This window comes from Streptomyces sp. NPDC046122 (assembly GCF_056429965.1).
Genome location: NZ_JBWKLQ010000013.1, coordinates 7,399 through 116,592, shown reverse-complemented (window position 1 = coordinate 116,592; position 109,194 = coordinate 7,399). Strand labels below are relative to the sequence as shown.

123 protein-coding genes, 2 tRNA genes and 1 pseudogene (1 of these 126 only partly in view) are annotated in these 109,194 nt (G+C 71.3%); 99 read left to right on the top strand and 27 right to left on the bottom strand.

The window, feature by feature from the left end; genetic code table 11:
* Both AC07FK_RS27300 and tesB read left to right on the top strand, forming a co-directional pair.
* Positions 1 to 801, top strand: partial view of an acyl-CoA dehydrogenase family protein gene (locus AC07FK_RS27300; RefSeq protein ID WP_479107600.1) — the 3' portion only. Its footprint begins 357 nt before the window's first position; the window shows 801 of its 1,158 coding nt (coding positions 358-1,158); its start codon lies off the left edge, out of view; the stop codon is at positions 799 to 801.
* A gap of 5 nt (positions 802 to 806) precedes the next feature.
* Complete coding sequence (gene tesB / locus AC07FK_RS27295) at positions 807 to 1,679, top strand: acyl-CoA thioesterase II (RefSeq protein WP_479107599.1); 873 nt, start codon at positions 807 to 809, stop codon at positions 1,677 to 1,679.
* 54 nt (positions 1,680 to 1,733) lie between these two features.
* Here the strand turns inward: tesB and AC07FK_RS27290 are convergent, their stop codons facing one another.
* The 3 genes from AC07FK_RS27290 to AC07FK_RS27280 form a co-directional block, all read right to left on the bottom strand.
* Positions 1,734 to 2,513, bottom strand: coding sequence for a phosphatase (locus AC07FK_RS27290; protein WP_479107598.1), 780 nt, complete (start codon positions 2,511 to 2,513; stop codon positions 1,734 to 1,736).
* Positions 2,514 to 2,580: 67 nt separating this feature from the next.
* Positions 2,581 to 3,201, bottom strand: a complete 621-nt coding sequence (locus AC07FK_RS27285) for an SACE_7040 family transcriptional regulator (protein WP_479107597.1) — start codon at positions 3,199 to 3,201, stop codon at positions 2,581 to 2,583.
* A 22-nt stretch (positions 3,202 to 3,223) separates the two neighbouring features.
* Positions 3,224 to 4,477, bottom strand: coding sequence for a DUF418 domain-containing protein (locus AC07FK_RS27280; RefSeq protein WP_479107596.1), 1,254 nt, complete (start codon positions 4,475 to 4,477; stop codon positions 3,224 to 3,226).
* 170 nt (positions 4,478 to 4,647) lie between these two features.
* Here AC07FK_RS27280 and AC07FK_RS27275 point away from each other — a divergent pair, with 170 nt between their 5' ends.
* From AC07FK_RS27275 to AC07FK_RS27230, 10 genes are all read left to right on the top strand, one after another.
* The gene (locus AC07FK_RS27275; protein WP_479107595.1) at positions 4,648 to 6,264 is read left to right on the top strand and encodes a carboxyl transferase domain-containing protein; all 1,617 of its coding nucleotides are present in this window, start codon (positions 4,648 to 4,650) and stop codon (positions 6,262 to 6,264) included.
* Between the two features lie 40 nt (positions 6,265 to 6,304).
* The gene (locus AC07FK_RS27270; protein WP_479107652.1) at positions 6,305 to 8,482 is read left to right on the top strand and encodes an acetyl/propionyl/methylcrotonyl-CoA carboxylase subunit alpha; all 2,178 of its coding nucleotides are present in this window, start codon (positions 6,305 to 6,307) and stop codon (positions 8,480 to 8,482) included.
* A complete protein-coding gene (locus tag AC07FK_RS27265; RefSeq protein ID WP_479107594.1) occupies positions 8,479 to 9,426 on the top strand; it encodes a hydroxymethylglutaryl-CoA lyase in 948 nt (315 codons plus the stop codon). The genes AC07FK_RS27270 and AC07FK_RS27265 overlap by 4 nt, the downstream gene beginning before the upstream one ends.
* 2 nt (positions 9,427 to 9,428) lie before the next feature.
* The gene (locus AC07FK_RS27260) at positions 9,429 to 10,589 is read left to right on the top strand and encodes an acyl-CoA dehydrogenase family protein (RefSeq protein WP_479107593.1); all 1,161 of its coding nucleotides are present in this window, start codon (positions 9,429 to 9,431) and stop codon (positions 10,587 to 10,589) included.
* 298 nt (positions 10,590 to 10,887) lie between these two features.
* Entirely contained in the window at positions 10,888 to 11,910 is a 1,023-nt protein-coding gene (locus AC07FK_RS27255; protein WP_479107592.1) for an ABC transporter substrate-binding protein, read from the top strand.
* A gap of 2 nt (positions 11,911 to 11,912) precedes the next feature.
* Positions 11,913 to 12,806, top strand: coding sequence for a siderophore-interacting protein (locus tag AC07FK_RS27250; protein ID WP_479107591.1), 894 nt, complete (start codon positions 11,913 to 11,915; stop codon positions 12,804 to 12,806).
* A gap of 158 nt (positions 12,807 to 12,964) precedes the next feature.
* Positions 12,965 to 14,419 (top strand): pyridoxal phosphate-dependent decarboxylase family protein, encoded by a 1,455-nt coding sequence (locus AC07FK_RS27245; protein ID WP_479107590.1) that lies wholly within the window; start codon positions 12,965 to 12,967, stop codon positions 14,417 to 14,419.
* Positions 14,403 to 15,686 carry a lysine N(6)-hydroxylase/L-ornithine N(5)-oxygenase family protein gene (locus AC07FK_RS27240; RefSeq protein ID WP_479107589.1) on the top strand — a complete coding sequence of 428 codons (1,284 nt, stop codon included), beginning with the start codon at positions 14,403 to 14,405 and terminating at the stop codon, positions 15,684 to 15,686. The genes AC07FK_RS27245 and AC07FK_RS27240 overlap by 17 nt, the downstream gene beginning before the upstream one ends.
* Positions 15,683 to 16,222, top strand: a complete 540-nt coding sequence (locus AC07FK_RS27235) for a GNAT family N-acetyltransferase (protein ID WP_479107588.1) — start codon at positions 15,683 to 15,685, stop codon at positions 16,220 to 16,222. The genes AC07FK_RS27240 and AC07FK_RS27235 overlap by 4 nt, the downstream gene beginning before the upstream one ends.
* Positions 16,219 to 18,015: an IucA/IucC family protein gene (locus tag AC07FK_RS27230; RefSeq protein WP_479107587.1), complete on the top strand. Its 1,797-nt coding sequence runs from the start codon at positions 16,219 to 16,221 to the stop codon at positions 18,013 to 18,015. Before AC07FK_RS27235 ends, AC07FK_RS27230 begins: the two co-directional genes overlap by 4 nt.
* 75 nt (positions 18,016 to 18,090) lie before the next feature.
* Here the strand turns inward: AC07FK_RS27230 and AC07FK_RS27225 are convergent, their stop codons facing one another.
* Positions 18,091 to 19,698: a beta-N-acetylhexosaminidase gene (locus tag AC07FK_RS27225; protein WP_479107586.1), complete on the bottom strand. Its 1,608-nt coding sequence runs from the start codon at positions 19,696 to 19,698 to the stop codon at positions 18,091 to 18,093.
* Positions 19,699 to 19,956: 258 nt separating this feature from the next.
* Here AC07FK_RS27225 and AC07FK_RS27220 point away from each other — a divergent pair, with 258 nt between their 5' ends.
* Both AC07FK_RS27220 and glmS read left to right on the top strand, forming a co-directional pair.
* Positions 19,957 to 20,238, top strand: coding sequence for a hypothetical protein (locus AC07FK_RS27220; protein ID WP_028811565.1), 282 nt, complete (start codon positions 19,957 to 19,959; stop codon positions 20,236 to 20,238).
* 34 nt (positions 20,239 to 20,272) lie between these two features.
* Positions 20,273 to 22,090: a glutamine--fructose-6-phosphate transaminase (isomerizing) gene (gene glmS / locus AC07FK_RS27215; RefSeq protein WP_479107585.1), complete on the top strand. Its 1,818-nt coding sequence runs from the start codon at positions 20,273 to 20,275 to the stop codon at positions 22,088 to 22,090.
* 42 nt (positions 22,091 to 22,132) lie between these two features.
* Here the strand turns inward: glmS and AC07FK_RS27210 are convergent, their stop codons facing one another.
* Complete coding sequence (locus tag AC07FK_RS27210; protein WP_479107584.1) at positions 22,133 to 22,654, bottom strand: universal stress protein; 522 nt, start codon at positions 22,652 to 22,654, stop codon at positions 22,133 to 22,135.
* Positions 22,655 to 22,961: 307 nt separating this feature from the next.
* On the opposite strand from AC07FK_RS27210, the gene AC07FK_RS27205 reads away from it, so the two are divergent.
* The 5 genes from AC07FK_RS27205 to AC07FK_RS27185 all read left to right on the top strand — a co-directional run bounded on the left by AC07FK_RS27205 (position 22,962) and on the right by AC07FK_RS27185 (position 27,059).
* Positions 22,962 to 23,336 carry a hypothetical protein gene (locus AC07FK_RS27205; protein WP_479107583.1) on the top strand — a complete coding sequence of 125 codons (375 nt, stop codon included), beginning with the start codon at positions 22,962 to 22,964 and terminating at the stop codon, positions 23,334 to 23,336.
* Between the two features lie 368 nt (positions 23,337 to 23,704).
* Complete coding sequence (locus tag AC07FK_RS27200; RefSeq protein WP_479107582.1) at positions 23,705 to 24,925, top strand: helix-turn-helix domain-containing protein; 1,221 nt, start codon at positions 23,705 to 23,707, stop codon at positions 24,923 to 24,925.
* 5 nt (positions 24,926 to 24,930) lie between these two features.
* Positions 24,931 to 25,533 (top strand): oligoribonuclease, encoded by a 603-nt coding sequence (gene orn / locus AC07FK_RS27195; RefSeq protein ID WP_479107581.1) that lies wholly within the window; start codon positions 24,931 to 24,933, stop codon positions 25,531 to 25,533.
* A gap of 89 nt (positions 25,534 to 25,622) precedes the next feature.
* Positions 25,623 to 25,695 (top strand) — tRNA-His (locus AC07FK_RS27190).
* 110 nt (positions 25,696 to 25,805) lie between these two features.
* A complete protein-coding gene (locus AC07FK_RS27185) occupies positions 25,806 to 27,059 on the top strand; it encodes a tyrosine-type recombinase/integrase (protein WP_479107580.1) in 1,254 nt (417 codons plus the stop codon).
* Here AC07FK_RS27185 and AC07FK_RS27180 read toward each other — a convergent pair.
* Together AC07FK_RS27180 and AC07FK_RS27175 are read right to left on the bottom strand one after the other, a co-directional pair.
* Positions 27,056 to 27,517 carry a hypothetical protein gene (locus tag AC07FK_RS27180; RefSeq protein WP_479107579.1) on the bottom strand — a complete coding sequence of 154 codons (462 nt, stop codon included), beginning with the start codon at positions 27,515 to 27,517 and terminating at the stop codon, positions 27,056 to 27,058. The two genes, AC07FK_RS27185 and AC07FK_RS27180, sit on opposite strands and share 4 nt — an antisense overlap.
* A gap of 162 nt (positions 27,518 to 27,679) precedes the next feature.
* The gene (locus tag AC07FK_RS27175; protein WP_479107578.1) at positions 27,680 to 28,054 is read right to left on the bottom strand and encodes an XRE family transcriptional regulator; all 375 of its coding nucleotides are present in this window, start codon (positions 28,052 to 28,054) and stop codon (positions 27,680 to 27,682) included.
* A gap of 270 nt (positions 28,055 to 28,324) precedes the next feature.
* On the opposite strand from AC07FK_RS27175, the gene AC07FK_RS27170 reads away from it, so the two are divergent.
* From AC07FK_RS27170 to AC07FK_RS27065, 22 genes are all read left to right on the top strand, one after another.
* Positions 28,325 to 28,624, top strand: coding sequence for a helix-turn-helix domain-containing protein (locus tag AC07FK_RS27170; RefSeq protein WP_479107577.1), 300 nt, complete (start codon positions 28,325 to 28,327; stop codon positions 28,622 to 28,624).
* Entirely contained in the window at positions 28,621 to 28,890 is a 270-nt protein-coding gene (locus AC07FK_RS27165; RefSeq protein ID WP_479107576.1) for a helix-turn-helix domain-containing protein, read from the top strand. The genes AC07FK_RS27170 and AC07FK_RS27165 overlap by 4 nt, the downstream gene beginning before the upstream one ends.
* An 87-nt stretch (positions 28,891 to 28,977) precedes the next feature.
* A complete protein-coding gene (locus AC07FK_RS27160; RefSeq protein WP_479107575.1) occupies positions 28,978 to 29,319 on the top strand; it encodes a hypothetical protein in 342 nt (113 codons plus the stop codon).
* A 112-nt stretch (positions 29,320 to 29,431) separates the two neighbouring features.
* Positions 29,432 to 29,806 (top strand): hypothetical protein, encoded by a 375-nt coding sequence (locus AC07FK_RS27155; protein ID WP_479107574.1) that lies wholly within the window; start codon positions 29,432 to 29,434, stop codon positions 29,804 to 29,806.
* Positions 29,803 to 30,240, top strand: a complete 438-nt coding sequence (locus AC07FK_RS27150; RefSeq protein ID WP_479107573.1) for a hypothetical protein — start codon at positions 29,803 to 29,805, stop codon at positions 30,238 to 30,240. Before AC07FK_RS27155 ends, AC07FK_RS27150 begins: the two co-directional genes overlap by 4 nt.
* On the top strand, positions 30,237 to 30,698 hold the full coding sequence (locus tag AC07FK_RS27145) for a hypothetical protein (protein ID WP_479107572.1): 462 nt from the start codon (positions 30,237 to 30,239) through the stop codon (positions 30,696 to 30,698). Before AC07FK_RS27150 ends, AC07FK_RS27145 begins: the two co-directional genes overlap by 4 nt.
* On the top strand, positions 30,698 to 31,624 hold the full coding sequence (locus AC07FK_RS27140) for a hypothetical protein (protein ID WP_479107571.1): 927 nt from the start codon (positions 30,698 to 30,700) through the stop codon (positions 31,622 to 31,624). Before AC07FK_RS27145 ends, AC07FK_RS27140 begins: the two co-directional genes overlap by 1 nt.
* On the top strand, positions 31,624 to 32,706 hold the full coding sequence (locus tag AC07FK_RS27135) for a recombination directionality factor (protein ID WP_479107570.1): 1,083 nt from the start codon (positions 31,624 to 31,626) through the stop codon (positions 32,704 to 32,706). The genes AC07FK_RS27140 and AC07FK_RS27135 overlap by 1 nt, the downstream gene beginning before the upstream one ends.
* Positions 32,703 to 33,428, top strand: a complete 726-nt coding sequence (locus tag AC07FK_RS27130) for an exonuclease domain-containing protein (protein ID WP_479107569.1) — start codon at positions 32,703 to 32,705, stop codon at positions 33,426 to 33,428. Before AC07FK_RS27135 ends, AC07FK_RS27130 begins: the two co-directional genes overlap by 4 nt.
* The gene (locus AC07FK_RS27125) at positions 33,425 to 33,637 is read left to right on the top strand and encodes a hypothetical protein (RefSeq protein WP_479107568.1); all 213 of its coding nucleotides are present in this window, start codon (positions 33,425 to 33,427) and stop codon (positions 33,635 to 33,637) included. Before AC07FK_RS27130 ends, AC07FK_RS27125 begins: the two co-directional genes overlap by 4 nt.
* Positions 33,634 to 34,221 carry a hypothetical protein gene (locus AC07FK_RS27120; protein ID WP_479107567.1) on the top strand — a complete coding sequence of 196 codons (588 nt, stop codon included), beginning with the start codon at positions 33,634 to 33,636 and terminating at the stop codon, positions 34,219 to 34,221. The genes AC07FK_RS27125 and AC07FK_RS27120 overlap by 4 nt, the downstream gene beginning before the upstream one ends.
* Positions 34,191 to 34,652, top strand: a complete 462-nt coding sequence (locus AC07FK_RS27115; RefSeq protein WP_479107566.1) for a hypothetical protein — start codon at positions 34,191 to 34,193, stop codon at positions 34,650 to 34,652. Before AC07FK_RS27120 ends, AC07FK_RS27115 begins: the two co-directional genes overlap by 31 nt.
* The gene (locus tag AC07FK_RS27110) at positions 34,649 to 34,873 is read left to right on the top strand and encodes a hypothetical protein (protein ID WP_479107565.1); all 225 of its coding nucleotides are present in this window, start codon (positions 34,649 to 34,651) and stop codon (positions 34,871 to 34,873) included. The genes AC07FK_RS27115 and AC07FK_RS27110 overlap by 4 nt, the downstream gene beginning before the upstream one ends.
* The gene (locus AC07FK_RS27105) at positions 34,870 to 35,163 is read left to right on the top strand and encodes a hypothetical protein (RefSeq protein WP_479107564.1); all 294 of its coding nucleotides are present in this window, start codon (positions 34,870 to 34,872) and stop codon (positions 35,161 to 35,163) included. Before AC07FK_RS27110 ends, AC07FK_RS27105 begins: the two co-directional genes overlap by 4 nt.
* A 313-nt stretch (positions 35,164 to 35,476) precedes the next feature.
* A complete protein-coding gene (locus tag AC07FK_RS27100) occupies positions 35,477 to 37,234 on the top strand; it encodes an AAA family ATPase (protein WP_479107563.1) in 1,758 nt (585 codons plus the stop codon).
* A gap of 217 nt (positions 37,235 to 37,451) precedes the next feature.
* On the top strand, positions 37,452 to 37,757 hold the full coding sequence (locus AC07FK_RS27095; RefSeq protein WP_479107562.1) for a hypothetical protein: 306 nt from the start codon (positions 37,452 to 37,454) through the stop codon (positions 37,755 to 37,757).
* Complete coding sequence (locus AC07FK_RS27090) at positions 37,754 to 37,972, top strand: hypothetical protein (RefSeq protein ID WP_479107561.1); 219 nt, start codon at positions 37,754 to 37,756, stop codon at positions 37,970 to 37,972. Before AC07FK_RS27095 ends, AC07FK_RS27090 begins: the two co-directional genes overlap by 4 nt.
* 43 nt (positions 37,973 to 38,015) lie before the next feature.
* Entirely contained in the window at positions 38,016 to 38,573 is a 558-nt protein-coding gene (locus AC07FK_RS27085; protein WP_479107560.1) for a WhiB family transcriptional regulator, read from the top strand.
* Positions 38,574 to 38,598: 25 nt separating this feature from the next.
* Positions 38,599 to 39,165 carry a hypothetical protein gene (locus tag AC07FK_RS27080; protein WP_479107559.1) on the top strand — a complete coding sequence of 189 codons (567 nt, stop codon included), beginning with the start codon at positions 38,599 to 38,601 and terminating at the stop codon, positions 39,163 to 39,165.
* Positions 39,166 to 39,168: 3 nt separating this feature from the next.
* Positions 39,169 to 39,450: a hypothetical protein gene (locus AC07FK_RS27075; RefSeq protein ID WP_479107558.1), complete on the top strand. Its 282-nt coding sequence runs from the start codon at positions 39,169 to 39,171 to the stop codon at positions 39,448 to 39,450.
* 53 nt (positions 39,451 to 39,503) lie between these two features.
* Positions 39,504 to 39,677, top strand: coding sequence for a hypothetical protein (locus AC07FK_RS27070; RefSeq protein WP_479107557.1), 174 nt, complete (start codon positions 39,504 to 39,506; stop codon positions 39,675 to 39,677).
* A gap of 109 nt (positions 39,678 to 39,786) precedes the next feature.
* Positions 39,787 to 39,990, top strand: a complete 204-nt coding sequence (locus tag AC07FK_RS27065) for a hypothetical protein (RefSeq protein WP_479107556.1) — start codon at positions 39,787 to 39,789, stop codon at positions 39,988 to 39,990.
* Here AC07FK_RS27065 and AC07FK_RS27060 read toward each other — a convergent pair.
* Positions 39,987 to 40,205: a hypothetical protein gene (locus AC07FK_RS27060; RefSeq protein WP_479107555.1), complete on the bottom strand. Its 219-nt coding sequence runs from the start codon at positions 40,203 to 40,205 to the stop codon at positions 39,987 to 39,989. The two genes, AC07FK_RS27065 and AC07FK_RS27060, sit on opposite strands and share 4 nt — an antisense overlap.
* Positions 40,206 to 40,252: 47 nt before the next feature.
* Positions 40,253 to 40,498 carry a hypothetical protein gene (locus tag AC07FK_RS27055; RefSeq protein WP_479107554.1) on the bottom strand — a complete coding sequence of 82 codons (246 nt, stop codon included), beginning with the start codon at positions 40,496 to 40,498 and terminating at the stop codon, positions 40,253 to 40,255.
* A 187-nt stretch (positions 40,499 to 40,685) separates the two neighbouring features.
* Between AC07FK_RS27055 and AC07FK_RS27050 the strand changes: the two genes are divergently transcribed.
* The 30 genes from AC07FK_RS27050 (at position 40,686) to AC07FK_RS26905 (ending at position 65,353) form a co-directional block, all read left to right on the top strand.
* Positions 40,686 to 41,591, top strand: a complete 906-nt coding sequence (locus AC07FK_RS27050; protein WP_479107553.1) for a DUF2637 domain-containing protein — start codon at positions 40,686 to 40,688, stop codon at positions 41,589 to 41,591.
* A complete protein-coding gene (locus tag AC07FK_RS27045; RefSeq protein WP_479107552.1) occupies positions 41,591 to 41,743 on the top strand; it encodes a hypothetical protein in 153 nt (50 codons plus the stop codon). Before AC07FK_RS27050 ends, AC07FK_RS27045 begins: the two co-directional genes overlap by 1 nt.
* An 8-nt stretch (positions 41,744 to 41,751) precedes the next feature.
* Positions 41,752 to 42,261 carry a hypothetical protein gene (locus AC07FK_RS27040; protein WP_479107551.1) on the top strand — a complete coding sequence of 170 codons (510 nt, stop codon included), beginning with the start codon at positions 41,752 to 41,754 and terminating at the stop codon, positions 42,259 to 42,261.
* Positions 42,258 to 42,872, top strand: coding sequence for a hypothetical protein (locus AC07FK_RS27035; protein WP_479107550.1), 615 nt, complete (start codon positions 42,258 to 42,260; stop codon positions 42,870 to 42,872). The genes AC07FK_RS27040 and AC07FK_RS27035 overlap by 4 nt, the downstream gene beginning before the upstream one ends.
* Positions 42,873 to 42,952: 80 nt before the next feature.
* Entirely contained in the window at positions 42,953 to 43,123 is a 171-nt protein-coding gene (locus AC07FK_RS27030) for a hypothetical protein (protein ID WP_479107549.1), read from the top strand.
* A 142-nt stretch (positions 43,124 to 43,265) separates the two neighbouring features.
* Complete coding sequence (locus AC07FK_RS27025; RefSeq protein WP_479107548.1) at positions 43,266 to 43,706, top strand: hypothetical protein; 441 nt, start codon at positions 43,266 to 43,268, stop codon at positions 43,704 to 43,706.
* A 72-nt stretch (positions 43,707 to 43,778) separates the two neighbouring features.
* Entirely contained in the window at positions 43,779 to 44,276 is a 498-nt protein-coding gene (locus AC07FK_RS27020) for a hypothetical protein (RefSeq protein WP_479107547.1), read from the top strand.
* A complete protein-coding gene (locus AC07FK_RS27015; protein WP_479107546.1) occupies positions 44,273 to 45,616 on the top strand; it encodes a terminase large subunit domain-containing protein in 1,344 nt (447 codons plus the stop codon). Before AC07FK_RS27020 ends, AC07FK_RS27015 begins: the two co-directional genes overlap by 4 nt.
* Positions 45,617 to 45,625: 9 nt before the next feature.
* Entirely contained in the window at positions 45,626 to 47,944 is a 2,319-nt protein-coding gene (locus AC07FK_RS27010) for a phage portal protein (RefSeq protein ID WP_479107545.1), read from the top strand.
* 2 nt (positions 47,945 to 47,946) lie between these two features.
* Positions 47,947 to 48,288, top strand: coding sequence for a lipocalin/fatty acid-binding family protein (locus AC07FK_RS27005; protein ID WP_479107544.1), 342 nt, complete (start codon positions 47,947 to 47,949; stop codon positions 48,286 to 48,288).
* On the top strand, positions 48,288 to 48,923 hold the full coding sequence (locus tag AC07FK_RS27000) for an HK97 family phage prohead protease (protein WP_479107543.1): 636 nt from the start codon (positions 48,288 to 48,290) through the stop codon (positions 48,921 to 48,923). The genes AC07FK_RS27005 and AC07FK_RS27000 overlap by 1 nt, the downstream gene beginning before the upstream one ends.
* Before the next feature lie 218 nt (positions 48,924 to 49,141).
* Positions 49,142 to 50,431 carry a phage major capsid protein gene (locus AC07FK_RS26995; RefSeq protein ID WP_479107542.1) on the top strand — a complete coding sequence of 430 codons (1,290 nt, stop codon included), beginning with the start codon at positions 49,142 to 49,144 and terminating at the stop codon, positions 50,429 to 50,431.
* Between the two features lie 41 nt (positions 50,432 to 50,472).
* Positions 50,473 to 50,769, top strand: coding sequence for a hypothetical protein (locus AC07FK_RS26990; protein ID WP_479107541.1), 297 nt, complete (start codon positions 50,473 to 50,475; stop codon positions 50,767 to 50,769).
* 3 nt (positions 50,770 to 50,772) lie between these two features.
* Positions 50,773 to 51,447: a hypothetical protein gene (locus tag AC07FK_RS26985; RefSeq protein WP_479107540.1), complete on the top strand. Its 675-nt coding sequence runs from the start codon at positions 50,773 to 50,775 to the stop codon at positions 51,445 to 51,447.
* Positions 51,447 to 51,890, top strand: a complete 444-nt coding sequence (locus AC07FK_RS26980; protein ID WP_479107538.1) for an HK97-gp10 family putative phage morphogenesis protein — start codon at positions 51,447 to 51,449, stop codon at positions 51,888 to 51,890. Before AC07FK_RS26985 ends, AC07FK_RS26980 begins: the two co-directional genes overlap by 1 nt.
* Positions 51,890 to 52,195 carry a hypothetical protein gene (locus AC07FK_RS26975; RefSeq protein ID WP_479107537.1) on the top strand — a complete coding sequence of 102 codons (306 nt, stop codon included), beginning with the start codon at positions 51,890 to 51,892 and terminating at the stop codon, positions 52,193 to 52,195. The genes AC07FK_RS26980 and AC07FK_RS26975 overlap by 1 nt, the downstream gene beginning before the upstream one ends.
* Complete coding sequence (locus AC07FK_RS26970) at positions 52,195 to 52,647, top strand: hypothetical protein (protein WP_479107536.1); 453 nt, start codon at positions 52,195 to 52,197, stop codon at positions 52,645 to 52,647. Before AC07FK_RS26975 ends, AC07FK_RS26970 begins: the two co-directional genes overlap by 1 nt.
* Entirely contained in the window at positions 52,644 to 52,979 is a 336-nt protein-coding gene (locus tag AC07FK_RS26965) for a hypothetical protein (RefSeq protein WP_479107535.1), read from the top strand. The genes AC07FK_RS26970 and AC07FK_RS26965 overlap by 4 nt, the downstream gene beginning before the upstream one ends.
* A 45-nt stretch (positions 52,980 to 53,024) precedes the next feature.
* Positions 53,025 to 53,603 (top strand): phage tail protein, encoded by a 579-nt coding sequence (locus tag AC07FK_RS26960; protein ID WP_479107534.1) that lies wholly within the window; start codon positions 53,025 to 53,027, stop codon positions 53,601 to 53,603.
* A gap of 93 nt (positions 53,604 to 53,696) precedes the next feature.
* Positions 53,697 to 54,266 (top strand): hypothetical protein, encoded by a 570-nt coding sequence (locus tag AC07FK_RS26955; RefSeq protein WP_479107533.1) that lies wholly within the window; start codon positions 53,697 to 53,699, stop codon positions 54,264 to 54,266.
* A gap of 144 nt (positions 54,267 to 54,410) precedes the next feature.
* The gene (locus AC07FK_RS26950) at positions 54,411 to 57,644 is read left to right on the top strand and encodes a hypothetical protein (RefSeq protein WP_479107532.1); all 3,234 of its coding nucleotides are present in this window, start codon (positions 54,411 to 54,413) and stop codon (positions 57,642 to 57,644) included.
* 3 nt (positions 57,645 to 57,647) lie between these two features.
* Positions 57,648 to 58,502, top strand: a complete 855-nt coding sequence (locus AC07FK_RS26945; protein WP_479107531.1) for a phage distal tail protein — start codon at positions 57,648 to 57,650, stop codon at positions 58,500 to 58,502.
* Positions 58,503 to 58,518: 16 nt separating this feature from the next.
* The gene (locus tag AC07FK_RS26940; RefSeq protein WP_479107530.1) at positions 58,519 to 59,679 is read left to right on the top strand and encodes a hypothetical protein; all 1,161 of its coding nucleotides are present in this window, start codon (positions 58,519 to 58,521) and stop codon (positions 59,677 to 59,679) included.
* Between the two features lies 1 nt (position 59,680).
* A complete protein-coding gene (locus tag AC07FK_RS26935; RefSeq protein ID WP_479107529.1) occupies positions 59,681 to 60,871 on the top strand; it encodes a hypothetical protein in 1,191 nt (396 codons plus the stop codon).
* Positions 60,871 to 61,362: a hypothetical protein gene (locus AC07FK_RS26930; RefSeq protein WP_479107528.1), complete on the top strand. Its 492-nt coding sequence runs from the start codon at positions 60,871 to 60,873 to the stop codon at positions 61,360 to 61,362. Before AC07FK_RS26935 ends, AC07FK_RS26930 begins: the two co-directional genes overlap by 1 nt.
* 12 nt (positions 61,363 to 61,374) lie before the next feature.
* A complete protein-coding gene (locus AC07FK_RS26925) occupies positions 61,375 to 62,205 on the top strand; it encodes a peptidoglycan recognition protein family protein (protein ID WP_479107527.1) in 831 nt (276 codons plus the stop codon).
* A gap of 46 nt (positions 62,206 to 62,251) precedes the next feature.
* Complete coding sequence (locus tag AC07FK_RS26920; protein ID WP_479107526.1) at positions 62,252 to 62,512, top strand: hypothetical protein; 261 nt, start codon at positions 62,252 to 62,254, stop codon at positions 62,510 to 62,512.
* The gene (locus AC07FK_RS26915; protein WP_479107525.1) at positions 62,512 to 62,955 is read left to right on the top strand and encodes a hypothetical protein; all 444 of its coding nucleotides are present in this window, start codon (positions 62,512 to 62,514) and stop codon (positions 62,953 to 62,955) included. The genes AC07FK_RS26920 and AC07FK_RS26915 overlap by 1 nt, the downstream gene beginning before the upstream one ends.
* Positions 62,952 to 63,314 carry a hypothetical protein gene (locus tag AC07FK_RS26910; RefSeq protein ID WP_479107524.1) on the top strand — a complete coding sequence of 121 codons (363 nt, stop codon included), beginning with the start codon at positions 62,952 to 62,954 and terminating at the stop codon, positions 63,312 to 63,314. Before AC07FK_RS26915 ends, AC07FK_RS26910 begins: the two co-directional genes overlap by 4 nt.
* A gap of 2 nt (positions 63,315 to 63,316) precedes the next feature.
* The gene (locus AC07FK_RS26905) at positions 63,317 to 65,353 is read left to right on the top strand and encodes an SGNH/GDSL hydrolase family protein (RefSeq protein WP_479107523.1); all 2,037 of its coding nucleotides are present in this window, start codon (positions 63,317 to 63,319) and stop codon (positions 65,351 to 65,353) included.
* A gap of 3 nt (positions 65,354 to 65,356) precedes the next feature.
* On the opposite strand, the gene AC07FK_RS26900 is transcribed toward AC07FK_RS26905, so the two are convergent.
* Positions 65,357 to 66,115 (bottom strand): GntR family transcriptional regulator, encoded by a 759-nt coding sequence (locus tag AC07FK_RS26900; RefSeq protein WP_479107522.1) that lies wholly within the window; start codon positions 66,113 to 66,115, stop codon positions 65,357 to 65,359.
* A gap of 110 nt (positions 66,116 to 66,225) precedes the next feature.
* Here AC07FK_RS26900 and AC07FK_RS26895 point away from each other — a divergent pair, with 110 nt between their 5' ends.
* The 3 genes from AC07FK_RS26895 (at position 66,226) to AC07FK_RS26885 (ending at position 67,580) form a co-directional block, all read left to right on the top strand.
* The gene (locus AC07FK_RS26895; protein ID WP_479107521.1) at positions 66,226 to 66,471 is read left to right on the top strand and encodes a hypothetical protein; all 246 of its coding nucleotides are present in this window, start codon (positions 66,226 to 66,228) and stop codon (positions 66,469 to 66,471) included.
* A 405-nt stretch (positions 66,472 to 66,876) separates the two neighbouring features.
* Positions 66,877 to 67,350, top strand: a complete 474-nt coding sequence (locus AC07FK_RS26890) for a hypothetical protein (RefSeq protein WP_479107520.1) — start codon at positions 66,877 to 66,879, stop codon at positions 67,348 to 67,350.
* 68 nt (positions 67,351 to 67,418) lie between these two features.
* Positions 67,419 to 67,580 carry a hypothetical protein gene (locus AC07FK_RS26885; RefSeq protein ID WP_479107519.1) on the top strand — a complete coding sequence of 54 codons (162 nt, stop codon included), beginning with the start codon at positions 67,419 to 67,421 and terminating at the stop codon, positions 67,578 to 67,580.
* A 58-nt stretch (positions 67,581 to 67,638) separates the two neighbouring features.
* On the opposite strand, the gene AC07FK_RS26880 is transcribed toward AC07FK_RS26885, so the two are convergent.
* From AC07FK_RS26880 to AC07FK_RS26870, 3 genes and pseudogenes are all read right to left on the bottom strand, one after another.
* Positions 67,639 to 67,878: a helix-turn-helix domain-containing protein gene (locus AC07FK_RS26880; RefSeq protein WP_479107518.1), complete on the bottom strand. Its 240-nt coding sequence runs from the start codon at positions 67,876 to 67,878 to the stop codon at positions 67,639 to 67,641.
* A gap of 532 nt (positions 67,879 to 68,410) precedes the next feature.
* Positions 68,411 to 68,626 (bottom strand): annotated as a pseudogene (locus AC07FK_RS26875) (UTRA domain-containing protein); the annotation flags it as partial.
* Between the two features lie 18 nt (positions 68,627 to 68,644).
* A complete protein-coding gene (locus AC07FK_RS26870) occupies positions 68,645 to 68,854 on the bottom strand; it encodes a hypothetical protein (RefSeq protein WP_479107517.1) in 210 nt (69 codons plus the stop codon).
* Positions 68,855 to 69,230: 376 nt separating this feature from the next.
* Between AC07FK_RS26870 and AC07FK_RS26865 the strand changes: the two genes are divergently transcribed.
* Positions 69,231 to 70,727 carry a cellulose binding domain-containing protein gene (locus AC07FK_RS26865; RefSeq protein WP_479107516.1) on the top strand — a complete coding sequence of 499 codons (1,497 nt, stop codon included), beginning with the start codon at positions 69,231 to 69,233 and terminating at the stop codon, positions 70,725 to 70,727.
* Between the two features lie 16 nt (positions 70,728 to 70,743).
* Positions 70,744 to 72,474, top strand: coding sequence for a glycoside hydrolase family 6 protein (locus AC07FK_RS26860; protein ID WP_479107515.1), 1,731 nt, complete (start codon positions 70,744 to 70,746; stop codon positions 72,472 to 72,474).
* On the opposite strand, the gene AC07FK_RS26855 is transcribed toward AC07FK_RS26860, so the two are convergent.
* Complete coding sequence (locus AC07FK_RS26855) at positions 72,475 to 73,539, bottom strand: LacI family DNA-binding transcriptional regulator (protein WP_479107514.1); 1,065 nt, start codon at positions 73,537 to 73,539, stop codon at positions 72,475 to 72,477. It lies immediately after the preceding gene.
* Between the two features lie 280 nt (positions 73,540 to 73,819).
* On the opposite strand from AC07FK_RS26855, the gene AC07FK_RS26850 reads away from it, so the two are divergent.
* From AC07FK_RS26850 to AC07FK_RS26835, 4 genes are read left to right on the top strand one after another with little or no spacing between them, the layout of a single operon-like run.
* Positions 73,820 to 75,154 carry an ABC transporter substrate-binding protein gene (locus AC07FK_RS26850; RefSeq protein ID WP_479107513.1) on the top strand — a complete coding sequence of 445 codons (1,335 nt, stop codon included), beginning with the start codon at positions 73,820 to 73,822 and terminating at the stop codon, positions 75,152 to 75,154.
* A complete protein-coding gene (locus AC07FK_RS26845) occupies positions 75,154 to 76,179 on the top strand; it encodes a carbohydrate ABC transporter permease (RefSeq protein WP_479107512.1) in 1,026 nt (341 codons plus the stop codon). The genes AC07FK_RS26850 and AC07FK_RS26845 overlap by 1 nt, the downstream gene beginning before the upstream one ends.
* A complete protein-coding gene (locus AC07FK_RS26840) occupies positions 76,179 to 77,045 on the top strand; it encodes a carbohydrate ABC transporter permease (protein ID WP_479107511.1) in 867 nt (288 codons plus the stop codon). The genes AC07FK_RS26845 and AC07FK_RS26840 overlap by 1 nt, the downstream gene beginning before the upstream one ends.
* A gap of 44 nt (positions 77,046 to 77,089) precedes the next feature.
* On the top strand, positions 77,090 to 78,511 hold the full coding sequence (locus AC07FK_RS26835; RefSeq protein ID WP_479107510.1) for a GH1 family beta-glucosidase: 1,422 nt from the start codon (positions 77,090 to 77,092) through the stop codon (positions 78,509 to 78,511).
* 102 nt (positions 78,512 to 78,613) lie between these two features.
* On the opposite strand, the gene AC07FK_RS26830 is transcribed toward AC07FK_RS26835, so the two are convergent.
* Positions 78,614 to 79,453, bottom strand: coding sequence for an SCO4651 family lipoprotein (locus tag AC07FK_RS26830; protein WP_479107509.1), 840 nt, complete (start codon positions 79,451 to 79,453; stop codon positions 78,614 to 78,616).
* A gap of 216 nt (positions 79,454 to 79,669) precedes the next feature.
* Here AC07FK_RS26830 and AC07FK_RS26825 point away from each other — a divergent pair, with 216 nt between their 5' ends.
* The 3 genes from AC07FK_RS26825 (at position 79,670) to AC07FK_RS26815 (ending at position 81,181) form a co-directional block, all read left to right on the top strand.
* Positions 79,670 to 80,203, top strand: a complete 534-nt coding sequence (locus AC07FK_RS26825; RefSeq protein WP_479107508.1) for a hypothetical protein — start codon at positions 79,670 to 79,672, stop codon at positions 80,201 to 80,203.
* 82 nt (positions 80,204 to 80,285) lie between these two features.
* On the top strand, positions 80,286 to 80,657 hold the full coding sequence (locus tag AC07FK_RS26820; RefSeq protein ID WP_479107507.1) for a cupin domain-containing protein: 372 nt from the start codon (positions 80,286 to 80,288) through the stop codon (positions 80,655 to 80,657).
* A gap of 77 nt (positions 80,658 to 80,734) precedes the next feature.
* A complete protein-coding gene (locus tag AC07FK_RS26815; RefSeq protein ID WP_138905334.1) occupies positions 80,735 to 81,181 on the top strand; it encodes a CBS domain-containing protein in 447 nt (148 codons plus the stop codon).
* A 28-nt stretch (positions 81,182 to 81,209) separates the two neighbouring features.
* On the opposite strand, the gene AC07FK_RS26810 is transcribed toward AC07FK_RS26815, so the two are convergent.
* From AC07FK_RS26810 to AC07FK_RS26795, 4 genes are all read right to left on the bottom strand, one after another.
* Positions 81,210 to 81,515, bottom strand: coding sequence for a hypothetical protein (locus tag AC07FK_RS26810; protein WP_479107506.1), 306 nt, complete (start codon positions 81,513 to 81,515; stop codon positions 81,210 to 81,212).
* A 234-nt stretch (positions 81,516 to 81,749) separates the two neighbouring features.
* Positions 81,750 to 83,276 carry a glycoside hydrolase family 18 protein gene (locus AC07FK_RS26805; RefSeq protein WP_479107505.1) on the bottom strand — a complete coding sequence of 509 codons (1,527 nt, stop codon included), beginning with the start codon at positions 83,274 to 83,276 and terminating at the stop codon, positions 81,750 to 81,752.
* A 176-nt stretch (positions 83,277 to 83,452) separates the two neighbouring features.
* Positions 83,453 to 84,880: a sensor histidine kinase gene (locus tag AC07FK_RS26800; protein WP_479107504.1), complete on the bottom strand. Its 1,428-nt coding sequence runs from the start codon at positions 84,878 to 84,880 to the stop codon at positions 83,453 to 83,455.
* Complete coding sequence (locus tag AC07FK_RS26795; RefSeq protein WP_479107503.1) at positions 84,877 to 85,566, bottom strand: response regulator transcription factor; 690 nt, start codon at positions 85,564 to 85,566, stop codon at positions 84,877 to 84,879. Before AC07FK_RS26795 ends, AC07FK_RS26800 begins: the two co-directional genes overlap by 4 nt.
* A gap of 76 nt (positions 85,567 to 85,642) precedes the next feature.
* On the opposite strand from AC07FK_RS26795, the gene AC07FK_RS26790 reads away from it, so the two are divergent.
* Entirely contained in the window at positions 85,643 to 86,227 is a 585-nt protein-coding gene (locus AC07FK_RS26790) for a hypothetical protein (protein ID WP_479107502.1), read from the top strand.
* A 39-nt stretch (positions 86,228 to 86,266) separates the two neighbouring features.
* On the opposite strand, the gene AC07FK_RS26785 is transcribed toward AC07FK_RS26790, so the two are convergent.
* Together AC07FK_RS26785 and AC07FK_RS26780 are read right to left on the bottom strand one after the other, a co-directional pair.
* Entirely contained in the window at positions 86,267 to 87,133 is an 867-nt protein-coding gene (locus AC07FK_RS26785; RefSeq protein WP_479107500.1) for a spermidine synthase, read from the bottom strand.
* Between the two features lie 101 nt (positions 87,134 to 87,234).
* A complete protein-coding gene (locus AC07FK_RS26780) occupies positions 87,235 to 87,738 on the bottom strand; it encodes a hypothetical protein (protein WP_479107651.1) in 504 nt (167 codons plus the stop codon).
* A gap of 238 nt (positions 87,739 to 87,976) precedes the next feature.
* On the opposite strand from AC07FK_RS26780, the gene AC07FK_RS26775 reads away from it, so the two are divergent.
* Complete coding sequence (locus AC07FK_RS26775) at positions 87,977 to 89,320, top strand: hypothetical protein (RefSeq protein WP_479107499.1); 1,344 nt, start codon at positions 87,977 to 87,979, stop codon at positions 89,318 to 89,320.
* Between the two features lie 89 nt (positions 89,321 to 89,409).
* Here AC07FK_RS26775 and AC07FK_RS26770 read toward each other — a convergent pair whose 3' ends face one another.
* On the bottom strand, positions 89,410 to 90,006 hold the full coding sequence (locus tag AC07FK_RS26770) for a histidine phosphatase family protein (protein WP_479107498.1): 597 nt from the start codon (positions 90,004 to 90,006) through the stop codon (positions 89,410 to 89,412).
* A 227-nt stretch (positions 90,007 to 90,233) separates the two neighbouring features.
* Between AC07FK_RS26770 and AC07FK_RS26765 the strand changes: the two genes are divergently transcribed.
* The 7 genes from AC07FK_RS26765 (at position 90,234) to AC07FK_RS26735 (ending at position 96,722) form a co-directional block, all read left to right on the top strand.
* A complete protein-coding gene (locus AC07FK_RS26765) occupies positions 90,234 to 91,184 on the top strand; it encodes a phosphatase PAP2 family protein (protein ID WP_479107650.1) in 951 nt (316 codons plus the stop codon).
* Entirely contained in the window at positions 91,069 to 92,262 is a 1,194-nt protein-coding gene (locus AC07FK_RS26760; RefSeq protein WP_479107497.1) for a hypothetical protein, read from the top strand. The genes AC07FK_RS26765 and AC07FK_RS26760 overlap by 116 nt, the downstream gene beginning before the upstream one ends.
* Before the next feature lie 118 nt (positions 92,263 to 92,380).
* Positions 92,381 to 93,976 carry a hypothetical protein gene (locus AC07FK_RS26755; RefSeq protein ID WP_479107496.1) on the top strand — a complete coding sequence of 532 codons (1,596 nt, stop codon included), beginning with the start codon at positions 92,381 to 92,383 and terminating at the stop codon, positions 93,974 to 93,976.
* A gap of 118 nt (positions 93,977 to 94,094) precedes the next feature.
* Positions 94,095 to 95,450 (top strand): AAA family ATPase, encoded by a 1,356-nt coding sequence (locus tag AC07FK_RS26750; RefSeq protein WP_479107495.1) that lies wholly within the window; start codon positions 94,095 to 94,097, stop codon positions 95,448 to 95,450.
* 85 nt (positions 95,451 to 95,535) lie between these two features.
* Complete coding sequence (locus AC07FK_RS26745) at positions 95,536 to 95,877, top strand: hypothetical protein (RefSeq protein ID WP_479107494.1); 342 nt, start codon at positions 95,536 to 95,538, stop codon at positions 95,875 to 95,877.
* Between the two features lie 157 nt (positions 95,878 to 96,034).
* Entirely contained in the window at positions 96,035 to 96,658 is a 624-nt protein-coding gene (locus AC07FK_RS26740; RefSeq protein WP_479107493.1) for a bifunctional DNA primase/polymerase, read from the top strand.
* A tRNA-Lys gene (locus tag AC07FK_RS26735) sits at positions 96,649 to 96,722 on the top strand. The genes AC07FK_RS26740 and AC07FK_RS26735 overlap by 10 nt, the downstream gene beginning before the upstream one ends.
* A 63-nt stretch (positions 96,723 to 96,785) precedes the next feature.
* Here AC07FK_RS26735 and AC07FK_RS26730 read toward each other — a convergent pair.
* Positions 96,786 to 98,090 carry a M6 family metalloprotease domain-containing protein gene (locus tag AC07FK_RS26730; protein ID WP_479107492.1) on the bottom strand — a complete coding sequence of 435 codons (1,305 nt, stop codon included), beginning with the start codon at positions 98,088 to 98,090 and terminating at the stop codon, positions 96,786 to 96,788.
* 335 nt (positions 98,091 to 98,425) lie between these two features.
* On the opposite strand from AC07FK_RS26730, the gene AC07FK_RS26725 reads away from it, so the two are divergent.
* Positions 98,426 to 100,261: a putative bifunctional diguanylate cyclase/phosphodiesterase gene (locus tag AC07FK_RS26725; protein WP_479107491.1), complete on the top strand. Its 1,836-nt coding sequence runs from the start codon at positions 98,426 to 98,428 to the stop codon at positions 100,259 to 100,261.
* A gap of 38 nt (positions 100,262 to 100,299) precedes the next feature.
* On the opposite strand, the gene AC07FK_RS26720 is transcribed toward AC07FK_RS26725, so the two are convergent.
* The 3 genes from AC07FK_RS26720 to AC07FK_RS26710 form a co-directional block, all read right to left on the bottom strand.
* Positions 100,300 to 101,361, bottom strand: coding sequence for an LLM class flavin-dependent oxidoreductase (locus tag AC07FK_RS26720; protein ID WP_479107490.1), 1,062 nt, complete (start codon positions 101,359 to 101,361; stop codon positions 100,300 to 100,302).
* A 179-nt stretch (positions 101,362 to 101,540) separates the two neighbouring features.
* Entirely contained in the window at positions 101,541 to 102,260 is a 720-nt protein-coding gene (locus tag AC07FK_RS26715; RefSeq protein WP_479107649.1) for a maleate cis-trans isomerase family protein, read from the bottom strand.
* Positions 102,261 to 102,262: 2 nt separating this feature from the next.
* A complete protein-coding gene (locus tag AC07FK_RS26710) occupies positions 102,263 to 103,051 on the bottom strand; it encodes a maleate cis-trans isomerase family protein (RefSeq protein WP_479107489.1) in 789 nt (262 codons plus the stop codon).
* A 106-nt stretch (positions 103,052 to 103,157) separates the two neighbouring features.
* Between AC07FK_RS26710 and AC07FK_RS26705 the strand changes: the two genes are divergently transcribed.
* Positions 103,158 to 104,108 carry a D-2-hydroxyacid dehydrogenase gene (locus AC07FK_RS26705; RefSeq protein WP_479107488.1) on the top strand — a complete coding sequence of 317 codons (951 nt, stop codon included), beginning with the start codon at positions 103,158 to 103,160 and terminating at the stop codon, positions 104,106 to 104,108.
* On the top strand, positions 104,101 to 105,504 hold the full coding sequence (locus AC07FK_RS26700) for an amidase (RefSeq protein WP_479107487.1): 1,404 nt from the start codon (positions 104,101 to 104,103) through the stop codon (positions 105,502 to 105,504). The genes AC07FK_RS26705 and AC07FK_RS26700 overlap by 8 nt, the downstream gene beginning before the upstream one ends.
* Here the strand turns inward: AC07FK_RS26700 and AC07FK_RS26695 are convergent.
* On the bottom strand, positions 105,479 to 105,991 hold the full coding sequence (locus AC07FK_RS26695; protein ID WP_479107486.1) for a DUF3830 family protein: 513 nt from the start codon (positions 105,989 to 105,991) through the stop codon (positions 105,479 to 105,481). The genes AC07FK_RS26700 and AC07FK_RS26695 overlap by 26 nt on opposite strands.
* A gap of 96 nt (positions 105,992 to 106,087) precedes the next feature.
* Between AC07FK_RS26695 and ehuB the strand changes: the two genes are divergently transcribed.
* The 4 genes from ehuB to ehuA are packed head-to-tail and all read left to right on the top strand — an operon-like array spanning position 106,088 to position 109,059.
* Complete coding sequence (gene ehuB / locus AC07FK_RS26690; RefSeq protein WP_479107485.1) at positions 106,088 to 106,990, top strand: ectoine/hydroxyectoine ABC transporter substrate-binding protein EhuB; 903 nt, start codon at positions 106,088 to 106,090, stop codon at positions 106,988 to 106,990.
* Positions 106,987 to 107,661, top strand: a complete 675-nt coding sequence (ehuC, locus tag AC07FK_RS26685; RefSeq protein WP_479107484.1) for an ectoine/hydroxyectoine ABC transporter permease subunit EhuC — start codon at positions 106,987 to 106,989, stop codon at positions 107,659 to 107,661. The genes ehuB and ehuC overlap by 4 nt, the downstream gene beginning before the upstream one ends.
* A complete protein-coding gene (gene ehuD / locus AC07FK_RS26680; RefSeq protein ID WP_479107483.1) occupies positions 107,658 to 108,308 on the top strand; it encodes an ectoine/hydroxyectoine ABC transporter permease subunit EhuD in 651 nt (216 codons plus the stop codon). The genes ehuC and ehuD overlap by 4 nt, the downstream gene beginning before the upstream one ends.
* Positions 108,298 to 109,059 (top strand): ectoine/hydroxyectoine ABC transporter ATP-binding protein EhuA, encoded by a 762-nt coding sequence (gene ehuA / locus AC07FK_RS26675; RefSeq protein WP_479107482.1) that lies wholly within the window; start codon positions 108,298 to 108,300, stop codon positions 109,057 to 109,059. The genes ehuD and ehuA overlap by 11 nt, the downstream gene beginning before the upstream one ends.
* The last annotated feature ends 135 nt before the right edge of the window (positions 109,060 to 109,194 follow it).

The window sequence follows — 109,194 nt, the reverse complement described above, 5'->3', positions numbered from 1 at the left end:
GAGATGTGGGCGCTGGCTATGACCGAGCCGGGCACCGGCTCCGACGTCGCGGGCATGAAGACCACCGCCAAGCTCTCCGAGGACGGCACGCACTACGTCCTCAACGGCGCCAAGACCTTCATCACCGGCGGTGTGCACGCCGACCGCGTGATCGTGTGCGCCCGCACGTCCGCCCCGAGCGCCGAGGACCGCCGCTTCGGCATCTCGCTGTTCGCCGTGGACACCACGTCCGAGGGCTACTCCGTCGGCCGCAAGCTGGACAAGCTCGGCCTGCGCACCTCCGACACCGCCGAGCTGGCGTTCGTCGACGTGAAGGTGCCGGTCGAGGACCTGCTCGGCGAGGAGAACAAGGGCTTCTACTACCTCGGCACGAACCTGGCCTCCGAGCGCTGGGGCATCGCCTTCGGCGCGTACGCGCAGGCCAAGGCCGCCGTCCGGTTCGCCCAGCAGTACGTCACGGACCGCACCGTCTTCGGCAAGCCGGTCGCGTCCTTCCAGAACACGAAGTTCGAGCTGGCCGCCTGCCAGGCCGAGGTGGACGCCGCCGAGGCCGTGGCCGACCGCGCCCTGGAGGCGCTGGACGCCGGCGAGCTGACGCCCGCCGAGGCCGCGTCGGCGAAGCTGTTCTGCACCGAGGTGGCCCACCGCGTCATCGACCGCTGCCTCCAGCTGCACGGCGGCTACGGCTACATGAACGAGTACCCGATCGCCCGCCTGTACGCCGACAACCGCGTCAACCGCATCTACGGCGGTACCAGCGAGGTCATGAAGTCCATCATCGCCAAGTCGATGGGCCTGTAGGCCAGGTGACCGAAGCGCTCGACAGCCTGCTCGATCTGCTCGACCTGGAGCAGATCGAGCAGGACTACTTCCGGGGCCGGTCGCGCTCCGCCGTCGTCCCGCGCGTCTTCGGCGGCCAGGTGGCCGCCCAGGCGCTGGTCGCGGCGGGCCGGACCGTGCCCCAGGACCGGCTCGCCCACTCCCTGCACGCGTACTTCCTGCGGGCCGGTGACCCGGGCGCGCCGATCGTCTACACCGTCGACCGCATCCGCGACGGCCGCTCCTTCACCACCCGCCGCGTCGTCGCGGTCCAGCACGGGCAGCCGATCTTCCACCTCTCCGCGTCGTTCCAGACGTACGAGGAGGGCTTGGAGCACCAGGCGGACATGCCGCCTGCGCCGGACCCCGAGACGCTGCCGACGGCCGCCCGGATGCTGCCGAGGTACGCGGACCACTTCCTCGACCCCGGCATGGCCGACCGCATGCTCGAAGCCCGCGCGGCGGTCGATCTGCGGTACGTCGACGCACCGCCGTACGGGACGGTCGGCGAACCGCGCGAACCGCGCTCGCAGGTGTGGTTCCGTACGAACGGCAAGCTGGCGGACGATCCGCTGCTGCACGTCTGCCTCGCCACGTACGTCTCCGACATGACGCTGCTCGACTCGGTCCTGCTGGCCCACGGGCGCGGCGGCTGGGCGACGGGCGACGTCGTGGGGGCGTCCCTGGACCACGCGATGTGGTTCCACCGGCCCTTCAGGGCGGACGAATGGCTGCTGTACGACCAGGAGTCGCCGTCCTCGTCGGGCGGGCGGGGTCTGGGCCAGGCCAGGATCTACACGCGGGACGGCCGGCTGGCGATCTCCGTCATCCAGGAGGGCGTGGTGCGCGTCCCGCGCTGATCCCCGGCCGGGACGCCCGCGCGCGCCGGTCCGGGTGCGGCGCCGGGCCCCCGCTCAGAGCAGGCCGGCCGCGTCGAGCAGGTAGGCGGTCATCGGGTCGTAGAAGCGCGGGTCGGTGACGTGGTCGTCCAGCGGGACGGTGACCTGGAGCGTGCCCTCGGCCTCGCCGATGAACAGCGCCGGGTCGTTGCAGTCGGCGTAACCGATCGAGTCGAGTCCGCGCTGGCCCGCGCATCCCGCCCAGCCGTGGTCGGCCACGACCAGGTCGGGCAGCGGCCGTCCCTCGCGCTCCAGGCCGTCGAGGATCGCCGCCATGGGCTCGGGCGAGTGCGTGTGCCAGAGGGTGGCGCCGCGCTCCAGCATCGCGACGTCCGCGAACTGGAACACCATGCCCTCGTCGGCGGTGAGCCCGCCCGGAATCCGTACGATCTCGCACCCCGCCGCGCGCAGCGCGTCGGCGGTCTGACGGTGCACGTCGAGCAGGCCGCCCGGGTGCCCGGTCGCGAACAGCACGCGCTCCCTGCCCGCAGCGGCCTTGCGCAGCCGCGCCGCCATGCGCTCCAGCGCGTCGACGGTCAGCTCGGGGTCGATGGTGTCCTGGCCCATGCGGTGCCCGGGGTCGTCGATGACGCCGCAGCGCTCCGCCATCACGGCGAGGACGTCCTGTTCGTCGGTCCAGCGGTCGCCGAGTTCGAGGCCGAGCCAGTAGTGGCGGTCGCCGTTCGCGAGCTTCCGGTAGTGGGAGAGGTTGTTGTCGCGGGGGGTGGCGACGTCGCCCGCGATGCGGGTGCGGGTGAGATGGTCGACCAGGGCGGCGCGGCTGGGTATCGGCATGACCCCCATTGTGCCGTCCGCCCGCGCCTCCGTCCGGCGAAGCCCGCGCCGGGCGCGGCGACCGGCGTCAGGCCGCGCCGCGCGGCGCGAGCGCCCCGAACGCGCCGTGCGCCAGCCGCCGCAGGAGCCCCTCCATGGCGGCCCGCCCCGGCAGCCCGTTGCCGTACGAGCCGAGGTGCGGCGTCGAGTTGAGCAGCCCGAACACCGCGTGCACGGCCGACCTGGCCTCCGCCTCCGGTACGTCGGGATTCAGCTCCCGCACGACGCTCACCCACAGCTCGACGTACTGGCGCTGGAGCTGACGCACGCGCTTGCGGTCGCTCTCCCTGAGCCGGTCCAGCTCGCGGTCGTGCAGGGTGATCAGCGGCCGGTCGTCGAGCGCGAAGTCGATGTGGCCGTCGATGAGCGAGCCGAGGACCGCCTGCGGGCTGTCGGCCGACTCGGCGGCGGCACGCTGCCTGCCGCCGTCCAGCAGCCGTTCGCTGATGCCCACGAGCAGCTCGGCGAGCATCGCGTCCTTGCCCGGGAAGTGGCGGTAGAGGCCGGGGCCGCTGATGCCGACGGCGGCGCCTATCTCGTCGACGCCCACGCCGTGGAAGCCCCGCTCGGCGAAGAGGCGGGCGGCCTCCCTGAGGATCTGCTCGCGGCGGGTGGGGGCCGCGACGCGGGCGGCGGCGTTGGTGCTCATGGGGCCATTCTAGACCGACCGGTTAGCGGTCGTTAACCTCACGGGGTCGCACCCGGAGGTGGGTGAAGGCGCGCAGGGCCCACTCCACCGGGCCGAGCCGGTGGCGCCGCACGAACCGGGCGCTGAGGGCGAGCTGTGCGGCGTACAGCAGGAGCGCCGCACCCAGGGGGACGGCGACGCCGACGCGCCCGTACAGGCCCAGACCGTACCCGGTGAAGATCAGGGCCATGACCAGCGACTGGGTGAGGTAGTTGGTCAGTGCCGTGCGCCCGGCGGGTGCGAGGACCCCGGCCGCACGCGCCCCGCTCGGCGTGCCGAACCAGAGCAGCAGGCCGGCGACGTACGCGGCGCTGAGCGCCGGGGCCGTGACGACGCCGGTCATCGCGGCGAGCAGCTCCCAGCGGGCGGACAGCGGGCCCGCCGCGCCCGAGGCCGAGAAGGCGGCGGCGGGAAGGCCGGCGCAGAGGCCCGCCACCAGGACGCGGCGCAGACCCGTCCCGCCCGCCCGGGTGAGCCACTGCCGCTTCCCGGCGGAGAGTCCCAGGAGGAAGGCGGCGACCACGAAGCCGCCCGTGGTGACCAGGGCGAGGACGGCGAACGGCAGCTGCCCCACGTTCGCGGCCACGACGTCGCCGAAGCCGCCGCGGTACGCGGCGGTGAGCTCGGCGGCCTCACGGGCCGCGGCGGCCTTCGCGGCCGCGTCGTCGGGACCGGCCAGGGTGCCGAGCGCGCCGAGCAGCAGCAGGAGGGAGCCGAAGACGCCCCATACCCACAGCGCGGCGCGCAGCGCCCCTTCGGGGGTGGCCCGGCGGGCGGCGAAGAGGATCAGGCCGAGCAGGGCGTACGTCGTCAGGATGTCGCCGACGTACAGGAACACGGCGTGCAGGGCGCCGAGCGCGAAGAGCCCCAGCAGCCGCCGCGTCGTCAGCGGCCCCAGGCGCGCGCCGGCGCGCTCGGCGGAGGCCGCCTGAAGGGTGAAGCTGTAGCCGAAGAGGAACGAGAAGAGCAGGTAGAACTTGCTCTGGGCGAGGAAGTGGACCAGCCACAGCGCCACGCCGTCGGCGGCGCCGGACGGGCGGCCGCCGAGTATGCCGTGGGTCCCGGCCATGGTCAGGGTGTTGACGAGCAGGATGCCGAGCAGGGCGAAGCCCCGGAGGGCGTCGACCTCCAGGACGCGTGAGCGGGGCCGCGTCGGCCCTGCCGGGTCCCCTGCCGCTCCCGGCGCGGCCTCCGTTGCTTCCGCGCCTCGTACGGCCGTCTCTCGCAGTGTCGTCACAAGCCCTGTCCCCCGTGTGTGGTCGGGTCAGATCCTCACACGTCCGGATCTTGGAGACGTCCTGCCGAAGGAGGAATCCACAGCTCTGGACACGGCGGTTAGCGCTCGTTAACCTGAAAGGGCGTTAACGCTCATTAACATCACGTCGAACGGGCAAAGGGGCTCAGGAGATGCGGCAGGCACCGGTGCTGACCAGCACCGCCGATCCGGCAGCCGAGGCATGGCGGGCCAACGAAGCGGCCCACCGGGAGCTCGTGGAAGGGCTGCGCGGGCGGCTGGCCGCGGCGCGGCTCGGCGGTGGCGAGAAGGCGCGGGCCCGGCACACCGCGCGCGGCAAGCTCCTGCCCCGCGACCGGGTGGACACGCTCCTGGACCCCGGCTCGCCCTTCCTGGAGCTCGCTCCACTGGCGGCCGAGGGCATGTACGGCGGGGCGGCGCCGGCCGCCGGTGTGATCGCCGGGATCGGGCGGGTGAGCGGCCGCGAGGTGGTGATCGTCGCCAACGACGCCACGGTCAAGGGCGGCACGTACTACCCGATGACGGTCAAGAAGCACCTGCGCGCCCAGGAGGTGGCCCTGGAGAACAGGCTGCCCTGCCTGTACCTGGTGGACTCCGGCGGCGCGTTCCTGCCCATGCAGGACGAGGTCTTCCCCGACCGCGAGCACTTCGGGCGGATCTTCTACAACCAGGCCCGCATGTCGGGGGCGGGCATCCCGCAGATCGCGGCGGTGCTCGGCTCCTGCACGGCGGGCGGCGCGTACGTACCGGCGATGAGCGACGAGGCCGTCATCGTGCGGAACCAGGGCACGATCTTCCTCGGCGGCCCGCCGCTGGTGAAGGCCGCCACCGGCGAGGTCGTCACGGCGGAGGAGCTGGGCGGCGGCGAGGTGCACTCCCGCACGTCGGGCGTCACCGACCACCTGGCGGAGGACGACGCCCACGCACTGCGCATCGTCCGCAACATCGTCGCGACGCTCCCGGAGCGCGGCGCGCTGCCGTGGTCCGTCGAGCCGGTCGAGGAGCCCAAGGTGGATCCGGCCGGTCTGTACGGCGCAGTGCCGGTGGACTCCCGTACGCCCTACGACGTGCGCGAGGTCATCGCCCGGACGGTCGACGGTTCGCGCTTCCAGGAGTTCAAGGCGGAGTTCGGCCAGACGCTGGTCACCGGCTTCGCGCGGATCCACGGGCACCCGGTCGGCATCGTCGCCAACAACGGCATCCTGTTCTCCGAATCCGCCCAGAAGGGCGCGCACTTCATCGAGCTGTGCGACCAGCGCGGCATCCCCCTGCTCTTCCTCCAGAACATCTCCGGCTTCATGGTCGGGCGGGACTACGAGGCGGGCGGCATCGCCAAGCACGGCGCCAAGATGGTGACGGCGGTGGCGTGCACGCGCGTGCCGAAGCTGACAGTCGTCGTCGGCGGGTCGTACGGCGCGGGCAACTACTCGATGTGCGGCCGGGCGTACTCGCCGCGCTTCCTGTGGATGTGGCCCAACGCGAAGATCTCGGTGATGGGCGGCGAGCAGGCGGCGTCGGTGCTGGCGACGGTGAAGCGCGACCAGCTGGAGGCGCGGGGCGAGGAGTGGCCCGCCGCCGAGGAGGAGGCGTTCAAGGCGCCGATCCGCGAGCAGTACGACGCCCAGGGCAACGCCTACTACGCGACGGCGCGGCTGTGGGACGACGGGGTGATCGACCCGCTGGAGACCCGGCAGGTCGTGGGACTGGCCCTGACAGCCTGCGCCAACGCGCCCCTGACCGAGCCCGCCTTCGGCGTCTTCCGGATGTGAGAGAACGATGACGGAGTTCCCCATGGCCCCCACGGCTTCCATGTTCGACACCGTCCTGGTCGCCAACCGGGGCGAGATCGCGGTCCGCGTCATCCGCACGCTGCGGGAGCTGGGCGTGCGCTCGGTGGCCGTGTTCAGCGACGCGGACGCGGACGCCCGTCACGTACGGGAGGCGGACACGGCGGTCCGCATCGGCCCGGCGGCGGCGTCGGAGAGCTATCTCCGCACGGACCGCCTGCTGGAGGCCGCCGCCCGCACGGGCGCGCAGGCCGTCCACCCGGGGTACGGCTTCCTCGCCGAGAACGCCGGGTTCGCGCAGGCCTGCGCGGACGCGGGCCTCGCGTTCATCGGACCGCCCGCCTCCGCCATCGCGCTGATGGGCGACAAGATCCGCGCGAAGGAGACGGTACGGGCGGCCGGCGTGCCGGTGGTGCCCGGCTCGTCGGGCAGCGGCCTGACGGACGACGAACTGGCGGCCGCGGCCCGGGAGATCGGCATGCCGGTCCTCCTGAAGCCGTCGGCCGGCGGCGGCGGCAAGGGCATGCGCCTGACGCGGGTGGAGTCGGCCCTGGCCGACGAGATCGCGGCCGCCCGGCGCGAGGCGCGGGCGTCGTTCGGCGACGACACCCTGCTGGTCGAGCGGTGGATCGACCGCCCCCGGCACATCGAGATCCAGGTCCTGGCGGACGCCCACGGCAACGTGGTGCACCTGGGCGAGCGCGAGTGCTCCCTCCAGCGCCGGCACCAGAAGATCATCGAGGAGGCGCCGTCGGTGCTCCTCGACGAGGCGACGCGTGCCGCGATGGGCGAGGCGGCGGTCCAGGCGGCACGCTCCTGCGGCTACCGGGGCGCGGGCACGGTGGAGTTCATCGTCCCGGGCAACGACCCGTCGTCGTACTACTTCATGGAGATGAACACCCGCCTCCAGGTGGAGCACCCGGTGACGGAGCTGATCACCGGCCTCGACCTGGTGGAGTGGCAGCTGCGGGTCGCAGCCGGTGAGGAACTGCCCTTCTCGCAGAAGGACATCACGCTCACGGGACACGCGGTGGAGGCCCGCGTCTGCGCGGAGGACCCCTCCCGCGGCTTCCTGCCCTCGGGCGGCACGGTCCTCGCCCTCCACGAGCCGCAGGGCGACGGCGTGCGCACCGACTCCGGTCTCACGCCGGGCGCGGAGGTGGGCAGCCTGTACGACCCCATGCTGTCCAAGGTCATCGCGTACGCCCCGGACCGCGCCACCGCCCTGCGCCGGCTGCGCGCGGCCCTCGCGGACACGGTCACCCTGGGCGTGCCGACGAACGCGGGTTTCCTGCGCCGTCTGCTGGCCCACCCGGACGTGGTCTCGGGCGCGCTGGACACCGGCCTGGTCGAACGCGACGCGGACAGCCTCGTCCCGGAGGGAGTTCCGCCGGAGGTGTACGCGGCTGCGGCGCTGCTGCGGGCCCGGGGGACGGCGGCCGCCGACGGCTCCGCGCCCTGGACCGACCCGTTCTCCGTCCGCACGGGATGGCGGCTGGGCGGCACGCCCGCCTGGACGGTCCACCACGCCCGCGTACCGGGCCAGGAGCCCGTGGAGATCCGGCTGCGCACCACGGCGGCGGGCACGGAACTCCTGCTCCCCGAGCCGCACCCGGCGGCGCCCGACCTGGCGGCCGCCGTCCCGCTGGAGCCCGTCACCCCGGCCGGCGTGAGCCCCGCGGAGGACGGGACGGCCGAGGGCGGAGCCGGGCTTCCGCCCCGGAGCGCCGGGGGCCTGCCGCCCGTCGCGGGAGAACCGCTGTCCCCGTCGGCACAGGAGCCCCTGCCGGTCCGGGCCCGGCTGGTCACCGCCGACGCGGGCGCCGTCACCGTCGAACTGGCGGGAGTCACCCACACCTTCAGCCACGCCACCGGCCCGGAGGGCGTGTGGCTGGGCCGTGACGGGGACGCCTGGCACGTCATGGACCACGATCCCGTCGAGGCCGGCCTCACCGGTGGTGCCCGCTCAGGCGCCGACACCCTCGCCGCCCCCATGCCCGGCACGGTCACCGTCGTCAAGGTGGCCGTCGGGGACCACGTCGACGCCGGGCAGAGCCTGCTGGTCGTCGAGGCGATGAAGATGGAGCACGTCATCTCCGCCCCGCACGCCGGCACCGTCACCGAGCTCGACGTGACGCCGGGCTCCACCGTCGCCATGGACCAGGTGCTGGCCGTGGTCACCCCGCAGGAGGAGTCATGACCGCCGTGCCCGACGGACTGCCCATGCGGGTGCCCGCGCCGGACCTGCCGGCGCGCGTGCGCATCCACGAGGTCGGCGCCCGCGACGGCCTCCAGAACGAGCAGACCGTCGTACCGACCGAGGTGAAGGCGGAGTTCGTCCACCGTCTCGCCGACGCGGGGCTCACCACCGTCGAGGCGACGAGCTTCGTGCATCCCGAGTGGGTGCCTCAGCTGGCGGACGCGGAGGCGCTGTTCCCCCTGCTGCACGACGTGCCCGCCGAGCTCCCCGTGCTCGTGCCGAACGCACGGGGCCTCGACCGCGCCCTCGCGCTCGGCGTGCGCCGGATCGCCGTGTTCGGGAGCGCGACCGAGACCTTCGCGCGCCGCAACCTCAACCGGACCGTCGACGAGTCGCTCGCCATGTTCGAGCCCGTCGTCGCCCGCGCGCGTCAGGACGAGGTCCACGCACGCGGCTACCTGTCCATGTGCTTCGGCGACCCGTGGGAAGGGGCGGTCCCGGTCCACCAGGTGGTCAGGGTCGCCAAGGCGCTCCTCGACCTCGGCTGCGACGAACTCAGCCTCGGCGACACCATCGGCGTCGCCACCCCGGGCCACGTCCGGGCCCTGCTCACCGGCCTCAACGAGGCCGGGGTCCCGACCTCGGCGGTCGGCGTGCACTTCCACGACACGTACGGCCAGGCGCTGGCCAACACCCTCGCCGCGCTCCAGCACGGCGTCACCACCGTGGACGCCTCCGCGGGCGGCCTCGGCGGCTGCCCGTATGCGAAGAGCGCCACCGGAAACCTCGCCACCGAAGACCTCGTGTGGATGCTCCACGGCCTCGGCATCGAAACCGGGGTCGATCTCGGCCGCCTCACCGCCACGAGCGTGTGGATGGCCGAACGGCTGGGCCGCCCCAGCCCCTCCCGCACCGTGCGTGCCCTGTCCCACAAGGAGTCGTAGCCATGTCCCTCGACCACCGCCTCTCGTCCGAGCACGAAGAACTCCGCCGCACGGTCGAGGAGTTCGCGCACGACGTCGTCGCCCCGAAGATCGGTGACTACTACGAGCGCCACGAGTTCCCGTACGAGATCGTCCGCGAGATGGGCCGCATGGGCCTGTTCGGCCTGCCCTTCCCCGAGGAGTACGGCGGCATGGGCGGCGACTACCTCGCCCTCGGCATCGCCCTCGAAGAGCTCGCCCGCGTCGACTCCTCCGTGGCCATCACCCTCGAAGCGGGCGTCTCGCTCGGCGCGATGCCCGTCTTCCGCTTCGGCACGGAGGAGCAGAAGCGCGAGTGGCTTCCCCGCCTGTGCTCGGGTGAGCTGCTCGGCGCGTTCGGCCTGACCGAGCCGGACTGCGGCTCGGACGCCGGCGGCACGAAGACGACCGCGCGCCGCGAGGGCGACGAGTGGGTGATCAACGGCTCCAAGTGCTTCATCACCAACTCCGGTACGGACATCACGGGTCTGGTCACCGTCACCGCGGTGACCGGCCGCAAGCCCGACGGCAAGCCGGAGATCTCCGCGATCATCGTCCCGTCCGGCACCCCCGGCTTCACCGTCGCCGCCCCGTACAGCAAGGTCGGCTGGAACGCCTCGGACACCCGCGAGCTGTCCTTCTCCGACGTGCGCGTCCCGGTCGCGAACCTCCTCGGCGAAGAGGGCCGGGGTTACGCCCAGTTCCTGCGCATCCTCGACGAGGGCCGCATCGCCATCTCGGCCCTCGCGACCGGCCTGGCCCAGGGCTGCGTCGACGAGTCGGTGGCGTACGCGAAGGAGCGGCACACCTTCGGCCGGCCCATCGGCTCCAACCAGGCGATCCAGTTCAAGATCGCCGACATGGAGATGCGCGCCCACATGGCCCGCGTCGGCTGGCGGGACGCTGCCTCCCGCCTGGTCCAGGGCGAGCCGTTCAAGAAGGAGGCGGCGCTCGCCAAGCTGTACTCCTCCACGGTCGCGGTGGACAACGCCCGTGAGGCCACGCAGATCCACGGCGGCTACGGCTTCATAAACGAGTACCCGGTGGCCCGCATGTGGCGCGACTCCAAGATCCTGGAGATCGGCGAGGGCACGAGCGAGGTCCAGCGCATGCTGATCGCCCGCGAACTGGGCCTCACCGGCTGACCTTCTGGAGTGTCCGGCCCCGCGCCCCGCGCCGCACAGGCGGGGCGCGGGGCCGAAGCGGTGTCCGTTCCAGCCGAGCGAGTCGACGACGTCGACGCCGTGAAGCGATCCGGCCCGCCCGCGCGAGCATCGGCGCAGCTCAGTGCCAACGCCCTTGATCACAAGGGCCGTTCGGGGCGCCGGGCGCGACCGCCGGTCCGCCCCGCGAACCACCCTCTGGACAATGCATGAGGTTAGGCTAACCTACCTTCGAACTTGTCCCCCGGTGGACCCCGCACGTATGAAAGCAGACACCGTCATGCCTCACGCCCGAGCTTCCCACCTTTCCCGCCGCAGCCTGCTGGCCGTCGGCGGCGCCCTCGGCATCGGCGCCGCGCTGACCGCCTGCGGCGAGACCTCCGCGAAGAGCGAGGACAAGGCTGCCGGGAAGTCGGGCCCGTGGTCCTTCAAGGACGACCGCGGCAAGACGGTGAAGAGCCCCGCCACCCCCAAGAACATCGTCGCGTTCACCGGTGTCGCCGCCGCGCTCCACGACTTCGGCGTCGAGGTCAAGGGCGTCTTCGGCCCGACCAAGACCGCCGACGGCAAGGCCGACGTCCAGGCCGGCGACCTCGACATCAACAAGGTCGAGATCATCGGCAACGCCTACGACGAGTTCAACGTCGAGGCGTACGTCGGCCTCAACCCGGACCTCCTGGTCACCGCCATGTGGGAGAAGGACAAGCTCTGGTACGTCCCCGAGGCGTCCAGCAAGAAGATCCTCAAGGTCGCCCCGAGCGTCGCCCTGTGGGCCGCCGAGACCACCATCCCCAAGGCGATCCAGCGCCACGCCGACCTGGCCGAGTCCCTGGGCGCCGACGTCAAGGGCAAGAAGATCACCGACGCGAAGGCCCGCTTCGAGAAGGCCGCCGAGCGCCTGCGCCAGGCCGCCAAGGCCAACCCGAAGGTCAAGGTCATGATCGGCTCCGCGAGTCCGGACCTGTTCTACGTCTCCCTCGCGAAGATGTCCGCGGACACCCTGTACTTCCAGGAGCTGGGCGTGAAGTTCGTCGAGCCGAAGGTGGACGCGGCCGGCTTCTTCGAGAGCCTGAGCTGGGAGAACGTCGACAAGTACCAGGCCGACATCATCATGATGGACAACCGGACCGCCGTCCTCCAGCCCTCCGCCCTCAAGGACAAGCCGACCTGGAAGCGCCTGCCCGCCGTCAAGGCCGGCCAGGTCATCCCGCGCACCACGGAGCCGATCTACTCGTACGACAAGTGCGCGCCGATCCTCGAGGACCTCGCCGAGGCCATCGAGAAGGCCAAGAAGGTCGCCTGACGATGACCCGGGCCGAGACCGCCGAAGAGACCTCGACCGTTCCGTTCCGCCTCTTCGGCCTCACGGTCGTGCGGACGCGGCGGCTCAGCACCACCATGCTCCGGGTGACGTTCGGGGGCGAGGACCTGCGGACCTTCGCCTCCGGGGGCCGCGACCAGAGTCTGTCGCTGTTCCTGCCGCATCCGGGCCAGCCGGAGCCGGTGCTGCCGCCGGAGACCGATCCGGACTGGTTCGGCTCGTACCGCGCGCTGCCCGACGACGTACGGGCGGTCATGCGCTCGTACACCCTGCGCGAGCAGCGCCGGGCGGCCGACGGAGCCGAAGCGGACGAGGTGGACATCGACTTCGCGCTGCACGGCGACGGCGGGCCGGCCGCCCGCTGGGCGGCGCGGGCGGGTGCCGGCGACCGCGTCGTGGTGCTCGGCCCCGCCGTCGCGGACAACACCGCCGTGCGCTTCCGGCCGCCCGAGGACACCGACTGGGTCCTCATGTGGGCGGACGAGACGGCCCTGCCGGCCGCCGCTGCCGCGCTGGAGTGGCTGCCGGCCGGTACGCGGGCCAAGGTCTGGATCGAGGTCCCGCACGCCGACGACCGCCTGGAGCTGACCACGGCGGCCGACGCGGACATCACCTGGCTGGTACGCGAGGAGAACGCGCCCTCCGCACTGGACGCGGTACGCGCCGTGCCCGGCGCCGAGTTGCCCGAGGGCACGCCGTACACCTGGATCGCCGGCGAGTCCTCGTGCGTACGGGCGCTGCGCCGCCATCTCGTCCAGGAGCGCGGGTTCGACCGCAAGCGCGTGACGTTCGTGGGCTACTGGCGCCGCGGGCTGAGCGAGGAGCAGCTCCGCGAGCGGGCGGAAGCGGAAGCGGAAGCGGAAGAGGACGAGGCGTAGGCCGTCGGCCCGTCCCGGCACCACAACAGCCGAGCCCTCCGGGGGGCGAGGGTTCGTTGCGCCCTGAAGTTAGGTTAGGCTAACCTCACTTCAACAACGGCCCTCGCCCCTCTCCTGTTCGGAGGGCACGTTGAATCCCGTACCCCCGAGGACAGTTCATGCGCTCACACCTGCTCAATGACACGACCGCCGAGCGGTACCGCCGGACCGCCACCGCAGCGGTCGAGCGGGTGGCGGACAAACTCTCCGCGACCGACCGGCCGTTCACCGGCATCACCCCGGAACAGCTCGCCCCGGCCTTCGACGCGATCGACCTCGACCGGCCCCTCGGTGACGTCACCGCCGCCCTGGACGAGCTCGAATCGGTCTACCTCCGGGACGCGGTCTACTTCCACCACCCGCGCTACCTCGCGCACCTCAACTGCCCGGTCGTCATCCCCGCCGTCGCCGCCGAGGCCGTGCTCTCCGCCGTGAACTCCTCCCTCGACACCTGGGACCAGAGCGCGGGCGCCACCCTCATCGAGCGCCGCCTCGTCGACTGGACCGCGAACCGCATCGGCTTCGGCACACAGGCCGAGACCAACGCCGACGGCGTCTTCACCAGCGGCGGCTCCCAGTCCAACCTCCAGGCCCTGCTTCTCGCCCGCGAGGAGGCCAAGACCGGGGACTTCTCGACGCTGCGCGTCTTCGCCTCCGAGTGCGGCCACTTCAGCGTCCAGAAGTCCGCGAAACTCCTCGGCCTCTCCCCCGACGCCGTCGTCGCGATCCCCTGCGACGCCGACAAGCGCATGCAGACCGCGGCCCTCGCCCAGGAACTGGCCCGCTGCACGAGCGAGGGCCTGGTCCCGATGGCCGTCGTCGCCACCGCGGGCACCACCGACTTCGGTTCGATCGACCCGCTTCCCGAGATAGCCGAGCTGTGCGAGCTGTACGGCGCCTGGATGCACGTCGACGCCGCGTACGGATGCGGCCTGCTGGCCTCCCGTACCCGCCGCCACCTCCTGAACGGCATCGAGCGCGCCGACTCGGTCACCGTGGACTACCACAAGTCGTTCTTCCAGCCCGTGAGTTCGAGCGCGCTGCTGGTCCGCGACGGCGCCACCCTGCGCCACGCGACGTACCACGCCGACTACCTCAACCCGCGCCGGATGGCCGAGGAGCGCATCCCCAACCAGGTCGACAAGTCCCTCCAGACCACCCGCCGCTTCGACGCCCTCAAGCTGTGGATGACCCTGCGCACCATGGGCGCGGACGGTGTCGGCGAGCTCTTCGACGAGGTGTGCGACCTCGCCTCCGACGGCTGGCAGCTGCTGGCCGCCGACCCGCGCTACGACGTCGTCGTGGCGCCCACGCTCTCCACTCTCGTCTTCCGCTACATCCCGTCCGACGTCACCAGCCCGGCCGTGATCGACCGCGCCAACCTGTACGCCCGCAAGGCGCTGTTCGCCTCCGGCGACGCCGTCGTGGCCGGGACGAAGGTCGGCGGCAAGCACTACCTGAAGTTCACCCTTCTCAACCCCGAGACGACGCTGACCGACATCGCGGCCGTCCTCGACCTCATCGCCGGCCACGCCGAGCAGTACCTGGGAGAGTCCCTTGTCCACGCCTCTTGAGCCCCTCGCGCCTCTTGACTTCATCGGTATCGGGCTCGGTCCGTTCAACCTCGGGCTCGCCTGCCTGACCGAGCCGATCGACGAGCTCGACGGTCTCTTCCTGGAGACGAAGCCGAACTTCGAGTGGCACGCCGGGATGTTCCTCGAAGGCGCCCACCTGCAGACGCCGTTCATGTCGGACCTGGTCACGATGGCCGACCCGACCTCGCCGTACTCCTTCCTCCAGTATCTGAAGGAGTCCGGACGGCTGTACTCCTTCTACATCCGCGAGAACTTCTATCCGCTGCGGACCGAGTACAACGACTACTGCCACTGGGCCGCCGGGAAGCTGAGCAACATCCGCTTCAACCAGACGGTCGCCTCCGTCGAGTACGACGCCGAGTCCGAGCTGTACGTCGTCCGCACCCAGGACACCACCTACCGCGCCCGCCACGTGGTCCTGGGCACCGGCACCCCGCCGTACGTCCCGGACGCCTGCCAGGGCCTCGGCGGCGACTTCATCCACAACTCGCGCTACGTGCAGAGCAAAGAGGCGCTCCAGGCGAAGAAGTCCATCACCCTGGTCGGCAGCGGCCAGAGCGCGGCGGAGATCTTCTACGACCTCCTCGCCGAGATCGACGTCCACGGCTACCGGCTCAACTGGGTCACCCGTTCGCCGCGCTTCTTCCCGCTGGAGTACACCAAGCTCACGCTGGAGATGACCTCCCCGGAGTACGTCGACTACTTCCACGCGCTCCCGGAGACCACGCGCTACCGCCTGGAGTCGCAGCAGAAGAACCTCTTCAAGGGCATCGACTCCGAACTGATCGACGCGATCTTCGACCTGCTCTACCAGAAGAACCTCAAGGGCCCCGTCCCCACCCGCCTGCTCACCAACTCCTCGCTCAACACCGCGAGCTACGACGCCGAGAGCGGGACGTACGCCCTCGGCCTGCGCCAGGAGGAGCAGGGCAAGGACTTCGAGCTGACCACCGAGGGCCTGATCCTGGCCACCGGCTACCGCTACCGCACGCCCGCCTTCCTGGAGGGCGTACGGGACCGGATCCGCTGGGACGGTCACGGCCGCTTCGACGTGGCCCGCAACTACAGCATCGACACGACGGGACGCGGCATCTTCCTCCAGAACGCCGCCGTCCACACCCACAGCATCACCTCGCCCGACCTGGGCATGAGCGCGTACCGCAACGCCTACATCATCGGTGAGCTGCTGGGCTCCGAGTACTACCCGGTCGAGAAGGCCATCGCTTTCCAGGAGTTCGCCATATGAGCACGCCGCAGTTCACGATCCGCCCTCTCGACCCCTTCGCCGACGCGCGGCTGCTGCACGGCTGGGTCACCCATCCCAAGGCCGCGTACTGGATGATGCAGGACGCGTCGCTGCCGGACGTCGAGCGCGAGTACATGGCGATATCCGCCGCCGAGCACCACGACGCCTTCATCGGTGAGCACGAGGGCAGGCCGGCCTTCCTCATGGAGCGCTACGACCCGGCCCACGTCGAGCTCGTGGGCCTGTTCGACGCCCGGCCCGGCGACGTCGGCATGCACTTCCTGGTCGCGCCGACCGACACGCCCGTCCACGGCTTCACCCGCGCCGTGATCACCGCGGTGATGGAGAAGCTGTTCGCCGACCCGGCCACCCGCCGTGTGATCGTCGAGCCCGACGTGCGCAACACCGCCGTCCACCGGCTGAACGAGGCCGTCGGCTTCGAGATCGTCGAGAAGATCGCCAAGCCGGAGAAGGACGCGTATCTGAGCATCTGCACGCGGGAGAGCTTCAACGCCGCCGTGGGAGCCGCCCTGTGACCTCCACCGCACTGTCCCCCGCCGAGGCCGTCACCCACCTCACCCCCGAGCGCTGGGCCCACGCGAGCCGCCTGCTCGTCCGCAAGGCACTCGCCGAGTTCTCCCACGAGCGCCTGCTCACCCCCGAGCCCCTCGGTGACGACAGCTACGCCGTCCGCTCCGACGACGGCGCGACGGAGTACCGCTTCACCGCCCGCCGCCACGCGCTCGACCACTGGCAGGTTGTCGCCGAGTCCGTCACCCGCCACCGCGACGGCGCCGAGATCCCCCTCGACGCGCTCGAGTTCTTCATCGAACTGCGCGGGGCGCTCGGCCTGAGCCCGGAGATCCTCCCCGTCTACCTGGAGGAGATCAGCTCCACCCTCGCCGGCACGGCGTACAAGCTCACCCAGACGCCCGTCTCGGCCGCCGCGCTCAGCCGCTCGGGCTTCCAGGCGATCGAGACCGGGATGACCGAGGGCCACCCGTGCTTCGTGGCCAACAACGGCCGCCTCGGCTTCGGCGTCGACGAATACCGCGCGTACGCCCCCGAGACCGCCGCACCCGTCCGGCTGATCTGGCTGGCCGCCCGGCGCGACCACGCCACCTTCACGGCCGGCGCGGGACTCGACTACGAGAGCTTCGTACGCGAGGAGCTGGGCGACGCGACCGTCGACCGGTTCGCGGCGACGCTGTCCGGCCTCGGCCTCGACCTGGCGGACTACTACCTCGTCCCGGTCCACCCCTGGCAGTGGTGGAACAAGCTGTCCGTCACCTTCTCCGCCGAGGTCGCCCAGCACCGCCTCGTCTGCCTCGGCGAGGGCGACGACGCGTACCTCGCCCAGCAGTCGATCCGCACCTTCTTCAACACCAGTGATCCGTCGAAGCACTACGTCAAGACGGCCCTGTCCGTCATCAACATGGGCTTCATGCGCGGGCTGTCGGCCGCCTACATGGAGGCCACGCCCGCCATCAACGACTGGCTGGCCGGCCTGATCGCGAGCGACGACACCTTCGGGGCGACCGGTCTGACGATCATCCGCGAGCGCGCGGCCATCGGCTACCACCACCGCCAGTACGAGGCCGCCACCGCCAAGGGCTCCCCGTACCTGAAAATGCTGGCCGCGCTGTGGCGCGAGAGCCCCGTCCCGTCGCTCGCGCCGGGCGAGCGCCTCGCCACGATGGCGTCGCTGCTGCACACCGACGACGACGGCGCGTCCCTCGCGGGCGCCCTGATCGCGGAGTCGGGTCTCGCACCCGAGGAGTGGCTGCGCCGCTACCTCTACGCCTACCTCACGCCGCTGCTGCACAGCTTCTACGCGTACGACCTGGCCTTCATGCCGCACGGCGAGAACGTCATCCTCGCCGTCGAGGACGGCGTCGTGACCCGGGCGATCTTCAAGGACATCGCGGAGGAGATCTGCGTCATGGACCCGGACGCGGCGCTGCCGCCCGCCGTCGAGCGCGTGCGCGCCGACGTGCCGGAGGACATGAAGCTGCTGTCGATCTTCACCGACGTCTTCGACTGCTTCTTCCGCTTCCTCGGCGCCACCCTCGACGCCGACGGCGTCGTCGGCGAGGAGACGTTCTGGCGGGCGGTCGCGGACTGCGTGGCCGACTACCAGAAGGCCCACCCGGAGCTCGCGGACAAGTTCAAGCAGTACGACATGTTCGCGCCCGAGTTCGCGCTGTCCTGCCTGAACCGGCTCCAGCTGCGCGACAACAAGCAGATGGTGGACCTCCAGGACCCGGCGGGCGCGCTCCAGCTCGTCGGCACCCTCGACAACCCGATCGCGCGGTACGCACCCGCCTGACCGGGACGCATGGCGGGCGGGCGTCCGTGTCCAAGGCCCTCACGGACGCCCGCCGCACCATCGCCGCCCGCCCCTCTACTCCGCGGGCCAGGGGACCTGCGCCGAGCGGTAGTAGTCGATCCCCAGCGCGGCCATCCGCGGCCCCTGGGCCGCCAGCCGCACCTTGTACGCGTCCCAGTCGTGCGTGGCCGCGGGCGACCAGCCGAGCTCGGCGATGCCCGGCAGCCGCGGGAAGGCCAGGTACTCGACCTGGTCGTTGGTCCACACCGTCTCGGACCACATCGGCGCCTCCACGCCGAGGACGGACTCAGCCGGCGCGCCCGGCAGGTAGGCCCCCGGGTTCCAGTCGTACGAGCGCCGCACCTCGACGTACCCCGCCCAGGACAGGCCCAGTGGGGTGCTCTTGTCGTACTTCATGTCGAGGTAGGCCCGGTCGGCCGGTGACAGCACCAGCTTCGTGCCCTTCTTCGCGGCGTTGGCGACCTGCGCCTTCTCCGTGGCCGACGTCCGGTCGAGGCCCCAGTACTGCGCGACCGCGCCCTCGACCGGGTTGCCGCCCGTCAGCTGGTGCCAGCCCATCACCGTCTTGCCGTACTCGCCGACGATGGCCTGCGCCTTGTCCATGAAGGCGACGTAGTCCTTGTGCGGCGTGGAGTGCGCCTCGTCGCCGCCGATGTGGATGTACTTGCCCGGCGTCATCGCGGCGATCTCGCCCACCACGTCGTCGAGGAACTCGTACGTGACGTCCTCCGGCACGCACAGCGAGCTGAAGCCCACGTTCGTGCCCGTGTAGAGGGGCGGCGCGACGCCGTCGCAGTTCAGTTCGGCGTACGAGGCGAGGGCCGCGTTGGTGTGGCCGGGCACGTCGATCTCGGGGACGACCTCCAGGTGGCGGGAGGCGGCGTACCGCACGATCTCCCGGTAGTCGGCCTTCGTGTAGTAGCCGCCGGGACCGCCGCCGACCTGGGTCGAGCCGCCGTACGTGGTCAGGCGCGGCCAGGAGTCGATGGCGATGCGCCAGCCCTGGTCGTCGGACAGATGCAGGTGGAGCTTGTTGATCTTGTAGAGCGCCATCTGGTCGATGTACGTCTTGACCTTGTCGACGCTGAAGAAGTGCCGGGACACGTCGAGCATCGCACCCCGGTAGCCGTAGCGCGGCGCGTCCTCGACGGTGCCGCCCGCGACCGTCCAGGGCCCGCGCTGCCGGGTGTCCTTCTCCACGGACGCGGGCAGCAGCTGACGGAGCGTCTGGACGCCGTGGAAGAGCCCGGCGGCCCGGCGGGCGGTGATGGTCACGCCGTGCCGGCCGGACTCCAGCCGGTATCCCTCGTCGCCCAGCGAGGCGTCCCGGGAGCCGAGCCGCAGCCGGATGCCGTCCCTGCCGTCCTGTTCGGTGACGGGGAGCTCGAAGCCCGTGGAGGGGCGCAGGATGTCGGCGAGGTACGACCCGATCCGCCGCGCCTCGCGCGAGTCGTCGTCGACGCGGATGCGCGTGCGGGCCGTCAGGGCGTAGGAGGGCCCGCCCTCGGACACGGAGGCGGGCGCCGGCACCACTTGGCTCAACGGTCTCGCCCGAGTGGCCTGCTCGGCGGCGGCCGGAGCGGCCGCCACACTGCCCGCGCCGGCGGCGACGACCAGGAGCAGCGGGGCGAACAGACCTGGGATCCTTCTGCGTTGACTCACGGGCGGTCCCTTCGGCGGGGCTTCGCAACAGTGGCATGGTGCAGGCGAACGGTCACCATGCGTATCGTGCGCCCCCTTCGGGGTCAAGGGTGTAGACCAGTCAACCGCCCTGTGTCGCCCACTTCCGCCCGCCCGCGCGGCCCGAAGCGATCCCCTTCCCCGCAGCCGCGACCTGGGCTTTTTCGTTTGTGACGGAAATCCTGCCCGATTACGGGCAGATTTCTTGCGCAGGCCCCGGATCCCCCGCAGTATCTACGGGTGCTCGAACGCCGCCCGTCGTCCCCGTACGACGACCTCATCGACCACCTGGTCCGCAGCACCGCGCTCCCGCGCGGTGAGGCCGCCCGGGTGGTGCTCGACGTACTGGCGTACTTCGACGAGACGGCCGAGGACTTCGTGCGCCGCCGCCACCGGGAGCTGCAGTCCGGCGGCCTGGTGAACGCGGAGATCTTCGAGCGGATCGCGGCCGAGATGCCGCACCGCGCCGTGGCGCCGCCGGAACTCTCGCTCCGGCAGCTGCGCCGCATCGTCTACGGCTGAGCACCCACTCAACGACTCGAGGGATACACACTTCATGTGCGGAATCGTCGGTTACATCGGCAAGCGTGACGTCGCCCCCCTGCTGCTGGAAGGGCTCCAGCGTCTGGAGTACCGCGGCTACGACTCGGCGGGCATCGTGATCACGAGCCCCAAGGCCAGCGGCCTGAAGATGGTCAAGGCCAAGGGGCGCGTCCGCGACCTGGAGGCCCGGGTCCCCAAGCGCTTCGCCGGCACGACCGGCATCGCCCACACCCGCTGGGCCACCCACGGCGCCCCGAGCGACGAGAACGCCCACCCGCACCTCGACGCCGGGGGCAACGTCGCCGTCGTGCACAACGGCATCATCGACAACGCCACCGAGCTGCGCGCGAAGCTGGTCGCCGACGGCGTCGAGTTCCTCTCCGAGACCGACACCGAGGTCCTGGTCCACCTCGTCGCGCGCTCGCAGGCCGTGACGCTGGAGGAGAAGGTCCGCGAGGCCCTGCGCCACGTCGAGGGCACGTACGGCATCGCCGTCATGCACGCCGACTTCTCCGACCGCATCGTGGTCGCGCGCAACGGCTCGCCGGTCGTCCTCGGCATCGGCGAGAAGGAGATGTTCGTCGCCTCCGACATCGCGGCGCTCGTCTCGCACACCCGCCAGATCGTCACCCTCGAGGACGGCGAGATGGCCACCCTCAAGGCCGACGACTTCCGTACGTACACCACCGAGGGCTCCCGTACGACGGCCACGCCGACCACCGTGGAGTGGGAGGCCGAGTCGTACGACATGGGCGGCCACGACACGTACATGCACAAGGAGATCTCCGAGCAGGCCGACGCCGTGGACCGCGTGCTGCGCGGCCGCATCGACGACCGCTTCTCCACCGTGCACCTGGGCGGCCTGAACCTGGACGCCCGGGAGGCGCGCGGCATCCGCCGGGTCAAGATCCTCGGCTGCGGCACCTCGTACCACGCGGGCATGATCGGCGCGCAGCTCATCGAGGAGCTGGCCCGCATTCCCGCCGACGCCGAGCCGGCGTCCGAGTTCCGCTACCGCAACCCGGTCGTGGACCCCGACACCCTGTACGTCGCGGTCTCCCAGTCCGGTGAGACGTACGACGTCCTCGCGGCCGTGCAGGAGCTGAAGCGCAAGGGCGCCCGCGTCCTGGGCGTCGTCAACGTCGTCGGCTCGGCGATCGCCCGCGAGGCCGACGGCGGCATGTACGTCCACGCCGGCCCCGAGGTCTGCGTCGTCTCCACCAAGTGCTTCACCAACACCGTGGTCGCCTTCGCCCTGCTGTCGCTGCACCTGGGCCGCATCCGCGACCTGTCCGTCTCGGACGGCAAGCGGCTGATCGCGGGCCTGCGCAAGCTGCCCGCCCAGATCGCGGAGATCCTGGAGACCGAGGACGAGATCAAGAAGATCGCCGAGGAGTACGCGGGCGCCCAGTCGATGATGTTCATCGGCCGCGTCCGGGGCTACCCGGTGGCCCTGGAGGCCTCCCTCAAGCTGAAGGAGATCTCCTACATCCACGCCGAGGCGTACCCGGCCTCCGAGCTGAAGCACGGCCCGCTCGCCCTGATCGAGCCGGCGCTGCCGACGGTCGCGATCGTGCCGGACGACGAGCTGCTGGAGAAGAACCGCGCGGCGCTGGAAGAGATCAAGGCGCGCAGCGGCCGGATCCTGGCGGTCGCGCACCGCGAGCAGGAAAAGGCCGATCACACCATTGTGGTGCCGAAGAACGAGACGGAGCTGGACCCGATCCTCATGGGCATTCCGCTCCAACTCCTGGCATACCACACGGCTTTGGCCATGGGTCGCGACATCGACAAGCCGCGCAACCTCGCCAAGTCCGTGACGGTCGAGTAGCAGCCGGACGCCGCGTCGTCGTGGTCCCGTGCGCGCCGCGCGCTACGGGATCACGATGACCGGCCGCTGCGCGCGCCGGGCCAGCCGACCGGCGACCGAGCCGAAGATCCGCCCGACGATGCCGTGGGTCGACCCCACCACGATCGCGTCGGCCGAGTACTCCTGACCGACCTCCTCCAGCTCGTGGCAGATGTCGCCGCCGCGCTCGACCAGGATCCACGGCACCTCGGCCAGGTAGTCCGCACAGGCCAGCTCGAGACCGAGCACCTCGGTGCGGTGGTCCGGTACGTCCACGAAGACCGGGGGTTCGCAGCCCGCCCAGACCGTGGTCGGGAGCCGGTTCGCGACGTGGACGATGATCAGGCCGGAGCCCGACCGCACCGCCATGCCGATGGCATAGGAAAGCGCCCGCTCACTGGAGGTGGAGCCGTCGAAACCGACGACGACACCGTGCCGGAAGGCAGGGTCGCAGGAGTGGCGCGCTTGTTCCACCGCCCGGAGGTCGTCCAGGGGATCGACGACCTGCTTGCGGTCCGCGGGTTCGGGGGTTTCGTGACCGGCCATGGGTGTCTCGGCGAGAAGTCCTCTGGGGAGGGGTCGCTTTTATTGAGGGAAGCTATGACAATTGAACAGTGAACTGTGTCTGGGAATCATCTTCCCAAGCCCATACCCCCAAGGGTACGGCGACACTCCCTTCCTGCCCAGAGCCCGCCGGTCCCTCGCACGGCGTTTCACGGAGCATGCACGAGGCCGCCGCGTAAGGCAATGCCGGTTGCCCCCTACAGGCGTCTCGACAGGCGGACCCCTCAGTGACCCCTGACGGCCACCGTCCGTTGAGCACGGCCCGCCCGCGTACATAAGGAAGCCCGCCGTGCCCGGACCTCCGACCGGCCCCGCCACCGCCACCGTCCCCGCACCGCGCGGCCACCGCCGGGCGGCCGGGGCGCCGGCCCCGGCGCCCCGGGGGCAGCATCCCGCCGACGCGGTCGGCGGGCTCGTCCGCTGGGCCGCCTTCAGCTGCGCACTCGTCCCTGTGGTGCTCGTCATGTACGGCAGCTCCGTCGGCGGGGCGGCCGCCGCCGCGCTGGGGCTCGCCGCCGTGACCGCCGCCTGCCGCGCACTGCTGCGCCGGTCGGAACGCGTCGCGGCCGAGACGGCGGCGGCGGGGCCCGGGCGGGCGCGGACGGGGCCGGCGGGAGCGCGCCGGGGCGGGCGTCACGCGGGGCCCGGAGCTCCGGACGAATGAGGGTTTCGCACACACGGACCCATTGCTTTTCAGCCAACTTCTGGCCGTGACCCAACCCTTGGCGAAATGCCCTCCCACCCCCCGTACCACCAGGCATGAAAGGACCGACTCCGGCCAATGCACCCTACGGGGACGGGCCATGAGCGGGATGCGCACTTCCCTGCGCGGCCCGCGAGTGGAACGCTTCGTGATCGAATGCTTCGCGCCAAGTTGCCTTGTCGACATAGTGCCGAATGCCGAAGTTGTCACTCCGGCGCCACGGGACACAGTAGATTCGATCATGGGTATATACGGCGGGGGATTCATGCAGGACCGAGGGGAAAAGTGCAGGACCGAGAGGACGCGAACACCGAGGGGGGCTTAGCGTCATGAGCCAGGACTCCACTGCCGTACCGGAGGCCGCACGGAAGCTCTCCGGACGCCGCCGCCGGGAGATCGTCGCAGTACTGCTCTTCAGTGGCGGCCCCATCTTCGAAAGCTCCATCCCACTCTCTGTGTTCGGCATTGACCGGCAGGACGCAGGAGTACCCCGTTACCGGCTACTGGTGTGCGCGGGCGAGGACGGACCGCTGCGCACCACGGGCGGGCTCGAACTGACCGCACCGTACGGCCTGGAGGCGATGAGCAGGGCCGGCACCGTCGTCGTACCGGCGTGGCGGTCCATCACCTCGCCGCCACCGCCGGAGGCCCTCGACGCGCTGCGCCGCGCGCACGAGGAGGGGGCCCGCATCGTCGGGCTGTGCACCGGCGCGTTCGTGCTGGCGGCGGCGGGGCTGCTCGACGGCCGCCCGGCCACCACGCACTGGATGTACGCGCCGACGCTGGCCAAGCGTTATCCGTCCGTCCACGTCGACCCGCGCGAGCTCTTCGTCGACGACGGCGACGTGCTCACGTCGGCCGGCACGGCGGCCGGAATCGACCTGTGCCTGCACATCGTGCGGACGGACCACGGCACCGAGGCCGCCGGGGCGCTGGCCCGCCGGCTCGTCGTGCCACCGCGCCGGAGCGGCGGCCAGGAGCGCTATCTCGACAGGTCTTTACCGGAGGAGATCGGCGCCGACCCGCTGGCCGAGGTCGTCGCCTGGGCGCTGGAGCATCTCCACGAGCAGTTCGACGTGGAGACGCTGGCCGCGCGCGCCTACATGAGCCGCCGCACTTTCGACCGGCGTTTCCGGTCGCTCACCGGGAGCGCTCCCCTGCAGTGGCTGATCACTCAGCGGGTGCTCCAGGCGCAGCGTCTGCTGGAGACGTCGGACTACTCGGTCGACGAGGTGGCGGGCCGGTGCGGCTTCCGTTCGCCGGTCGCCCTGCGCGGGCACTTCCGGCGGCAGCTGGGCTCGTCCCCGGCCGCGTACCGGGCGGCGTACCGGGCCCGGCGTCCGCAGGGCGAGGTCCACCAGGGCGCGTCCGCGGCCACCCAGGTCGCGGACGCGGTGCCGCCGCAGGCCAGGCGCGCGGCGGCGGCCAGTACGCAGTCGGGCGCATCGGCGACCACGTCGGCGGTCCCGGAGCCGGGCAAACCCAGCTCCGACGTCTACACCCCGGGCCGCCCGACGCTCCCCGGCCAGCGGGAACGCCCCGTAGGGTGAGACACATGAACGATCGCATGGTGTGGATCGACTGCGAGATGACCGGGCTCTCGCTGACGGACGACGCACTCATTGAGGTGGCCGCGCTGGTCACCGACTCGGAGCTCAACGTGCTCGGCGAAGGGGTGGACATCGTGATCCGCCCGCCGGACGCGGCCCTGGAGACCATGCCCGAGGTGGTGCGGCAGATGCACACCGCCTCGGGCCTCCTCGACGAGCTGGCCGGGGGCACGACGCTGGCCGAAGCCGAGGAGCAGGTCCTGACGTACGTACGCGAACACGTGAAGGAGCCCGGCAAGGCCCCGCTGTGCGGAAACTCGGTCGGCACCGACCGCGGCTTCCTGCTGCGCGACATGTCGACGCTGGAGGCGTACCTCCACTACCGGATCGTGGACGTGTCGTCGATCAAGGAGCTGGCCCGCCGCTGGTTCCCGAGGGCGTATTTCAACAGCCCCGAGAAGAACGGCAACCACCGGGCGCTCGCCGACATCCGTGACTCCATCGCGGAGCTGCGCTACTACCGGGAGGCGGTCTTCGTACCGCAGCCCGGTCCGGACTCCGAAACGGCGAAGAGAATCGCCGCGAAGTACGTCCTGCCTGCGGAGTAGCCATCCGGTGAGCCCCGGTTAAACCTGGCGCGAGCACCCTCCCAGACCCTGTACACTTTTTCTCAGCCGGTCGGAAACGACCGGCCACGGTGGGTGTAGCTCAGTTGGTAGAGCACCTGGTTGTGGTCCAGGTGGCCGCGGGTTCAAGTCCCGTCACTCACCCTGAACGATCAAGCCCCGACCTGTGAAAACAGGCCGGGGCTTCTTCGTGCCCGAAACTTTGGGAACACAACGGGAACACAGACCCGCCGTGCCGGTCGTATCGTCTGCCCATGGCGAGCATCGTGGAACGTCCCAAGAAAGACGGCACCGCCACCTATCAGGTCAAGTGGCGACAGGCCGGCGATTGGCAGTCGGAGCGCTTCGGCGAGCTGGAGCAGGCCGAGCAGTTCAAGGCCCTTGTGGAGGCGCACGGAGGGCAGTGGCCGCATGGCTGGGTCCGCGGTCACGGATTCGTGGAGCAGCCGACGGTTCCCGGCGACATGCCGTTCGTCGACTACGCCACCCGCTACGTCGACCGCCTCACTGGCATTGAGGAGCGGACCCGCGACGACTACCGCCGGGACATCCGCCTCCACCTCTCCCTCCTGCGGCACACCGACCCGCACGGCGTCCAGCACCCGGCGACGATCTGCAACCTGACCGCAGACGACATCGCCGACTGGGTGCGCGCAGAGGAGAAGGGCGAGCAGGACCCGGAGAACCCGGAGCAGTGGCTCCGCAGGAAGGCCGACCCCAAGTCGATCGCCAACCGGCACGGCTTGCTGTTCTGCATCGTGCAGGCCGCCGTGGAGTCCACGCCCCAGCTCCGTACGAAGAACTGCTGCAAGGGCACGAGGTTGCCGCGGCTGGACGACCACGTGGAGGAGGAAATGTGCTTCCTGGAGCACGACGAGTATCAGCGGGTGGCCGCCGAGATCACCGACCCTGGGGCGCGGGACCTCGCGGACTGGCTCGTCGGCACGGGGATGCGCTGGGGCGAGGCCAGCGCCCTCCAGGTGCGCGACATCAGCCTCACGGGCGCCCGGCCCACCGCGAACGTCCAACGGGCGTGGAAGCGGGCAGAGAAGGGCAGTGCGAAGTCGTTCTACCTGGGGCCGCCGAAGACCAAGAAGGCGAGGCGTCTGATCACGTTGACGCCGACACAGGCGGACCTTGCCCGGCGCCTGGTGGCCGGCCGCCGTCCGGAGGACTTCGTGTTCCGGACGGCGACGGGCCTTCACTGGAGGCACTCGAACTACTACCACCGCAAGTGGAAGCCCGCCGTGGCGCGCGCCATCGAGAAAGGGTTCCCCAAGAAGCCCCGCATCCATGACCTACGGCACACGCACGTGGCGTGGCTGATCGGAAAGAACGTTCCCTTGCCGGCCATCCAACTCCGGCTGGGGCACGAGTCCATTTCGACCACGGTGGACCGTTACGGACACCTGGTGGCGGGCCTCGACGACGAGATTACGGCCGCCGTCGAGGCCGCCATGGGGGTACCGGCGCCGCGGAGTCTGCGCTCCGTCGGGGCGGGCGCCTAGTTGGGCTGGGGCGGCGTGTCGTCGCCGCCCCAGTTCTGCACCCAGAGCCCGTCACCGGCTATGCGGTCGAGATAGGCGTTCATTTCGTCGCAGAGCTGCTGCGTGGCGTAGTCCCTGCCGATACGCCACGTGAAGCGCTTCAGCCCTTCCAGGGGCAGGCACGGGACTTGCGGCGGTAGCTCTCCAGCAGAATCGATTTCCCACCGCACGTCGGCGAGCTTGAGACCTGCGGCCGGCTCTTCAACTCGACCGGCGGTTACGGGTGTCTGCGCCCACGCCCCCTCGCGCAGGATCTGCCGGTGGTGCCAATTCAGTTCCCAGCACAGTGCGTGTGTGGCGTGGGGGCGCCTGATCTGTACGACCAGGACGCCGTCAGTCTCTTCGATCCGGCAGGCGCGTCCTGCTGGAATCGAGGAGGCGGGCACGATCTCAAAGCGGACTTCTGTCACCTCTTGCATCGCGGCGAACTCCAGCCTTACGGCCGACATCGGCCGCGCGCAGGAGTGTGACATGCGGGGCTGATGCCGGAGTTGAATATTCCGCCCCCCAGGCAGGACCCCCATGATGCATGCTGCGGGCATATTCGACCACGGGTTACTCGGAAGTCACTGCACGTCACATCAGTCTCGGGTGCCCCTGCGGCTCCAGTCCTCGGCGATCGCACGGAGCCGCTCCCGGTCCTCGGGGCTGAGTTCCTCGTAGTGGTGGACCATCATCCGGGTGTCCGCGTCTTCGACCCTGACAATATCGATGTCGAAGAACTGCGCCGCAGCGGCGTCCTTCACCGCGCGCACCGGCAGTCGCAGACCGTCGGCCAGATTCTCAAGCTCGTACGACTTGGGGGCCTTGATCACCCGCCCCTTGGCCAGGTTCTCCAGCGTTCCGCGGCTCCATCCGGTGGAGGCTGACAGGGTGCGGTAGCTGAGTCCTAGCTCCTCCATCCGCGACCGCGTCAGGTCCGCCAGTTCCGTCCTCTGCGCCGTCTCCTCGACCACAACAACCACCTTGATCCTCCGGTGCGCGCGGGCTTGGGGGTGCCCAAGTGACTACGGGTACGTGTACTGCGTCGTTGCAGCTCAACGCATCGCGCCACTCGTGCGCATGGTCATAGTGTCCAGGTTCCTGGGCAGACGCCGCCACCCCACCCCCCGTTGTTGACCTAATCCATACGGATTCCGTGCCCAAAAATCTGGACACCGTGCCCAAGTTCTGTCACGCTGTGGGTGTCCAAGTTTTTGGTCACTTCGCCCAAGAAGGACGCGTACATGGAATTTCACCAGCGATACCGGCTGGTCAGCCCGATCAAGCTGCAAATGCTGATGGAGCGCACCGGCACCGGTTCCAGCATCAGCGGGCGTGCACTCGCCAAGGCTGTCGGCGTATCGAACGGCACCATCGACAACCTGCTGAACGGTGTCACCAAGACCCAGTCGTGCACCGTGGCGGCGGCAATCGCCCAGGTCATCGGCGTCGACCTGCTCATCCTGTGGGCCCCCACCGGGCGCTCCGTCCCTGCGGATGACTCCACCAGCGACATCGCGCCACATCTGGCGGTCTCGGCATGAACCGCCGCCACAGCTACTCCGAGGCGGCCGAGATCCTCCGCGTCGAGGAGTCGTGGCTCCGCCGGCACATCAAGAAGCTGCCCCACACAAAGCTCGGCCGCGTCGTGACGTTCTCTGACGACGACCTCGACCGCATCGACGCCATGTTCCACCACGAGCCGACGACCGGGCCTCTCGCCCCGGTTCGCACGGCGCCCCCTGGAGCGCACCCCTTGGCGAACCTGCGGCCCCTGCCTCCGCGCGGCGCTGCCGTCCGCGCTTCCTGACCCACGACGCAAAGCGGGGCCGCCCCGGACCTGCACGTCCGTACGCGACCCCTCGGCCCCCTCATCCACACGAGAAACGAGGACACCGTGACCATCGACCTTACCGGCCCCGCCGGCTACGAGGCACAGAGTACGAACCGCATCGCCATTGAGGCGCTGCTCGGGTACCTGACCCTGCCCGCCCCGACCGTGACCGTCCGCCCCGAGGGTGTGTTCGTGTCCGTCGCGGACGTCGACGACCTGCTCCCGTGGCTGGAGCAGCTCGGCGGCGAGGTCCGTACCTCCCCCCAGTTCGAGGGCATGCAGCTCTGGACCCTGCTCACCTTCATCCCGCCGTCGCACGGCTCCCGGATCCCGGTGCACGTGTCGGTGGCGCTCCCGGTCGGCGAGTCGGTGCTGCACGAGATCGAAGCGGCGGTGTCTCCGTGACGACGTTCGTCTGCCTGCTGCTCTTCCTTGGCCTGTACGCGCTCGGCGCGGCCTGTGTCTGCGTCGCCTGCGGCCTCGGCTTCACCACCTACCAGTCCACCAGGGGCACCCGATGACCGACCGTATGCCCGTTGACGGGCCGTACCGGATCTACGTCGACGCGACGCCGACCGGCGCGACGCTCGACCTGTCGCACTACCTCACCTCGGTCCTGTTGAACCTCGCGTCGGCTGCGGAGGAGGACGGGGAGAGCCTCCTTGCGGACCTCGTGAACATCGCCGAGCTGGCCCGTTCGGCGGCCGCGCAGGGCATCGACTCCCACGCCACGCACGAGCGGGACGCCCGGGTCGCGGACCTCCTTGCCGAGGTGGCCGACGACGGGCGGGTCCCGGTGTACGGGCAGCAGGTGCTGCGCCTCGCGGAGCGGCTGCGGTCGATCGCCGCGCCGAAGGCCGTCCCGTCGCAGCGTGAGGCAGGTGCCGCATGACCGCCCGCGACAGCCTCCGCGACTGCTTCCTCAGCGACAGCCGCGACCGCTTCGAGGCCGCCGCCGACGCCTACCGCGCCGAGGTGCTGCGCGAGGCCGCCGACGCGATCGAAGCCGACGACCGGTGCCAGCGCCGCTACCACCGCGAGCACTACGGCGACCTCCTGCGCCGCATGGCCGACGCCGCCGAGCAGGGCGAGAAGGACACGGCCCCGGCCGCGACGTCCACTCCCCAGCCCGACGACGTGCTCTGCGCCCACGGTCGCGTGCTGCTCCGAGACCGCTGCCTGACCTGCGACGAGGCCGCCACGGTCCCGCACCCCGCAGAACCCACCTCCGTCTACTCCCGCTGGGCCAAGGCCCACGTCCGCCGCTGCCGCGCCTGTGGCGAGTCTCCCGCGCACCACATCCACACGAAGGGCGGCCAGCGATGACCGGACCCGAGCACTACCGCCGCGAGGCCGAGCGCCTCGCCAACCAGGCGCACCACTTCACCTACGGCGACGGCGCCGACCCGGTCGTCGGGCACGCGCTCGCGGCCGAAGCGCAGGTGTACGCAACGCTCGCCCTCGCCGCCGCGCAGGCGCCGGCCGCCCCCGCCGTGCAGCTGGAGACAGAGCCCGCGGTCGCGTACGTCTACCGGGCCGCGTGGGGCATGACCCCGCTCGGCACGTACACCAACGCCGAAGCCGCGCGAATGCACTGCGAGGCGGACGCCCTGAACAACTCGCCCGAGTACGACGGCAAGGTCTTCGACTGGCTCGGCGACGAGTCCGAGCCTGATGACCCGTACGAGCTCGTCATCGGGCCGGACGACGACGAGCAGACCACGGACTACACCGTCACCCGCATCGCCGTCGCCACCGAGTACGACCCGGAGGCGGACGCCTGATGACGACCACCGCGCAGGCTGGGGCGGCCACCACCGCCCCGGCCGCCGGCCGCAGGCGCAAGCCCCCGGCCCCCGCCCCCACCGGACCCGACCGCATCCCCCAGCCCTCACAAGGCTGGTACCGCGACAAGGTCACCGGCGACAAACTCCGCCGCGTCACCACGATCCTCTCCCAGGGCTCCACCAAGGGCGACGTCCTCGCCCTGTGGGCCGCGAACCTCGTCGCCGAGACGGCCCTGGCCAACCTGCCCGCCCTCGTCGCGTCCTCGCGCATCGCCGAGCAGCGCACGCAGATGTACGACTGGCTGCGCCGCGCCCCGCTCCGCAAGAAGGACGAGCGCGCCGACATCGGCTCTGCCGTCCACCGGATCATCGAGGCCCGCGTCCTCGGCGAGCCCATCCCCGCGGACCTGGTCGACGACGAGGACATGGCCCCGTACCTCACGAACTTCCTCCAGTTCGTCGAGGACTGGCAAGTCACCTTCGAAGCCTCCGAGATGGTCGTCGGCAACCGCACCGCCGGATACGCCGGAACCCTCGACTACCTCCTGCGGTCCCCCCTGATCGCCGCCGAGTTCGATATCCCGGCGGACACCGTCCTCATGGGCGACACCAAGACCGGCGGCGAGCTGGACGTCAAGGGCGTCTATCCCGAAGCCGCGTTGCAGATGTCCGCGTACCGCAAGGCCGAGGTCGCGTGGCTGCGGGACGGGTCCACCGTCCCCATGCCGGCCACCCACTCCACCGGGGTCGTGCTGCACCTGCGCCCCGAGGGATACCGGCTGATCCCCGTCGCTTGCGGTGACGACGTGTTCGCCGCCTTCCGCATCGTCCAGCAGGCCGCGGACTGGGTGTCCGGCCTGTCCAAGACCGTCGTCGGCGACGCGCTCACCCTCCCGACCCTGACCGAAGAGAAGGCCGCCTGATGCCCATCATCGACCTCCAGCGCCGCATGCGTCAGCTCGGCGAGATCCGCCTCGGTCACGTCGTCCCGACCGCCAACGGCAAGACCCGCCCGGCCAAGCTCGACAAGTTTCGCTTCACCAGCCCCTCGCGCGACATCCTCACCGCCGTCGCCGAGCTGTATGGCGGAGAGGTCAAGCCCTGGACCCCGGCCAACGGCGGCCCCTCCGAATTCGAGGTGTACTCCAAGGCCAACCGGTTGCCCGTCCTCATCCCGCCGCAGGACGCCGTATCCCAGTGGTACGAGCTGTACGCCGGATCGAAGTGCGTCCGCCGCTGCGACGGCCAGACCGAGCACAAGTCCGACCGGCCCTGCATGTGCGACCCCGACGAGCGCGAGTGCGCCATGACCACCCGCGTCAACGTGATGCTCCGCGACGTCCCGGCGCTGGGCCAGTGGCTTCTCATCTCCAAGGGCTACTACGCCGCCGTCACCCTGCCCCCGGCTGCGGAGCTGCTGTCGCAGGCCGGCGGGTACGTCGCCGGGTGGCTCGGGATGGAAGAGAAGACTGCCATCGTCAAGGACAAGCTGGCCCGCTTCAAGGTGCCGACCCTGGACGTCGAGATCACCCCGGCTGCGCTGATGGCCGGGCAGATCACGGGCGCCCCGGCCGTCGCCCCTGGCCCTGAGCGCGTCGCCATCACCGGCGGGCGCCCGGACTACGCCGCCCTCGCCGCCGTCGCCAAGACCCCGGACGAGGTCGCCGCACTGTACCGGCAGGCCGTCGCTGCCAAGCACATGGACAAGGCCCTCGCGGACACGCTCACCGCCCGCGGCGAGGCACTCAAGCCGAAGCCGACCGTGCCGGACGAGGGAGACGCTCCGCCGGACAGCACGGACGAGGTGCATGACGCCGAGGTCGTCGATGACGACGACGTCGAGGACTTGTGGTTCCGCATCATCGCCGCAGCCGGCGTGCATGGCATGACGACCAACGAGGTGGAGGTGGAGTTCGCCAAGGCCAACGGCGGCCAACTCCCCGCCACCGCGAACGCCACCGCGCTCCGGTCGTTCCTCGCCACGCTGAAGGGTGGCCGGGCATGAGCTGGCACCTCGGCCGCCTGTGCGGTTTCGACCTGGAGACCACCGGCACCGACGTCGAGCAAGACCGAATCGTCACCGCCTGCGTCGTCGAGGTTGGCGGCGACCAGCCCGTCCAGAGCGGTAACTGGCTCGCCGACCCGGGCGTCGACATCCCCGACGGGGCGGCCAAGGTCCACGGCATCACTACCGAGCACGCCCGCGCCGCCGGACAACCCGCACGCGAGGCCGTCGAGGAGGTCGTCGCCGCGCTCGCACAAGTCATCCTCCTCGGCACGCCGCTCGTCATCATGAACGCCGCCTACGACCTGACGCTCCTCGACCGCGAGGCCCGCCGCCACGGCGTCCAGCCCCTGAAGGACATCGTCGGCGACGAGCTGATCGTCATCGACCCCCGCGTCCTCGACAAGCAGATCAGCCGCCGCAAGGGCGGCCGCACCCTCACAAACCTGTGCCAGCACTACGACGTTCGCCTCGACGGCGCGCACAGCGCCGACGCCGACGCGATCGCCGCGTGCCGGGTGGCGTGGCGGATCGGCGCCCGGAACGCCCAGCTCCGTGAGACGCCGGTGCGCGAGCTGCACAGGCAGCAAATCGGGTGGGCGAAGGAGCAGGGCGAGTCGCTCGCGGCGTACTTCCGCCGCACGCCCGGCAAGGAGTCGTGGGCCGACGGCGTACGCACCGACTGGCCGCTCATCCCGCACCAGCGAGGAGAAGAGTCGTGAAGCTGCCCCGCATCCTCTCCGTGATCCGGCCCCGCGGCCGGCACCGCGCCACCCCGCCCCCGGCGGCCACCTTCACCGCGCCCGCTCCCGGCACCCGGTACCTCGTGTGCGACGAGCCTCGGTGCGGCCACATGACCCACCTGCACACCCCGCAGCCCAACAACACCTGGGAGTGCACCAACTGCGGCCACATCAAGGGGGAGCAGTGACCGCACCGACCCTGTTCGACCAGACCCCCGCCGCCCCGGCCACCCTGCCGGCGGCGGGGCCCCGCCCCCTCGTCATCGGCCTCGACCTCTCCCTCACCTGCACCGGCATCGCAGGCGTCGGCTGGACAGACATCGTCCGCACCAAGCTCCGCGGCGACGCCCGCCTCCACCACCTCATCACCACGATCGGTTCGTTCATCAAGGCCGCCGACATGGTCGTCATGGAAGGCCCCTCCTACGGCCACGCCGGGCTCGGCGGACACGAGGAACTCGCCGGCCTGCGGTGCGCGATCCGCCTCGACTGCTACCGGCGAGGCATCCCGTACGGCATCGTCCCGCCCTCGTCGCTCAAGCTGTTCGCCACCGGGAACGGGCGCGCCACCAAGGGCGAGATGCGGTGCGCCATCGCCGACCGGTTCGGGCACCACACCGAGGGAGTCGGCCGGTACGACCAGGCCGACGCGTACGCCGCCCTTGCGGCCGGTCTGCACTGGCTCGGCTACCCGCTCGCCACCGTCCCGGAGCGCCAGGCGAAAGCGCTGGACGGCTGCTCGTGGCCAGAGACCGTGGCGGCGGCCCGATGATCATCCGCGCCGACATCGCCGAACTCCTCCACGCCGGACTGTCGAACCGCACCATCGCCGCCCAGCTCGGCATCCAGCCCACACGCGTCGCCGAGGCACGCCGCGCACTGAAACTGCCCAACGTCCCACCAGGAACACCGCCCCGCAGCAAGGCCACGCTTTTCCACGACCGCACCCTCGCCGTCGGCGATGGACACCTCGAATGGGCCGGACAACGGGACCAATACGGCCTGCCCATCCTGCGCAGCGGCGGCAACTGTTTCAGCGCGTTCCGTGTGGCGTTCCGCCTGCGCCACGGCCGCGAGCCCGTAGGCAAGGTCCTCCCGGGCTGCGACCGCCCCGGCTGTGTCGCTCCAGACCACGTGGAGGACCGCCCGATGCGCGAGCGGTACCGGGCTACGTACGCCGCCGTATTCGGGCGCGCACCGTGACCGACCCGGTGCTGATCACGGCCGCCCTGTTCGTTGACTGCGGCCAGACCCGCCGCGACGGCACGTACGTGCGCCCGCCCCGCGCCCGCTACGAGTGCCTGCTCTGCCACACCGCCGAGGGCCCCATCACCGGGCCCACCAAGGTCGCCGCATTCGTCGCGACCATCCGCACCAGCCACCGGGCCAACTGCCCGGCCACCACCCAAGGAGCAGCCGCATGACCACCATCAAGTTCGACACCAAGGTTCTCGCCGACGTCGAGCGGGCCATCCGCCCCCACGCCCGCGAGCTGTTCAACAACCTCGGCACCAACGTCATGGCCATCGTCGAAATTTCCTCCGTCGAGCGCACCGAGCAGGGCCCCGACGAGGAGAAGGACGACGTCGTCAAGGTCCGCGTCGTGGACATCGAGATCGCCGCCGACGAGTTCACCGACGAAAAGCTGCGGCAGCAGGCACAGACCATGCACCGCCAGCGCACCGCCGCCGGAACTCTCGACTCGGTCGCCTGATGGCCGGGCGCGCGGCACGGCAAGGACGCGACGACTCCCGCTGCCCTGCCTGCCGCGCGCCCATCCTCCGCCAACTCGTCGGCGACCGCGCCGCCCTCAACGTCACCGCGGACCTCACCGCATTGGACCTCGAGCAGCAGGCCGCTGCTCGAGAGCCCAACCGCCTCATCTGGTGCCTGAAGACCTCGAGGTTCGGGACCCCACGTCTCACCTGGATCAGCTCCTGGCACCGCACGGACTGCCCCCACGAGCACGTCACCGAACACCGCTGCACCCGGCAGCCCACCACCCTTTTCTGAGCAAGGAGCCGCACGTGGCGAACGTCCACCCCTTCCCGCGCGACCAGCAGGGGGACCACGACGGCCGCAACGCGCCCCACGACGCCGAGGCCGAGGACCTGATGGCCGGCGTCATCATGCACGACGTCACGGCCTACCAGGAGTGCGCGCAGGTCATCAAGCGCGAGGACATCTATCAGCCGTCGATCCGGCTGATCTGGGATGTCGTAGGCGGCATCGTGGCCGAGGGAAAGGCGCTCCACCCCGTCACCGTCCGGGGAGAGATCGAAAGGCTCGGCAGGCTCCGCGAGGTCGAAAACGGCAACCTCATCATCCGGCTGGGCGGCGACTACATCTCCGCCGGCATGGCCCCCGCGTTCGCCGAGCAGATCAGCGAAAAGGCCAAGCTCCGCCGCCACGACGAGCACGCCAATCGCGTCAAGATGGCGATCAGCCACGGTGCGACCGGTGAGGAACTCGACCAGCTCGACGCCGACCACCGCAAGCGCGAAGACGACCGCAACACCCAGACCGGCGGCCCTTCCCACCTCACAAGCGCCCTCCTGGACTGGGACCCGTTCTTCGCCACCGACTTCGGCGCCGTCGAACTCCTCCCCGGACGGCTCATGGCCCCCGGCCAGCAGATCACCATCGTCGGCGACGGCAAGGCCGGTAAGTCCCTCCTGACACAGGAGTGGTTGTGGCGCATGGCCACCGGCCAGCCGTTCCTCGGCGACCACGCCAAGGCCCCCGTCCCCGTCCTCTACATCGACGCCGAGAACGGCCACCAGGACATCCAAGACCGGTACGCCTCCTACGGCGCAGGCCCCGGACGCATGGGCCTCCTCTCCTACGCCAGCTTCCCGCCCATCCGCCCCCTCGACACCGCAGGCGGCGGCGCCGACCTCCTCACCATGGTCAAGGAGTGCGAGGCCCAAGTCGTCTGCCTCGACACCGTCAGTCGCTTCATCAGCGGCCCCGAGAACGACGCCGACACCTGGCTGTCCCTCTACCGCCACACGCTGCTCCCCCTCAAGCGCGCCGGCATCGCGTCCGTCCGCCTCGACCACATGGGCAAGGACGGAGAGCGCGGCGCCCGCGGCTCGTCCGCCAAGAACCAGGACGTCGACCACGTATGGGAGTTGCGCGCCCAGGGCGGCGGAGCGCTGTCCCTGCGGCGCACCCACACCCGGACCGGCATCGGCCCCGAGCAGTTCGCCATCGTCCGCCAGGCCCGCAAGGACGGCGACCGCTACCTCCCCGGCTGCACCCGCCACGTCCTCGGCGCGTACGAGCACCTGGAGCAGAACGTCGAGGGCTCCCACGAGTGGCTGATCATGAAGATCGACGGTCTCGGACTGCCCGACGACGCAGGCAACCCCCGCACAATCGCCGCTCTCGCGAAGGCCGGAATCCCCGCCTCCAAAACCAAGATCGAAGCTGCCGTCCGCGCTCGCAAGAACCGGACAAATCAGGTTCCCGCCGAGGTTCCCCCGACCCTTCCCGACGAAGGTTCCCCCGGGGAATCCCCGGCCGATCTTGAGGGAACCGCGAAACCCCAGGTCAACCATTCCCCGGGAACCTCGGGGGAACGTCCGGGAACCCCAGGTTCCCCCCCTTCCCCACCACCGAAGGTGGGGGAAGGGGAGGGAAGGCCCGACGCAGACGACGACAACACCCCCCTCTGCACCGTCTGCCACACCCCCCTCCACGGCTACCGAGCCGACCGCGGATACGACACCTGCCTCGCCTGCGACCCCACCACCGGCAGCCACCCCGACACCGCCGCCTGACCCACCATGAACGGAGTCACCCCGTGAACCTCCCCTGCCTCTCCTGCCGCGCTCCCCGCTCCGCTGGCCAGTACCTCTGCCGCTCCTGCTGGAGGCGCATTCCTAGCGCTGCCCGACGGAACCTCAACAAACGCGACGCACGGGCCATGGCCCGACTGCGCGAGCTGCACAGCCAGCTCACCAACGGCACGCCGCTCGCAGAGATCGTGGTGACTCCGTGACCGCCAGTCGCCTCCTCCTCGCCGCGCTCACCTTCGCCTGCGCCGCCACCGCTCTGTGGCTCGCCCTCCACGGCCAGATATGGGCCACCCTCCTCAGCACCGCATCCGCCCTCGCCCTCCTCGAAGTGAACGCCCACCAGAAGCGCACCCACCGACGCGCCCGAGCGAACGCCGTACAAGCCGAAGTCCTCGCCCGCCCCCGCAGCACCCACGAGCCCGAGTTCGTCGCCTGCTGCTGGCTCTGGCCCACCAGCAGCGGCCGCATGCACGACGACACCCACTGCACCAGGAACCACCCATGACGCCGGCCGAGGAGCGCCGCCTCGCCGCCCACCGGGCCGTGACTGACGCCCTCGCAGCGTGTCGCCTGCCCCTCCCGCCCGGCATACACGACGAGATCACCCGCGCCGCCCTCGCCGCCATCGAGCCGCACACCGAGCACTGCACCCACCTCCGCGCCACCCACGACCCCCACCACGATCAGCCCGTCCCCGGCTGCCCCTGGTGCACCCACTGACCCCACCAACGCCCGACGACCAACCGCCAGAAGGGGGCCGACCATGATCGACCTGCCCGACTTCCTCACCACCGGCCGCGCCCTGTGCGCCGAGACAGACCCTGACCTCTGGTGGTCCAGCAACGCCGACGACGAGGACCACGCCGTCCGCATCTGCGGCGCCTGCCCCCTCCGCGACGCCTGCGCCCAGTACGCCATCGACACCGACGAACACCACGGCACCTGGGGCGGCCTCACCCGCCTCGACCGGCTCCGCCTCCGCCGCGGTGACGGCTGGTGGATCGACACCGAGGGCCGCATCCGCCAGCCCTGCGGCACCGACGCCGCGTACGGGCTCCACCTGAAGTACCTGGAGCAGCCGTGCCCCACGTGCGTGGCAGGGAAGGACCAGCGGACCGAGGCGCAGCGCCGGGCCGTCCTGGCCGTCGAGCACGCCCTCCCGGCCGGCGGGTCCGCCCGCGGCTACGCCACCCACCGGCGGCTCGGTGAGGACGCCTGCGACCCGTGCAAGACCGCGATGAACGCCGAGGACCGCCGCCTCCGGGAAGCCCGCCAGGCCCGCCAGCAGACCAACCGCCGCCCGTTGACGACCGCCGCCTGACCACCACCCACCGAGGAGACCGACCATGCCCGACCCCTACCGCCACGTCGTCGCCGCCGTCGACCGGCTGACGACGCAGGTCACACGCATCGCAGACGCCATGACGACGCCCGTCGTCGAGCAGCAGACGACGTCAGACGACGGGGCCCGGTGCCCCACCCCCGAGACGCACAACTGGGGCTGCGGCTGCCCAACCGACCACAGCGCGATCACCATGCGCGCCAACGCGGAGGCGCAGCGAGCCGACGCCGCCGAGCAGCACCGCAACCGCCTCGCCGCCGCCCTCGCCGAAGTCCTCGGCACGTTCAACCCCATGCGGGACACGCACGATGGGCCGGTCGCGTACTACGACGGGTCCGCCGACATCACGCCCAAGCGCTTCGAGGCGTGGCGCGCCGCCCTCAACGCCCCGGCCGCCGAGGAGCAGCCCCACACTGGCCCCGGTCCGCTCTGCCACCTGACCGACACCGCGACGCTCCGCGAGTGCGCACTGCGTGCGGGACATGACGGAGACCACCAAGACGGCGACCTCGACTGGCCGGCCGCCGAGGAGCGGCGCGTCGACCCGTCGATGACCAGCAAGGAGCACTGACCCATGCCCGAGCCCGACTACCGCGCCCCGCTGCTCCTCCGCTGCTCCCTCACCGTCAACGGCCGCGAGTACGCGGCAACGCAATCCGTCAGCCGCCGCGCCTGGGAGCGGTACGACGAGGAGTACCGGGACTTCACGCGCGCCAAGCTGCGCCGCCAGCTCGGCGAGATCATCACCAGCGAGCTGGTCCCGCCCGTCACCGTGATCGAAGCCAGCCCCGCAGGCGAGGCCATGCACCGCGCCGCCATGGAGGAACTGGAGCAGCAGGAGTCTGGCGGAACCTGACCATCCCGTGACAGCGTCCCCACATCACCACCAGCACCACCAGGAGGAAGCACATGGCATCAGACCTCGGCCGCGAGGCCAAGGAAGCGCTGCTCGTCGCCATCAAGGAGCAGGCCGCCGCAATCACAGAGACGTACAGCGGCGACACGCGCGGCGCGGAGGCGCTAAAGGACCTGGCGCAGGCGTACGCGCTGGTTGAGCGCCCCATCGGAGGCACCGGCCGCTAAGCGACGCAGGCCAGACGCCCCGCCGCCCACCACGGACGACGGGGCGTCGCCACGCCCGGATGCAGGCATCCCCCACCCGGCGCACGATGGGTGAAAGAAGGAGGACGACATGCAGCAGAACACCGAGGCATACGAAGCCGAGTACACGACTGGCATGCGAGCGGCACGCCTGGCTCTGTTCAAAGCCATCAAGACCAGAGCCGAAAACATCAACGACTCCCAAGAGACGGGGGGCGGCGGTCAACCCTGCGGAGAGGAACTCCAGGCCCTTGCGAGGGCACTGGTAACAGTGGAGTCGGGCAAGCTTTCCTAGGCGTCTGACCCCCACACTCCGGGCCCGCCGCCCCGCCAGTCGATCAGCTCCGACCGCTCGACGTCCGACTCCTCGACGCCCTCCATGCCCGCCCGGCGCAGAAACTCGGCGATGTCCCGCAGGCCGTACGCGAGGCCGAGGATCTCCCCACCGACACGCACCCGTCGGCCGCCCGTCGCCGCGGGCGGGTAGACGATCACAGGCAGCACCGGCATGGCACCAGCGTCCCCCGAGTAGGGCGACGACGCATGTCGACGGGCGTCTACTTGCCCCTGGCGATCTGAGACGCCCGGTACCCCGACGTGCCGATCTCCGGGCCGATGTCGTCGTACGTCACGCCCTGCGCGTGCCACGCCTGTACCGCGTGCTGCCGGATCTCCCGCACCGTCCGGTGCAGCTCTGGCCACTCCCGCAGCAGCTCAGACGTCACCTGCGCCCGCTCCACCGGGTCACTGATCCGCTCCAGCGCTGCGATCGCCTCGCGTACCGCGTCTGCCTCACCCGCCATGATCCGCACCTCCGGTCGGAGAGTAAGGCTCCCCAGCACCATCCGAGAGGGGTACCCTGCTCAGCAGAGGGGTACCCCTCTAGCGTCAGGACGGGCCGACGACGCCCGACGACGCCCCACAAATGAATCGAGCCCCGCCGGTGTGCGACCACCGAACGAGGCTCTGACCACAGGAGAAGAGACCTCCATGGCTGTAGAGCAGCCTACCCGCGGCCGCCGCATCGGCGGCCCCATCCGAGCAGCCTGGTTCACCGTCCTCGCAATGATGCTCGCCGCCGCCGCCTGGTCCATCAGCGGCAAGCTCACCGCCTGGGGCATGGACCCCCGCCTCGCCTGGGGCCTGTCCCTCATGTTCGACCTCGCCGGACTCATCTGCGCCGAGTACGCCCGCCGCGCCATCGAGCGCGGCAGCCCGGCCGGCCTCGCCCGCCTCAGCATCCTCGGGTTCGTCGTCGTATCCGGCGCCCTGAACTTCAGCCACGGCCGCCAGATCGGCGGCCTCGTCGGCGGGTTCGGCCTCGCGTCCATCAGCGGTGCCGTGGAGCTGCTGTTCGAGCTGCACCGCCGGGACGTCCGCGACGAGCAGCGCGCCGCCCGCGGCCTGATCGCCGAGCGCATGCCGCACATCCCGCTCCTCGGTTGGGTGATGTTCCCCGCCCGGTCGTGGCAGACGCTGCGCGGCGCGGTCGGTGCCCGGCTCGATGGGCTGGACCCGGTGCAGCAGCCCCGCCCCATGACCGCGGCCCCGGTCGTCGAGCGCGTTGTCCCGCCCGCCCCGGCCGCCATCGAGCAGCCGCCCGCCCCGCAACTCCCGCCCGCCGCACCTGCGCCTGTCCAGACGCCGCCCGTCGAGGAGCAGCAGGAGCAGCCCGCGCCGATCACCTACCGCGACCCCCGCTGCGCCGCAGTCCGCCCGCTGTACGACAACAACACCCGCCCCGGCACTGGGCACATGCGCATGGCGCTCGTCGCCGCAGGGCACGGCCGCGTCAGTGACTCCACCATCCGCGGCACCATCCGCGCGGAGATCGAGGAGCACGAGCCGCACCTCCGCGACTACCCGCCGGCCATCGGCCCTTCCCGCACCGGCTGATGGCCACCGCCCTCGGCGTGTTCTTCGCCCTCGCCGCACTCCTCGCGCTGGCCGGCCTCTGCGCCGTCGCGCTCACCGACGTCCCCCGCATCACCGGGACCGTCGCCCTCGTCGTCACCCTCGCCGCGCTCGGCGTGGCCATCCTCCACTGAGGAACACCATGAACGTCGTCACTATCGGCGGTGTCACCGTCGGCCTCGCTATCCTCATCCGCTACCTCGTCACCTGGTGGCCAGGTACCAAGACGATCCGCGCCAACCCCCTCGGACACCTCGGCGTCCTGCTGCCGTTCCTCGCCGCCTGGGCATACGGCGTCCTGACCATCCTCACCGTCGGCGGCCTGATCGGATGGGTCGCAGACGGCGTCCTGTGGATCTCCTCCTGGCTCGGTGACGTCGCCCTCGTCTGGGGCGTCGGCACCCAGGCCGGCACGGCCGCCGGGGGAGGCACGTACCTGCCGCTCACCCAGACTGGCGCCGCGCTCGTGCTGCTCCTCACCGTCGGCATGGTCGCCGCCGCCAAGACCTCCCGCTACGGCGGGGACTTGAAGGCGGGCGCCTGGTGCGGCATCTGCCTGGGCACGTCCGCCGGCATCGCTGGAGCCGCCGCGGTGCCGCTCGCGGAGGCCGCGAACTGGACCGGCGGAGTCTTGTACGGGGCGATCGCATGACCACCGACGAGCAGACCGCCGAGCAGCGGCAGGCGGAGGAGCAGCCCGGCAAGGTCGCGGGCGGATGCGTGGCCGTCGTACTCGCCTCCGCCGCCGGGGCCGTCGCCTACGCCGTCCCCGAAACGGGCTACTTCGTGGCCGGCCTGATGGCCACGGCCAGCGTCCGCAAGGCCCGCGGATGGGTAGCGGCACGCCGCGACAAGGACGCCCCGGAGGCCGATGCAGTCGACATCGTGGAGGCCCTGCGGAACCTCGGCGCCACAGGTGAGAACGTGCGGCTGACCCAGCTCCAGGCAGCGACCGGCCTGCCCACCACCAAAGCCGTGCGGGCGCTCCTCGACGAGGCAGGCATCCGCGTACGGACCGGCGTCCGCGCGGGAGGGAAGAACGGGCCCGGCGTCCACCACCGAGACATACCGGCCCCTCTCCCCGCTGGAGGCGGCACCCCTGCTGGGCGTTGTTTGTGCAGCTCAGACGCCAACACCAACACCAACAACGCGCCCGAGGGCGAGGCCCGAGAGGGGTTCCGTGTAGAGCCCATCGGCCAGGCCGGAACCGTCGTGCACGACCCGGCCGAAGCGCACCGACACCACCCGGTACGCGCCCACTGAGACCCCGGAGCGGCCGCCATCCGCCAAGACATCGGCCGCTCCGGTCCACCCATCCCGATCACACGAGACAGGACACGATCATGGTATTCGGACGACGCACGTCATCAGCAGGCCCCGCGACCCAGAAGCTTCGCGAGACCGTGCGCAGCCTCCCGGACAGGGTGGCCGACTGGACCCCGGAGCAGCGTCGCCAGCACAACCAGGCCAGTGACGCCGCCTGCCGCGAGCAGGTCGACCAGCGCTCCAAGTAGGCGCCCCTACCGCCGTTGTCAGACCCGGCCCGTACCGTGAATGGTCCGAGCCGCTGGCGCTCCTCGGAGATGCCCCCGAACGTCCACGGACGCCGGGGGCATCGCAGTACCCTCCCCCCACACCACAGTCCTTGGGGGGATCATGCGCCACACCACCACCGCCGTACTCACTGCGGCCCTGCTCCTCGGCCTCACCGCGTGCACCGCCGACACCCCGCCCAGCACCGCAACGCCCAAGCCCGGCCAGGACTCCGCGACCGACAAGCCCGCGCCGGCCAACACCACCGACGACCTGGAGCAAGCCGTCCGCGCCTACTCCGCCGCGTACTTCACACCCGACCCCCCAGCCGCGTACAGCATGCTGTCCGCCCGCTGCAAGGCCGAGATCGACGCGAACATGTACAAGGCCGTACTCCAGTCCACGGCCAAGGACTACGGCCAGCAGGAGATCAAGACGTTCAAGGTCGACCAGGCCAGCGGCGACCTTGCTCGCGTCTCGTACACCTACTCGGTGCCGAAGCTGAACCAGAAGTCCCAGCCGTGGGCGCGCGAGGGCGGGGAGTGGCGGTTCGACGCCTGCTGACCGGGCGCACATTGCAGTCCCCAAGATCGGGCGCGGCCGGATTTCCGTACCTTCCCAACAGGGAGGTACGCCATGGCGAGCAGCAACGACCGGCCACACGGAGGCGACGGCCAGTTCGTCCGCGCCCTCACCACTGCCGAGCGCGACGCCGAAGCCGCGCGCCTGCGCTCCAAGGGCTGGACCTACCCCGCCATTGCCGCCGAGTTGGGGTTCAAGCACCGGGCCGACGCATACAACGCCGTCAAGCGCGTCCTCGACTCGACCGTCCGTGAGGCCGGTGACGACCTTCGCGCGCTGGAGCTGGACCGGCTCGACGACATGTACCGGGCCGCCATGGGCGTACTGGAACGGCAGCACGTCACCGTGTCCAACGGCAAGGTCATCAATGTCGGCGGTGAGCCGCTGATCGACGATGCCCCTACCCTCCAGGCCATCGACCGGCTGCTCCGAATCCAAGAGCGCCGCTCGAAGCTGCTTGGCCTGGACGCCCCCGTCAAGCGCGACATCAGCCTCACCGACGAACGCGCCGCCGCGATCGAGGCCCTCGTCGAGGAGCTGGGCGAGCAGTGACCACCGACCTGCGCGCCCGCCTCGCCACCATGACCGACGCCGAGCTGGACCTCTTGGAGGCCAAGCTCCGGGCGAAGCTGTGGCAGCGCAAGTGGGACCGGTGGACCCCGTACCCGTGGCAGATCGCCCCCGACGAGATCGAGACGCTCGGGTGGTGGCTCCAGCTCGGCGGCCGCGGCACGGGCAAGACCGACGGGTGCGCCCGGTACATGGTGGCCCACGTCAACGGGCCGCCCTGCGACGAGCGGGTGCCGGGCGGGCACCGCATGGCGATCGTCGCCCCGACGCAGGGTGACGCCGTCGAGGCGTGCGTCAACGGCCCGTCCGGGCTGAAGGGTCATGACCCGCGCGTCGTGCTGCGCACCACGGCCGGCGGCACCTTCGCCCGGTGGCCGAGTGGTGCCGAGGCCAAGCTGTTCGGCGCCCACTCGCCCGACGACGTCGAGCGCCTGCGCGCTGGCGGTAACCGGTGCCTCGTGTGGATGGAGGAGGCCGCCGCTATGCGCCGCCTCGGCGCCGCCATCACGCACTCCGAGATGGGTCTCCGCATCGGCCCGAACCCCCACTACATCGCGTCCACCACCCCGAAGCCGCGCACCGAGCTGATCGAGCTGACCCGCCGCGCGGACGTCACCGTCACCCGCGGCCGCACCCGCGACGCCCACCACCTCCCGCAGGCGCAGCGAGACAAACTGATCGCCAAGTACGCCGGCACCCGCATGGAAGCCCAAGAGCTGGACGGCAAGCTCTTGGAGGACATCGAGGGCGCACTGTGGTCCCGCACTCGCCTGGACGCCACCCGCGTCGGTGCCGCACCGCCCATGGTCCGCATCGTCGTCGCCATCGACCCCGCAGCGAAGGGCGGCGACGAGTCCGACGAGATGGGCATCATCGTGGCCGGCCTCGGCCAGGCGTACATCCCCGACCGCAACGGGTTCGCCCGCCGCCACGGGTACGTCCTCGATGACCTGTCGGGGCGCATGTTCCCGGAGGAGTGCATGCGCAAGGCAGCGCAGGCGTACCACGCGTGGAAGGCCGACGCGGTGATCGCCGAGGTGAACAACGGCGGCGACTGGATCGGGACGACGCTGCGGCAGATCGACAACAAGGTCACCTATCGCACGGTCACCGCGACCCGCGGCAAGCAGACCAGGGCCGAGCCCGTCGCCGCCGTGTTCGACCAGCTTGCCGCGCACGTCGTCACGGCGCTGCCCGAGCTGGAGGAGCAGCTCGTGTCGTGGGTGCCGGGCGACGACAGCCCCGACCGGCTCGACGCCATGGTCTGGGCCCTCACTGAACTCATGCTCGCGCCCGCGGGCAATCTCGCCGCGGTCGCATAGGAGGATCACGTGGGACGAATCAAGGACGCGTTGGACGTGGCGTTCGGGCGGCGCGCCATCGGCGGCGGCCTGGACACCCTGCGGGAGCGGCGCCCGATCACCGTCGCATCGGTCGGCGGCCAGCACTCGCTCACCATCGACCTGGACGCCGAGGCCCGCGGCTACGCCAACTCGGCTGTGGCCTACCGGTGCGTGGCTGCCATCGCCGACAACGGCAGCTCGGTGCCGCTCGCGGTGCGCCGGCCGGATGGCTCGGAGATCGAGGGCCACGAGATCGCGATGCTGTTCAACAAGCGGCCGAACCCGCTCATGTCCGCGCGCGTCTTCAAGTCGCTGGTCCTTCAGCAGGGCGAGTTGGCCGGGCAGAGCTTTGTGTGGCTGGACCGGGGGGAGACCGGCCTCGGCCCGGTGAGCGAGGCGCACATCGTCTTTGACCAGGTCGACGTCATTGTCGACAAGCCGATCGCGCAGCGGCCGACGATGGCCAACGTGATCGGGTTCATGATCCGGCGGGCCGACGGGCAGCAAGTCCCGGTGCTGCCCGAAGAGATGCTGTGGCTGCGTTACCCCCACCCGTTCGACCCGCTCGGCTGCCTGGCCCCGTGGAAAGCCGCACGGCACGCCGTCGACATGGACGCGTACGCGCGTGAGTGGCAGCGCTCCAGCTACGCCAACGGGGCGTCGCCGACGGGCGTCGTCTACCTCGGCCAGATGGACGAGAGTGCATTCGCTGCGGCCAAGGCATCGTGGCGCAGCAGCATGCAGGGGCCGGCCAACGCGGGCAAGAACCTGCTCGTGGCCTCACCCCCTGGTGGCGGGACTCCGATCAGCTACGCCCGGATCGGGCTGACCGCGGAGGAGATGGACTACCTCGAATCCCGCATGGCCAATGCGGACGAGGTCATGATGGCGTTCGGTGTCCGCCGGGACGTCCTCACCGGTGGCAGCACGTACGAGAACCAGACCGCGGCCATGGCCGGTCTGTGGTCGCAGACGATCAAACCGAAGCTGGAGATCATCGGCTCGGAAATCGACCGCGTCCTCCTCCCCTCCGACACCGAGGAGGCCGAGTTCGACCTGTCCGACGTGGAGGCCCTCCAGGAGGCCGAGGACTCCAAGGCCAACCGGGCCCGCGCGTCGATGTACGCGGACATCACCACTGTCGACGAGGCCCGCGCCGTCCTCGGGTACGACCCGCTACCGAACGGGATCGGCCAGCACACTCTCACCCCGTACCGCTCCCAGTTCGCCCCGGTGCAGGGAGCGGCCGGTGGGGACGAGGCCCGGTCGTGGGACGCCGACTTCTCCCGTCTGCTGCCGTCGTCGCCGGACGTTGGGCCCGTCGTCGAACGGGCCGTCGAGTCGGCGCTGGCTCGCATCCTCGGCGGAGCCCCGACGCAGGTCAACGCCCCGACGACGCCCCGTCGTCTGGAGCTCACGCGTGCGGACGACACCCCGTCGCCGCCGTCGCTCGCCGAGATCAACCGGGCCTATGACGAGCTGGAGCAGGCAGGCCGCGCCGCGGTACGGGCCCTCGCGCGCGAGCAGCGGGAGCGGGTGCTCCGCGACTTCGACCGGCTGATGAAAAAGCCCCAGCGCTCCGAGGAGTGGCTCACGGAGGTGCGCACCGAGGCGTGCGCCCTCGCCCGCGAGCAGACGCTCACCCTGGCCCCGCCGGACCTTGACGTCGTGCCGGCCGCCCGCGCCACGGACATGGATATCGCGACCGGGCCGGAAGGATGGGAGGAGCGCATCAAGGCCCGCGAGATCTTCGACCCCCGGTACTGGCGGCGCCGTACGGCGGAGGTGCTGCGCCCGTTCGTCGAGCGGGCATGGCGGCGCGGCGGCGTGTCCATCACCGGCAGCTTCGACCTGGACGAGCCGGACGTGGCCCGCGCCCTCCGCGACCGGATCGACGAGCTGGCCGGGCAGGTGACCGCGACGACGGAGCAGGTACTCCGCTCCCAGCTCCTCGCGCACGGGGTGGCCGAGGGCGAGTCGATCCCGGAGCTACGCGCGAGGCTCCAGCAGGTGTTCACGAACCTGTCCGACTACCGGGCGACGATGATCGCCCGCACCGAGACCGTCGGCGGCTACTCCGCCGCCTCGCACCTGGCCGCCCTCGACGCCGGGGCCGTGCGCAAGACGTGGCTCAGCACGGACGACACCCGGACCCGCGCCACGCACCGGGCGGCGCAGGGCTCCACCGTGGCGCTGAACAAAAAGTTCGCGCTCACCGAGAGCAGGTGGCCGGCGGACTCCGCCGCGCCCGCCAACCAGAGCATCCAGTGCCGATGCGCCCTCACCTACGAGTTCGAGGAGAACTGACGATGGCGACTCTGCTGCGGGGCGAGGTCCCCGTGATCCTCCAGCCCGCCGGGCACGCCCAGTACAAGGGCGCGTACTGCCCGCCCGGCGTGCCGTTCAAGGAGGTACGGCGCGGCCCGTTCGACGGCAAGCAGGACATCGTCGTCCGCCCCGACGCCGACGGCGGCCTGCCCGCTCACATGACGTTCGGGCGTGGCGCGGTGGTCTACGAGTACGACGGCACGGACAAGCAGGGCCGCGCCGTGTACCGGTACGCGCCGCGCCTGTCCCCCTCACACCAGGGCGTCATTACCGGCGTGGCCGAGGTGTACGCCGAGCACGCACTGAAGAAGGGTGACCAGTGATGGAGCTGGAGTTCAGGTCCCTGGAGGACATCGAGTGGCGCGTTGGCGAGGGCGACGATGGCACGTTCGAGGGGTACGCCTGCCGGTACGGCAAGAAGGATTCGTACGGCACGACGTTCCACCCCGGCGTGTTCCGGCGCGGCATCGACAAACGGGACTACGCCTACCTGTGGATGCACAGCCCGTACGAGCCGATCGGTACCTTCCGCGCGGAGGAGCGGCCGGACCACCTCTACATCGCGGGCCGCTATGACGACACCGTGGCTGGCCGCGACGCCCGCGCGCGGGCCAGGTCCGGGAGCGCACCCGAGCTGTCCGTCGGGTTCGTCCGTACGGACCTGCCGCCGTGGGAGAAGCTCGCGGAGATGGGCGACGAGGAGCGCGCCGACGTGCTCGACAACATCCGCTCAGCCCGCCTGGTGGAGGTTTCCCAGATCACGGCGCGCATGGCGGCCGTGCCCGGCTCGAAGCTGAAGACCGTACGGTCCGCGCTCGGCGACCTCTACGAGGACGTCCAGGCGCCCACCCTCGACGAGCAGGCCGAGCAGGAGCAGCAGGCCACCGCCGCCCGCAAGCAGCAGGAACGGCAGCGACGCGCGGCCCTGCTGCGCCTGACCACGATCACCGCCCCGTGACCGATGTGCGACGACGCAGGCAGACGCCCGTCGTCGCACATTGCAGCCCCCAGAAACACGCCCCACGGATTCGATCTACCCTCGCCCCATCCGGGCCGCACTGACCGGACGTGAAAGCCCAGTGCACGCCGGGCGCGATCCACCGGCCGTGAAAGACGGACGCAGACCCCCAGAACTCTGGGCGGCTGCGCGCCGTCCACGGACCGAAAGGACTCGCGGTGAGCAACTTCGCGAAGATCCGCCCCATCGGTCGCCGCCGCGACGGACGACCGATCTACCCCATCAAGGGCGGGGCCCCGACCCTTACCGAGCAGCGCGACGAGGTCGCCGCGCTCCTCGCTGACCAGAACTACGACGGCGACATCGACGAGCTGCTCCAGCGCGCCGACGACATCGCCGCGAAGATCGAGCAGGCCAACCAGCGCGACGCACGCCTCCGCTCGCTGCGAGCCGCGAACCTCCCCGCCGGTGACCCGCAGCCCAACCCCGGCCAGCGACAGGCACCGGGCATGCAGCCCGACGACCAGGGCAACGCCCACCCGGTCACTGTGGCCGAGGCGTTCATCCGCTCCGCCGCGCTGGAGAACTTCCGAGCCAACGGCAAGCGCGGGCAGTTCAGCGTCGACCACCGCGCTGCCCCGGCCGGCACCGTCACCACGGGCACGCAGCCGCAGCAGAACACCAGGGTTCCGGGGATCATCCCCCAGAACCCCGACTTCCCCCTCATGGTCGCGGGCCTCCTCGACCGGCAGTCCTCGGACGGCACCACGCTGGAGTACATGCGGGATGTGTCCGGCCCGCTGTCGACGTGGAACAAGGCCGCGGTCGTCGCTGAAGGTGCAGACAAGCCCAAGTCGGGGCCGTTCGTCTTCGACACGATCACGACCACGCTCAAGACGGTCGCCCACTGGGTGCCCATCACGAGGCAGGCCGCCGACGACAACGCCCAGCTCATGGGCTACATCAACGGCCGCCTCACGTACGGCCTTGAGTACAAGATGGATCGCGAGATCCTCACCGGCAACGGCACCACCGAGATGCAGGGCATCCTCACCACGCCCGGCATCGGCACCTACCAGCCCGGCGTAGGCAACACCGACGTCAAGCTCATCACGGTCCGCAAGGCGAAGACACAGGGCGAGCTGGCCCTGTACCCGCCGACGGCCATCGTGATGAACCCGCTCGACTGGCAAGACATTGAGCTGGACGAGGACAACAACGGCCAGTTCCGCGTGATCGCCAACGTGACCGACCCCGGAGCCCCGACCCGCCTGTGGGGTCTGACCGTCGTCACCACCGTGGCGATGACCGCCGGCACCGCGCTCCTCGGTGGGTTCCGCACCGGCGCGACGCTGTGGGAGCGGCAGGGGATCACGATCCTCATGACCGACTCGCACGCCGATTTCTTCACCGCGAACACGCTGGTCGTCCTCGCCGAGCGCAGGGCGAACGTTGCCGTGCACACGCCCGCCGCCTTCGTGAAGATCACGTTCGCTGCCGCGACCTGATCCCTGGCCCCACCCACCACGACACCGTGAGGAGGCCAGAGATGGCCGCACGTACCAAGCCCGACGAGACACCCGAGGAGCAGCCCAACCCGGCTGTTGTCCGCACGCAGGAGTACGACGCCGGCACCGGCTGGGAGATCGGCCAGACCGCACCGCAGGACGCCTTCCGCGCGCTCGGCGGGGAAGGCATGAGTACCCCGGTCGGCCCGGTCGTCCACTCCCACCCCGGCGGTTACGCCCGGCAGATCGTCGTCAAGGGCGGTCTGGTCACGCAGGGCGTCAAGCGCGAGCTGGAAGCGGCCGAGGCCGAGCAGTCCGACGAGAACGGCCAGGGCTGACCCATGGCGTACTGCTCTGTGGCGCAGGCCCGAGACGCGGGGGCGACCGGCACCGACGCCGAGGTGTCCGCGTGGATCACGGCTGCCACGGAGCGGATCACGTCGTACACGCAGCAGCTCTTCGAGCCCACTCCCCTGGTGGTGGTGGCGGACGTGGCGCCGGATGGACTGGTGATCCTCCCGCGCCGCGTCCGCACGGTCACCACGGTGGAGCCCGTCGTCGACGGCGGCGACGCCCCGTCACTCCCGTCGTCCGCATGGCGGGTCACGTCGTCTGACGTGCTCGGCGGCATCGACGCGGTGCGTCTGCACTGGCACGGGTACAACGACCTGATCGCCGGGGCCGAGTCGTACAACGGCGGGTGGCGCGGACTGTTCCAGCGCTGGGGGATGGAGCAGGCGCGCGTGATTGGGGAGTTCGGGTATGCCACCGTGCCGTACCTGGTCACACAGGCGTGCGCCCTGCTCGCCGCGCACATGCAGGCGCAGGCCGCCCCGTCCGACGCCGACTCGGCAGCAGACGCCAGCCTCCAGGTGGACGACGAGGGCAACAACGTCGCCATCACCGAGGAAGAGACGACGCCCGTCGTCCCGTCGCCGTCGACCGGATCGACGCAGGTAGACGCCCTCCTCGTCGACTACCTGAACCACGGCGTACCGATGATCGGCGGCATCTGATGGCCGTCTCTGGCAGCTTCAGCATGGACGCCCGCACCTTCGAGCGGGGACTCCGCCGATGGGTCGGCCGCCTCTCCACCGAGTCCAAGGAAGCCACCCGCCGCACGGGGGTCCGCGTCCAGAACGAGGCGAGGCGCAGGGCCCCGGTCGACACCGGGCGGCTGCGCTCCAGCATCGTGCACAGCGTCGAGGACCGCGGCCGTACGTACACCGTGACCGTCGGCACGAACGTGAACTACGCCGAGCACGTCGAGTACGGCACCGCTCCGCACCGCATCTACCCCCGCCGCACACGTGCCCTGTACTGGCCTGGTGCCGCGCACCCCGTGGCGTACGTCGACCACCCCGGCACCGCCCCGCACCCGTTCTTGGCCCCGGCTATCGCCATGGCTGAGACGTGGCTCCGCGAGGAGCTGGCCCGTGCCGGACGGAGGGCCCGCTGATGAGTCACGACCGCGACACTCCACCTGCGGACTGGCCGGGCCTGGAAATGGTCGGGCTCACCAGGCTTACCGATGACATCTACTTCGGGTGGCTGACCACCGAGGCGAACCCCATGTTCTGGCACTGGTGCGCCGCCCTGGCCGATGTGCCCGAGGACGCCACCGTGCATGGGAGCTGGGTAGCGGCTGGCACCGGGGCGCACACCCTGGTCTCCCCTGATCCGCTTCACCTCGAACCGTCCCTGCTGTGGTCCTGCTGCGGGCTGCACGGCTGGGTTCGCAACGGCCAGTGGACGGAGGCGTGATGGCTGCCACCACGTCGGGTGCGCTTAAGGCCCGCCTTGAATCCCTCGGCACCAGCGTGCCGTTCTTCCGCGACGGCGCCCGCCCCGGACAGGAGACGCCGTTCGGCGTCATCACTGAGGCCCTCAGCATCAGCATGGACACCGCCGGCAACGGCGACTTCGGCGACCCCGCCACCGAGCTGCACATCGTGGAGACGGCGACCGTCGACATCGTCCAGTCCGCCCGCGCCAAGACCGGTGCGGCCACCGCGAAGAACACCGAACGGTACGGCCTCGCCGAGGCTTTCGCGCACGCGCTGCACGGCCACGGCCTACCCGCTCACCCGGCCAAGGTCACCGCCGTTCGCGTCGTCGATATCGACCGGTTCCCCATCAAGGACAACCAGACGCGCACGTCCATCACCGTCGCCATTCACCGCACGCTCCTGCTCTCCGAGGTGGTCCCCGCATGACCGTCGTCTACGTCCCCGTGCCCCGCGACGCGGTGATCTCCAACCTCGGCCCCTGCTGGCCGCCCGCCCGTGACGCCGCTCTCCTGCGCGTCCCCGCCTCGGAGGCGGTCACCGACGGCGCGGTCTGCATCTACGAGCGCGAGGGACAGCCCGGCGTCACCTGGTGGCTGGTCGACAGCGTCATCCCGCCGCAGGACGCCGGCCCTGTCGACGAGGCCCTCGCCGCGCTGGTGCCGGGCTCCGTGCTGGAGGTCCCGCCGCCGCTCGACGAGGGCTCACCGCCGATCGACCCGCACACCAGCACTGCTGCCCTGTCCGCTGACCTGCCGTAGCCACCGCCGTCCGGGCCGAACCCCGGCACCAGGAAGGAACCCACCATGCCGATCTCCCGAGTCACCAAGCTGTACGCCGTCGAGGACGCGAAGATCTTCCCCCTCCTCTCTGACCCGGCGGGCGGGTCCCCGTCGTACGGCGAGGGCATCGACGTGCCTGGCATCAAGTCCATGGAGATCACCGGCGACGTCGAGGTAAAGGAACTGAGGGGCGATAACGGCCTGCTCGACTCCGACTCGTCGCTCACCAACGTGACCGTGTCCTACCCGCACGCCAAGCTCTCCCTCGACGTGCTCGCGGCCCTCGTCGACAGCAACGTCACGGACTCCGGAACCACCCCGGCGCAGAAGAGCAAGTGGGTGTTGGAGCAGGGGGCCCGCCCCCTCCCGTACAAGATCGTCGGGAAGACGCCGACGGGCGGCTCCGACCAGACCGCGGGCGACGTCCACTTCACCCTCTTCAAGTGCGTGATGAGCAGCTTCCCCGGCCTCGGCCTGGCGGAGGAGGACTACCGCACGATCGAGAACGAGGCCAGGGCCGTGCCGCTCATCAGCACCGGCGAGTGGATGTCCGTCGAGATCAACGAGACCGCCGTCGCCATCCCGACCGCCGCCACCCCGTAAGCACCGGGCGGGCCGCGCCTCGCTCCGCCGCCCGCCCGGCCACATCTCCACCACCCGCAGGCCGAAACCCGGCACTGACACTCGGAGTAGACCGTGACCACTGCTGCACCGCTCACCGCCCTCGGCAAGGAAGTCCGCTTCGCCGACGGCACCACTGCCCGCCTCCGCTACAGCCTCGGCGCCATTGCCCTCCTGGAGCAGCGGCACGGCGGCATCGACGGCATCCTCAACGTGTTCGGCAACATCGACGGCAAGAGCATGTCGGGCGTCATGATCGGCCCCGTGCTGGAGCTGATCGGCGCCGGGCTCACCGGCAGCGGCGGGTTCGTCCCGCACATCACGGAGCGCGTCACCACCGTGCGCGAGGAAACTCCCGACGGCCGCAAGACCAGCCGCGACGTACGGGAGATCACCGCTGTCCGGTACGTCCGCCAGTCCGACCGGCGCGAGCTGGGCGACCTGCTCGACTTCCGCGACTTCGAGCAGCTCGTCGACGCCATGACGACCGCGTTCGAGGAGGCGTTCCCCAAGGGGGAAGCGGAGGCCCCGGCGGGGCCATACACCGACGTGGAGCTGACCGTCCCGGACACCTTCCGTGGGGCGAGCTCTACTACCTCGGCACCGTCCCCCTCGGCCGCACAGACGCCGCCTTCTGGGAGCTGACCCTCGCGCAGCTCCTCGCCCTGGCTGACCAGCACCGCCACGCCTCAGCCTCCAGCGCCGGGCCTGCATCCCCCGAGCCTGCCGACGGCGCGTCCCTCCTCGGATTCGCCTCCATGCGCCGCACCTGAAAGGAGGTGACCACCTGTGGCCGATGACCCGGATCTCACCGGACGCGTAAGCCTGGACTTGTCCGGCCTCGTCGAGGGCCTGCGGTTCGCACAGGCCGTGACCCGCCGGCAGATCAGCCGACTCGTGCGCGACGCGAACGACCGCATGGACGGATTGGGCGGACGCCTCGGCGGGGTCACCGGCCGGATCGGCGCCGCGCTCGGCAGCATCGACACGGACCGGCTCACGAACGGGCTCGGCCGCGTCGTCGGCATGCTGGGCGGCCTGGCCCGACTGGCCGCCCCGTTCGCTGTGGCGGGGGCCGCGATTGGTTCACTGCTGCCGCTGGTGGCCGGGCTGGTCGCGACGCTGGCGCAGATCGCACCGGCCGCCGCATTGGGCGTGTCCGCGATGCTCGCGCTGCAACTCGCCTCCGGCACGTTCAAATTGGCGATGGTCGGCGTTGGGGACGCGGTCACGGCGGCGCTCGACCCGAGCGACCCGGCCGCGTACGCCGAGGCCCTGGAGAAGCTCAGCCCGAACGCACGGGCGTTCGTCGAGGTCATCCGTCAGGCGCAGCCCGCCCTCGACGCGCTCCGCAAGAGCGTGCAGGACCGCGTGTTCGCCGGGCTGGACGCCCAGCTCAAGGCCACGGGTGAGGCGACGCTGCCCGTCCTGCGCCGCGCGCTGATGGACACCGCCGGAACCCTGAACACGATGGGCCGCGGCGTCCTCACCGCAGCCCGCGATCTCTCCACCGAGGGCACCCTCGGCACCGCCCTCAAGGGCGCAACGGGCGGGCTGAAGGCGTTCCAACGGGTGCCCGGTCAGATCGTCACCGGGCTCGGCCAGATCTCGGCCGCCGCCGCGCCGACGTTCCAGCGCCTCGCGGAAGCCGGCGGCGGCGCTTTCGACAAGCTCGCGGCCAAGATGACCACGGCGTTCGAGTCCGGGGCGATGGAGCGCGCCGTCGAGCAGGCTGTTGACCTGCTCGGTGAGTTGTTCTCAATCCTCGGTGACGTCGGCTCCATTTTCGGCAGCGTGTTCGGGGCGGCCGAGGCGTCCGGCGGCGGCATGCTCGGCGTGCTCAAGAGCATCACGTCAGAAATCGCCCGCGTCGCCGCGACCGACGAGGTACAGGCGGGGCTGCGCGCCTTGTTCGACGTGATGGCCACGGTCGGTGAGACCGCAGGTCCGCTGCTCGGCCAGGCCCTCCAGGTGCTCGGTCCTGTGCTCGCCGAGCTGGGTCCTCCAGTTCAGATTTTGGTCGCCGCTTTGGGTGATGCTCTGTCGCCGATTCTCGCGGAGCTGGGCCCCGTGCTGGTTTCGGCGGCGGGCGCGTTCGGTGACTTGATCGTCGCCGCGTCGCCGTTGCTCACTCTGGCGGGTGAACTCGCCGCCGCCCTTCTGCCCTCTTTGATCCCGCTTTTTGACGCTTTGGGCAAGATCTTTGTAGCGGCCACGCCATTCGTACAAATGTTCGCAGAAACGCTCGGCGCAGTCCTAACGCCCCTGCTCGCCGCCCTAGGCCCCATCGTCGAAGCGCTACTCATCCCCTTCGTTCAACTGGCCGAAGATCTCTTCCCGTTGCTGGCCGAAACCCTCGCCGAACTCACTCCCGGCCTGGTCGAACTGGCGACCGCAGTCGGCGAACTCCTCGTCGAACTAGCCCCCTTGATCGCCGAGTGGTTCAAGCTAACCAGCGCCCTCGCCGTCGAGCTGATGCCGATCATCACGGAGGTAGCGACCTTCCTCGCAGGCGTCCTGTCCGCCAGCCTGTCCGGACTGGCCACGCTCGTCCGCGAGTTCATCGTCCCGTCCGTCCGCATCCTCGCCGACATCATGCGCGGCGACTTCGGATCAGCAGCCCAACGGATGATGGAGCTGGGCGAAAAGCTGCGGAGCAAGCTGAGCGAGGTCTGGACACAGATCAAGATCAAAGCGGGGGAGCAGCTCGCGCAACTGCGCCAGGCCGCCGTCGACAAGGCAAGCCAACTCCGGGACGACTTCGTACAGAAGATGATCGAACTGCGGTCTAGGGCCGCAGCGAAGATCGCCGAACTTCCCGGCGCCATCCGCTCCGGGCTCGGCGACCTCGGCGGCGTCCTGGCCGGGGCCGGCGCCTCTCTGATCCAGGGGCTGATCGACGGCATCCAGTCCCGCATCCCGTCCGTGCAGGGCATCCTCAACTCGCTCACCAACAAATTGCCCGACTGGAAAGGCCCGCGCCGCAAGGACGCGCGCATCCTCACCCCCGCCGGCCGGTGGCTGATCGAGGGATTCATCCGGGGCATCAACGAGACGACGGCGAAACTCCGCACCCGCCTGAAGAGCCTCACCGCCGCGCTGCCGGACAACGTGCGCCGCGGCATCGGAAAGACCCTCGCGGCGGGCACCGCACGCCTGGACAGGCTGATCACTCAGCGAGAGCACAGCATCAAGCGCCTCGCCGCCGCGCAGAAGAAACTCGCCGACCTCGTCAAGGAGCGCGACAAGGTCGCCAGCGACATCAGCAGCGGCATCCTCGGCGAGGGCAACATCACCACCGGCCACGCCGACATCAACAGCGTCGGCGCCATCACGGTCGGGCTCCAGCAGGCAGTCAAGAAGGCCAAGGAGTTCGGCGACAACATCGCCAAGCTGCGGAAGAAAGGCATCCGTAGCGACCTGCTTGAGCAGATCGGTGAGGCGGGGGTGGGCGGCGGCGGCGCGACGGCGGCCGCGCTTGCCCGTGCGACCCCTGCCGAGATCAAGCGCATCAACGACCTCCAGGCGCAGCTCGCCGCGTCGGCCAAGAAGACCGGCGCCACGGTCGGCGATGCCCTGTACGGGGCGGGTATCCGGGCGGCGCAGGGCCTCGTGAAGGGGCTCAAGTCGCAGGAGAAGGCGATCGAGCGGCTGATGCAGCGGATCGCCCGCGGCATGCTCGACGCGGTCAAGAAGGTCCACAAGACGCGGTCGCCATCGAGGGCGTTCGCAGACATCGGCGTCATGGACGGCATCGGCCTCTCGCAAGGTCTGCTCTCCACCCGCGGCCGCGTCCGGGACGCAGCGACCCGCGTCGCCACGTCCGCCCTGACCGCTGCCCGCGCGGTCGACCAGGCCCTGACCACCGTGCCGCAGGCCGGTGCGCTCACCGCCGCGTACGCGGGCACCGCACCCGGCGGGCGAGGCGACACGTACAACACGTTCCACCTCACCGGCGGCGACGCCACCCCCGACGGCATTCTCCGCGCCCTGTCGTGGCGCGGCCTCGTAGGGAGGCGATGACCCGTGGCACAGCAGCGACTCGGCCGCATCCAGTGGGGCAACCTGACGTTCGGCCCCGGCGACCGGTACCACGTCACCGCGATCGAGGGCCTCGACGACCTGCCCGACATCCGGGCCGAGGACGTCGACCGCCCCGGCCAGCACGGCGATTACACCGGCCCCGACTACGCGGGAGCGCGGGTCATCCAGATTGGTCTCGGCCTGCGCGGCGACACTCCCGACGAACTGCGCGCCCTCACCCTCGCCCTGCGCGCGGCGACGCAGCCGCAGCGCCAGCCGCAACCGTTGGCGTTCCTCGACCAGGACACCCTCGTCTACGGCAAGGTGCGCAAGCGCCACGTCCCGTACGACGCCGAGCACCTGTGGCGCACCGGCACGGCCGCCCTGGAGATCTACTGCGCCGACCCGCATTTGTATGGGCTGGAGGAGCACACCGCCTCCACGACGATGTACAGCCCGTCGGCCGGTCGTACGTACCCGCTGGTGCATCCGCGCTCGTACGGCCCGGCCGGCACGTCCGGCCGCCTGACCCTGGTCAACGCAGGAACGGCACCGGCCTACCCCGTGCTGCGCGTGGACGGCCCGGTCGCGAACCCCAGCGTCGAGCAGGTCAACACCGGCTCGACGCTCGTCATCGACGCCACGGTGCAAGAGGGCCAGTTCCTCACCATCGACACCCGCACCCGGGCGGTGCTCCTCATGGGCACCAGCCCCCGCCGCTCGTGGGTGCGCGCGGGGTCCGCGTGGCCGCTCATCATGCCCGGCTCCAACGAGATCGCCTACCGGGGCAGTGCGCTGCCCGGCGGCTCTGGCCAACCGTCCCTGCTGACTGTCACCTGGCGCGACACCAGCCTGTAGAGAAGGAGGCCACCCCGTGGCTGTGATCAATCCCCCGGCGTGGATGCAGGCCGGGTCGTACCCGGCGCAGAACGACCGGCTGGCGCTCACTGGGCTGCTCGCCTACCCCGGTTTCCTCGCCGACGAGGCAACGCCGATGCGCATCCGGCAGGGCATCAAGCCGTCGTATCAGCAGCAGCAGATGCGGGTGCGGGCGGCGGCCACCCCGAACATGACCGTGATCGTGTCCGGCGGGTTCGCGTTCATCGACAACCGCGACACCGGCGGCAAGGGCACGTACATCTGCGCCAACGACGCCGACGTCGTGTTGACCGTCGCACCCGCCGGCGGCGCCGGGCAGTACCGCAAGGACTGCGTGATCGCGAGCGTCTACGACGCCGAGACCGCCGGGGCCGTGTCCGAGTGGCGACTGGAGATCATCCAAGGGGCGTACGCCGCCTCGGCTGGTGCGGCTGTCCGCCCGTCGCTGCCCCCGAACTCGCAGATCCTCGCAGACCTGGCGATCGGCCCGTCACAGACGTCGGTGGCCACGGGAAACATCACCGACGTCCGGCAGTTCTCCGTGGCGGCCGGCGGCATCGTGCCCGTGTCGTCGTCGAGCACCCCGAACCGCCCCCACCCCGGCCAGGTGTTCTACCAGACGAACCTCGACAAGTTCGTCTACGGCAAGTCCGACGGAACCACGGCCGCCCTGCTCGACTCCGCCGGCGCGAGCACCATCGGCAAAGCGATCTTCAAGTACAAGGGTGTCGACACCGACCGCACCTCGCCGTTCATGGTCGACGACCCGCACCTGACCTTCACCCTGGAGGCCAATGCCGTCTACGAGATGGAGGGGATGCTCTACTCCAAGACCACCGACCACGTAGACCACGACATCGTCATCGACTTCACCGTCCCGACTGGGGCGACCGGCCGGTGGATGGGCCTCGGCCAGGGCGCCTCCGCCACCACGACCGACGGCGACGTCCGCACCGTCACCACCAACGTAGACGCGGCCCGCACCTACGGCTCCACCCTCTCCGCCACCGACGCTCTCGGCATCCTGCTCCGCGGCCTCGTCGTCACTACCAACGCGGGCACGTACGCCCTTTCGTGGGGCAAGAGCGGCCCCAGCGCTATCCCCACCCTGACCCTGTACGGGTTCTCGTGGATGAAGCTGACGAGGCGGGCCTGACATGGACCTTGCCGGAAGCAGCCTCCTCGGGGCGCAGACGAGCGTCGAGCACACGTATACGTACCTGTTCTGCGACCTGCTCACGGACACGCTCCTCGCCGAGCTGCCACTGAAGGACGTCACGTACGGCACCGAGCTGAACGGCATCGGCACCCTTCGCGCGCACATCCCGTACGCCGACGAGACGCTGCCGCTGGACCCAGATACCGCCTCGACGCCGGCACGCACCGCCCTGTACGTGGACCGGGACGGCGTCATCGTGTGGGGCGGCATCGTGTGGACCCGCGACCCGGCGCCGGGCGGGAAGGACATCCAGGCCAGCGAGTTCCTGTCGTACTACCAGCACAGGTACATCAAGCAGACGCTCTCCACCGATTCGTCCCTACTCCTCGACGCCGACCTGATCCCCAACGGCCAGCGCCTGTGGGCCGACCAGAAGTACCTGTTCTGGTCCCTCATGCGGTACGCGCATGGCCAGCCTGGCGGGGACATCCGCGTCGACATCAACGCACTCGCCTACCCCCCGCACGGCATCGAGCGGGTGGCCACGTACTACGGGTGGGAGCGGACGGAGATCTACAAGGCGATCAGCGAACTCGCGGCGGCCGAGGACGGGTTCGACTTCGGCATTGAGGTCGGGTGGACATCGTCCGCGAACAACCAGGCCCCGACCCGCTACCGCCGCGCGAAGGCGTACTTCCCCCGACGCGGCCGCACCGCCGACCAGTCCGGCCTCGTGTTCTCCAAGGGCGGCGGCCACGGGTCGATCATCGACTACACATGGCCCGAGGACGGCACCGCGCTCGCGACGGAGATGAGCGGCATCGGCGCCGGTTCCGGTGAGGCGACGCTCCAGGTCGTTACGCAGGATGCCGACCTCCTCGCCTCCGGGTGGCCGCTGCTGGAGGCCGTGACCAAGTACGACGGGGTTGTCGAGGTGGCGCAGCTTCAGTCGCTCACGAACTCTGATTTGCGCGCCCGCGCCCAATCGCAGGTGCAGCCGTCGTTCACCGTGGAGGCCGACGCCGACCCGGCATTCGGCTCGTACTCGGTGGGCGACGAGGCCCTGTTCGCCATCGACCCCGAGCCCCGCATGCCGCAGGGCAAGAGCGCGGTGCTGCGGATCGTCAGCATCGAGAACACCGCGCAGCACGGCCCCGAGCGCGTGCGCCTGAACTGCGTGGTGGCCTGATGCCCAAGCACGCCACGACACCCAACCTGCTGGAGCGCCTCGCGGTGCTGGAGGAGCAGGTGGCCGCGCTGCGCCGGACCGGGTGGGAGCGGGACGAGCTGCCGTTCTACGCCTCGTCGCTGCGGGGCATGGTGTTCGACGACGCGACGAGTTTCACCACGGTCCTGGAGACGGTGTTCGCTCCGCGCACCGGGTCGCTGTCCCTGGCGCTGCTGCTCCTCGGCGACCAGGTGTCAGCCGTAAATACGGGCGGTGAGTGGCAGGTGATTTTCGACGCGGCCGGCGTGAGCACCGTCGTGGCGAGCGGCACCGTCACCGCCACTTTTTCCTACCAGCAGGCGTCGCAGGTGATCGACCTCCGCCCGTACCTCAGCGCCTCCGAGGTGAAGATCCGCATCCAAGTTCGCCGCACGGCCGGCGCCACGACCGGCGGGAAGTTCGGCGGCGGCGGGTCCATCGGCCTCACCCCCCGCTACGCCCGACTCATCTGAAAGAAGCAGCCCATGCGACTCGTCACCCGATCCCAGTGGGGCGCCCGCGACTACCGCACCCCCGGCGGCGCGACTCTCTACAGCGGCCCCCGCCGGGGTGTGAAGCTGCACTACCTCGGCACCGCGTACAGCGCCCGAGCGCACGACCAGTGCGCCGCGTACGTCCGCTCGTTGCAGGCGTCCCACATGGACGGCAACGGCTGGTCCGACATCGGCTACAGCTTCCTCGTCTGCACCCACGGCTACGTGTACGAGGGCCGCGGCCTGCGCCGCCGCAACAGCGCGAACGGCAACACCAGCCTCAACGAAGAGAACTACGCCGTCTGCCTGCTCGTCGGCTCCAGCGGCCTCACCAAGCCCACCGACGAGCAGCTCCACGGCGCCCGCGACGCCATCGACTACTGCCGCGCCGAGGGCCCCGCCGGCACCTGGCTCGGCGGCCACCGAGACGGCTACGCCACCACCTGCCCCGGCGATGCGGTCTACGCATGGGCCAAGGCAGGCGCACCCCGACCCACCACCCAGGAGGACGACATGACACCCGAGCAGGCCAAGCAGCTCAAGGCCCTGTACGACAACCGCGAGGCCGCGCCTTGGCGGTACAAGGGCAAGGACGAACCGCGCGACACCTACGACTACCTGCGCACCACGGCACGCGACGTGTCCGCACTCAAGGCACAGGTCGGCGCGCTCACCACCGTCAACCGCCAGCTCGTCGGCGCTGTCGCCAAGCTCACCGCCGACGTCGGCGACCTGGACCCCGCGGCCATCGTCCGCGAACTGACGACCGCCATCGAGAACGTTGAGGTCCGCCTCGACGTGCCCGACACCCCGACCCCCTGACCCTGTCCATGGGCCAGGCCCTCACAGAACGGATCACCTCATGTCCATGCACTCTCTGCCTGACGCTCAGACCGTCGTGAAGACCGGCAAGACGTACGCGAAGGATCTCGCCGAGCGCGTGATCTGGACTTTCCTCGGCGGCGCGAGCGCCGTCGCCCTGGCGGCCGGCCCCGCCTCGATGTTCTCCGCCTCGTTCTGGGAGTCCGTCGGCGTAGGCGGCCTGGCCGCCGCCGCAGCGCTGCTGAAGGGCGTGGCTGCCCGCGCCGTCGGCAACAAGAACAGCGCCAGCACAGCGGCAGGCGTCTGATGTGCCGGGCGGCCCGGTGGCTGACCCAGCACCTGGGCCGCCGCGGCACGTTCCTCGCCATCCTCGGCACCGGCAAGACCTGCTACGGGGTGGGGTTCATCGTCATCCCGCAGCCCGACCCACAGGGCCTCGACCTGCTGACACAGTGGTGCGGCCTGGAGTCCTGGGCGTGGCTATGGATCATTGCCGGGCTCGTCACGCTGTTCTCTGCGTTCCTCCGTATCGGCCGCGACTGGCTCGGATTCCTCGCCGCTCTCCTCCCCCCATCGGCGTGGGCCACCGCCTACCTCTTCGCCGTCATCAACGGCGACTTCGCACGCGGCGGTTTCGTCGCCGCGTGGTACCTCACCTCGCACATCGGGGTCATCATGTGGGCCGCCACGCTGCCGGAACATTCGGTGCCCCCACCGCCGCGGCGTGCCCGGAAAGGTAAGGGCTCGTGACCCTGGCAGAGATCACGGCGCTGATCGTCGCAGCGGGGAGCGTCCTCGGCGGCGGCGGATATTTCGTGGCACGCGCCACGGTGAAGGCGGCACAGGCCACGGCGCGAGCGAACGAGGCGGCGGCCAAGGCTGCGGCCGCGCCCGTGCAGTCCGCCGAGAACTTCAAGGTGCTGCAAGCCACGGTCGACAGGGTCGATGCGGAGAACGGCCAGCTCCGTTCCCGCCAGTCCCGGTTGGAGTCGCTGCTCCGGGCGTTCGCATGGACCACCGACCGGTGGGCCCGGCAGATGCACCACGCCGGTATCGAGCCCGACCCCGCTCACCCGCTGGTGGATGAGTACAACCGAACTGGAGTGTGACCATGCCCTTTCCGCCCGGTGTCCAGACTGTCACCCTGGCCGGTCATCAGACTCTCGCCGATGGCGCGGGCAATCCTGTGCGTGTCCGCATCCGGCCCACGCCGACGCGCGTCGTCAGCAGTACCCACGGCGTCGTCGTCGACAACACGACGGTCGTCGTCACCCCCGACGCCGCTGGTCAGTGGACTGTCACACTCCTCGCCACCGACGCCGTCGGGTGCACGCCGACGGGGTGGACGTACCGCGTCGAGACGGGCGACGACGCCGTCTACGTGTCGCTGCCTGCCGCGCTGGGGGAGGTCGACCTCGCAGCCCTGACGCCCGGCGGGGCCGACGAGGGGGAGTACGTCCTCGTGCAGGGGCCGCCCGGTCCGGCAGGCCCTACGGGGCCGGCGGGTCCGGTCGGCCCGCAGGGTCCGGCGGGTGCGGACGGCTCGAACGCCGACGCCGAGGCGTACACCGACCAGGCCATCGTCACGCACTCGGCGGCCGCCGACCCGCACAGCGACCGGGCATGGGCTGACGCGAAGTTCGCCACGTCGACCGCGCTCGGCACCTTGAACTCGACCGTGACCGACCTCGGCGGCGCGGTCACCAACCTGGACGGATTCGTCCAGAACTGCCTCAACCGGGTCGCAGCGATCGAGCAGGGCACAGCCTGGCTCCAGGGCGTCAACGTCGACGGCCCCCTCCAAGTCGTCGACGACACGCTCGCGGTGAAGCGACCGGGCGGCCAACACGTCCTGCTCGCAGACGGGACGGCGAACACCCTCGGCCTGTTCGGGCAAGCGCCCGTTACCCAGCGCACGGTGTCCGGCACGTCCGAGGGTGAGCGCCTGTCGTCCCTGGTGCAGGGCCTGGCGCAGTACGGGATGGTGATCGACGCGGCCGCCCCGTCACTGAAGGGGGTGTACGTGCCCGACGGGTGGGGCACGCACTGGCGGGCGGCCCGCGCACAGGCGGCGGCCGGCACCGGCCTGGCCCGCATCGTCACCCTCGGCGGCTCCGCGACGCAGGGGTTCTACGCCTCGAACCCGATCACCAAGAGCTGGCCGGGCCTCGTGCGCACCACGCTCCAGGGCCAGTACGGCGACGGTGGCGGAGGGTTCATGTCCTCCTCGCTGTCCTCTACCGTCCTCGCCGGGGGCGACGCCGCGGCGCTCGCCGCGTGGCAGGCTGTCGGCGCGATCGTCGGGCAGACCGGCACCTGGTCGCTGTCCGGCAACCGGTACGGGCCCGGCATCACCGGCGTCTACACCGAGACCACGGGCAGCACGATGACGTTCGCGGTGCGCGGCAGCACGGTGCGGATCTACACCATCAGCGGCGGCACCCGCCCATCGTTCACGTACGCCATCGACGGCGGGGCCCCGGTAACCGTGACCGTCCCCGCAGGGTCGGCGGCTGTCCAGGTCACCACGATCACCGGCCTCTCCACCGGGACGCACAGCGTCGTCCTCACCTGCGGGACGACCGTGGCTGGCCAGTACCTCACGGTGGCCGGGGTGTCCGGCGAGAACGCCAGCGGCGTCATCGTGCACAACCTCGCGCGGGCGGGCGCCGGGTCAGGGTCGTACAGCACGCTGCCCGAGACCGCGCTCAACGCCACCTGGAACGGCGGTACCAACTACCCATGCGACCTGGCGATCTACACCGCCGGACCGAACGATGCGTCCGCCGACGTGGCACCCGACGTGTGGGTCGACAACGTCGCGGCGTGGCTGCGCGGCGTCCGGGACATCGGCACCTCGCAGGGCGACACCGACATCATTATCGGCCTGCCCCACCTCGGCCGGCACACGACGGCGAACTACCGGTACCCCGAGTACGCGTCCCGCCTGCGCAGCCTGGCCGCCACGTACGGGGCCGCGGTCGTCGACTGGTGGCAGATCGGCCGCAACTCGTGGCCGTACTGGTCGACGCTCGGCTACTGGGGCACGTCCGCGGGGACGGGCGCGGCTGGCTCCGACTCGGTGCACCTGTCCGACGCCGGGTTCGCCACGATGGCCGCCCCGGTGCTGGAGCTGCTGGAGAGCTGACCGTCAGTCGCGCTGCATGCCGATCTCGTACGCGACTTCCCAGCGCACGTCAGGGACGACGATGTCTGCGGTCTCGACCGGCCGCCCGTCGGTGTCGTAGTAGGTCCGCTCGATCTGCATAACCAAATCGCCCACGGAGATGCCGAGGAGGTTCGCCTGCTCCTGGCTCGCGCGGGCAGGGCGAGGAATCTCCACGGCCGTGTCGATCTCGACGCCGATGGACCTCATCCGCTCGACGACCCCAGCACCGGCGTGCGGTCCCATTTCGGGCAGCACGATGGGCGTCCCGTCGGTAATGGCCATCGGCTCCCACGATTCGGAGAGCTGGACGGGCAGCCCGTCGGCGAGGAACTCGTACCGGGTGACGACGCACAGGTCACCGGGTTCGATGGCCAGGCGCTCCGCGATGTGCTCGGGTGCTGGGGTGCGGGCGACGCTGCGGGACTCCCAAGTCCCGGCGCGGCCCTGCTCCTTCATGTCCGCACGGAAGGGCGACCCGCCGCGGCGCTCGCGGTGCCGGGAGCGGACCATGCGCAGGCGCTCGCGCGGCCGGCGGACGTAGGTGCCGGACCCAGACCGGCCTTCGAGGAGGCCCTCAATGATGAGCCGCTCCATCGCACGTTGGGCAACGGACTGCCCGACCCCGTATTCCTCGGCGAAGCGGGCGCGGCTGGGGAGTTTCTCGCCGATGGCCCACTCGCCCGCTTTGATCCGGGCGCGCAGGGCGTCGGCCACCTGAAGGTAAGGCGTTTCGCGTGGCATATGCGGCAGCTCCGGGGGTCGTACTCGACATTGACAAAGCTAACCCATCAGGTTGAAGCTGAATACTCAGCATCACGACGGGTGATCAAGCGATCACGAAGGGGACAGCTATGCGTTCCGCCGAGACCCAGGCCACGGCCATCGCCGCGATGCTCGCGGCGGCAACCGGCAGTGAGCCCCGGCTCGACGAGACACCCGACCGCATCCGCGTCGAGGCGAACCTTCCCGAGGACCTCCCCTCGATCACCCGCACCACCGTCCTTACTGCGCTCGCGCAAGCCCCGCGGTACGGACACGACCGCACCCCGGACGGGGACGTCGTCTGGGCGGAACTCGACAGAGAGGCAGAGCAGTGACCGAGCGCGCAGGCCGGACGCAGACCGCACCGGCACCGCCGGGCGACGCGGCGTACAAGGCAGTCCTGGAGCACGCGGTCCGCTGCCCTCGCTGCTTCGAGTCTGGCTGTCCCGTGGGCGCACGCCTGCGCCGAGCCGAACGCGAGGCACGGCGATGACGCAGTGCCCCAAGGGCCGCCACCAGATGCCCGACGAGGACGACGTCGGCGCCCGATGCGAAGAGCACGGGGTCACACTGCTGTGGCACGGACCGCCGATCACGCCCGAAGATCTGGCACCGGCGAGCGGCGCGACCCGCCCCACCAGCTACCCCCGGGCACTGCCCGCGCATCTCCCGCCCGCACCACGCGGCGACTCGCGCCCCACCTAGACTGGGCCGGCCGCCACGGAAGGAAATGATCACATATGCGCCTTGATACATTCCACGCTTTCGCCGTCGAAGCCCTCGCCAAGGCCCCGGACGTACAGTCCGCGGACGCCTGGAGCGGCGACGCCGAGCACCTGCGCGGGGTCCGCGTGACCTTCACCACGGGCGCTCAGCTCTGGCTCGGCATCACCGCGGCTGCGGCCCCCGGCGACAAGTGGGAAGGGCCCGAGATCCCGGTGGAGGGCGACGCGCCGGCTGAGGTCCAGTACCCGGACCTGTACGAGGGAGGCAAGGTCACCCCCGCCCGCGCACAGGAGTACCTCGCCGCAGCGATCATCAACTCCCGAAACCGTCAGATCGCACAGGTCTACGGCTACGACTCCGCCAGCCAGAATCCCGGGTTCGGCGTGATCTTCCACAGCGGGGCGAGGGCCTTCTGCCTTTTCCACCACAACGCCCGTCCCGGGCAGTCCCTCGGCGGCCGAGCCTTCGACCTTCAGCCCGCCGTCTAAGACTCCCGCCCTACCTGGGGCGGGTGGCACCACCTCTGTCAGCACCACTCCCAACCGGAGGAACTGATATGTGCACCACGTCTAACCGATTCGACCCCGGCCAGCTCTACGGATACTGCCCCGTGTGCGGTGCCGGCGTCGGCTCGGAGTCCGGCCAGCCGACCACTCCTCACCAGTCCGGCGGCACCGGCACGGACTACTGCCCCGGCTCGGGCCAGCCCGCCCAGTAGGCCACCTCGACAGCTCCGGCCGTCCGCTTCCCCCCGAGGCGGGCGGCCGGCGCTCTGCTCACTGCCGCACGAGGTCGCTGAGCGGTACGTCGATCGCGTCGGCAATGAGGATCAGCGAGTCGAGTAACGGCGACGCGTGCCCCTGCTCGATCCGGTTGTACGCCGCCCGGTCCATCCCGGTTTTGAGCGCCACGTCCTCTTGCGTCAAGTTCGCGTACAACCGCGCTGCGCGGATCTGGTCCCCGATGGCTCGGCGACGGGAGAGGACCCAGTCAGGCGGGGGGACAGAGCGCGGCACCCGATCACGTTCGCGGGTTCATGATCGAAGATCTGTAGGGCAAAACCTACACTGCATGATCTGGGAAAGTGTGGGTACCCCAGTCGAGCCACACCCCCACACGAACGGCACTCCCCGCAATGCTCCCCAGGCTCGCGGAGAGTGGCCGCTACGCCCCCGGCTGCGACACGGCCGGGGGCGTAGTCATGATCCCGTGCGCTGCGGATGGGGAGTTTTCAACTCACCCCGCGAGGGCCAAGGGGACCGCCGCAGAGGGGTGTTCCCACGGGAACAGGCCGCCTCCTCGGACCGCATTTGACGTCACCGAGCGACATCGAGCGTCATCGAAAATGGACAATATGTCCTGCTTTCCTGCATAACCCCAGGTCACGATGGGGCAAAAAATCAGGTTCAAGTCCCGTCACTCACCCTGAACGATCAAGCCCCGACCTGTGAAAACAGGCCGGGGCTTCTTCGTGCCCGAAACGCCCCCGCCGGAGGTCGAGTTGCGGCCCCGTCATGCGGCACTGCCGCCGCCCCGGGGCCTCCGGGGTCAGCCGTCCGGGTGCTCGATGCCGAACTCGTAGGCGATCTCCCACCGCACGTCCGCGACCGTGATGTCCGCCGTCTCCACCGGGCGGCCGTCGCGGTCGTAGTACGTCCGCTCGATCTGCGTGATCAGATCGCCCACGGAGATGCCCAGCAGATTCGCCCGCTCCTGCGTCGCGCGGGCCGGGCGCGGCACCTCGACGGCGGTCTCGATGACGACTGCGCTCGCACCGTCTGCTCAGGTGCGGCTGAAGGACCAGGACGGGTCCGCGGCCACGGCCGCTACCGGCGAGGACGCGTGCGAGTACGGGTCGCGCGGCCTGCGGCAGGAGGTCCACCGGGTGCGCCAGGAGTACGCCGCGCTCGGCCGCCCCGAGCCGAGCGACTTCGGACTGGCGGTGACCGCCCGGGGCCAGCGCGTCTGGCTCCAGCACCCGGAGCGGATCATCGAGGCTGCGCCGCAGCGCACTACCGCTGGAGGGACCGCCCCGGCGGGCGTCGCGCCGCGATGCCGGGGGGCTCATGGCAGGCAGCGGATGAGGTCGTCTGTCGTCTCGGCTCTCCTGATGTCCGTGGGGGTGGTTGAGCGGTGGGTCGAACGCACAAGTCTTGAACCAGTGGGAGCGCTCCCAAGCGTCGAGCGGGGCGCAATGTGTGTCAAGGGAAAAGACAAGAGCGAACTGTCGAATTAATTCGACAGCAGAAGTTCTCCATGCCCCCTGGCCCAATTCACTGGTTGGCGCTACCTTCCGATGAAACCAGTGGGAGCGATTCCGTTCGTCGAGTGCCGTAAAGGCGCTGCCGACCAGCAGGGAGTCGCTCCAATGCGATCATTCTTACGTCGACCACCCCCGCGTCTTCACGTTCTGGGGGCCGGCGCGCTGCTCGCCCTGTCGGGCGTCGCACTGCCGCCGCCCTCCCCGGCCTCCGCGGCCGGTCCCGCCTGCACGGTGGCGTACTCCGTCGTCAGTGAGTGGGACGGCGGCTTCCAGGGGGCCGTGACCGTCACCAACAACAGCGCCGCGATGGGCGGCTGGGCCCTCACCTTCGACCTGCCCGCCGGGCAGAAGGTGACCCAGGGCTGGAACGCCAAGTGGTCCCAGGCGGGTACGGGCGTCACCGCGGCCAACGAGAGCTGGAACGGCTCGCTGGCCGCCGGCGGCAGCGTCACCGCCGGATTCCTCGCCTCCCGTACGGCGGCGGGCCCCGCGCCCACGGCCTTCCGGCTCAACGGCGTGGCGTGCGGCACGGGCCAGCCCGGCGACCCGGGACCGGACCCCACCGATCCGCCCGACCCGCCCGATCCCACCGGACCGCCCGAGCTGCGCGTCCTGGGCAACAAGCTCGTCGACCGCGACGGCGCCACCCGCCGGCTGCTCGGGGTCAACCGCTCCGGCGGCGAGTTCATGTGCGTACAGGGCCACGGGATCTTCGACGGGCCGGTCGACGACGCGTCCGTACGGGCCATCGCCGACTGGAACGCCAACACCGTGCGCATTCCGCTCAACGAGGAGTGCTGGCTCGGCCTGAGCAACATCAAACCCGAGTACGCGGGTGCCCGCTACATCGCGGCCGTCCGTGATTTCGTGCGTCGCGTCGAGGATCACGGAATGACCCCGGTCGTCGAACTCCACTGGACGCACGGCCAGTACACCGGGAATTCCGCGGGCTGCCACGACATTCACGCCAGCTGCCAGAAGCCGATGCCGAACGCGCAATACACACCGGCTTTCTGGACCTCGGTCGCGAATGCCTTCAAGGACGACCGGAAGGTGGTATTCGATCTCTTCAACGAGCCGTATCCCGACCGGGCCACCTCCACACCGGAGCAGGCGTGGGCCTGCTGGCGCGACGGCGGCACGTGCCCCGGCATCGGCTACGAGGTCGCCGGGATGCAGGACCTCCTCGACGCGGTGCGGGCCACCGGCGCCCAGAACCTCGTCCTGGTCAGCGGCATCGCGTACGCCAACGACCTGAGCAGGTGGCTCCAGTACGCGCCCGACGACCCGGCGGGCAATGTCGCCGCCGCCTGGCACGTCTACAACTTCAACGCCTGTGCGAGCGAGACCTGCTGGGACGCCCAGCTCGCGCCGGTCGCCGCGCGCCTGCCGCTCGTGGCGGGCGAGATCGGCGAGAACACCTGCGCCCACGGCTTCGTCGACCGCGTCATGGACTGGTTCGACGCCCGTGGCGCGTCCTACCTCGGCTGGACCTGGAACACCTGGAACTGCTCCTCGGGACCGGCCCTGATCAGCGACTACAACGGCACACCCACCGCATTCGGCATCGGGCTGCGCGACCGCCTGCGCGCCCTCGACTGAGAGGTTCCCCCCGGACATGAACCCCACCACAGCCGCGCCCACCCGGCGCCGCACCGCTCTCCTGGCCGCCTGCGCCCTGCTCGCGGCGACCGGCGCCACCGCCACCGCCCTGACCACGTCGGCGGGGGCGGCCGCTCCCGGCTGCACCGTCGACTACAAGGTCACCAACCAGTGGGACGCCGGCTTCGGCGCCAACGTCACCGTCACCAACACCGGCGACCCGCTGAGCTCCTGGACGCTGGAGTGGACGTACGCCGGCAACCAGCGGGTCACCCAGCACTGGAATGCCGCCGTCACCCAGTCGGGCGCCGCCGTCACCGCCAAGAACGTGTCGTACAACGGCGCGCTGGCCACCGGCGGCTCCACCTCCTTCGGCTTCAACGCCTCGTACAGCGGCGCCAACGCCGTGCCCGCCACGTTCAAGCTGAACGGGGTGACCTGCAACGGCGGTCCCGGCGGCCCGACCGACCCTCCCGGTCCCACCGATCCTCCGTCCGGCCGCGTCGACAACCCGTACAGCGGCGCCAAGGGCTACGTGAACCCCGAGTGGTCGGCGAAGGCCGCCGCCGAGCCCGGCGGCTCCCGAGTTGCCGACCAGCCCACCGGCGTCTGGCTGGACCGCACGGCCGCGATCGAGGGCGTGGGCGACGGCATGGGCCTGCGCGACCACCTCGACGAGGCGCTGCGGCAGAAGGGCTCCGGCCAGCTCGTCGTCCAGCTGGTGATCTACAACCTGCCGGGCCGCGACTGCGCCGCGCTCGCCTCCAACGGCGAACTGGGCCCCAACGACATCGACAAGTACAAGACGCAGTACATCGACCCCATCACCGCGATACTCGCCGACCCGAAGTACGCGGGCCTGCGCATCGTCACGACCGTCGAGATCGACTCGCTGCCCAACCTGGTCACCAATGTGACCCCGCGCCCGACCGCCACGCCCAACTGCGACGTGATGAAGGCGAACGGCAACTACATCAAGGGCGTCGGGTACGCGCTGAACAAGCTGGGCGCGATCGGCAACGTCTACAACTACGTGGACGCCGGCCACCACGGCTGGCTCGGCTGGGACGACAACTTCGGCGCGTCGGCCGAGCTGTTCAAGCAGGCCGCGACGGCCGAGGGCTCGACGGTCTCCAAGGTGCACGGCTTCATCGTCAACACGGCCAACTACAGCGCACTGAAGGAGGACCACTTCAAGATCGAGGACGCGGTGGGCGGCGTGTCCGTGCGCCAGTCGAAGTGGGTCGACTGGAACCGGTACACCGACGAGCTGTCGTACGCCCAGGCCATGCGCGCCAAGCTGGTCTCGCTCGGCTTCGACCAGAACCTCGGCATGCTGATCGACACCTCCCGCAACGGCTGGGGCGGCACGGCCCGGCCGTCCGGCCCCGGCGCGACGACCAGCGTCGACACGTACGTCAACGGCGGCCGCTACGACCGGCGCATCCACCTCGGCAACTGGTGCAACCAGTCGGGGGCCGGTCTCGGGGAGCGTCCCAAGGCCGCTCCCGCCGCGGGCATCGACGCGTACGTGTGGATGAAGCCGCCGGGCGAGTCGGACGGCGCCAGCAAGGCGATCCCGAACGACGAGGGCAAGGGCTTCGACCGGATGTGCGACCCGACGTACACCGGCAACCCGCGGAACAACAACAACATGTCGGGAGCGCTGCCGAACGCGCCGCTCTCCGGGGCGTGGTTCTCCGCGCAGTTCCAGGAGCTGCTGAAGAACGCCCACCCAGCGCTCTGATCACGAGGAAGCCCGGCCGACCAGTTCGGTGGGCAGCATGATCTGCGGCCGGCCGGCCTTGCGCGTCCCGGTCGGCCGCCGGTCTTCGATCTCCGCGAGCAGGACGCGGGTCATCTCCCGCCCCATCTCCTCTATCGGCTGCCGGACGCTGGTCAGGGGCGGGTCCATGTGGCGGGCGATGGCCGAGTCGTCGAAGCCGACCAGCGCCACGTCGCCGGGAACGCTGCGGCCCCGCTCCCGCAGGACCTGGCGGGCGCCCGCCGCCATCACGTCGGACGCGGCGAAGACGGCGTCGAGGCCGGGGCAGCGGTCGAGGAGGTCCGTCATGGCGCGGCGGCCCCCCTCTTCGGTGAAGTCGGCGGGGGCGACCAGCCGCTCGTCGGCGTCGAGGCCGGCCCCGGCCAGGGCCTGGCGGTAGCCGTCGAGCCGGCACTGGGCGCTGTACATGTCGAGCCGGCCGGTGATGGTGGCTATCGCGCGGCGGCCGCGGGATATGAGGTGGTCGACGGCGGCGCGGGCGCCCGACACGTTGTCCGCGTCGACCCACGGGAGCGGCTCGCGTTCGGATCTGCGGCCGCTGATGACCGCCGGGATGCCGAGCGGCACCAGCAGCTCCGGCAGCGGGTCGTCGGCGCGTACGGAGACGAGCAGCACGCCGTCGACCCGGTTGCCGGCGAGGTAGTGGGCCAGGCGGCTGCGCTCGCGGTCGTTGCCGACGATGGTGAGCAGCAGCTGCATCTCGGTGCTGTCGAGCGCGGCGCCGACGCCGCGCACGATGTCGGAGAAGTAGGGCTCGGCGAAGAAGCGGGACTCGACCTCCGGGACGACGAGCGCGATGGCGTCCGTCCGGTTGGCGGCCAGGGCGCGGGCCGCGCGGTTCGGTACGTACCCCAGCTCGTGGACGGCGGCCTCCACGGCGGCGCGGGTCTCCTCGCTGACCCGCGGGGAGCCGTTGACCACCCGCGAGACGGTGCCCCGGCCGACACCCGCGCGCGCGGCCACCTCCTCCAGGGTCGGCCGCCCGCCCCTGCGGCCCCCCGGGCCCCGGATTCCGTGCGTCACCATGTCCCGACCTCCCCAAACTGTGCCCCGTCCGGACCCCGTCCGGTCGCCGTCCGGCGCTGCGCAATATCTCATGGCGGTCTCGGACAAGAAATCCGCCGTCCGGAACCTTGACACCCCCGCGGGGAGCCGCGAACCTTCAACACATCACACATGGGAGCGCTCCCACCGTACCTGACTCATACACGTCCCGCACGTTCCCCGCCCGGACCGAAGCCGCAACTGCGGGCCGTACCAGCACAGTTGGCCGGGGGGTCGGCACGTCAGGGCAAAGGAGGACGCAATGCGCACCAGTACCCGAACGCGTCGCAGAGCGGTGGTCGTCGCCGCCGTCGTCGCACTCGGCGCGGGCCTCCTCGGCGGCTGCGCCGAGGACAGCGACGAGGGAACGGGCGGCTCCGGCGGCGGTACGAGGGACGCCCGGGGGAAGACCACGATCGAGATCGGCACCTTCGGCGTCTTCGGCTACAAGCAGGCCGGGCTCTACGACGAGTACATGAAGCTGCACCCGGAGATCGTCATCAAGGAGGACGTGACCGAGCGCAACGACACGTACTACCCGGAGCTGCTCACCCACCTCGCGGCGAACAGCGGACTCCAGGACATCCAGGCCATAGAGGTCGGGAACATCAACGAGATCGTCACGACGCAGGCCGACAAGTTCGAGGACCTGTCGAAGGCGCCCGGCGTCGACAAGGCGAACTGGCTCGACTGGAAGTGGGCGCAGGGGTCCACCAAGGACGGGCGGACCGTCGCGCTCGGCACCGACATCGGTCCGATGGGCCTGTGTTACCGCAAGGACCTCTTCGAGAAGGCGGGGCTGCCGACCGACCGCGAGGCTGTGGGCAAGCTCTGGGCGGGCGACTGGCAGAAGTACGTCGACGCGGGCAAGAGGTACAAGAAGAACGGGCCGAAGGGCACCACCTTCACCGACTCGGCGGCCGGCCTCTTCGCCGCCGTCAACAACGGGTACGCGGAGCGGTTCTACAACGCCGAGGGCGAGCTGATCCACAAGGACAGCCCGGCCGTGAAGACGGCCTGGGACCTGGCCATGCAGGCCGCGGAGGGCGGACTGACCGCCAAGCTCAAGCAGTTCGACAAGGCGTGGGACCAGGCGTACGCCAACGGCTCCTTCGCCACCGTCTCCTGCCCGCCGTGGATGCTCGGGTACATCAAGGAGAAGGCGGGCGCGGCGGGCGAGGACAAGTGGGACGTCGCCGCGGCCCCCAAGCCGGCCAACTGGGGCGGCTCCTTCATCGGCGTGCCGAAGGCCGGCAAGAACAAGGCCGAGGCGGTCAAGCTGGCGGCCTGGCTGACCGCACCCGAACAGCAGGCGAAGCTCTTCGACAAGCAGGCGAGCTTCCCCTCGACCCCGCCGGCGTACGAGATGGACGTGGTCTCGTCGGCCAAGAACCCGTACTTCGGCGACGCCCCGACCGGCCGGCTCTTCGCCGAGGCCGCCCAGGGCATCCCCACGCTGGTGATCGGCCCGAAGGACCAGCAGATCGGCACCGCCTTCGGTGACGTCGGCATCCTCCAGGTGGAGCAGCAGGGCAAGAGCCCGCAGGAGGGCTGGAAGGCGGCCCTGAAGGAGATCGACAACGCGGTGGACGGCTGATGCGTCCGTACACCGACCAGGCCGGTCCGGCCGCGTCCCCCTCCTCGGGGGACGCGGTCCCGGCCGGCGACCCGCCGTCGGCGGCCGTCGCACCGCCGCGGGCCGACGACCGCCGGCGGGTGTGGCGCAGCAGGCGCTACCGCTGGGACACGAAGTACAGCCCGTACGCCTTCGTCGCCCCCTTCTTCCTCTTCTTCGCGGCCTTCGGGGTCTTCCCCCTCCTCTACACGGGCTGGTCGTCGCTGCACCGTGTGTCGCTGTCGGCGCCGAACGACATGGAGTGGGTGGGGCTGCACAACTACACGCGGCTCCTGCAGGACGAGTTCTTCTGGAACGCGCTGCGCAACACCTTCACCATCGGGATCCTCTCGACGGTGCCCCAGTTGCTGATGGCGCTGGGCATCGCGCACCTGCTCAACTACCGGCTGCGCGCCTCGGCCTTCTTCCGGGTCGCGATCCTCACGCCGTACGCCACGTCGGTGGCGGCCGCGACGCTCGTTTTCGTGCTGTTGTTCGGGCGCGACTACGGGATGATCAACTGGGCGCTCGACGCGGTGGGGCTCGGGAAGGTCGACTGGCAGAGCGGGACGCTGTCGTCCCAGATCGCGGTGTCGACCATCGTCATCTGGCGCTGGACCGGGTACAACGCGCTGATCTATCTGGCCGCGATGCAGGCTGTGCCGAACGACCTGTACGAGTCGGCGGCGCTGGACGGCGCCACCCGGTGGCAGCAGTTCCTGCACGTCACCATCCCCTCGCTGCGGCCGACGATCCTCTTCACGGTCGTGGTGTCGACGATCGGCGCGACGCAGCTGTTCGGCGAACCGCTGCTGTTCGGCGGGGCGGGCGGCCAGAAGGGCGGGGCGTCCCACCAGTTCCAGACCCTCGGTCTCTACCTGTACGAACAGGGCTGGTTCAACTTCCACCTCGGGCGCGCCTCCGCGATCGCCTGGGCGATGTTCCTGATCCTGCTGATCGTGGCGGGCATCCACCTGCTGGTCACGCGCCGCCTGAGGAAGAGCTGATGAAGCCGACCCAACCGAGGCAGCCGGTGCTGCGCGCCCGGGCCGGGCGCCACCTCCACGGCGGCCCCGTCACGTACGCCGTCCTCGTCGTCTTCACGGTCGGGTCGCTGTTCCCGCTCGTGTGGACGGCGATCGCGGCCTCCCGCAACAACACCCGGCTGTCCCAGACGCCGCCGCCGTTCTGGTTCGGCGGGAACCTCCTCAAGAACCTCCAGACGGCGTGGACCGACGCGAACATGGGGCTGGCCCTGCTGAACACGGCGGTGGTGGCCGGGACCGTCGCCCTGGGCACGGTGCTCTTCTCGACCCTCGCCGGCTTCGCCTTCGCCAAGCTGCGCTTCCGGTTCAAGAACGTGCTGATGCTGCTGGTCGTGGCGACGATGATGGTGCCGCCGCAGCTCAGCGTCGTACCCCTGTTCATGACGGTGGCCGAGCTGGAGTGGACCGATCAGCTCCAGGCCGTCATCCTGCCGACTCTCGTCAGCGCCTTCGGGGTCTTCTTCATGCGCCAGTACCTGACGCAGGCGCTGCCCAGCGAGCTGGTCGAGGCGGCGCGGGTCGACGGCGCGAGCAGCCTGCGGATCATCTGGCACATCGTGTTCCCCGCCGCCAGGCCCGCGATGGCGGTGCTGGGCATGCTCACCTTCGTGGCCGCGTGGAACGACTTCTTCTGGCCCGTCATCGCGCTGACGCAGGACAACCCGACCGTGCAGGTGGCGCTCGCCAACCTCGGTCAGGGCTTCGTGCCCGACCAGTCGGTCGTCATGGCCGGCGCTCTGCTGGGCACGCTGCCGCTGCTGCTGGCCTTCCTGCTCTTCGGACGGCAGATCGTCGGCGGGATCATGCAGGGCGCGGTCAAGGGCTGACGCCCGGGTTCTCACACCTTCCTCCCACCACCAGGAGTGCTTCCATGACCGAAGGCACCGACAGCTTTCCGCCCGGATTCCTGTGGGGCTCGGCGACCGCCGCCTACCAGATCGAGGGCGCCGTGCGCGAGGACGGCCGCACCCCGTCGATCTGGGACACCTTCAGCCGTACGCCGGGGAAGGTGCGGGACGGCGACACGGGCGACGTGGCGGTCGACCACTACCACCGCATGCGGGACGACGTACGGATGATGGCGGACCTGGGGCTGAACGCGTATCGGTTCTCGGTGTCGTGGCCCCGCGTCCAGCCGACCGGCCGGGGACCGGCCGTCGGGCGCGGCCTCGACTTCTACCGCGCGCTGACGGACGAGCTGCTGTCCGCCGGCATCACGCCCAGCCTCACCCTGTACCACTGGGACCTGCCGCAGGAGCTGGAGGACGCGGGCGGGTGGCCGGAGCGGGACACCGCCCACCGCTTCGCGGAGTACGCGGGGCTCGTCGCCGACGCCCTGGGTGACCGCGTGGAGCTGTGGACCACCCTCAACGAGCCCTGGTGCAGTGCGTTCCTGGGGTACGGGTCCGGCGTGCACGCCCCCGGCCGTACCGACCCGGTGGCCGCCCTGCGCGCCGCCCACCACCTGAACCTGGCGCACGGCCTGGGCGTGCAGGCGCTGAGGGCCGCCCTGCCGGGGCGGGCGAGGATCGGCGTGAGCCTCAACCCGAGTGCGGTCAGGCCGCTGACGCGGTCGGCGGAGGACCTGGACGCGCAGCGCCGCATCGACGCCCTGGCGACCCGCATCTTCACGGGCCCGATGCTGCGGGGCGCCTACCCGGCCGACCTGCTGGCCGACACCGCGCACCTGACGGACTGGTCGTTCGTACAGGACGGGGACCCGGCGACGGCGGGTGCGCCGGTCGACTTCCTCGGCGTCAACTACTACGCGCCCGCGGTCGTCTCGGCGCCGGCCGGCGGCGACGGCTCCCGCCACGACGGCCACGGCGCCAGCGACCACTCCCCCTGGCCGGGATCGGAGACGGTGGCCTTCCACCAGCCGCCGGGCGAACTGACGGCGATGGACTGGTCGGTGGACCCGACCGGCCTGTACGACCTGCTGACGCGGTACGCCGAGGAGGCGCCCGGGGTCGCGCTGATGGTCACCGAGAACGGCGCGGCGTACGACGACAAGCCGGGCGACGACGGCGCGGTCCACGACCCGGACCGCATCCGCTACCTGCACGGCCACCTGGCGGCGGTGCGCCGGGCGATGCGGGACGGCGCGGACGTGCGCGGGTACTTCCTGTGGTCGCTGATGGACAACTTCGAGTGGGCGTACGGCTACAGCAAGCGGTTCGGGGCGGTGTACGTCGACTACGAGACGCAGAAGCGCACTCCGAAGGCCAGCGCGCGGTGGTACTCCCGGGTCGCCAGGACGGGCGCACTGCCCTATCCCGTGCTGGAGGAGTGAGCGGGGGCCGGTGACCGGCGCCGCCGGGGTCCGCCCGTCCCGCCGGTCGGGAGGCGGATCCCCGGCGGGCGCGGGGGCTGTCCGGGCCGGGAGAGCGGCGGACTACCGCTGCTGCGCCGCCCTGCCCGTCATGTCGGCGGTCCGGTCGGCCGGCGGGGCCTCGGCGTCCAGTTCGGCGCCGAAGTCGCTGAACTCGACGACGGTCCGGACCTCGGCCTTCTGCGGGCCGCCGGACTGCGCACCCTCGGGCGCCTTCACCTGCATGTCGATCTGCTGACGGCGGATGCGCCCGTCGTCGTCCAGCCAGACGTCCATCGGCAGCGTCGGGCCGAGCTGCTTCTTCAGCTGTTCGGCCTTGGCGCGGTCGCCGGAACCGGCGAGCTTGTCGACGTCGACGGTGACGCGGTAGCGCGTCGTGTTCGTGCCGCCGACCTGCTCTGTGCCGAGCTTCTTGACGTCCTTGTCGGTGACGCCCCTGGCGAACCCGGCGGACTCGGCCGGGTCGTTGGCCTGCGAGGAGCCGCCGCCGCTCTGCCGGGCGGCCTTCTTGAGGTCGATCTTGATCCAGGGCTTCTTGCCCGGCACCTTCGCCTGCTGGTCCTTGGGCAGCTTCTGGTAGAGGACGCCGTCGACGACCCGCTGCTCGATCTTCTGCCCGTCGGCGGTGAGGGTCATCTCGCTGTCGCCCTCGGCGAGGTCGATGACTCCCCGGCCGTTCGCTGACACGGTCCGGCCCTCGGCGGAGGTCCGCGTGGTCAGCGTCATGCGCGCCGTCTCGGCCTCGGCGGTCCTCTCGTACGCCGTACGGACGGCCGCCGTTCCGTCCTCCCGGGCTCCGGGGCTCTTCTTCGCGGCCTTCTCGTCGCCGGCCGCCTTGCCGCCCGGGTCCGAGCCGTCGCTCCCGCACGCCACCAGCGCCGTACAGGCGACGGCTCCCGCCACGCCGACGGCTCCTGCCCTGAGTCCTTCGCGTAACCCGAACATGCATCCCCACTTCCGGTGATGGTCTCTCAGTCCACGGCTTGACCTGGCATCTGGTGCCCCCGGTCACCGCGGCTACGCAGCATTTATGCGGACTCGGACCCTCCGCCCGGTGTCGGGCGGTCTGTGCTGTGATCACCGTTCGCTCTAGGCTTTCGTCAGCCGAAGGGGTGGGACATGGACGTGCCGAACGTGGTGGGGGACTGGCAGGAGTACCAGTCCGGGGAGTGGGCCGGGTTACGCGTGCGCGTGCACGGCATCAAGAAGGCCGTGCCGCCGCGAGGCCGGCATGACGACGCCAAGGGCATGACGTACGTCGGCTTCCACGTCACCTTCGAGAACCGCGGCTCCACGTTCTTCTCGATCGATTTCAACTCGCATCCCGAGCACTACGAGGTGCGCGTGGGGCGTGCGGGTCACGGCGCCTTCGTCGACGAGTACGCCGCCGACGCAATCCACGACTTCAACCTCTATCCGCAGCGCCGGGTGACGGCCACGCTCTACGTCGCGGCCTCGTCCGCCCGCCTCAAGGACATGAGCATCCAGATCAGCCCCAAGATCGACGAGGAACCGTCGTTCGGGTACGTGTGGGTCGGCGGGCTCGGGGTCCACGAGGGCTCCACCGGCGCCGGCCCCCGCACGTCGACCGCGCGCTCGGGTGTCGCCAACGAAGTGGAGCGCTTCCTCCAGGACAGTGCCTCCGAGGAGTGACCGGCCGACCGGAGGGCACCTCGGCGCGTAGCCTGGAAGAGGACTCGGGGAACGCTGTGCGATCACCGGAAGGCGGACGATCATGACCGTGGTGGTATGCAGGAACTTCGACTCCGCGGACGAGACGCGGCCGTTCGAGGACGGCAAAGGACGGCTTGACCTGCTCAACACCGACCGGGGCCCGGTGGGCCGCGCGGTCTTCGAGCCGGGCTGGCAGTGGACCAAGCACGTCAAGCCCATCGCCGGCACCGACAGCTGCCAGGCGTCCCACGTCGGCTACGTCGTCAGCGGCCGGATGAAGATCGTCATGGACGACGGCGAGAGCGGCGAAGCCGGACCGGGCGACTTCATCGCCATCGCGCCCGGCCACGACGCCTGGGTCCTGGGCGACGAACCCTGCGTCACGCTCGACTGGGTCGGCTTCGGCGACTACGCCGTGGCCTCCGGCTCCTGAGCGGCGCCCATAAGCCATCCGTGTTGTCATCGAATGGAGGAGAGAAGAACGTTCCGAGCGCGGGAGGACACACGATCATGGCTACGAACAAGCAGCTCAAGGCGCGCGACATCATGACGAGCGGCGTGCAGTGCGTCGGCGCGCACCAGTCGCTGTTCGACGCGGCACAGATGATGCGCGACCTCAACGTCGGCTGTCTGCCCATCTGCGGCGACGACAACAGGCTGACCGGCCTGATCACCGACCGCGACATCGTCGTGAAGTGCTGCGCCGAGGGCGTCGACCCGGCCACGGTCCAGGCCGGCACGCTGGGCGGACACGTGCACTGGATCGACGCCGACGCGGACGCCAACCAGGCGCTCGAGAGCATGGAGACGCACCAGATCAAGCGCCTGCCGGTCATCGACGTCCAGGGCGGCCACCAGCTGGTCGGAATGATCACCGAGGCCAACCTGGCGAAGAACCTCAGCGACGAGCAGATCGCCGAGTTCGCGACGCGCGTCTACGCGAACGTCGCCGGATAGTGCCGTACGACCGCCCGCCCGGGGCGGGTCAGCCGTTGCCCCGGGAGGCCAGGGTCTCCAGACCCTTCTTGAGGTCGTCGCCGTTCATCACCGGCAGGATCTCGACCTCCGCGCCGAGTTCCATGAAGAACGTCTCCGCCACGGGAGGCAGCTGCGAGCTGTCCTGCATGTCGAAGAAGAACATGCAGGACCGCCGCCCCATGCTGGGGAAGAAGTACGCGGCCTCGGGCTTGAGCTGCTCCGTAACCTTGCTCATCATCTGCGGCAACGTGCCGTTGCGGATGGCCTCGTTGCCGGCCTCGGTGTCGATGTGGGCGTGCAGCATGACCCTCATGGCGTTCGCTCCTTCGGCACGGCCGGGCCGGCGCGGTCCGCCCGCGCACACCGGGGCCCGGTGCCGTCCCGCTCAGCCTCACCGCGGGCCGCCGGGGCGGCAACATCTCGTCGACCGTCCGTGCGGCGGCCGGCGAAGGGGCGGCGCGCCCCGGCCGGGTGGGGATCCGGCGGGGGCGCGCCCGGGGGGTGGCGGTCTCGCGGGGCCGGTGGTCGCGGGGAGGCGCCGCCGCCGTCATTTGTACGTCGCGAACGCCTTCGTGAAGGCGAGCGGCTCCTGGAGGACGGAGCTGCACGTCGCGTCCGCCGTGTCCCTCGCCCCGCCCGGGCACTGCTTGTCGCGGGTCGAGGACCACATGGACAGCCAGCGGATCCCCTTCTCGCGGGCGAACTCCACCAGCTGCGTCGCGTCGCCGACGGTGAAGATCTCCGTGGTGACGTCGTTCACCCCGATCATGGGCGTGACGGCGACCGTCTTCCATGCCGCCGCGTCCGAGAGGCCGAGCACGCCCTTGAGCTGGGCCTGCGTCGCCGTCGCCGCCTGGACCGCGTACGTCCCCATGTCGCCGCTGTACGACGGTCCGTAGTCCATCGCCATGATGTTGACCGCGCTGATCCGCACGCCGTTCTTCCGGGCGTCGGCGAGCAGGTCGACCCCGGGCTGGGTCAGCCCCTCGGGCATGACCGGCAGCGTGAACGACACGTCGAGGCCGGGGTGCTTTTTCTGGAGCTGCGCGATCGCCTTCGCCCGCCGGGTGTTCGCGGCGGTGTCCGGGAGCGCCGCGCCCTCGACGTCGAAGTCGACCTTGGTGAGCCTGTACGCGTCCACGACCTTGCCGTACGCCGCCGCCAGCTCGTCGGCCGAGGCGCAGTTCAGCGCCAGCTCACGCCCCGCCGCGCCGCCGAACGACACCCGCACGTCGCCGCCCTTGGCGCGCAGCGCCCCGATCTGCCCGGCGACCTTGTCGCCCGTCAGCTCCGTCACGCCGCCCCACAGCGGCGCGCAGCCGCCGCCCGAGGTGATGAAGGCCAGGTTGAACTCCTTCACACCGGTCCGGGCGGCCGTGTCCACCAGGTCGTACGCCGGGTGGAGGGACGTGTCGACGTACGGGGCGAACCGCGCGCCCGCGGCCGTCGGCGGCGCGGTCGTGGGAGCCGGCGTGGTCGGTGCGGCGGTCGTCGGCGCCGCGGTCGTCGGGCGTGCGGTCGTCGGGCGTGCGGTCGTCGGGGCGGGCGACGTCGGCCGCTGCGAGGGAGTCGCGGAGCCGGTGGGCCCGGGGTTCTCGGTCGGGCGCCCGCTCGGCCGCGGGGTGGCGCCGGGGTCGACCGAGCACTTCACGTCGTCGATCAGGCAGCCGGTGGGGTCGCCGGCCTCGCCGCGGCCGTCGGCCGAGGCGACGAAGCCGACGGTCACCGACGCGCCGGGCGCCAGGTCCTTGTTCCAGCTCGCCGGCCTGACCGTCACGTGCCGGCCGTCGACCGTGTGCTCGGCGTTCCACAGGGAGCCGATCCTCGTGCCCGCCGGCAGGTCGAATTCGAGCGTCCAGTCCGCGCGGGCCCTGCCGCTCTCGTTGGTGACGACGTACTGGCCGGTGTAGCCGCCGCTCCAGCCGCTGGTCCGGGTGTAGGCCGCGCCGACCGAGGCGGCCTGCGCCGTCCCGGTGAACGCGAACGCCGCACCTCCGGCGACCGCCGCCGCGACGACCGCGCCGAGCGCCTTGGTCCTGCCGCTCGTCCTGCGCCGGTGCGTCGTACCGCTCATCACGTGCCTGCCTCTGCGTTACGGGAACCCCCGGGGGGACGGCCCCGGGGGTTACGGCGCGGAAGTCACGCCGTAGGGGTGCGGCAGCACGCTAGCGAGCGGGAAACGGACAAATGACCGGTTCGGCACGGGCCTTGCGGATCTTAGGGCGCCGTTAAGGAAGGCATGGGAGCCAGTTAAAGCTTCACGTCGAAAACGCGCCGGGGCGCCGCGCCCGCCCGCTTGCGCCGCCCCAGCCGGTGACCGCTCCGGTCCCCCGCCGCGCGCCGCCCGTCGAGCCCGAGCCCGATCCAGATGCGGACCTCCGTACCGCCGAGCACCGAGTGCCCGATGCGCACGTCGCCGCCCGTGGACTCCGCGACGCGCCGCACGATGTCCAGGCCGAGGCCGGTGGACCCGTCCCTGCCGCCGCTGTTGCCGCGCACCAGCGCCGCCTCCGGGTCGGCGATGCCGGGGCCCGCGTCCGAGACGAGGACGATGACGGCGTCCTCGCCGTTGTGCACGTCCACCGAGAACGCCGTGCCCACCGGGGTGTGCCGGAAGACGTTGCCCAGCAACGCGTCCAGCGCTGCGGCCAGTTCGGGGCGGGCGACCGGGATGCGGACCGGCCGCTCCACGCCCGCGAGCCGCACCTTCCTGCCCTCGTCCTCCGCCAGCGCCGACCAGAAGTCCATGCGTTCGCGCACGACTTCGGAGACGTCGCAGCCCGCACCGGGCCCGTGGCCGGCGGCTCCCTGCGTCTGGGACCGCTGGTCGCGCGCCGTACGGATGATCGTGTCGACCTCGCGCTCGAGCTGCTCGACCGCCGCCCTGGTCTGCTCGGCGGCCGGGCCCTCGCCCAGCGACGCGGCGTTCAGGCGCAGCACCGTCAGCGGGGTGCGCAGCCGGTGGGAGAGGTCGGCGGCCAGTTCCCGCTCGTTGGCGAGGAGCTGGACCACCTGGTCGGCCATGGAGTTGAACGCGACGGCGGCGGACCGCAGTTCGGTCGGCCCCTCCTCCGGCACCCGTACGCCGAGCCTGCCCTCGCCCAGGTCGTGCGCCGCGCCCGCGAGCCGCTGGGCGGGCTGGACCATCCGTACCCCGAGCCGGTCCGCGACCGCCACCGAGCCCACGATCAGGGCGATCCCGACCCCTGCCAGCACGAGCCACGCCGTGGCCACGCCGTTGCTGACGTCGTCCTCGGGCACGAAGACCTCGACGACGGCGATCTTCCCGCTGGCGACCGCGGTGGGCTGGAGCAGCGCGAAGCCGCCCGGCACCTCCGAGATCGAGGCGCGGCCGATCTCCCGCGTGGTCTCCAGGTCGCGCTGCGCCGCCCGCCGCCGCCCGATCTCCAGCGGCTGACCACCCGCTTCGCCGGAGGCCGGGACGTGCACCGCCATGCGGCCCTCGATGCCGACCTCGGTGGTCTGCACGGCCCGGTCGAGCGAGTCGCGGTCGGTGGTGATGGAGAGGGTGGGGCCGATGGTGGCGGCCCACCGTTCGGCGTTGGAGAAGGCCCGGTCGCGGGCCATCTCCTTGATGACGAGTCCGAGCGGTACGGCGAAGGCCACCACGACCATCGCCGTGACGGCCAGGCTCACCTTGACCAGCGCCCATCTCATCGCGGCGGCTCCAGCTTCACGCCGACGCCGCGCAGGGTGTGCAGATAGCGGGGGCTGGCCGCCGTCTCACCGAGCTTGCGGCGCAGCCACGACAGGTGCACGTCGATGGTCTGGTCGTCGCCGTAGCTCTGCTGCCACACCTCGGCGAGCAGTTCCTTGCGCGGTACGACGACTCCGGGCCGCCCCGCGAGGAACGCCAGCAGGTCGAACTCGCGGCGGGTCAGGTCGAGCCGCCCGCCGTCCAGCTCCGCCTGCCTGCGCAGCGGGTCGATGGACAGACCGCCGACCCGGAGCACCCGGGACGGCGGCTCGGCCCCCGCGGCGGAGCGGGCGCGCCGCAGCACGGCGGCCATGCGGGCGGACAAGTGCTCGACGGAGAACGGCTTGACGAGGTAGTCGTCGGCGCCGTCGTTGAGCAGCCGGACGATCTCCGCCTCGTCGTCGCGCGCGGTGGCGATGATCACGGGCACGTCGGTGATGCCGCGCAGCATCTTGAGCGCCTCCGACCCGTCGAGGTCGGGCAGACCGAGGTCGAGCACGACCACGTCGAAGCGGAAGTGTGCGACCTCGCGCAGCGCCTCGAGTGCCGTGCCGACGCTGCGCACCGTGTGGGCGGCTTCGGTCAGGTGCCGGATGAGGGCGGAACGTACGAACTGGTCGTCCTCGACCACGAGCACACTTGCCATGGGCGGCACCGTACGCCATACGGGTGATGCCGGTCCCGCTGGGACGGTGTGGGACGGGTGGTGCAGTATGGCCCGGATGCAACGAGGATTCGTACACGCGGTCGCGTGGTCGCTCGCCACGGGCGCGGCGGTCACGCTGTCCTGGTGGGGCGTGCACACGGTGATGTCGGGGACGGCGTACGACCCTCCGCAGGCGCTCCCGGTCCCCACCGACCTGCCCGCGCGCAGCGGCACCCCGCAGGGCGCGAAGCCGCAGGCGTCGTCGACGCGCCGCCCGGCGGCCGCGGGGGACGACGCGAAGCCGTCCCGGTCACCGGAGCGTTCCCAGTCGCCCGCCGGAACCCCGGCCGGCCGGAGCGCCCCTCCCCCGAGCCGTACGCCGGACGGTCCGGGCAGCCCGCCGGCCTCCCGCGCGCAGCCCCCGGCGCCCGCGAACGACGGCCAGGTCAAGAGCTACAGCACCGACGGCGGCCGGGTCACGTTCGACCTGGGGAAGACCTCCGCCTCACTGGTCTCGGCGACGCCGGCGACCGGCTGGTCGATGCAGGTCTGGAAGGACCCGAACTGGATCCGGGTCGAGTTCACGGGGGGCGCGGCGAGCGTCTCGGTCTTCTGCACCTGGCACCACCACGCGCCGACGGTCGAGATCGTGAAGTCCTGACCTGACCTCACTGCCGGAAGTCTCCCGGCCGGCAAGGCCCTACTGGAAGGCGGACGCCGGCGGTTCCGGTGAGGGCCGCGCGCTCGCGTCGGTGACGGCGGCGGCGCCCCCGGTGAAGTCGGCCAGTCCCCGGCCGTGTTCCACCCGCCCGGGATGCGGGTCGGTCGCGACGCGCCGGGTCCATTCGGCGACGGGCAGCGTGCGCTCCGAGGCCAGCAGCACCGCGTTCCCGAAGCGGCGGCCGCGCAGCACGGCCGGGTCGGCGGCCAGGGCCAGTTCGGGCCAGACGGTGCCCGCGGTCGCGATCTGGCCGCGCAGGTACGCGAGCGGCGGTCCGTCCGCGAGATTGGCCGCGTAGAAGCCGCCGGGCTTGAGCGCCCTGCGTACGTCGGCGAGGAATTCGGCGCTGGTGAGGTGTCCGGGCGTACGCGCGCCGCCGAACACGTCCGCGACGACCAGGTCCGCCCAGCCGTCCGGCACCTTGCCGAGGCCGGCGCGGGCATCGAGCGAGCGGACGCGGATCCGGGCCTGGGCGTCCAGCGGGAGTTCCCTGCGCACCAGTTGGACGAGCGCCGCGTCCAGCTCCACGATCTGCTGGGTGGAGCGCGGCCGGGTGGCGGCGGCGTAGCGGGCGAGGGTGAAGGCGCCGCCACCCAGGTGCAGGACGGTCACGGGCTGTCCCGGCGGGGCGGTCAGGTCGATGACGTGGCCGAGCCTGCGCTGGTACGCGAAGTCGAGGTGGGACGGGTCGTCCAGGTCCACGTGGGACTGCGGGGCGCCGTCGATGAGCAGGGTCCAGCCGCGCGGGCGGTCCCGGTCGGGTATGAGCTCGGCGAGTCCGCCGTCGACCTGCGCGACGACGGGCTCGGGGGCGGCGCGCTCGCGCCGCTTGTTGTTCTTTGCCACGCAGCCAGTATCGGCCGCGCGGCTCCCCGGCGTTTCCGGCGGTGCCCCGGCCTGCGGCGATGCCCTACGCGCCGCTCGTGCGGCGGCGCACCGGCCGGCCCTCAGCGCACGCGGTCGGCCGCTTCGATCAGCCGGGCCGCCTCGCCGAGCGCGGCTCTGAGCACGGCCGGGTCGGTGACCGGGCCGGTGTCGGTGGGCGGCAGCAGCCAGCCGGTCCCGGAGACGGGCGGCTCCGGGACCAGCGGCGGGGCGTCCGCCCCGATGTCGCCGGTCAGGGCGGCGGGCAGGCGCAGGCCGCGCCCGGCGGTCTGCGTACAGGCGCTGCCCGGCAGGTCCCAGCCGTCGGCGGTGCCCGGGGGCACCAGGAAGCCGAGGGTGGCGCACGAACCGTCGTGCAGGACCGGCCCGACGGCGGGGGCGGACGCCCGGCGGAGGATGTCCACCGCTTCGAGGCCCTGGCGGACCGGGACGGTCACCAGGTCGCACGGTCCGACGCCCGCACCGGCGGCGGAGGCGGGTACGGCGCTGAAGTCCTGACTGGGCCGGTGCCGGGCCGTCGACCGTGAGCCGGCCCGCGAGCCCGTCCGTGCGCCGCTGATCTCCATGTCGGCCTCCAACAAGGGAACCCCTCCTCGCTCGAGTGGGAGCCGCGCTCCCTCTCCTCAAGGTTCAACGCGCGGCACTGTCAACGGCTACGGCGCCGCGCCGCCGCAAAGGATGGCAGTTCATGGCAGATCAGGGATGAGATATCCCGTTTGTATCGAAACACCGTGTGTCCGAGCCGTCACAGCCGGTACGTTTTTGCTCCGCCGAAGCACGCGAACCCTGCGGGAGGTCTTGGTCATGCAGAACAACGACTTCCGCCGACTGCGAGGGTCTCGTTCACCGGCCGAATTCGCCGCCGCGGTCCGCAGGGCGGCGCGTGAGATCGGTGAACAGGTCGCATGCGACGCCCGCTACATCGGGCGCGTCGAGGCCGGCGAGATCCGCTGTCCCAACTACGCGTACGAGCGCGTCTTCCTGTACATGTTCCCCGGCCTGACGCTGGCGGACCTGGGCTTCTCGGCCCGTGAAACGGTACGTGGCAGGGGGGCGCGCACCACCACGACCCCTAGCCACAGCGACGAGGAGAGCGACGTGCTGCGTCGCGCGTTCATGACGAGCGGCACCGCCACGATGGCGGCCGCATCCCTGGGACTCGGCACCGCGCCGGGAGCCTGTGCCACCCCTCCCACGGCCGCGGAGGACACGCCCGGCACACCGGGCGCGCACCGCCGGGTCGGTGAGGCCGAGGTGAGCGCCGTGGAGGACGCGGTGCGCCAGATCCGGCTGCTCGACGACCGGCACGGCGCCGACGGCCTCTACAAGCGGGCCGCGCTGCCGCTGCGCACCGCGTACGCCCTGCTGGAGGCGAGCACGACGTCCGGCAGGTCGATGGCCGACCGGCTGCACGCCGGCGCCGGTGAACTGGCCCTCTCGGTGGGCTGGCTGGCGCACGACTCGGGCCGCTTCGACGACGCGCGCTCGCACTACGCGGAGGCGCTGGCGACGGCCAGGGTGGCCGGCGATCCGGCGCTGGAGGCCCACGCGTTCAGCAACTCGGCGTTCCTGGCGCGCGACACCGGGCGGCCGCGCGAGGCGGTACGGGCGGCCCAGGCGGGGCAGCGTGCGGCACGGCACGTGGCGTCGCCCCGGCTGCTGTCGCTCCTCACCCTGAGGGAGGCCGGCGGCTGGGCCGGGCTCGGTGACCGCAGCGGCTGCGAACAGGCGCTCACCCGCGCCAAGGCGCTTTTCGAGCGCGGCACGGCCGAGGCCGATCCCGAGTGGATGAGCTTCTTCGGGCAGGCGGAACTGGAGGGCCTGGAGGCCCAGTGCTGGTCGGCGCTCGGCGACTGGGCGCGTGCCGCGCGGCACGCCCGGCGCGCGGCGGCGCTCCAGGACCCCCACTTCACCCGGAACCTGGCCCTCTACAGCGCGGAACTCGCCGACGACCTGGCCCGCGCGGGAGCGCCGGACGAGGCGGCGGCGGTGGGAGAGGGCGTGCTGGACCTGCTGGAGGACGTCCAGTCCTCCCGCGTACGCACGATGGTGGCCGAGACGACCCGCGTCCTGCTGCCGCACCGCCGTTCGCCCTCGGTGGCCCCGTTCCTGACACGGCACGCGGCCACTTCGCGCAGCAGCGCCTGAGCCGGCGCGCCCGCGCGCCGCACCACCGGCTGGCGGACGGCCGTACGCACCGTCCTCAGCACTTCACGGAGGCCGCGGGCGGGCGCGGGTCAGCCGGCCAGGTGGCCGGTGTCGTTCCAGCGCTCGATCGCCGGGTCGCCGTACGCCCAGCCGAGCACCGACAGGGACGTCGGGTCCAGCCGGATGCGGGCGGCGAACGAGACGTCCAGGCCGAGCCAGCGCGCGCCCAGCGCGCGCAGGATGTGCCCGTGGGCGAAGACGAGGGCGTCGCGGTCGGCCGAGTGCGCCCAGGCGATGACCTCGTCGGCGCGGTCCGAGAGCTGCTGGAGCGTCTCGCCGCCCGGCACGCCGTCGCGCCAGATGAACCAGTCGGGGCGCTGCGCCTTGATCTCGGTGGGCGTCATGCCCTCGTACGCCCCGTAGTCCCACTCCATCAGGGCGTCCCACTCCTGCGCGCGGGCGCCGAACCCGGCGATGGCGCAGGTCTCGCTCGCGCGCCGGAGCGGGCTCGTGCGCACCTCGACGTCCGGCAGACCGTCCAGCGGCGCGCGGTTCAGGCGCTCGCCGAGCAGCTTCGCGCCGCGGCGGCCCTCGTCCAGCAGGGGGATGTCGGTCCTGCCGGTGTGCCTCCCGGACAGGGACCATTCCGTCTGTCCGTGCCGGGCCAGCAGGATGCGCGGTGCCATGACGATGTCTCCCTGGACGGTGCGAAGAGGACGTGCTGAAGGTCTCGAGCGGAGCGCTTCACCAGCGGAAGGCGCCGCCCGTCCCATCATCGCGCACGTGCCGCACGGGCAACCTCCGGGGCGTTTTCCACGTCAACCTACCTGCGCACCCGGTGCGCACACGTGTTCTTGTACACCGTACGGTTGAAAGGGTGGCCAGCCAGCCCGCAGGCCGCACACGCAGACAAATGGAGAGCGTCCGGATGCAGGACACCGCGCCCCGCCCAAGGCCCCGCTGGTGGACCGAACTGCTGCTCGTCGTGGTCGTCTACGCCGCCTACAGCGGCGGCCGTCTGCTCGTGCGCGGCGGCGAGCCGGCGGCCGTCGAGCACGGCCTGGCGATACTGCGCGCCGAGAAGCTCCTGCGTCTCAACGCCGAGCACCCCCTCAACCGGCTCTTCACGGAGCACTCCTGGCTCGGGATACCCGCCGACTTCGCGTACGCGTCCCTGCACTACCTCGTCACCCCCGCCATCCTCGTCTGGCTGTTCAGACGCCGCGGCGCCCACTATCGCGCCGCCCGGACCTGGCTCATGCTGTCGACCCTGCTGGGCCTCGTCGGCTTCACGTTCCTGCCGACCTGCCCGCCGCGCCTGCTCGACGCGAGCCACGGCTTCGTCGACACGATGGCGCAGTACAGCGTGTACGGCTGGTGGGGCGCCGAGGCGAGCGCGCCGCGCGGGCTCGGCGGCATGACCAACCAGTACGCGGCGATGCCGAGCCTGCACGTGGGCTGGGCGCTGTGGTGCGGGGTGATGCTGTGGCGGCACGGGCGTACGCCGCTGATGAGGTGGCTGGGTGTCGCGTACCCGCTGCTGACCACTTTCGTGGTGATGGGGACGGCCAACCACTACTTCCTCGACGCGGTCGCGGGAGCCGGCGTGATGGGCCTGGGAGCGGCCCTGACCAGGCCCTTCATGCGTCTGGTCGACCGGTTCGCACCGCGACCGGCACCGGCGGCCGGCCGGACGGAGTCCGTGGTCTCCGACGGTGTTGTCAGTGGTGGATGCGAGACTTCCGAGGGTGAGCGAATCCCTGGGCAGCGGACCCGAACCCACACCTCCGCGCGTGCCTTCGCAGGCGACGGCTCCGACGCGGACGCGGGAGCCGGCGACGACGCTCCGGCAGCGGCTCGCTGAGCTGCGCGGCCCGTCCGCCGCGCCGCTGCCGATGGACGCGCGTGCGCTGGCGGCGCTGGCCGCGAACCCGGGGTGCAGACGCCGCGCGCTGCTCGACGGCGCGGGGGTGAACAAGGCGGCGCTGGCGGCGGTGCTCGGCTCCCCCTCCGCCTTCGGCCAGTCGCAGTTCGCCTTCATGCGGGGCAACGCCTTCGAGGCCCGGGTCAAGGCCGACGGCGGCACGGAGCTGATGCGGCTGCTGTACGAGCGGATGGGCGCCGGCGGTGAGCCGCCCGTCCCGGGCGGGACACGCGTACCGGACCTGTCGGCGGCGGGCCCGGAGGGCCGGGCGGCCCGTACGGCGCTGGCGCTGCGGGAGGCCACGGCGGCCGGGACCTGGTCGCTGCTGGACCATCCGATGCTGGCCCTGGAGGTGGCGGGCTCCCCCGCGTACCTGGAGCCGGACGCGGTGGTGGTGCACCCCGACGGGCACTGGACCGTCGTCGAGATCAAGTCCTTCCCGATGATCGACGACTCGGCCGACGCGGCGAAGGTGGGCGCGGCGGCCCGCCAGGCGGCGGTGTACGTCCTGGCGCTGGAGCGGGTGGCGGCGAAGGTGACGGACGCCCGGGTGGGGCACGCGGTGCTGCTGGTCTGCCCCAAGGACTTCTCGAACCTGCCGGCGGCGTCGGTCGTCGACGTACGCAAGCAGCGGTCGGTGACCCGGCGCCAGCTGGAGCGCCTCACGCGCATCGAGGACCTCGCCGCCGCGCTTCCCGACGGCACGACCTTCGACCTGGACCGCCCGGCGGAGGAACTGGCCTCGGCGGTCGCGGCGGTGGACGCGGCGTACGCCCCCGAATGCCTGGCCGCCTGCGAGCTGGCCTTCCACTGCCGCGAGAAGGCGCGGACGGCGGGCGCGGTGGAGGCGCTGGGGCGCAGTGTGCGCGGCGAGCTGGGCGGCCTGACGACGATCGGCGAGGTCCTCGCGGCGGCGGAGGGCTCGGCGGGCGACCCGGACGACCCGACGGTGGCCGCCCTGCGCCGGGCAGCGGCCCTGCGGTCGGAGGCGCTGGCCGGAGCGGAGGCCCGGTGCTGACGCCGCTCCCCGCCCGGCTCACCGGTCCCGACCGTGCGCCGCGGCCCGCGCGGGGCCGCGCCCTGCCGGCCTCCTCCGCCCACCGCCGGACCGCCCACCGCCGAACGAAAGGCGCCGCATGTCGCTGATCAGCACGCTCGCGCGGCTCGACGCCGTACGCAGCGGGCGGGCGCAGCCCCTGGCCACCGTCCGGCACCGGCACCTGTCCGAGCGCCCGATGGTGTTCGTTCCGCTGACCACCGCGGGCGAGGCCGGGGCGCCGCTTGGCGCGCTCGTCGGGACCGACCGGGACGCGCCTCGGCTGCTCGCCGTGACGCAGCCGCGCGACCGCGACCTGCGGTTCGCGTTCCTCGCGGAGCTGGCCGAGACGGTCCTGCCGTACATCGACGGATACGCCGACGACGTCGAGGCGGCCGAGCGCAACGAGACCGACCCCGAGACCGGCAAGCGGGTCAAGGTCGCGGTGGAACTGTGCGCGGACGCGCCGCAGTTGATCGTGCCGAGCCGCGCCGGCATCGAGTACGTACGGCTTCTGGGGCGGTCCATGCGCTTTCGGCGTACGGCCGACCAGGACCCGGACACGCCCTACCCCGCGCCGCCGCACATCCCGCTGCTCGGCCGCTGGCTGACGCACTTCGGGGAGCGGGCCCGGGTCCCGGGGTCCTCGCTGCTGCTCGCCGCGACCGATCTGCTGGGCCGGCACTGGGCGACCGGCCAGTCGAGCCTGGAGGACCAGCACCTGGGCGCGCTGCTCGCCTGGATCGATCCGTACGGCGCGGCGGACGGGTCCGGCGCGCGGGCCGCGCTGCGGGCGGAGCTGGAGCGGGACGCGGACGGGCTGCTGGTGTGCCCGCCGGCCGGTCCGGCGACCGACCCGGCGTTCGACAACAAGCTGCTCGCCCCCGCCATCGACCGCTACGACCGGGCCCGCAAGGCCCTCGCCGCCGCCGAGGACGGGCTGGCGGCCGACGCGCACCTCGGTGAACTGGCCGCCGCCGAGCGGCACGTCCGCGAACTGCTCGCCGCGCAGATGCGGCCCACGTGGGACGCGGTGTGGCGCGGACTCGATTTGCTGCGGGAGCTGCCGGAGGGAGCGCGGGCGGCGGACCGCTGGACGCGCGACCGGTGGTCGTACACCGGCCACCGCGACCGCGTACGGGCCGGGGAGCCGCCGCAGCCCCGGCGCGACGACGCGGTGACCGCCGCGCGGAAGCTCGCCGCGCGGGAGACCGCGCAGGCGCAGCTGGAGGCGCAGGAGGCGCTCGACGATCCGCTGGTGATGGCCGGGCGCCGGCTGGCGGGCGAGGCGTTCACCAGTGAAGTGCTGGACGTGGTGATGACCATGAGCGAGGGCGGGCGGCCGAGCCCCCGCCCCCTGGTCACCGTCCGCACGGACGACGCCCCGCACCTGGGCGAACGCGTGAAGGTCTACCGGTCGCTGGACGGCAGGCCGCAGACGGCCGAGTTCGTACGGTACGAGGAGGAGCCCGGCGTCCTGGTCCTGCGGGTGACCGACAAGATGGGCCGGGCCAAGGAGCCGGCCCCCGGGTCCGTGCCGGAGAAGGGCGAGCGCGTCTGCTGGACCCTCTTCGAACACGACCAGCGCGGCGGCCCTCGGCTGCCCGAGCCCGAGGCGACGCCCTGGACCCACGGCGGCCCGCCCGGCGCCGGCCCGGAACGCCCGGACCCGGTGACGGCGGAGGACATCCTGTGAGCCTCCGCGCTCCCGTTCCCCGCACACCCGCGACCGCGCCGCCGTCGCTTCCGGCCGCCGGCCGGTGCGCCGGCCCCCGGCCCGACCGCCCCGCCCGCATGTCCCCGGAGGACGTTTCGTGAACCAGCCCCTGCCCGCGGGAGCGCCGCGCTTCGACCCCGGCGCCGAGGCCGGCCGCGCGACGGCGGCGATCCTCCACGACACGCTGCACGGCGCCCACCGGGGCGTCGTCGTGGACTCGCCGCCCGGCGCGGGCAAGTCGACGCTCGTGGTGCGGGCCGCGCTGGAACTGGCCGCCGCGGGGCGTCCGTTGATGGTGATCGCGCAGACGAACGCACAGGTCGACGACCTCGTCCTGCGGATCGCGGAGAAGGCGCCGGACCTCCCGGTCGGCCGTCTCCACAGCAGCGACACCGACCCGTACGACAAGGCCCTCGACGACCTGGGACACGTACGCAAGTCCGCGAAGGTTGCCGACCTGGCGGGCCTGGACGTCGTGATCTCGACGGCCGCGAAGTGGGCGCACGTGAAGACCGCGGAGCCGTGGACGCACGCGATCGTCGACGAGGCGTATCAGATGCGCTCGGACGCGCTGCTGGCCGTGGCGGGGCTCTTCGAGCGGGCGCTGTTCGTCGGCGACCCGGGCCAGCTGGACCCGTTCTCGGTCGTCGGCGCCGAGCAGTGGGCGGGGCTGTCGTACGACCCGTCGGCGAGCGCGGTCTCGACCCTGCTGGCGCACAACCCCGAACTCCCGCAGCACCGCCTGCCCGTGTCCTGGCGGCTGCCGGCCTCGGCGGCGCCGCTGGTCTCGGACGCGTTCTACCCGTACACGCCCTTCCGCAGCGGTACGGACCACGGCGACCGGCGCCTCACGTTCGGCGTCCCCTCGGACGGCTCGGGACCGGACCGGGTGCTGGACGAGGCGGCCGCCTCGGGCTGGGGCCTGCTGGAGCTCCCGGCCCGCCACACGCCGCGCACGGACCCGGAGGCGGTGGGGGCGGTGGCCCAGGTCGTACGCCGCCTCCTGGACCGGGGCGGCGCGGCGGTCAGCGAGCGCTCCCCCGACCCGGTGCCGCTGACGGCGGACCGCGTCGCGGTCGGCACGGCCCACCGCGACCAGGCGGCGGCGGTCCGGGCGGCGCTGGCCGGCCTCGGCGTCACGGGGGTCGCGGTCGACACGGCGAACCGGCTCCAGGGGCGGGAGTTCGACGTGACGGTGGTGCTTCACCCGCTGTCGGGACGGCCCGACGCGACGGCGTTCCACCTGGAGACCGGCCGTCTGTGCGTGCTGGCTTCCCGGCACCGGCACGCGTGCGTGGTGGTGTGCCGGGAGGGGGTGGCGGGGCTGCTCGACGAGCATCCCTCGACGGAGCCGGTGCAGCTGGGCGTCACGGTCAAGTTCCCGGACGGCTGGGAGGCGAACCACGCGGTCCTCGCGCACCTGTCGGAACACCGCGTGCGGTACCGCGACTGAAGCGCACCGGAGGCCCACTTGCACGGTCCGGGACAATGGACGGTGGCCATCGAGCACACGTGGCCGCGAGAGGGAGGGAAACCCCATGGCGGAACCCGAGCGCACCGAGCGGCGGCTGCGCCCCGCGCCGCTGCTCTTCGAGCCTTCGGAGGCGGCCGCCGACCCCGAGCACTTCTTCGACCTGGAGTCGATGGAGGACCCCGGTGAGCTGCTGGAACGGGCCACGGAGCTGACGCTCGCGTTCCGGACCGCGACCGACCGGGCCACCGAGTTCCAGGCCATCGCGGCCGCGCAGCTCGCCGACCCCAAGCGTTTCGACCGGCTGTCGCCGGCGGACATCGCCCGGCGCGCCGACTGGACCGAGGACTACGCCAAGAAGATGGTCGAGTTCGGCCGCGATCTGCTGCGCGGCCCGAAGCACCAGTAGTCCCGTACCGGACCGGCCGTCCCTCGCGCATCCGGCGGACGGGGTCACGGGCTCATGGCATATGCCCGGCGGCAAGATACTCCTCTCCGCCCCACCCTGTCCCCGTTTCCCGCAACTCTGCGGAACGGAACAGCTACGGCCGGTAGATGTGGGTGTCATGACCGTCCTCCAGGAAACCGCTGTCCCCGCCTACCCGCATCCCACCGCCCCCGCCCAGGTCACCGCCGCCGGGGCCGCCTGGCTCGCCTCCGCCGCCGCGTACCCGCGCAGCACGCTCTCGCTCTGGGAGTCCCGTCCCACCGACGCGGGCGTCCTGCCCTGCGGCTCGGTGTTCGACGTGGTGAGCGCCCCTGCGGTGTTCGGCCGCCGGATGCTGGACCGGCTGTGGGCCGACGGGCCGGGGTCGGGTCCGGTCGCCACTCACCGGGGCCGCATGCTGCTCTTCGCCGCCCCCGGCACCGCCCAGCGCCTCCCCTCACTGCTCGCCTGGGAGCAGTGGGGCCGCGGCGCCGCCGAGGCCGCCGCGCCGCCGGTCCTGTGCCACGGCGCGGGCGACGCCGTGACGGTCCCCCCGCTCAGCGCCCCGGACGGTCCCGCCGGCGCGGGACCGCGCTGGCTGGTCGCCCCCGACGTGCGCCGTCCGTGGCTTCCGGGCGCCGAGGCGATGCTCTGGGCGTGCGTACGGGCGGCCCGCAGCGGCCCGGCGGACGAGCCCCGGATATCGATTTTTCCTCCCGCCGATCCGGGTGCTAATGTCTACGACGTCAGCAGGCGCCGCTAGCTCAGTTGGTTAGAGCAGCTGACTCTTAATCAGCGGGTCCGGGGTTCGAGTCCCTGGCGGCGCACAGACGGGAAGAGCCCCTCGCGGAAGCGGGGGGCTTTTTCGTGGTCCGCGGGCCTCGCCCGCCTCACGCCTCCGGCGTGATCCGTACGGTCCACGCCCCCGAGCGGGTGCGGTCCGCCACCTCCACCCGCGTCCCCTCCCCCGGCACCGTGAACGTCTCCCCCTCCCGTACCGGCGCGTCCGCCAGCGGCGGGTACACCGACCGGTCCCAGCACGCTTCGCTCTCCGGATGGGCGTCCACCACCTCGATCGGCCCGCCGCCCGACGCGGCCCCGTTGCGCACGCGGTAGATCAGCACCCCCTCCGTGCACAGCGACTCGTCGTTGCCGGACCCGCCGCGCGCCTCGATCGCCAGCACGCTGCCCTCCCCGGTCCGCACGACGGCGAGCCGCGTACCGCCCTGCTCGCCGGGGACCGGCTCCGCCGTCAGCGGTTCCAGCGTGAGATGGGTCGGGCCGGCGCCCGCCACGCAGGCCACCTGCCGGCGCTCCAGCCAGCCGAGCTTCCACTTGTGCCAGCCGAAGAGCTCGGGGGCGAGCCCGAACTGGCTTCCCATGACGTCCCAGTCGCCGACGTACGTGTCCCAGTCGCCCTTGCCGTCCACCGGCCGGTGGTAGAGGTCCGGCAGGTCGAAGACGTGGCCGGTCTCGTGGGCCAGCACGTTGCGGTCCGGCGGGTGCTGCTCGAAGACGGTGACGATGCGCCTGATGTCGCGGCCGTCGGCGTGCAGCGGCTTGTCGAAGTTGACGACCTTCGTCGCGTCGGAGTCGACGCCCGGCGCGTCCGGGTCCGCGACGAGGTAGACGATGTCGTACCGCGTGAAGTCCACGCGGTCGTCCGCCGCCGCCACCGCGTCGCGCAGGTAGGCGGTACGCCGCCCCGCGTCCCAGTCGCGCTCTATGCCGTACGCCGTCGAGTCCTGCGGCATCTCCACCCACTCGCGCTGCGGATGCGGCCGCAGCGCGAACTTTCCGTACGAGGCCCGCTCGAAGAAGTCACTGGTGGCCGGGAAGTAGTCGGCGGCCAGTTCGTCCGGGGTGGTCGTGGGCGCCGAGTCGGGGAACGCCAGGAAGATCATGACCGCGTCGAGCGTGTCCACGGGCCGGGGATAGGCGGGGTTCCAGGTGTCGAGGCCCAGCGAGTGGTGCGCCGCGGTGCGCGTCAGCACGCACGGCCCGTCGCCCCGCGCCGCCACAGCCGGCCCGGCGACGAGCGAGGTGGCGGCGAGCGCCGTGAGGGAGGTGAAGACGGCGGCCGTACTGCGCAGACGCTCGCGGCGGCATCGGCGGGACCGGTCGGCTCCCCCGGGTGTCTGCTGGCGGACCACGTCGACCTCCGGGTGCGGAAATACGGGGCACGCCACCCACATTGTTGGGTTTTGATGATGTATGCCCTGTTCCACTGCCCCACACGGGTGACCGGGGCTTCACACGTACCCGCCGGACCGACACGCCCAGCAGCACCCGCAGAGATCACGGAAAGTCACATTCGATCACGTAGGAACACCGCAAGGCGCACCTGTGCAGAAACGATCGTCCGTGAGCCTCGGGTGCTCCGCATCACGGCGGCGTAGCTGGAACGGCCCTGCCGACAGCCTCTATGATCGGCACACTTTCCTGCGTGGAGTACGCCCCTTGGGGGTCTCCACCCCGCCGACGACCCCGACGACATCTGTACGCGATCAATGCCCTGCGGGAGCGAACGGTGAGCGGAACCTCCGAAGAACCCGGTTCGGCCCCCGACACCATCCGATCGACCGTCACGCTGAGTGACGACGCGGACGCTTCGACGCCCGCGCCGCGCGACGCGTGCGGGCCGCACGACTACCGGGCCGCCTTCAACGCCGCGCACCTGGCCATGGCCGTCGTGGACCGCGAGGGCCTCGTCGTCACCGCCAACCCGCCCCTGGGCGTGCTCCTGGGCGCCGAAGCGCATCAGCTGCGGGACCAGTCCGCCGCGGACCTCCTCGACCTGGCGTCCGACGCCCGCAGCTTCCACGCGTACCTCGAAGTGCTCGCTGGCCGGCGCGCCCGCTTCCGCTGCACGCGCAGGCTCAAACACCGCGACGGGCGCTCGCTGTGGGCCGAGGTGACGGTCACGCCCGTACCGGGCGGCGGGAGCGTCCTGCTGTCGGTCACGGACACCAGCGACCGGCGCGAACTCCAGGCCAGGCTGCGCCATCTCCAGATGCACGACCCGGTGACCCGCCTCCCCAACCGGACGCTCTTCTTCGAGCGCCTCACCTCCGCGCTGGAGAACTCGGCGTACGACGACGGGGGCACCGGCCGGATCGGCGTCTGCTATCTCGACCTCGACGGGTTCAAGGCCGTCAACGACACCCTCGGCCACCGCGTCGGCGACCGGCTGCTGACCGCCGTCGCCTCACGGCTGGCCCGGTGCGCCGACCAGTACGGCTACGCAAGGGCCGGCGGCCATCTGGTGGCGCGGCTCGGCGGCGACGAGTTCGCGCTGCTCGTCGAGGACTCCACCGGTACGGAACAGCTCGCCGACCTGGCGCAGTCCGTGCTGACCGCCCTTCAGCAGCCGTTCGACCTGGCGGGGCAGCGGCTGGCGGTGTCCGCGTCCATCGGCGTCGTGGAGCGGGTCGCCGAGGGGACGACGGCGACGGGTCTGATGCAGGCGGCCGACACGACGCTGTACTGGGCCAAGGCGGACGGCAAGGCGCGCTGGACGCTGTTCGACCCCGAGCGCAACGCGCACCGGATGACCCGCCAGGCCCTGTCGAGCACGCTGCGCCCGGCCGTCGAGCGGGGCGAGTTCACACTGGAGTACCAGCCGCTGGTGGACCTGGAGGGCGGCGGCGTCCGGGGCGTGGAGGCGCTCGTGCGCTGGGAGCACCCGCAGTTCGGGACGCTCGCGCCGAATCGGTTCATCTCCATCGCCGAGGAGGACGGCTCGATCGTCCAGCTCGGCCGCTGGGTGCTGCGGACCGCCTGCCTGCAGGCCAGGCAGTGGCAGATCGCGCACCCCGGCACGCCGCCGATCTTCGTCAGCGTCAACGTCGCCGTGCGCCAGGTCTGGGACTCCGACCTCGTCGCCGACGTCGCCGGGATCCTCGCTGAGACGGGGCTCGCGCCGAACCTGCTCCAGCTGGAGCTGACCGAGTCGGCCGTCATGGGCTCGGCGGGGCGCCCGCTGCAGGCACTCCAGGCGCTGAGCGACATGGGCGTGCACATCGCAATCGACGACTTCGGGACCGGCTACTCGAACCTCGCCTACCTGAGCCGGCTGCCCGTCTCGGTGCTCAAGCTCGACGGGTCGTTCGTCCGGGGCTTCCAGGACGAGGCGCACGCGAACCCGGCCGACGAGACGATCGTCGAGGCGCTGGTGCAGCTCGCGCACCGGCTGGGGCTGACCGTCACGGCCGAGTGCGTGGAGACGTCGGGGCAGGCGGCGCGGCTGCGCCGGATCGGGTGCGACACGGGGCAGGGGTGGCTGTACTCGCGGGCGGTGACGCCGGAGCGGATCGCCGCGATGATCGCCGTCAGCCCGCAGGACCGGCCGGGCCTGCGGGTCTGACGCCGGCCGCGCGCGTCCGGCCGCCGGGGCTCGCGCGCTCAGGCGCGGGGCAGGCCGTACGCGTCCGCGATGAGCTCATAGCTGCGCAGGCGGGCGTCGCCGCCGTGCGCGTTGGCCGTGATCATCAGTTCGTCGGCGCCGGTGCGCTTGGCCAGGTCGTCGAGGCCGGCGCGGACGGCGTCCGGGGTGCCGTGGACGACGTTGCCGAGCCAGCTGTCGACGAACTCCCGCTCCAGTGGGCTGAACGCGTACGCCTCGGCCTCCTCCGGCGTCGGGATCAGCCCGGGGCGGCCGGTGCGCAGGCGGACCATCGACAGCGCCCCGGTCAGGACCTGCCGGCGGGCCTCCCGCTCGTCGTCCGAGGCGAGGGCCGAGACGCCGATGAGGGCGTACGGGGCGTCGAGGACGGCCGAGGGGCGGAACGACTCGCGGTAGAGGTCTAGCGCCGGGATCGTGTTCTGCGCCGAGAAGTGGTGGGCGAAGGCGAACGGCAGGCCGAGGGTGGCGGCGAGGCGGGCGCTGAAGCCGGACGATCCGAGCAGCCAGACCGGCGGGCGGGCGGAGGGGCCCTGGACGGGGCCGGGCACCGCGTGGATGCGGGCGTACGGGTGGCCGTCGGGGAAGTCGTCGTCGAGGAACCGGGTCAGCTCGGCGAGCTGCTGCGGGAACTCGTCGGCGCCCTCGTGGAGGCGCTCGGTGCGGCGCAGGGCGGCGGCGGTCGCGCCGTCGGTGCCGGGGGCGCGGCCGAGCCCGAGGTCGACGCGGCCGGGCGCGAACGCCTCCAGGGTGCCGAACTGTTCGGCGATGACCAGCGGTGCGTGGTTGGGCAGCATGACGCCGCCGGAGCCGAGGCGGATGCGCTCGGTGTGGGCGGCGATGTGGGCGAGGATCACGGCCGGGGAAGAGCTGGCGACGCCGGGCATGGAGTGGTGCTCGGCCACCCAGTACCGGTGGAAGCCGCGCGCCTCGGCCCGGCGGGCGAGGGCGACGCCGGTGCGCAGCGCTTGGGTGGCCGTGGTGCCGCTGCCCACCGTCGCCAGATCGAGTACGGAAAGGGGTACGGGCGCGCTGCCGCTCGCCGTGCCTCGGATCGCGTCCACCGGTGGGTCCTCCTGCGTAGTGCGGTGCGTACAACGAAGGCGGAAACAGGAGGGTGACTCCGGTTATTCCCGGCGGGCCGGACCGGGGCGCGAACGGGCGCCTTCCCCGCCGGCCGGCCCGCGCCTCTCGCCGGCCGGCCGGCCCACCGGGTGGCGGCGGTCGCCGGCGGCCCCCCGCGCTACCCCCGGCGGGCGAACAGCGCACCGAGGTGGTTCGTACGCACCCGCCGTCCCGCCAGGCGCAGCCCCTCCCAGACGGTGACCTGGTTCGCCGTGAGGACCGGCTTGCCCAGCGCCTCCTCCAGCTCCGGCAGGTACGCCGCCGTGTGCAGCGCCGTGTCCGGCAGCAGTACCGCCTCCGCGTCCGGACGGTCGCCCGCCCGGGCCAGCTCCAGCACCTCCTCGCGGCCCCACGTGCCGACCTCGGCCGCCGTGACGATGCCGCTGCCGTGCGTGGCGACGACCTCGGCGCCGGCCGCCTTCAGGAAGTCGGTGAAGTACGCCGCCACGTCGTCCGGATACGTCGCCGCCACCGCGACCCTGGCCGCGCCCACCTCCCGTACCGCGTGGGTGAAGGCGAACGACGTGCTGGAGGCCGGCAGGCCGGCCGCTTGGGCCAGCAGGCTCACCTGGTCCTGGGCGCCCACGTGGCCGTGCACGAAGCTTCCGCTCGTGCAGGCCCACACCACCGCCTCCGCGCCCGCGAGCCGCAGCTCCTCGACCCCGGCCGCCAGGCGCGCGGGCGAGCCCATCTCCAGGAGGGCGTCGACGCGGTGGGCGTCCTCGCCGATGTCGGTGTGCACGACGGAGAGCCGCACGTCGCTGTCGAGCAGCATTTCGATCCGCGGGTAGTCGTCCTCCGCGGAGTGGCCCGGATAGAGAAAGCCGACGGCTGTCATCATCACCCCTCTTGTTGTCGCTGCCGCTGTTGCCTGGACCGTTCCCGCGCCCTCTCCGCCTCGTCGATCAGCAGCCGCTGGTACGGGCCGACGGCGCAGGCGCCGATCAGCCGCAGGGCGGACCACATCGTGACCTGGTTCGCGGACAGCACCGGCATGCGCAGCTCGGCCTCCAGCTGCGGGATCACGTCGTACGTCGGCAGGTTCGTACAGCTGATGAAGAGGCAGTCCGCCGCCCCCGCCACCGCCTGTCTCGCCATGTCGACCACATCCCGGTAGGGGACTTTCCAGATGTGCCTGGTCAGCCCGAGGAAAGCGCGTCCTGTGACCGCTATCCCGGCCTGCCCGAGATATTCCTCCAGCGCACGGGTGACGGACTCGGTGTACGGGGTGACCAGGGCGATCCGCCGCGCGCCGAGTGCCGCGAGCGCTTCGAGCAGCGCCCCGGACGTCGTCACCGCGGGCAGCTCCCCGGCCCGGGCCATCGCCGCGCACATCGCCCGCTCGCCGGCCACTCCGCCGACGAAGCTCCCCGACGTACAGGCGTACGCGACGACTTCCGGCGCCACCGCGCACAGCGCCCGCACGGCCTCGCGCAGCGTCTCGTGCTCGCTGACGAGCCGGGCCAGGTCGAGGCTGACCTCGACGGGGACGAAGGGCGTACGGGTGAGATGCAGCGAGATCTCGTCGGGGACCCAGCGCCACAGTTCCCGGTCCAGCGCGAAGTCGAAGGGGGCCACGACGCCCACGCCGCGCTGCGGCCTCGGTCCGCCGAGGAAGGAGATGTCCAATGCGGCCCCCAGGTGCCGGTGTTGACGACCGTAGGTTCGGGTGCGAGCGTGGTCGATCCGTACAGCAATCCGTACATGTCAGACGTATCGAAGGGGTTTCGCCGCCATGTCCGAGGAGACCCTTCTCGTCCTCGACGCCGATCCGCCGCCCCGTCTGGGCCGACTGACCGGACGCGCCCGCATCCTGCACGGTGACGAGAACACGCTCGCCCGTCAACTCCCCCTGGCCGACGTACTGCTGGTCTGGGACTTCACCTCCGACGCCGTACGCCGCGCCTGGCCGGGCGAGGGCCCGCGGCCGCGCTGGGTGCACACCGCGAGCGCGGGCGTCGACCACCTCATGTGCCCCGAGCTGGTCGCGTCGGACACGGTGGTGACCAACGCCCGCGGGATCTTCGACCTGCCCATCGCGGAGTACGTGTCGGGCCTGGTCATCGCCATGGCGAAGGAGCTGCCCGGCACGCTGGAACTCCAGCGGCAGCGGCGCTGGCGGCACCGCGAGACCCAGCGGGTGGCCGGAAGCCGGGCGGTGGTCGTGGGGTCCGGGCCGATCGGCCGGGAGATCGCCCGGCTGCTGCGGGCGCTCGGGGTCGTCACGGCGCTGGTCGGGCGCACCGCGCGCCCCGGCGTGCACGGCGCGCACGATCTGACGCCGTTGCTCTCACGCGCCGACTGGGTGGTGTGCGCGGCCCCGCTGACGGACGCGACGCGCGGGATGTTCGACGCGGCGGCCTTCGGCGCCATGCCGCCGTCGGCCCGCTTCATCAACGTGGGGCGCGGCCCGCTCGTCGTCGAGGACGACCTCGTCGCCGCACTCCGGAAGCGGTGGATCGCGGGCGCGGCGCTGGACGTGTTCGCCGCGGAGCCGCTGCCGCCGCAGAGCCCGCTGTGGGACGTGCCCGGGCTGCTCGTGTCCCCGCACATGAGCGGCGACACGGTCGGCTGGCGGGACGAACTGGGCGCGCAGTTCGTCGAGTTGTACGAACTGTGGGCCGCGGGACGGCCGCTGCCGAACGTGGTGGACAAGAAACGTGGGTACGTCCCCTCCCATGACTGACCTGAGCGCACTGACCGCCCGTCAACTGCTGGCCGGGTACGAGAAGGGTGAGTTCTCCCCCGTCGACGCGACCCGCGCCGCCCTGGCCCGGATCGAAGCCGTGGAACCGCTCGTCAACGCGTTCGTCCGGGTCGACGCGCGGGAAGCACTCGCCTCGGCGGAGGCGTCCGCCGCGCGGTGGCGCGGGAAGGAGCCGCTGGGGCTGGTCGACGGCGTGCCGGTGTCGGTGAAGGACCTGCTGCTGATGCGGGGCGGGCCGACGCTGCGGGGCTCCAGGACCGTGCGGCCGGCGGCGAAGTGGGACGAGGACGCCCCGTCGGTCGCACGGCTGCGGGAGCACGGCGCGGTGCTCCTCGGCAAGACGACCACGCCGGAGTTCGGGTGGAAGGGCGTCACCGACTCGCCGCTGTCCGGCGTGACCCGCAATCCGTACGATCCGTCCCGCACGGCGGGAGGGTCCAGCGGCGGCAGCGCGGCGGCCGTGGCGTACGGGGCCGGGCCGCTGTCGCTCGGCACGGACGGCGGCGGTTCGGTCCGCATCCCGGCGTCGTTCTGCGGGATCTTCGGCCTGAAGCCGACGTACGGCCGGGTGCCGCTGTACCCGTCGAGCCCGTTCGGGACGCTCGCGCACGCGGGCCCCATGACGCGGGACGCGGCGGACGCGGCGCTGCTGATGGACGTCGTCAGCGGTCCCGACTGGCGCGACTGGTCGCAGCTGGCGCCCGGCGGAAGCATGACCGCCGCCCTGGACGGCGGGGTGAAGGGACTGCGGGTGGCGTACTCCGCGTCCTTCGGCGGACAGGTGGCGGTGCGCCCCGCCGTGGCGGCGGCGGTACGCGGGGCGGCGGAGCGGCTGGCCGGGCTCGGCGCGTACGTCGAGGAGGCGGACCCGGACTTCGCGGATCCCGTGGAGGCCTTCCACACCCTGTGGTTCAGCGGGGCCGCCCGGCTGCTCCAGCACCTGCGCACGGAGCAGCGGGATCTGCTGGACCCGGGGCTGCGCGAGATCGCGGCGCGGGGCGCCCGGTACAGCGCGCTGGACTACCTGGCGGCGGTCGACGCCCGCATGGAACTGGGCCGCCGCGCGGGCCGGTTCCACACCACGTACGACCTGCTGCTCACGCCGACTCTGCCCGTCACCGCGTTCGAGGCGGGGGCCGAGGTCCCGAAGGGGTCGGGTCACCGCCGCTGGACCGGGTGGACCCCGTTCACGTACCCCTTCAACCTCACGCAGCAGCCCGCCGCGACCATGCCCTGCGGCCTCGACGCCGACGGCCTTCCCGTCGGCGTCCAGCTGGTGGCCGCCCGTCACCGGGACGACCTGGTGCTGCGCGCGGCGCACGCGCTGTACGGGGCGGGAGCGGCCGGGATCAGCCGGGCGCCCGGCCGCGCCTGAACGTCAGGGTCTCGCCGAGCGCGCCGGCGCGCCAGAGGTCCTGGCATGCTTCCGCCATGCGGTCGAGACCCTCCACGACCGTGCCCCAGACGATGCCGGGGACCCAGCCGGTGTCGCCGTTGAGCAGCAGGTTGTTGCGCTCGTAGAACAGGGCGAGATCGACGACGCCCTGACCGGGCCGGATGGCGGGTGCGGGGCCGTAGCCGTGGGAGGCCGTGCCGAGTTGGGTGTCGGAGAAGGCGAAGTAGCAGAGGTCACCGGGGACGGGTGTGACGGTGGGGTTCTCCAGCGGCGGTTCCTGCTCCGCGAAGGGCGCGACCAGGGCGTAGATCTCGTTGCGGGCGTACTTGGCGTGGTAGACGTCCCCGCCCAGGGGGAGCGCCCGCCACACCGCCTCGCAGGTGACCGGGGCCCGGTCGTCCAGGAGTTTCGCGGTGCAACGCACACCGCGCTTGTCGAGCGATACGTCCACGAATCGGTCGGTCATCTCCTCATGGTCCCCACGGGGTCAAGGGCGCAGCCGCCGTGAGACCGGCTGGAACTCGTCGGCATGCCCGGCCTGAAGTGGGGTAGCCGCGCGCCCATGGCTCCACCACCAGGGAACGACTCAGGCAGCACCACCCGACATTCCATACGCCGGCGCTCGCTTCTGCTCGGCACGGCCGCGCTGGGCGCCGCGGGGGCGCTCGGCGCCGCCGGCTGCGCGAAGGTGCCGTCGGGCGACACGCTCGCCCGGCTCAGATCGCAGGGCACGGTCCGGCTCGGCATCGCCGGTGAGGCCCCGTACGGCTACATCGACGAGCAGGGCGAGTTCACCGGTGAGGCGGTGGAACTGGCCAAGGTGATCTTCAAGCGGCTCGGGGTGCCGAAGGTGCAGCCCTCCCCGACCGACTTCTCCTCACTGATCCCCGGCCTCCAGTCGCAGCAGTTCGACGTGGTCTCCGCCGGGATGTACATCAACAAGGAACGCTGCGCCCAGGTCCTCTTCGCGGATCCCGAGTACCAGATGCTCGACTCGTTCATCGTGCGCAAGGGCAACCCGAAGAACGTCCACTCGTACCAGGACGTCGTCGCGAGGAAGGCGAAGATCGCCAGCGGCGCCGGATACGCCGAGATCGATTACGCGGTCGCCGCGGGCGTCCCGCGCGAGGAGATAGCCATCTTCCAGGACCCGGTGGCGGGCCTGAACGCCGTGGAGTCCGGCCGGGTCGACGTCTTCGCGGGCACCGCGCTGACCGCCCGCGGCGTGGTGAAGAAGAGCACGAAGGCCGAGGCGACCAAGCCCTTCGCGCCGCTCGTGGACGGAAAGAAGAAGGTGGACGGCGGCGGCTTCGCCTTCCGGCTCGACGACACGGAACTGCGCGACGCCTTCAACGTGGAGATCCACCGGATGAAGAAGAGCGGCGAACTGTTCCGGATCCTGCGGCCGTTCGGCTTCACCGAGGCGGAGATGACCACGATGACCGCAGAGGAGCTGTGCGCATGACAGCCGGACTGTGGACGCAGTGGATACTCCCCGGCATCTGGATCACGATCCAGCTGACGGTGTACAGCGCCGCCCTGGCCACCGCCGTGGCCTTCGGCATCGGAATCGCCCGTACGCACCGCTCCCGCGTCGTCCGCTTCCTCGCGGGCTTCTACACGGAGGTCTTCCGCGGCACGTCCGCGCTGGTGCTGATGTTCTGGCTGTTCTTCGTGATGCCGGGACTCTTCGGCTGGGCGCTCGTCCCGATGTGGGCGGCCGTCCTGGCCCTGGGACTCTCGTACGGCGCGTACGGGGCCGAGGTCGTGCGGGGCGCGCTGAACTCGGTCGCCCCGGCGCAGCGTGAGGCGGGCGTCGCGCTCAGCTTCACCCCCTGGCAGCGGATGCGGCTGATCCTGCTGCCGCAGGCGGTGCCCGAGATGATCCCGCCCTTCAACAACCTGCTGATCGAGCTGCTCAAGGGCACCGCGCTCGTCTCGCTGCTCGGTGTGGCCGACACGTCGTTCTCCGCCTATCTGGTGCGCCTGGCCACCCAGGAGAGCGTGGAGATCTACTCCGTGACCCTGGTGATCTACTTCGTGATCGCCTTCGTCCTCACCCGGGGCATGCGGGCCCTCGAACGCAAGACCAAGGCCGGTGTCGGGATCACCGCCGGAGCCGGAGGGGCGCGATGAACAACTGGGACTGGTCCGCGGTCGCGGACTTCATGCCGGCGTTCCGGGACGGCCTGCTCGTCACCCTCCAGGTGCTGGTGCTCGGCTCGCTGCTCTCCTTCACGCTCGGCCTGGTCTGGGCGATCGGTTACCGCGGCCCGCGCTGGGTCCGCTGGCCGGTGAACGTCGTCACCGAGTTCATCCGCAACACCCCGCTGCTGGTGCAGCTGTTCTTCTTCTACTTCGTGCTGCCGGAGTGGGGTCTCCAGGCGTCGGCGCTGACCACCGGCACCCTGGCGATCGGGCTGCACTACTCGACGTACACGGCGCAGGTCTACCGGGCGGGCATCGACGCCGTCCCGGCCGGGCAGTGGGAGGCGGCCACGGCGCTCAGCCTGCCGGCGTCGCGCACATGGTGCGCGGTGATCCTCCCGCAGGCGATCCGGCGAATCGTCCCCGCTCTGGGCAACTACGTGATCTCGATGCTGAAGGACACTCCGCTGCTCATGGCCATCGGCGTGCTGGAGATGCTCCAGCAGGCCCGGCTGGCGAGCGCGCAGACCTTCCAGTACGCCGAGCCGCTGACCGTCGTCGGCGTCGCCTTCATCCTCATCGCCTACCCGGCTTCTCTTCTCATGCGAGCCCTGGAGCGTCGTCTTGTCCGCTGACCCGAACCCCCACGCCAACGAGCTGATCCGTTTCGACCACGTCACCAAGCGGTTCGGCGACAACACCGTCCTGGACAACCTCTGCTTCTCGGTCGAGACCGGGAAGCACGTGACCCTCATCGGGCCGTCCGGCTCCGGCAAGACCACGATCCTGCGGCTTCTGATGACCCTGGTGAAGCCGGACGAGGGCGTGATCAGGGTGAACGGCGGGCAGCTCTTCCCGGCGGGCGAGAAGGAGGTACGCGAGGTCCGCAAGAACATCGGCATGGTGTTCCAGCAGTTCAACCTCTTCCCCAACATGAGCGTCCTGCGCAATGTCACCGAGGCGCCGGTCCGGGTCCTCGGCATGTCGAAGGACGAGGCCGCCGAGCGCGCCAAGGGCCTGCTGGACCTGGTCGGGCTCGGCGACAAGCACGACGTGCGGCCCACCCAGCTCTCCGGCGGCCAGCAGCAGCGGGTCGCCATCGCGCGGGCGCTGGCCATGCGTCCGCAGGTGCTGCTCCTGGACGAGGTGACGTCGGCGCTGGACCCGGAGCTGGTGGCGGGCGTGCTCGACGTCCTGCGTGACATCGCCCGTACGACGGACATCACGATGCTCTGCGTCACGCACGAGATGAACTTCGCGCGGGACATCTCGGACGAGGTGCTGATGTTCGACGCGGGGCGGGTCATCGAGTCCGGGTCCCCGGAGAAGATCTTCGGCGATCCGGAGCACGCACGTACGCGCGAGTTCCTCGGCGCGGTGCTCTGACCAGGCGGTCGGGGCGAAATCCTGCCGTTGGCATATGCCGTAGTGGGGGGGGGGGGGGGGGGGGGGGGGGGGGGGGGGGGGGGGGGGGGGGGGGGGGGGGGGGGGGGGGGGGGGGGAGAAGAGGGTGGGAGGGGA

Excerpts from the sequence above, each read along its gene's own strand:
- AC07FK_RS27290 (WP_479107598.1), bottom strand. The coding sequence starts at position 2,513 with ATGCCGATACCCAGCCGCGCCGCCCTGGTCGACCATCTCACCCGCACC.
- AC07FK_RS27285 (WP_479107597.1), bottom strand. The coding sequence starts at position 3,201 with ATGAGCACCAACGCCGCCGCCCGCGTCGCGGCCCCCACCCGCCGCGAG.
- AC07FK_RS27275 (WP_479107595.1), top strand. The coding sequence starts at position 4,648 with ATGCGGCAGGCACCGGTGCTGACCAGCACCGCCGATCCGGCAGCCGAG.
- AC07FK_RS27270 (WP_479107652.1), top strand. The coding sequence starts at position 6,305 with ATGTTCGACACCGTCCTGGTCGCCAACCGGGGCGAGATCGCGGTCCGC.
- AC07FK_RS27265 (WP_479107594.1), top strand. The coding sequence starts at position 8,479 with ATGACCGCCGTGCCCGACGGACTGCCCATGCGGGTGCCCGCGCCGGAC.
- AC07FK_RS27260 (WP_479107593.1), top strand. The coding sequence starts at position 9,429 with ATGTCCCTCGACCACCGCCTCTCGTCCGAGCACGAAGAACTCCGCCGC.
- AC07FK_RS27255 (WP_479107592.1), top strand. The coding sequence starts at position 10,888 with ATGCCTCACGCCCGAGCTTCCCACCTTTCCCGCCGCAGCCTGCTGGCC.
- AC07FK_RS27250 (WP_479107591.1), top strand. The coding sequence starts at position 11,913 with ATGACCCGGGCCGAGACCGCCGAAGAGACCTCGACCGTTCCGTTCCGC.
- AC07FK_RS27245 (WP_479107590.1), top strand. The coding sequence starts at position 12,965 with ATGCGCTCACACCTGCTCAATGACACGACCGCCGAGCGGTACCGCCGG.
- AC07FK_RS27235 (WP_479107588.1), top strand. The coding sequence starts at position 15,683 with ATGAGCACGCCGCAGTTCACGATCCGCCCTCTCGACCCCTTCGCCGAC.
- glmS (WP_479107585.1), top strand. The coding sequence starts at position 20,273 with ATGTGCGGAATCGTCGGTTACATCGGCAAGCGTGACGTCGCCCCCCTG.
- AC07FK_RS27210 (WP_479107584.1), bottom strand. The coding sequence starts at position 22,654 with ATGGCCGGTCACGAAACCCCCGAACCCGCGGACCGCAAGCAGGTCGTC.
- AC07FK_RS27200 (WP_479107582.1), top strand. The coding sequence starts at position 23,705 with ATGAGCCAGGACTCCACTGCCGTACCGGAGGCCGCACGGAAGCTCTCC.
- orn (WP_479107581.1), top strand. The coding sequence starts at position 24,931 with ATGAACGATCGCATGGTGTGGATCGACTGCGAGATGACCGGGCTCTCG.
- AC07FK_RS27185 (WP_479107580.1), top strand. The coding sequence starts at position 25,806 with ATGGCGAGCATCGTGGAACGTCCCAAGAAAGACGGCACCGCCACCTAT.
- AC07FK_RS27180 (WP_479107579.1), bottom strand. The coding sequence starts at position 27,517 with ATGCAAGAGGTGACAGAAGTCCGCTTTGAGATCGTGCCCGCCTCCTCG.
- AC07FK_RS27170 (WP_479107577.1), top strand. The coding sequence starts at position 28,325 with ATGGAATTTCACCAGCGATACCGGCTGGTCAGCCCGATCAAGCTGCAA.
- AC07FK_RS27165 (WP_479107576.1), top strand. The coding sequence starts at position 28,621 with ATGAACCGCCGCCACAGCTACTCCGAGGCGGCCGAGATCCTCCGCGTC.
- AC07FK_RS27155 (WP_479107574.1), top strand. The coding sequence starts at position 29,432 with ATGACCGACCGTATGCCCGTTGACGGGCCGTACCGGATCTACGTCGAC.
- AC07FK_RS27150 (WP_479107573.1), top strand. The coding sequence starts at position 29,803 with ATGACCGCCCGCGACAGCCTCCGCGACTGCTTCCTCAGCGACAGCCGC.
- AC07FK_RS27145 (WP_479107572.1), top strand. The coding sequence starts at position 30,237 with ATGACCGGACCCGAGCACTACCGCCGCGAGGCCGAGCGCCTCGCCAAC.
- AC07FK_RS27140 (WP_479107571.1), top strand. The coding sequence starts at position 30,698 with ATGACGACCACCGCGCAGGCTGGGGCGGCCACCACCGCCCCGGCCGCC.
- AC07FK_RS27135 (WP_479107570.1), top strand. The coding sequence starts at position 31,624 with ATGCCCATCATCGACCTCCAGCGCCGCATGCGTCAGCTCGGCGAGATC.
- AC07FK_RS27130 (WP_479107569.1), top strand. The coding sequence starts at position 32,703 with ATGAGCTGGCACCTCGGCCGCCTGTGCGGTTTCGACCTGGAGACCACC.
- AC07FK_RS27105 (WP_479107564.1), top strand. The coding sequence starts at position 34,870 with ATGACCACCATCAAGTTCGACACCAAGGTTCTCGCCGACGTCGAGCGG.
- AC07FK_RS27090 (WP_479107561.1), top strand. The coding sequence starts at position 37,754 with ATGACGCCGGCCGAGGAGCGCCGCCTCGCCGCCCACCGGGCCGTGACT.
- AC07FK_RS27085 (WP_479107560.1), top strand. The coding sequence starts at position 38,016 with ATGATCGACCTGCCCGACTTCCTCACCACCGGCCGCGCCCTGTGCGCC.
- AC07FK_RS27080 (WP_479107559.1), top strand. The coding sequence starts at position 38,599 with ATGCCCGACCCCTACCGCCACGTCGTCGCCGCCGTCGACCGGCTGACG.
- AC07FK_RS27075 (WP_479107558.1), top strand. The coding sequence starts at position 39,169 with ATGCCCGAGCCCGACTACCGCGCCCCGCTGCTCCTCCGCTGCTCCCTC.
- AC07FK_RS27070 (WP_479107557.1), top strand. The coding sequence starts at position 39,504 with ATGGCATCAGACCTCGGCCGCGAGGCCAAGGAAGCGCTGCTCGTCGCC.
- AC07FK_RS27065 (WP_479107556.1), top strand. The coding sequence starts at position 39,787 with ATGCAGCAGAACACCGAGGCATACGAAGCCGAGTACACGACTGGCATG.
- AC07FK_RS27060 (WP_479107555.1), bottom strand. The coding sequence starts at position 40,205 with ATGCCGGTGCTGCCTGTGATCGTCTACCCGCCCGCGGCGACGGGCGGC.
- AC07FK_RS27055 (WP_479107554.1), bottom strand. The coding sequence starts at position 40,498 with ATGGCGGGTGAGGCAGACGCGGTACGCGAGGCGATCGCAGCGCTGGAG.
- AC07FK_RS27050 (WP_479107553.1), top strand. The coding sequence starts at position 40,686 with ATGGCTGTAGAGCAGCCTACCCGCGGCCGCCGCATCGGCGGCCCCATC.
- AC07FK_RS27045 (WP_479107552.1), top strand. The coding sequence starts at position 41,591 with ATGGCCACCGCCCTCGGCGTGTTCTTCGCCCTCGCCGCACTCCTCGCG.
- AC07FK_RS27040 (WP_479107551.1), top strand. The coding sequence starts at position 41,752 with ATGAACGTCGTCACTATCGGCGGTGTCACCGTCGGCCTCGCTATCCTC.
- AC07FK_RS27035 (WP_479107550.1), top strand. The coding sequence starts at position 42,258 with ATGACCACCGACGAGCAGACCGCCGAGCAGCGGCAGGCGGAGGAGCAG.
- AC07FK_RS27030 (WP_479107549.1), top strand. The coding sequence starts at position 42,953 with ATGGTATTCGGACGACGCACGTCATCAGCAGGCCCCGCGACCCAGAAG.
- AC07FK_RS27025 (WP_479107548.1), top strand. The coding sequence starts at position 43,266 with ATGCGCCACACCACCACCGCCGTACTCACTGCGGCCCTGCTCCTCGGC.
- AC07FK_RS27020 (WP_479107547.1), top strand. The coding sequence starts at position 43,779 with ATGGCGAGCAGCAACGACCGGCCACACGGAGGCGACGGCCAGTTCGTC.
- AC07FK_RS27005 (WP_479107544.1), top strand. The coding sequence starts at position 47,947 with ATGGCGACTCTGCTGCGGGGCGAGGTCCCCGTGATCCTCCAGCCCGCC.
- AC07FK_RS27000 (WP_479107543.1), top strand. The coding sequence starts at position 48,288 with ATGGAGCTGGAGTTCAGGTCCCTGGAGGACATCGAGTGGCGCGTTGGC.
- AC07FK_RS26990 (WP_479107541.1), top strand. The coding sequence starts at position 50,473 with ATGGCCGCACGTACCAAGCCCGACGAGACACCCGAGGAGCAGCCCAAC.
- AC07FK_RS26985 (WP_479107540.1), top strand. The coding sequence starts at position 50,773 with ATGGCGTACTGCTCTGTGGCGCAGGCCCGAGACGCGGGGGCGACCGGC.
- AC07FK_RS26980 (WP_479107538.1), top strand. The coding sequence starts at position 51,447 with ATGGCCGTCTCTGGCAGCTTCAGCATGGACGCCCGCACCTTCGAGCGG.
- AC07FK_RS26975 (WP_479107537.1), top strand. The coding sequence starts at position 51,890 with ATGAGTCACGACCGCGACACTCCACCTGCGGACTGGCCGGGCCTGGAA.
- AC07FK_RS26970 (WP_479107536.1), top strand. The coding sequence starts at position 52,195 with ATGGCTGCCACCACGTCGGGTGCGCTTAAGGCCCGCCTTGAATCCCTC.
- AC07FK_RS26965 (WP_479107535.1), top strand. The coding sequence starts at position 52,644 with ATGACCGTCGTCTACGTCCCCGTGCCCCGCGACGCGGTGATCTCCAAC.
- AC07FK_RS26960 (WP_479107534.1), top strand. The coding sequence starts at position 53,025 with ATGCCGATCTCCCGAGTCACCAAGCTGTACGCCGTCGAGGACGCGAAG.
- AC07FK_RS26935 (WP_479107529.1), top strand. The coding sequence starts at position 59,681 with ATGGACCTTGCCGGAAGCAGCCTCCTCGGGGCGCAGACGAGCGTCGAG.
- AC07FK_RS26930 (WP_479107528.1), top strand. The coding sequence starts at position 60,871 with ATGCCCAAGCACGCCACGACACCCAACCTGCTGGAGCGCCTCGCGGTG.
- AC07FK_RS26925 (WP_479107527.1), top strand. The coding sequence starts at position 61,375 with ATGCGACTCGTCACCCGATCCCAGTGGGGCGCCCGCGACTACCGCACC.
- AC07FK_RS26920 (WP_479107526.1), top strand. The coding sequence starts at position 62,252 with ATGCACTCTCTGCCTGACGCTCAGACCGTCGTGAAGACCGGCAAGACG.
- AC07FK_RS26915 (WP_479107525.1), top strand. The coding sequence starts at position 62,512 with ATGTGCCGGGCGGCCCGGTGGCTGACCCAGCACCTGGGCCGCCGCGGC.
- AC07FK_RS26905 (WP_479107523.1), top strand. The coding sequence starts at position 63,317 with ATGCCCTTTCCGCCCGGTGTCCAGACTGTCACCCTGGCCGGTCATCAG.
- AC07FK_RS26900 (WP_479107522.1), bottom strand. The coding sequence starts at position 66,115 with ATGCCACGCGAAACGCCTTACCTTCAGGTGGCCGACGCCCTGCGCGCC.
- AC07FK_RS26895 (WP_479107521.1), top strand. The coding sequence starts at position 66,226 with ATGCGTTCCGCCGAGACCCAGGCCACGGCCATCGCCGCGATGCTCGCG.
- AC07FK_RS26890 (WP_479107520.1), top strand. The coding sequence starts at position 66,877 with ATGCGCCTTGATACATTCCACGCTTTCGCCGTCGAAGCCCTCGCCAAG.
- AC07FK_RS26885 (WP_479107519.1), top strand. The coding sequence starts at position 67,419 with ATGTGCACCACGTCTAACCGATTCGACCCCGGCCAGCTCTACGGATAC.
- AC07FK_RS26870 (WP_479107517.1), bottom strand. The coding sequence starts at position 68,854 with ATGATCCGCTCCGGGTGCTGGAGCCAGACGCGCTGGCCCCGGGCGGTC.
- AC07FK_RS26865 (WP_479107516.1), top strand. The coding sequence starts at position 69,231 with ATGCGATCATTCTTACGTCGACCACCCCCGCGTCTTCACGTTCTGGGG.
- AC07FK_RS26860 (WP_479107515.1), top strand. The coding sequence starts at position 70,744 with ATGAACCCCACCACAGCCGCGCCCACCCGGCGCCGCACCGCTCTCCTG.
- AC07FK_RS26855 (WP_479107514.1), bottom strand. The coding sequence starts at position 73,539 with ATGGTGACGCACGGAATCCGGGGCCCGGGGGGCCGCAGGGGCGGGCGG.
- AC07FK_RS26850 (WP_479107513.1), top strand. The coding sequence starts at position 73,820 with ATGCGCACCAGTACCCGAACGCGTCGCAGAGCGGTGGTCGTCGCCGCC.
- AC07FK_RS26845 (WP_479107512.1), top strand. The coding sequence starts at position 75,154 with ATGCGTCCGTACACCGACCAGGCCGGTCCGGCCGCGTCCCCCTCCTCG.
- AC07FK_RS26840 (WP_479107511.1), top strand. The coding sequence starts at position 76,179 with ATGAAGCCGACCCAACCGAGGCAGCCGGTGCTGCGCGCCCGGGCCGGG.
- AC07FK_RS26835 (WP_479107510.1), top strand. The coding sequence starts at position 77,090 with ATGACCGAAGGCACCGACAGCTTTCCGCCCGGATTCCTGTGGGGCTCG.
- AC07FK_RS26825 (WP_479107508.1), top strand. The coding sequence starts at position 79,670 with ATGGACGTGCCGAACGTGGTGGGGGACTGGCAGGAGTACCAGTCCGGG.
- AC07FK_RS26820 (WP_479107507.1), top strand. The coding sequence starts at position 80,286 with ATGACCGTGGTGGTATGCAGGAACTTCGACTCCGCGGACGAGACGCGG.
- AC07FK_RS26815 (WP_138905334.1), top strand. The coding sequence starts at position 80,735 with ATGGCTACGAACAAGCAGCTCAAGGCGCGCGACATCATGACGAGCGGC.
- AC07FK_RS26810 (WP_479107506.1), bottom strand. The coding sequence starts at position 81,515 with ATGAGGGTCATGCTGCACGCCCACATCGACACCGAGGCCGGCAACGAG.
- AC07FK_RS26805 (WP_479107505.1), bottom strand. The coding sequence starts at position 83,276 with ATGAGCGGTACGACGCACCGGCGCAGGACGAGCGGCAGGACCAAGGCG.
- AC07FK_RS26800 (WP_479107504.1), bottom strand. The coding sequence starts at position 84,880 with ATGAGATGGGCGCTGGTCAAGGTGAGCCTGGCCGTCACGGCGATGGTC.
- AC07FK_RS26795 (WP_479107503.1), bottom strand. The coding sequence starts at position 85,566 with ATGGCAAGTGTGCTCGTGGTCGAGGACGACCAGTTCGTACGTTCCGCC.
- AC07FK_RS26790 (WP_479107502.1), top strand. The coding sequence starts at position 85,643 with ATGCAACGAGGATTCGTACACGCGGTCGCGTGGTCGCTCGCCACGGGC.
- AC07FK_RS26780 (WP_479107651.1), bottom strand. The coding sequence starts at position 87,738 with ATGGAGATCAGCGGCGCACGGACGGGCTCGCGGGCCGGCTCACGGTCG.
- AC07FK_RS26775 (WP_479107499.1), top strand. The coding sequence starts at position 87,977 with ATGCAGAACAACGACTTCCGCCGACTGCGAGGGTCTCGTTCACCGGCC.
- AC07FK_RS26770 (WP_479107498.1), bottom strand. The coding sequence starts at position 90,006 with ATGGCACCGCGCATCCTGCTGGCCCGGCACGGACAGACGGAATGGTCC.
- AC07FK_RS26765 (WP_479107650.1), top strand. The coding sequence starts at position 90,234 with ATGGAGAGCGTCCGGATGCAGGACACCGCGCCCCGCCCAAGGCCCCGC.
- AC07FK_RS26755 (WP_479107496.1), top strand. The coding sequence starts at position 92,381 with ATGTCGCTGATCAGCACGCTCGCGCGGCTCGACGCCGTACGCAGCGGG.
- AC07FK_RS26745 (WP_479107494.1), top strand. The coding sequence starts at position 95,536 with ATGGCGGAACCCGAGCGCACCGAGCGGCGGCTGCGCCCCGCGCCGCTG.
- AC07FK_RS26740 (WP_479107493.1), top strand. The coding sequence starts at position 96,035 with ATGACCGTCCTCCAGGAAACCGCTGTCCCCGCCTACCCGCATCCCACC.
- AC07FK_RS26730 (WP_479107492.1), bottom strand. The coding sequence starts at position 98,090 with ATGTGGGTGGCGTGCCCCGTATTTCCGCACCCGGAGGTCGACGTGGTC.
- AC07FK_RS26715 (WP_479107649.1), bottom strand. The coding sequence starts at position 102,260 with ATGACAGCCGTCGGCTTTCTCTATCCGGGCCACTCCGCGGAGGACGAC.
- AC07FK_RS26705 (WP_479107488.1), top strand. The coding sequence starts at position 103,158 with ATGTCCGAGGAGACCCTTCTCGTCCTCGACGCCGATCCGCCGCCCCGT.
- AC07FK_RS26700 (WP_479107487.1), top strand. The coding sequence starts at position 104,101 with ATGACTGACCTGAGCGCACTGACCGCCCGTCAACTGCTGGCCGGGTAC.
- AC07FK_RS26695 (WP_479107486.1), bottom strand. The coding sequence starts at position 105,991 with ATGACCGACCGATTCGTGGACGTATCGCTCGACAAGCGCGGTGTGCGT.
- ehuB (WP_479107485.1), top strand. The coding sequence starts at position 106,088 with ATGGCTCCACCACCAGGGAACGACTCAGGCAGCACCACCCGACATTCC.
- ehuC (WP_479107484.1), top strand. The coding sequence starts at position 106,987 with ATGACAGCCGGACTGTGGACGCAGTGGATACTCCCCGGCATCTGGATC.
- ehuD (WP_479107483.1), top strand. The coding sequence starts at position 107,658 with ATGAACAACTGGGACTGGTCCGCGGTCGCGGACTTCATGCCGGCGTTC.